The 114,576-nt window shown below is 59.5% G+C and carries 103 protein-coding genes (2 of these 103 cut by a window edge); 55 read left to right on the top strand and 48 right to left on the bottom strand.

From position 1 onward, the window contains the following. The 5 genes from ACR0C3_RS15670 to ACR0C3_RS15650 all read left to right on the top strand — a co-directional run. Positions 1–897: the 3' portion of a membrane dipeptidase gene (locus ACR0C3_RS15670; protein ID WP_480759327.1), read on the top strand. The gene continues 78 nt to the left of window position 1, outside the view; 897 of the gene's 975 nt are visible here — the last part of the coding sequence; the start codon falls outside the window, past its left edge; its stop codon occupies positions 895–897. Positions 898–972: 75 nt separating this feature from the next. Continuing rightward, a complete protein-coding gene (locus ACR0C3_RS15665; RefSeq protein WP_480759326.1) occupies positions 973–2,520 on the top strand; it encodes a BCCT family transporter in 1,548 nt (515 codons plus the stop codon). Between the two features lie 93 nt (positions 2,521–2,613). Next, positions 2,614–4,305, top strand: coding sequence for a hypothetical protein (locus ACR0C3_RS15660; protein ID WP_480759324.1), 1,692 nt, complete (start codon positions 2,614–2,616; stop codon positions 4,303–4,305). Beyond that, the gene (locus tag ACR0C3_RS15655) at positions 4,302–4,952 is read left to right on the top strand and encodes a DUF3726 domain-containing protein (protein WP_480759322.1); all 651 of its coding nucleotides are present in this window, start codon (positions 4,302–4,304) and stop codon (positions 4,950–4,952) included. The genes ACR0C3_RS15660 and ACR0C3_RS15655 overlap by 4 nt, the downstream gene beginning before the upstream one ends. Before the next feature lie 50 nt (positions 4,953–5,002). Continuing rightward, positions 5,003–6,010 carry an Ldh family oxidoreductase gene (locus tag ACR0C3_RS15650; protein ID WP_480759321.1) on the top strand — a complete coding sequence of 336 codons (1,008 nt, stop codon included), beginning with the start codon at positions 5,003–5,005 and terminating at the stop codon, positions 6,008–6,010. A gap of 155 nt (positions 6,011–6,165) precedes the next feature. Here the strand turns inward: ACR0C3_RS15650 and ACR0C3_RS15645 are convergent, their stop codons facing one another. From ACR0C3_RS15645 to ACR0C3_RS15610, 8 genes are all read right to left on the bottom strand, one after another. Further along, positions 6,166–8,208, bottom strand: a complete 2,043-nt coding sequence (locus ACR0C3_RS15645; RefSeq protein WP_480759319.1) for an oxidoreductase — start codon at positions 8,206–8,208, stop codon at positions 6,166–6,168. A gap of 88 nt (positions 8,209–8,296) precedes the next feature. Continuing rightward, positions 8,297–9,136, bottom strand: a complete 840-nt coding sequence (locus ACR0C3_RS15640; RefSeq protein ID WP_480759318.1) for an NAD-dependent epimerase/dehydratase family protein — start codon at positions 9,134–9,136, stop codon at positions 8,297–8,299. Further along, positions 9,133–10,347 (bottom strand): pyridoxal phosphate-dependent aminotransferase, encoded by a 1,215-nt coding sequence (locus tag ACR0C3_RS15635; protein ID WP_480759317.1) that lies wholly within the window; start codon positions 10,345–10,347, stop codon positions 9,133–9,135. Before ACR0C3_RS15635 ends, ACR0C3_RS15640 begins: the two co-directional genes overlap by 4 nt. Beyond that, positions 10,344–11,117, bottom strand: a complete 774-nt coding sequence (locus ACR0C3_RS15630) for an HpcH/HpaI aldolase family protein (RefSeq protein ID WP_480759315.1) — start codon at positions 11,115–11,117, stop codon at positions 10,344–10,346. The genes ACR0C3_RS15635 and ACR0C3_RS15630 overlap by 4 nt, the downstream gene beginning before the upstream one ends. Further along, complete coding sequence (locus ACR0C3_RS15625) at positions 11,117–12,328, bottom strand: NAD(P)/FAD-dependent oxidoreductase (RefSeq protein WP_480759314.1); 1,212 nt, start codon at positions 12,326–12,328, stop codon at positions 11,117–11,119. The genes ACR0C3_RS15630 and ACR0C3_RS15625 overlap by 1 nt, the downstream gene beginning before the upstream one ends. Further along, positions 12,325–14,034 carry a hydantoinase B/oxoprolinase family protein gene (locus ACR0C3_RS15620; RefSeq protein ID WP_480759313.1) on the bottom strand — a complete coding sequence of 570 codons (1,710 nt, stop codon included), beginning with the start codon at positions 14,032–14,034 and terminating at the stop codon, positions 12,325–12,327. Before ACR0C3_RS15620 ends, ACR0C3_RS15625 begins: the two co-directional genes overlap by 4 nt. After that, positions 14,034–16,118 carry a hydantoinase/oxoprolinase family protein gene (locus tag ACR0C3_RS15615; RefSeq protein ID WP_480759311.1) on the bottom strand — a complete coding sequence of 695 codons (2,085 nt, stop codon included), beginning with the start codon at positions 16,116–16,118 and terminating at the stop codon, positions 14,034–14,036. The genes ACR0C3_RS15620 and ACR0C3_RS15615 overlap by 1 nt, the downstream gene beginning before the upstream one ends. A gap of 99 nt (positions 16,119–16,217) precedes the next feature. Further along, positions 16,218–17,120, bottom strand: a complete 903-nt coding sequence (locus tag ACR0C3_RS15610) for a LysR family transcriptional regulator (protein ID WP_480759310.1) — start codon at positions 17,118–17,120, stop codon at positions 16,218–16,220. Positions 17,121–17,285: 165 nt separating this feature from the next. On the opposite strand from ACR0C3_RS15610, the gene ACR0C3_RS15605 reads away from it, so the two are divergent. The 12 genes from ACR0C3_RS15605 to glnT all read left to right on the top strand — a co-directional run bounded on the left by ACR0C3_RS15605 (position 17,286) and on the right by glnT (position 29,959). Further along, complete coding sequence (locus ACR0C3_RS15605; RefSeq protein ID WP_425084538.1) at positions 17,286–18,044, top strand: NAD(P)-binding domain-containing protein; 759 nt, start codon at positions 17,286–17,288, stop codon at positions 18,042–18,044. Between the two features lie 195 nt (positions 18,045–18,239). Next, positions 18,240–19,253 carry a hydroxymethylglutaryl-CoA reductase gene (locus tag ACR0C3_RS15600; protein ID WP_480759309.1) on the top strand — a complete coding sequence of 338 codons (1,014 nt, stop codon included), beginning with the start codon at positions 18,240–18,242 and terminating at the stop codon, positions 19,251–19,253. Further along, positions 19,250–20,320, top strand: coding sequence for a type 2 isopentenyl-diphosphate Delta-isomerase (fni, locus tag ACR0C3_RS15595; protein ID WP_480759307.1), 1,071 nt, complete (start codon positions 19,250–19,252; stop codon positions 20,318–20,320). The genes ACR0C3_RS15600 and fni overlap by 4 nt, the downstream gene beginning before the upstream one ends. Continuing rightward, on the top strand, positions 20,314–21,480 hold the full coding sequence (locus ACR0C3_RS15590; protein ID WP_480759305.1) for a hydroxymethylglutaryl-CoA synthase: 1,167 nt from the start codon (positions 20,314–20,316) through the stop codon (positions 21,478–21,480). The genes fni and ACR0C3_RS15590 overlap by 7 nt, the downstream gene beginning before the upstream one ends. Beyond that, positions 21,464–22,594: a mevalonate kinase family protein gene (locus ACR0C3_RS15585; RefSeq protein ID WP_480759304.1), complete on the top strand. Its 1,131-nt coding sequence runs from the start codon at positions 21,464–21,466 to the stop codon at positions 22,592–22,594. The genes ACR0C3_RS15590 and ACR0C3_RS15585 overlap by 17 nt, the downstream gene beginning before the upstream one ends. Next, positions 22,591–23,493: a mevalonate kinase family protein gene (locus ACR0C3_RS15580; protein WP_480759303.1), complete on the top strand. Its 903-nt coding sequence runs from the start codon at positions 22,591–22,593 to the stop codon at positions 23,491–23,493. Before ACR0C3_RS15585 ends, ACR0C3_RS15580 begins: the two co-directional genes overlap by 4 nt. Beyond that, entirely contained in the window at positions 23,486–24,490 is a 1,005-nt protein-coding gene (gene mvaD, locus ACR0C3_RS15575; protein WP_480759301.1) for a diphosphomevalonate decarboxylase, read from the top strand. Before ACR0C3_RS15580 ends, mvaD begins: the two co-directional genes overlap by 8 nt. A gap of 268 nt (positions 24,491–24,758) precedes the next feature. Further along, a complete protein-coding gene (locus tag ACR0C3_RS15570; protein ID WP_480759300.1) occupies positions 24,759–25,385 on the top strand; it encodes a helix-turn-helix domain-containing protein in 627 nt (208 codons plus the stop codon). Between the two features lie 206 nt (positions 25,386–25,591). Continuing rightward, complete coding sequence (locus ACR0C3_RS15565) at positions 25,592–26,515, top strand: class II glutamine amidotransferase (RefSeq protein ID WP_480759298.1); 924 nt, start codon at positions 25,592–25,594, stop codon at positions 26,513–26,515. Between the two features lies 1 nt (position 26,516). After that, entirely contained in the window at positions 26,517–27,200 is a 684-nt protein-coding gene (locus tag ACR0C3_RS15560) for a protein GlxC (RefSeq protein ID WP_480759297.1), read from the top strand. Positions 27,201–27,220: 20 nt separating this feature from the next. Further along, a complete protein-coding gene (locus ACR0C3_RS15555) occupies positions 27,221–28,549 on the top strand; it encodes an FMN-binding glutamate synthase family protein (RefSeq protein WP_480759367.1) in 1,329 nt (442 codons plus the stop codon). Positions 28,550–28,630: 81 nt separating this feature from the next. Beyond that, positions 28,631–29,959, top strand: a complete 1,329-nt coding sequence (glnT, locus tag ACR0C3_RS15550; protein WP_480759296.1) for a type III glutamate--ammonia ligase — start codon at positions 28,631–28,633, stop codon at positions 29,957–29,959. Between the two features lie 141 nt (positions 29,960–30,100). Here glnT and ACR0C3_RS15545 read toward each other — a convergent pair whose 3' ends face one another. The 14 genes from ACR0C3_RS15545 to ACR0C3_RS15480 all read right to left on the bottom strand — a co-directional run bounded on the left by ACR0C3_RS15545 (position 30,101) and on the right by ACR0C3_RS15480 (position 48,156). Then, positions 30,101–32,740 (bottom strand): molybdopterin-dependent oxidoreductase, encoded by a 2,640-nt coding sequence (locus tag ACR0C3_RS15545; RefSeq protein WP_480759294.1) that lies wholly within the window; start codon positions 32,738–32,740, stop codon positions 30,101–30,103. After that, the gene (nirD, locus tag ACR0C3_RS15540) at positions 32,740–33,072 is read right to left on the bottom strand and encodes a nitrite reductase small subunit NirD (RefSeq protein WP_480759293.1); all 333 of its coding nucleotides are present in this window, start codon (positions 33,070–33,072) and stop codon (positions 32,740–32,742) included. Before nirD ends, ACR0C3_RS15545 begins: the two co-directional genes overlap by 1 nt. Continuing rightward, the gene (nirB, locus tag ACR0C3_RS15535) at positions 33,069–35,504 is read right to left on the bottom strand and encodes a nitrite reductase large subunit NirB (RefSeq protein WP_480759292.1); all 2,436 of its coding nucleotides are present in this window, start codon (positions 35,502–35,504) and stop codon (positions 33,069–33,071) included. The genes nirD and nirB overlap by 4 nt, the downstream gene beginning before the upstream one ends. Positions 35,505–35,508: 4 nt before the next feature. Next, entirely contained in the window at positions 35,509–37,188 is a 1,680-nt protein-coding gene (locus tag ACR0C3_RS15530; protein WP_480759290.1) for an ABC transporter ATP-binding protein, read from the bottom strand. A 5-nt stretch (positions 37,189–37,193) separates the two neighbouring features. Continuing rightward, positions 37,194–38,276 carry an ABC transporter permease gene (locus tag ACR0C3_RS15525; RefSeq protein ID WP_170378572.1) on the bottom strand — a complete coding sequence of 361 codons (1,083 nt, stop codon included), beginning with the start codon at positions 38,274–38,276 and terminating at the stop codon, positions 37,194–37,196. Positions 38,277–38,350: 74 nt separating this feature from the next. Continuing rightward, positions 38,351–39,715: a CmpA/NrtA family ABC transporter substrate-binding protein gene (locus ACR0C3_RS15520; RefSeq protein WP_170643261.1), complete on the bottom strand. Its 1,365-nt coding sequence runs from the start codon at positions 39,713–39,715 to the stop codon at positions 38,351–38,353. Between the two features lie 270 nt (positions 39,716–39,985). Beyond that, positions 39,986–41,155: an ABC transporter substrate-binding protein gene (locus tag ACR0C3_RS15515; protein ID WP_480759288.1), complete on the bottom strand. Its 1,170-nt coding sequence runs from the start codon at positions 41,153–41,155 to the stop codon at positions 39,986–39,988. Then, positions 41,152–41,736, bottom strand: coding sequence for an ANTAR domain-containing response regulator (locus ACR0C3_RS15510; protein ID WP_170467312.1), 585 nt, complete (start codon positions 41,734–41,736; stop codon positions 41,152–41,154). Before ACR0C3_RS15510 ends, ACR0C3_RS15515 begins: the two co-directional genes overlap by 4 nt. Before the next feature lie 148 nt (positions 41,737–41,884). Beyond that, complete coding sequence (locus tag ACR0C3_RS15505) at positions 41,885–42,817, bottom strand: hypothetical protein (protein ID WP_480759287.1); 933 nt, start codon at positions 42,815–42,817, stop codon at positions 41,885–41,887. 6 nt (positions 42,818–42,823) lie between these two features. After that, entirely contained in the window at positions 42,824–44,137 is a 1,314-nt protein-coding gene (locus ACR0C3_RS15500) for a TRAP transporter large permease (RefSeq protein WP_170461618.1), read from the bottom strand. 4 nt (positions 44,138–44,141) lie between these two features. Beyond that, entirely contained in the window at positions 44,142–44,666 is a 525-nt protein-coding gene (locus ACR0C3_RS15495) for a TRAP transporter small permease (RefSeq protein ID WP_419738744.1), read from the bottom strand. Between the two features lie 78 nt (positions 44,667–44,744). Then, positions 44,745–45,725 (bottom strand): TRAP transporter substrate-binding protein, encoded by a 981-nt coding sequence (locus tag ACR0C3_RS15490; RefSeq protein ID WP_480759286.1) that lies wholly within the window; start codon positions 45,723–45,725, stop codon positions 44,745–44,747. Between the two features lie 50 nt (positions 45,726–45,775). After that, positions 45,776–47,026 carry an NAD(P)/FAD-dependent oxidoreductase gene (locus ACR0C3_RS15485; RefSeq protein WP_480759284.1) on the bottom strand — a complete coding sequence of 417 codons (1,251 nt, stop codon included), beginning with the start codon at positions 47,024–47,026 and terminating at the stop codon, positions 45,776–45,778. After that, a complete protein-coding gene (locus tag ACR0C3_RS15480) occupies positions 47,023–48,156 on the bottom strand; it encodes an enolase C-terminal domain-like protein (RefSeq protein ID WP_480759283.1) in 1,134 nt (377 codons plus the stop codon). The genes ACR0C3_RS15485 and ACR0C3_RS15480 overlap by 4 nt, the downstream gene beginning before the upstream one ends. A 91-nt stretch (positions 48,157–48,247) precedes the next feature. Here ACR0C3_RS15480 and ACR0C3_RS15475 point away from each other — a divergent pair, with 91 nt between their 5' ends. The 10 genes from ACR0C3_RS15475 (at position 48,248) to ACR0C3_RS15430 (ending at position 57,693) form a co-directional block, all read left to right on the top strand. Continuing rightward, positions 48,248–49,174, top strand: coding sequence for a LysR family transcriptional regulator (locus ACR0C3_RS15475; protein WP_480759282.1), 927 nt, complete (start codon positions 48,248–48,250; stop codon positions 49,172–49,174). A gap of 73 nt (positions 49,175–49,247) precedes the next feature. Beyond that, on the top strand, positions 49,248–49,958 hold the full coding sequence (locus ACR0C3_RS15470) for an aspartate/glutamate racemase family protein (protein ID WP_480759280.1): 711 nt from the start codon (positions 49,248–49,250) through the stop codon (positions 49,956–49,958). A 172-nt stretch (positions 49,959–50,130) separates the two neighbouring features. Further along, positions 50,131–51,870 carry an ABC transporter substrate-binding protein gene (locus tag ACR0C3_RS15465; RefSeq protein ID WP_170378557.1) on the top strand — a complete coding sequence of 580 codons (1,740 nt, stop codon included), beginning with the start codon at positions 50,131–50,133 and terminating at the stop codon, positions 51,868–51,870. 86 nt (positions 51,871–51,956) lie between these two features. Then, positions 51,957–53,006, top strand: a complete 1,050-nt coding sequence (locus tag ACR0C3_RS15460; RefSeq protein WP_170378555.1) for an ABC transporter ATP-binding protein — start codon at positions 51,957–51,959, stop codon at positions 53,004–53,006. Between the two features lies 1 nt (position 53,007). Further along, positions 53,008–54,081, top strand: coding sequence for an ABC transporter ATP-binding protein (locus tag ACR0C3_RS15455; RefSeq protein WP_170461601.1), 1,074 nt, complete (start codon positions 53,008–53,010; stop codon positions 54,079–54,081). Next, positions 54,081–54,944 (top strand): carbohydrate ABC transporter permease, encoded by an 864-nt coding sequence (locus ACR0C3_RS15450; RefSeq protein ID WP_085807799.1) that lies wholly within the window; start codon positions 54,081–54,083, stop codon positions 54,942–54,944. Before ACR0C3_RS15455 ends, ACR0C3_RS15450 begins: the two co-directional genes overlap by 1 nt. Further along, positions 54,941–55,738 (top strand): carbohydrate ABC transporter permease, encoded by a 798-nt coding sequence (locus ACR0C3_RS15445; protein ID WP_170378551.1) that lies wholly within the window; start codon positions 54,941–54,943, stop codon positions 55,736–55,738. The genes ACR0C3_RS15450 and ACR0C3_RS15445 overlap by 4 nt, the downstream gene beginning before the upstream one ends. An 8-nt stretch (positions 55,739–55,746) precedes the next feature. Beyond that, positions 55,747–56,148 (top strand): DUF2160 domain-containing protein, encoded by a 402-nt coding sequence (locus ACR0C3_RS15440; protein ID WP_170479008.1) that lies wholly within the window; start codon positions 55,747–55,749, stop codon positions 56,146–56,148. A gap of 65 nt (positions 56,149–56,213) precedes the next feature. Next, the gene (locus tag ACR0C3_RS15435; protein WP_170378547.1) at positions 56,214–56,609 is read left to right on the top strand and encodes a BlaI/MecI/CopY family transcriptional regulator; all 396 of its coding nucleotides are present in this window, start codon (positions 56,214–56,216) and stop codon (positions 56,607–56,609) included. After that, positions 56,596–57,693 carry a M56 family metallopeptidase gene (locus ACR0C3_RS15430; RefSeq protein WP_480759279.1) on the top strand — a complete coding sequence of 366 codons (1,098 nt, stop codon included), beginning with the start codon at positions 56,596–56,598 and terminating at the stop codon, positions 57,691–57,693. The genes ACR0C3_RS15435 and ACR0C3_RS15430 overlap by 14 nt, the downstream gene beginning before the upstream one ends. Before the next feature lie 15 nt (positions 57,694–57,708). Here ACR0C3_RS15430 and urtE read toward each other — a convergent pair whose 3' ends face one another. The 5 genes from urtE to urtA form a co-directional block, all read right to left on the bottom strand. Beyond that, on the bottom strand, positions 57,709–58,404 hold the full coding sequence (gene urtE, locus ACR0C3_RS15425) for an urea ABC transporter ATP-binding subunit UrtE (protein ID WP_480759277.1): 696 nt from the start codon (positions 58,402–58,404) through the stop codon (positions 57,709–57,711). A 3-nt stretch (positions 58,405–58,407) separates the two neighbouring features. Next, entirely contained in the window at positions 58,408–59,148 is a 741-nt protein-coding gene (gene urtD / locus ACR0C3_RS15420; RefSeq protein WP_480759276.1) for an urea ABC transporter ATP-binding protein UrtD, read from the bottom strand. Further along, a complete protein-coding gene (gene urtC, locus ACR0C3_RS15415; protein ID WP_480759274.1) occupies positions 59,145–60,374 on the bottom strand; it encodes an urea ABC transporter permease subunit UrtC in 1,230 nt (409 codons plus the stop codon). Before urtC ends, urtD begins: the two co-directional genes overlap by 4 nt. A 3-nt stretch (positions 60,375–60,377) precedes the next feature. Continuing rightward, positions 60,378–62,330: an urea ABC transporter permease subunit UrtB gene (urtB, locus tag ACR0C3_RS15410; RefSeq protein WP_480759273.1), complete on the bottom strand. Its 1,953-nt coding sequence runs from the start codon at positions 62,328–62,330 to the stop codon at positions 60,378–60,380. A gap of 61 nt (positions 62,331–62,391) precedes the next feature. Beyond that, a complete protein-coding gene (urtA, locus tag ACR0C3_RS15405) occupies positions 62,392–63,672 on the bottom strand; it encodes an urea ABC transporter substrate-binding protein (RefSeq protein ID WP_170378535.1) in 1,281 nt (426 codons plus the stop codon). A 443-nt stretch (positions 63,673–64,115) separates the two neighbouring features. On the opposite strand from urtA, the gene ACR0C3_RS15400 reads away from it, so the two are divergent. Genes ACR0C3_RS15400 through ureG form a run of 8 tightly spaced genes read left to right on the top strand, consistent with a single transcriptional unit; the run spans position 64,116 to position 69,157 of the window. After that, positions 64,116–64,889, top strand: coding sequence for an urease accessory protein UreD (locus ACR0C3_RS15400; protein ID WP_480759272.1), 774 nt, complete (start codon positions 64,116–64,118; stop codon positions 64,887–64,889). Position 64,890: 1 nt separating this feature from the next. After that, positions 64,891–65,193 carry an urease subunit gamma gene (locus tag ACR0C3_RS15395; protein ID WP_170378531.1) on the top strand — a complete coding sequence of 101 codons (303 nt, stop codon included), beginning with the start codon at positions 64,891–64,893 and terminating at the stop codon, positions 65,191–65,193. A 15-nt stretch (positions 65,194–65,208) separates the two neighbouring features. Next, the gene (locus ACR0C3_RS15390) at positions 65,209–65,370 is read left to right on the top strand and encodes a hypothetical protein (RefSeq protein ID WP_480759270.1); all 162 of its coding nucleotides are present in this window, start codon (positions 65,209–65,211) and stop codon (positions 65,368–65,370) included. Then, positions 65,367–65,672, top strand: coding sequence for an urease subunit beta (locus ACR0C3_RS15385; RefSeq protein ID WP_480759269.1), 306 nt, complete (start codon positions 65,367–65,369; stop codon positions 65,670–65,672). The genes ACR0C3_RS15390 and ACR0C3_RS15385 overlap by 4 nt, the downstream gene beginning before the upstream one ends. Continuing rightward, positions 65,672–67,432, top strand: coding sequence for an urease subunit alpha (gene ureC, locus ACR0C3_RS15380; protein ID WP_480759267.1), 1,761 nt, complete (start codon positions 65,672–65,674; stop codon positions 67,430–67,432). The genes ACR0C3_RS15385 and ureC overlap by 1 nt, the downstream gene beginning before the upstream one ends. An 18-nt stretch (positions 67,433–67,450) precedes the next feature. Further along, positions 67,451–67,903 carry an urease accessory protein UreE gene (gene ureE / locus ACR0C3_RS15375; RefSeq protein WP_480759266.1) on the top strand — a complete coding sequence of 151 codons (453 nt, stop codon included), beginning with the start codon at positions 67,451–67,453 and terminating at the stop codon, positions 67,901–67,903. After that, the gene (locus ACR0C3_RS15370) at positions 67,887–68,540 is read left to right on the top strand and encodes an urease accessory protein UreF (protein ID WP_480759265.1); all 654 of its coding nucleotides are present in this window, start codon (positions 67,887–67,889) and stop codon (positions 68,538–68,540) included. Before ureE ends, ACR0C3_RS15370 begins: the two co-directional genes overlap by 17 nt. Then, on the top strand, positions 68,537–69,157 hold the full coding sequence (ureG, locus tag ACR0C3_RS15365) for an urease accessory protein UreG (protein WP_170461571.1): 621 nt from the start codon (positions 68,537–68,539) through the stop codon (positions 69,155–69,157). Before ACR0C3_RS15370 ends, ureG begins: the two co-directional genes overlap by 4 nt. An 83-nt stretch (positions 69,158–69,240) precedes the next feature. On the opposite strand, the gene ACR0C3_RS15360 is transcribed toward ureG, so the two are convergent. Then, on the bottom strand, positions 69,241–70,275 hold the full coding sequence (locus tag ACR0C3_RS15360) for an NADP-dependent oxidoreductase (RefSeq protein WP_480759264.1): 1,035 nt from the start codon (positions 70,273–70,275) through the stop codon (positions 69,241–69,243). 395 nt (positions 70,276–70,670) lie between these two features. Here ACR0C3_RS15360 and ACR0C3_RS15355 point away from each other — a divergent pair, with 395 nt between their 5' ends. After that, positions 70,671–71,798: a TauD/TfdA family dioxygenase gene (locus ACR0C3_RS15355; RefSeq protein WP_480759262.1), complete on the top strand. Its 1,128-nt coding sequence runs from the start codon at positions 70,671–70,673 to the stop codon at positions 71,796–71,798. 45 nt (positions 71,799–71,843) lie between these two features. Here ACR0C3_RS15355 and ACR0C3_RS15350 read toward each other — a convergent pair whose 3' ends face one another. Next, complete coding sequence (locus ACR0C3_RS15350; protein WP_480759261.1) at positions 71,844–72,761, bottom strand: GlxA family transcriptional regulator; 918 nt, start codon at positions 72,759–72,761, stop codon at positions 71,844–71,846. 99 nt (positions 72,762–72,860) lie between these two features. On the opposite strand from ACR0C3_RS15350, the gene ACR0C3_RS15345 reads away from it, so the two are divergent. From ACR0C3_RS15345 to ACR0C3_RS15315, 7 genes are all read left to right on the top strand, one after another. Further along, positions 72,861–74,021: an acyl-CoA dehydrogenase family protein gene (locus ACR0C3_RS15345; protein ID WP_480759259.1), complete on the top strand. Its 1,161-nt coding sequence runs from the start codon at positions 72,861–72,863 to the stop codon at positions 74,019–74,021. A 2-nt stretch (positions 74,022–74,023) separates the two neighbouring features. Further along, the gene (locus ACR0C3_RS15340) at positions 74,024–76,039 is read left to right on the top strand and encodes an acetate--CoA ligase family protein (RefSeq protein WP_480759257.1); all 2,016 of its coding nucleotides are present in this window, start codon (positions 74,024–74,026) and stop codon (positions 76,037–76,039) included. A gap of 3 nt (positions 76,040–76,042) precedes the next feature. Then, positions 76,043–76,822, top strand: coding sequence for a carnitinyl-CoA dehydratase (locus ACR0C3_RS15335; RefSeq protein WP_480759256.1), 780 nt, complete (start codon positions 76,043–76,045; stop codon positions 76,820–76,822). Between the two features lie 340 nt (positions 76,823–77,162). Further along, positions 77,163–78,089: a choline ABC transporter substrate-binding protein gene (choX, locus tag ACR0C3_RS15330; RefSeq protein ID WP_170675872.1), complete on the top strand. Its 927-nt coding sequence runs from the start codon at positions 77,163–77,165 to the stop codon at positions 78,087–78,089. Between the two features lie 86 nt (positions 78,090–78,175). Continuing rightward, positions 78,176–79,006, top strand: coding sequence for a choline ABC transporter permease subunit (gene choW / locus ACR0C3_RS15325; protein WP_170378502.1), 831 nt, complete (start codon positions 78,176–78,178; stop codon positions 79,004–79,006). Positions 79,007–79,009: 3 nt separating this feature from the next. Beyond that, positions 79,010–80,035 (top strand): choline ABC transporter ATP-binding protein, encoded by a 1,026-nt coding sequence (gene choV / locus ACR0C3_RS15320; protein WP_170549346.1) that lies wholly within the window; start codon positions 79,010–79,012, stop codon positions 80,033–80,035. Positions 80,036–80,162: 127 nt separating this feature from the next. Next, positions 80,163–81,518 carry an MmgE/PrpD family protein gene (locus tag ACR0C3_RS15315; protein WP_480759255.1) on the top strand — a complete coding sequence of 452 codons (1,356 nt, stop codon included), beginning with the start codon at positions 80,163–80,165 and terminating at the stop codon, positions 81,516–81,518. A 4-nt stretch (positions 81,519–81,522) separates the two neighbouring features. On the opposite strand, the gene ACR0C3_RS15310 is transcribed toward ACR0C3_RS15315, so the two are convergent. The 9 genes from ACR0C3_RS15310 to ACR0C3_RS15270 form a co-directional block, all read right to left on the bottom strand. Then, the gene (locus ACR0C3_RS15310) at positions 81,523–82,260 is read right to left on the bottom strand and encodes a maleate cis-trans isomerase family protein (RefSeq protein ID WP_480759253.1); all 738 of its coding nucleotides are present in this window, start codon (positions 82,258–82,260) and stop codon (positions 81,523–81,525) included. Further along, a complete protein-coding gene (locus tag ACR0C3_RS15305; RefSeq protein ID WP_480759251.1) occupies positions 82,257–83,324 on the bottom strand; it encodes a pyridoxal phosphate-dependent aminotransferase in 1,068 nt (355 codons plus the stop codon). Before ACR0C3_RS15305 ends, ACR0C3_RS15310 begins: the two co-directional genes overlap by 4 nt. Beyond that, positions 83,321–84,961: a hydantoinase B/oxoprolinase family protein gene (locus tag ACR0C3_RS15300; RefSeq protein WP_480759250.1), complete on the bottom strand. Its 1,641-nt coding sequence runs from the start codon at positions 84,959–84,961 to the stop codon at positions 83,321–83,323. Before ACR0C3_RS15300 ends, ACR0C3_RS15305 begins: the two co-directional genes overlap by 4 nt. Beyond that, entirely contained in the window at positions 84,958–87,054 is a 2,097-nt protein-coding gene (locus ACR0C3_RS15295; RefSeq protein WP_480759249.1) for a hydantoinase/oxoprolinase family protein, read from the bottom strand. Before ACR0C3_RS15295 ends, ACR0C3_RS15300 begins: the two co-directional genes overlap by 4 nt. Positions 87,055–87,275: 221 nt before the next feature. After that, on the bottom strand, positions 87,276–87,680 hold the full coding sequence (locus ACR0C3_RS15290) for a hypothetical protein (protein WP_170378488.1): 405 nt from the start codon (positions 87,678–87,680) through the stop codon (positions 87,276–87,278). Between the two features lie 11 nt (positions 87,681–87,691). Then, positions 87,692–88,393 carry a hypothetical protein gene (locus ACR0C3_RS15285; RefSeq protein ID WP_170378486.1) on the bottom strand — a complete coding sequence of 234 codons (702 nt, stop codon included), beginning with the start codon at positions 88,391–88,393 and terminating at the stop codon, positions 87,692–87,694. Continuing rightward, a complete protein-coding gene (locus ACR0C3_RS15280) occupies positions 88,363–89,916 on the bottom strand; it encodes a caspase family protein (protein ID WP_480759247.1) in 1,554 nt (517 codons plus the stop codon). The genes ACR0C3_RS15285 and ACR0C3_RS15280 overlap by 31 nt, the downstream gene beginning before the upstream one ends. A 49-nt stretch (positions 89,917–89,965) precedes the next feature. After that, positions 89,966–90,478: an RES family NAD+ phosphorylase gene (locus ACR0C3_RS15275; RefSeq protein ID WP_480759246.1), complete on the bottom strand. Its 513-nt coding sequence runs from the start codon at positions 90,476–90,478 to the stop codon at positions 89,966–89,968. Further along, positions 90,478–90,828, bottom strand: coding sequence for an MbcA/ParS/Xre antitoxin family protein (locus ACR0C3_RS15270; protein ID WP_170378480.1), 351 nt, complete (start codon positions 90,826–90,828; stop codon positions 90,478–90,480). Before ACR0C3_RS15270 ends, ACR0C3_RS15275 begins: the two co-directional genes overlap by 1 nt. Positions 90,829–91,059: 231 nt before the next feature. On the opposite strand from ACR0C3_RS15270, the gene ACR0C3_RS15265 reads away from it, so the two are divergent. Genes ACR0C3_RS15265 through ACR0C3_RS15245 form a run of 5 tightly spaced genes read left to right on the top strand, consistent with a single transcriptional unit; the run spans position 91,060 to position 94,005 of the window. Continuing rightward, the gene (locus ACR0C3_RS15265; protein ID WP_170467392.1) at positions 91,060–91,494 is read left to right on the top strand and encodes a hypothetical protein; all 435 of its coding nucleotides are present in this window, start codon (positions 91,060–91,062) and stop codon (positions 91,492–91,494) included. Next, positions 91,491–92,156, top strand: a complete 666-nt coding sequence (locus ACR0C3_RS15260; RefSeq protein ID WP_480759244.1) for a MotA/TolQ/ExbB proton channel family protein — start codon at positions 91,491–91,493, stop codon at positions 92,154–92,156. The genes ACR0C3_RS15265 and ACR0C3_RS15260 overlap by 4 nt, the downstream gene beginning before the upstream one ends. A gap of 31 nt (positions 92,157–92,187) precedes the next feature. Beyond that, complete coding sequence (locus ACR0C3_RS15255; RefSeq protein WP_170378693.1) at positions 92,188–92,514, top strand: biopolymer transporter ExbD; 327 nt, start codon at positions 92,188–92,190, stop codon at positions 92,512–92,514. A 4-nt stretch (positions 92,515–92,518) separates the two neighbouring features. Continuing rightward, positions 92,519–92,896 (top strand): ExbD/TolR family protein, encoded by a 378-nt coding sequence (locus ACR0C3_RS15250; RefSeq protein ID WP_480759242.1) that lies wholly within the window; start codon positions 92,519–92,521, stop codon positions 92,894–92,896. Then, entirely contained in the window at positions 92,893–94,005 is a 1,113-nt protein-coding gene (locus tag ACR0C3_RS15245) for an energy transducer TonB (RefSeq protein WP_480759240.1), read from the top strand. Before ACR0C3_RS15250 ends, ACR0C3_RS15245 begins: the two co-directional genes overlap by 4 nt. Before the next feature lie 2 nt (positions 94,006–94,007). Here the strand turns inward: ACR0C3_RS15245 and ACR0C3_RS15240 are convergent, their stop codons facing one another. Together ACR0C3_RS15240 and ACR0C3_RS15235 are read right to left on the bottom strand one after the other, a co-directional pair. Further along, entirely contained in the window at positions 94,008–96,191 is a 2,184-nt protein-coding gene (locus tag ACR0C3_RS15240; RefSeq protein WP_480759238.1) for a Tex family protein, read from the bottom strand. A gap of 155 nt (positions 96,192–96,346) precedes the next feature. Next, positions 96,347–97,417, bottom strand: a complete 1,071-nt coding sequence (locus ACR0C3_RS15235; protein WP_480759236.1) for a zinc ABC transporter substrate-binding protein — start codon at positions 97,415–97,417, stop codon at positions 96,347–96,349. Between the two features lie 57 nt (positions 97,418–97,474). Between ACR0C3_RS15235 and ACR0C3_RS15230 the strand changes: the two genes are divergently transcribed. The 3 genes from ACR0C3_RS15230 to ACR0C3_RS15220 are packed head-to-tail and all read left to right on the top strand — an operon-like array spanning position 97,475 to position 99,524. Beyond that, on the top strand, positions 97,475–97,987 hold the full coding sequence (locus ACR0C3_RS15230; protein WP_480759235.1) for a transcriptional repressor: 513 nt from the start codon (positions 97,475–97,477) through the stop codon (positions 97,985–97,987). A 2-nt stretch (positions 97,988–97,989) separates the two neighbouring features. Next, on the top strand, positions 97,990–98,730 hold the full coding sequence (locus ACR0C3_RS15225; protein WP_480759233.1) for a metal ABC transporter ATP-binding protein: 741 nt from the start codon (positions 97,990–97,992) through the stop codon (positions 98,728–98,730). Further along, the gene (locus tag ACR0C3_RS15220) at positions 98,730–99,524 is read left to right on the top strand and encodes an iron chelate uptake ABC transporter family permease subunit (RefSeq protein WP_480759232.1); all 795 of its coding nucleotides are present in this window, start codon (positions 98,730–98,732) and stop codon (positions 99,522–99,524) included. The genes ACR0C3_RS15225 and ACR0C3_RS15220 overlap by 1 nt, the downstream gene beginning before the upstream one ends. 6 nt (positions 99,525–99,530) lie before the next feature. Here ACR0C3_RS15220 and ACR0C3_RS15215 read toward each other — a convergent pair whose 3' ends face one another. Genes ACR0C3_RS15215 through ACR0C3_RS15205 form a run of 3 tightly spaced genes read right to left on the bottom strand, consistent with a single transcriptional unit; the run spans position 99,531 to position 104,655 of the window. Then, positions 99,531–100,859: an HlyD family type I secretion periplasmic adaptor subunit gene (locus ACR0C3_RS15215; RefSeq protein ID WP_480525950.1), complete on the bottom strand. Its 1,329-nt coding sequence runs from the start codon at positions 100,857–100,859 to the stop codon at positions 99,531–99,533. 2 nt (positions 100,860–100,861) lie between these two features. Then, positions 100,862–102,952 (bottom strand): ABC transporter transmembrane domain-containing protein, encoded by a 2,091-nt coding sequence (locus tag ACR0C3_RS15210; protein WP_480759230.1) that lies wholly within the window; start codon positions 102,950–102,952, stop codon positions 100,862–100,864. After that, complete coding sequence (locus ACR0C3_RS15205) at positions 102,949–104,655, bottom strand: ABC transporter transmembrane domain-containing protein (RefSeq protein ID WP_480759229.1); 1,707 nt, start codon at positions 104,653–104,655, stop codon at positions 102,949–102,951. The genes ACR0C3_RS15210 and ACR0C3_RS15205 overlap by 4 nt, the downstream gene beginning before the upstream one ends. 180 nt (positions 104,656–104,835) lie before the next feature. On the opposite strand from ACR0C3_RS15205, the gene ACR0C3_RS15200 reads away from it, so the two are divergent. After that, positions 104,836–108,387 carry a PA14 domain-containing protein gene (locus ACR0C3_RS15200; RefSeq protein WP_480759227.1) on the top strand — a complete coding sequence of 1,184 codons (3,552 nt, stop codon included), beginning with the start codon at positions 104,836–104,838 and terminating at the stop codon, positions 108,385–108,387. Between the two features lie 12 nt (positions 108,388–108,399). Here the strand turns inward: ACR0C3_RS15200 and ACR0C3_RS15195 are convergent, their stop codons facing one another. The 5 genes from ACR0C3_RS15195 to ACR0C3_RS15175 are packed head-to-tail and all read right to left on the bottom strand — an operon-like array spanning position 108,400 to position 111,635. Next, positions 108,400–109,752: a DUF4384 domain-containing protein gene (locus ACR0C3_RS15195; RefSeq protein WP_480759226.1), complete on the bottom strand. Its 1,353-nt coding sequence runs from the start codon at positions 109,750–109,752 to the stop codon at positions 108,400–108,402. Then, the gene (locus tag ACR0C3_RS15190; protein ID WP_480759225.1) at positions 109,749–110,159 is read right to left on the bottom strand and encodes an ExbD/TolR family protein; all 411 of its coding nucleotides are present in this window, start codon (positions 110,157–110,159) and stop codon (positions 109,749–109,751) included. The genes ACR0C3_RS15195 and ACR0C3_RS15190 overlap by 4 nt, the downstream gene beginning before the upstream one ends. After that, complete coding sequence (locus tag ACR0C3_RS15185) at positions 110,156–110,584, bottom strand: ExbD/TolR family protein (protein ID WP_480525959.1); 429 nt, start codon at positions 110,582–110,584, stop codon at positions 110,156–110,158. Before ACR0C3_RS15185 ends, ACR0C3_RS15190 begins: the two co-directional genes overlap by 4 nt. Before the next feature lie 10 nt (positions 110,585–110,594). Continuing rightward, entirely contained in the window at positions 110,595–111,215 is a 621-nt protein-coding gene (locus tag ACR0C3_RS15180; protein ID WP_480759223.1) for a MotA/TolQ/ExbB proton channel family protein, read from the bottom strand. Positions 111,216–111,218: 3 nt separating this feature from the next. After that, positions 111,219–111,635 carry a hypothetical protein gene (locus tag ACR0C3_RS15175; protein WP_170767559.1) on the bottom strand — a complete coding sequence of 139 codons (417 nt, stop codon included), beginning with the start codon at positions 111,633–111,635 and terminating at the stop codon, positions 111,219–111,221. Between the two features lie 367 nt (positions 111,636–112,002). On the opposite strand from ACR0C3_RS15175, the gene tssA reads away from it, so the two are divergent. From tssA to tssC, 3 genes are all read left to right on the top strand, one after another. After that, a complete protein-coding gene (gene tssA, locus ACR0C3_RS15170; RefSeq protein ID WP_480759221.1) occupies positions 112,003–113,049 on the top strand; it encodes a type VI secretion system protein TssA in 1,047 nt (348 codons plus the stop codon). A 67-nt stretch (positions 113,050–113,116) separates the two neighbouring features. Then, positions 113,117–113,632: a type VI secretion system contractile sheath small subunit gene (tssB, locus tag ACR0C3_RS15165; RefSeq protein WP_170378441.1), complete on the top strand. Its 516-nt coding sequence runs from the start codon at positions 113,117–113,119 to the stop codon at positions 113,630–113,632. 3 nt (positions 113,633–113,635) lie between these two features. Further along, positions 113,636–114,576, top strand: the 5' portion of a protein-coding gene (tssC, locus tag ACR0C3_RS15160; protein WP_170378432.1) for a type VI secretion system contractile sheath large subunit. Its footprint extends 556 nt past the window's final position; 941 of the gene's 1,497 nt are visible here — the first part of the coding sequence; the start codon lies at positions 113,636–113,638; the stop codon falls past the right edge of the window.

Here is a 114,576-nt window from a genome sequence, read left to right as displayed (position 1 = left end):
ATCCACGTCACCATCGCCTATCATGAGAACTTTCGCGAAACGGTGTTGAATTTCGAACAGTGGAACCGCTGGTTCGAACAATACCCCGACCTGATCATGAAAGGGCAGTGGGCCAGCGACATCGACAACGCGCGGGAAACCGGCCGGACAGCGGTGTTCTTCGGGTTCCAGAACCCAAGCCCGATGGAAGACGATATCGGCCTGATCGAGATCCTGCACACGCTGGGTGCGCGGTTCATGCAGCTGACCTACAACAACCAGTCGCTGCTGGCGACCGGCTGCTATGAGGCCGAGGATTCCGGCATCACTCGCATGGGCAAACAGGTCATCAAAGAGATGAACCGCGTGGGCCTAGTAATTGACATGAGCCACTCGGCAGACCGCTCGACCATCGAAGCGGCTGAGATCTCGGAACGTCCCATCGCTATCACCCATGCGAACCCCTATGACTGGTCGCCCGCCCTGCGCAACAAGCGCGATGCGGTGATCCGTGCGGTGACGGAAAACGGCGGCATGCTGGGTTTCTCGGTTTACCCGCACCACCTGAAAGACAAGTCCGACTGCACGTTGGAAAGCTTCTGCGAGATGATCGCGCGCACGGCTGAGAAATACGGTGCGCAGCATCTTGGGATCGGCACCGACCTGTGTCAGGACCAGCCCGACAGTATCGTGGAATGGATGCGCGTAGGTCGCTGGACAAAGGAAATCGACTATGGCGAAGGCTCTGCCTCGGCCCCCGGTTTCCCGCCCATGCCGGGCTGGTTCAACGACAACCGTGACTTCGGCAACATCAGGGCAGGTCTGCGTGCCACCGGCATGAACGACGAAGAGGTTGACGGCATCATGGGTCGCAACTGGTACCGTTTCTTTGACGAGAACTTCAAACCGCTCGCCTGATGCAGGTCAGCTAAACGACGAAGCTATGGCCGCATTCCTGATAGAAACGGCCTGACTAATATTAACGGAGGAGAGATGTCTGAGGCATCTTTGAACACTGCCCCTGTACAGGAAAGCCGGGTGAACAAACCACTTTTCCTGATATCTGGCGGTTTTATCGCGCTGTTCTGTGTCGCGGCCCTTGTCGATCTGAACGCCCTTTCGGTTGCTGTGGATTGGGGATTCAATGTCGCGGCCACCTATTTTGGCCTTTACTGGCAGGTGCTTCTGCTCGCCACCTTCCTGATCGGCCTGCTGCTGTGCGTTCTGCCCGGCGGGCGTGCCATCATGGGCGGCCTGGCTGCGCCCGAGTTCACCACCTTCCAGTGGGGCTCGATGGTCATGTGCACGCTGCTGGCCGGTGGCGGCGTGTTCTGGGCGGCAGGTGAGCCGATTGCCCATTTCCTGTACCCCGCGCCGCTTTACGGTGGTGACGGGGCAACGGCCGAGGCCGTGAACCCGGCCATCGCCCAGAGCTTCATGCATTGGGGTTTCCTCGCATGGGCCATTCTGGGGTCGCTGACCACGGTCATGCTGATGCACTACCACTATGAAAAGGGCCTGCCGCTGGCGCCGCGCACGCTGCTGTACCCTGTGTTTGGCGACAAGGCGATCAACGGGCCGATCGGCGTGATTGCGGACGCGTCCTCAATCATCGCTGTGGTTGCGGGTACGGTTGGTCCGATCGGCTTCCTGGGTCTGCAGGTGAGCTATGGTCTGGCCGATCTTTTCGGCTTTTCGGATACGTTTGCCCTGCAGGCGACCGTGATTGCCGGGCTGGCAGCGATCTACACGATCTCGGCCATGACCGGTCTGTCGCGTGGTATTCAGGTTCTTTCCAAGGTCAACGTGATCCTGGCGGCCTTCCTGCTGCTGTTCGTTCTGATCGCAGGGCCGACCGGGTTCATCTTTGGCTCGTTCTTCTCGGGCTTTGGCACTTACGTGGGCAACTTCTTCCAGATGGCGTTGTACCGTGGTGAGGCCGGTCTGTTCGGCGAACCCGGCTGGCTGGGCTGGTGGACCGTGTTCTTCTGGGGTTGGTTCATGGGCTATGGCCCGCTGATGGCAATGTTCATTGCGCGAGTGTCGCGCGGTCGTTCGATCCGCTCGATCATCATCATGCTGTCGATCATCGCGCCGATCGTGACCAACTTTTGGTTCACCATCATCGGTGGCACCGGCATCGCCATGGAGCTTGAGAACCCCGGCACGATCGCCACCGCATTCGAAGGCTTCAACCTGCCTGCCGCCCTGCTGGCGATCACCAACAACCTTCCGATGGGCTTCGTGATCTCGATCCTGTTCCTGATCCTGACGACCATTTTTGTTGCTACCACCGGCGACTCGATGAGCTATGTCCTTTCTGCGACCATGAGCAACGAGAACAACCCACCCGCAGCGCTGCGCGTGTTCTGGGGCATCGCGATGGGCCTTATGGCCATCATCCTGATCTCGGTAGGATCGGGCGGTGTGTCCAAGCTACAGAGCTTTATCGTGGTGACCGCTGTTCCGGTTTCTCTGATCTTGCTACCGTCGCTTTGGGATGCGCTGCGCATCACGCTGGCGAAGGGCAAAGAGAGCTAAGCGATCCAGGCTGGGCCGGACCCTCCGGCCCGCCAAAATGCCTGAAGGTTTCAGGAGAAGACCAGATATTAGCACTTGAGGAGGCACAACCGAATGACAGACGTTTCCCGTCGTGATCCGAACATGGTGATGCGCCTTGCCCGTCTTGGCTCCATGCATCAGTCGCGCCTTTCGTTCATGCGTATCCTGACGCGACGACTGGCGCGGGAAAACTGGCGGTTTGAAAAAACTGCGTTCGAGATTGACAGCACCGGCGTTGGCCATGCCGTCTATACCGCGCATGGGCCCGAGCGGTCCTATTCACTGATCGCCTATGCCCATGATCTGCCGCCCGAAAAACGCTCGGACCGAGTGATCGCCGAGGCCTGGGATGCCACCTTCACCCTGTTTGACGGTGTGCCCACCGATGCCGATATCGAGCGTCTTTCGCACAATATTCCCGTTCAGGAAGCTGGGCGCGTGACCGGGTCTGAACTGTCAGTGTCCCGCGCCAACCGCTCGGTGCGTTTGTGGGAGCATGTGGTGAGCGAATTGGCCGAAGGCCGCCAGCCCTCGACCGAGAAGATTGACGCCGTGGGCTACCTGATGCGGACCACTGCGGTTTACGGATCCGGCAAGCTGGGCGCTGCGGATCGCGAAATGATCGCCGACCGTCCGGAATTTCGCGCGCCGTTCCAGGTTGAGATGCTGTCGGTCTACCTGACCCGCTGGTTCGTGACCGATCTGGTGCAATATATGGCTGATACTCGCGCTGCAGCCAACGGTGCGCAGGCCGCGAAGCTGGATGCCGGGATCGCGCGTTCGATGGGGATTGGAAACTCAACCGGTCTGGGGATGGCGCCGTTTTTGCTGAACCATCCGGTGCTGTTCAACAACTGGATGGCGGCACGGGAAGGCGCAATTCAGGTCGTGCGTGGTGTTGAAAAGGCCAGCGATGCGGAAGTCGCGGTGTTCCGTGATGTGCTGTTGCGCAATATGCAGATCGTCGAGACCTGGCAGTCCGAACACCCGATCCAGATCGAGAAACTCGCCGCCCTGCGGGCCGATATCGCCAAGCTTCAGGACTATCTCTCAAGTGCGGATCTTGGCGCGGATCACCCATGGGATGCGCTTTATTCTTGGGCCGAGCAGTCACTGACCCTTGAGGGTCAAGAATGGATCGCCTCGCTGATGCTGGAACCCTACGGCGAATTGGTCGATGCCTTTGCCGAAGGAATGGCGGCAGACAACACCGCCACGTTCCGCATCGCCGGGGCGATGAAGATCGGTGATCTGCGGGCGCTTCTCAAGGATATCTATGGCTGGGCCATTGAGACCGATTGGGCAACCCCCGCCAGCAAGGCGCGCGCCTGGTATGTCTCGGAAGAAAAGCTGGAGCCGCGTCTGGGTGAACGTTTCGAGGAACCGATCGAGGAATACGAGCAACCTTTGGCCCCCGGTCGGGATGCCGCGCAGCTGTTTCAAGCGCTGGCCCATTGGTCGGATGATGCTCAGGTCGCCGATTTCCTGCTGCGCCACCCCGAACATCGCCACGTGCTGCGCCGCGTTCAGATCGTAGGGCGCGCGCCCTATGCCGAGATCCGCGACAACACGATCTCGGACCGGGTTCTGCCCATCGACATGCTGCGCTGCAAACTGTCCTTCTTCGGGGCGACCAAGTTCGATCCCCGCTCGGACCGTTGGGTGCGGATCTGCATGTATGGAAATGCGCCCCTGCCGCATGAATTGACATCTGAAAACGCCGATTTCTGGGTCTTCCCGGAACTTGAAGGGGCCGTTGCATGAGCCACTCTCTGAACGAAATCGAGGCCATGAGCAAACGCGCTGCGCGCGGCGGGGGCCTGTCTTGGGGTCTGGCCGAAGAGGCCGCCAAGGGAACGCGCTGGTTGGCTGCGTTTGGGTTTTCAGGCGCCGAATTGCTGGCCGACCTGTTGGAGATGAACGACCGCATCCCGTCGATCGACGTCTCTCCCGTCTCGCTGAGCGCTGAGATCTGGCATGCTCCTACCCGTCGGATGAGCCCGCTGATCGCCGGGGCCTCGCTCAGCGACTGCGCGGTGCGTTTGATGGATCGCGGCTCAATCACCATGGAGAATGTCAGCCTGCCCTTGCTGGCCGTTCCTTTCATGGGAGGGGCTGCGCTGCGTTTGGGTGTACCGGTCGCGGCTGAATGGCAGGGCGCGCGTCTGGCAACGGATGGGCGGCAGATCTGCGTGCAGGCCACGCCCGAGGCGCTTGAGGCCCGCCACGCGGACAAGATGGTCTTCAGCGCGCCTGCTGAGATGACAGGACGCCGCGAGCCACTCCTGCGCGCCGAGGTGTCCGATGCAGACTGGAACAGGCTTGGCGCCTTTGCCCACCGCACATTCGCACCCGCGACCGAGGAAAGCCGCCTGCGCGGTGCTGGCGCGGGCCTCAGCGACAACGACTGAAACTTCGCCCCTTGCGACAAGGGGCACATACTTACGAACGGAAAAGAAGAATGACCGCCACCGAAACCCTGACTCTGGCCGAGATCGAAGATCTGGCCTTCCGCGCCCTTGTCAAAGCCGGAACATCGGAGGAAAACGCCCGCCCTCTGGCCGTTGCGACCGCAATGACCGAAGCGGATGGCGTGGCCTCGCACGGGTTGGCCTATATCCCGATCTATGCGCAACATGTGGAATGCGGCAAGGTTGACGGGGCCGCCAAGCCTGTGGTTGCCCAGCCGCGTCCGGCAGTTGTCACCGTGGATGCGGCCACCGGCTTCGCCCACAGCGCGATTGATCTGGGTTTTGAGAAGCTGATCCCGTTGGCGCGCGAGCAGGGTGTCGCGGTTCTGGCCATCAACAACTCGTATAACTGCGGCGTTCTGGGTGTGCATACCCAGCGTCTGGCGCAGGCAGGCCTGATGGGGATCGGGTTCACCAATGCTCCGGCCTCGATCGCGCCGTCGGGTGGGGCAAAGCCGGTTGTCGGCACCAACCCCTTCTCGATTTCGGCCCCCGACACGGATGGAAACGCGGCGCTTCTGATCGACCAGTCCGCCAGCACTATCGCCAAAAGCGAAGTCATGAAACATGCCCGCGAAGGTAAAACCGTGCCCGAAGGTTGGGTTTTGGACGCTGACGGCCAGCCCACTACAGACCCTGAGGCCGGTCTGAAAGGCTCCATGGTACCGTCGGGCGGCTACAAAGGCGTGGGTATCGCCCTGACGGTCGAGCTGATGGCCGCTGCGATGACCGGCGCAACGCTGGGTTCGGTCGCCAGCCCGTTCTCAGGCACGGCGGGTGGCCCACCGAAAACTGGACAGTTCTTCATCGCGATTGACCCGCAGGCGACCTCGGGCGGGGCGTTCCAAGAGAAACTGGGTGAGCTGATTGCCTCGTTCCGCGACCAAGATGGCGCGCGCCTGCCGGGCGACGGCCGCCGCACCCGCCGCGAGCGGGCAGCAACCGAAGGTGTTGCCGTAAACGCCGTACTGCTGGAAAAAGTGCGCGCGCTTCTCTGAGGTGAAATCGCGTCAAAAGTAGACTTTGGGCGCCAATCCTCAAGGGACTGGACGACGTCATCGCTCACCGAGAAATGGAATTCGATCCGAGCGTGCTGTGAAAGAAGCATGCTCGAAGATCAACTGTTTACGTCGTTGGTCCAGAAAGCCCCCTGTCAAAGGTCTTTCAACAGACGAAGGGCATCGTAAATCGCCGCGTGCGTGTTGCGCGCGGCGACGGCGTCTCCGATGCGGAACAGCTGGAACCGGCCCTCGGGGTTGGCAACACGGTTTTGCGGCTGGCCGGTGATCAGCGCCTCGTGGTCGACCTGTCCCAGATTCGACGACAGGGGCTTGAGGTCGAAATACAGATCGGCATTCGGCAATGTGCCATAGTTCAGAATGATCTGGTCATAGGGCCGGTCCTGCACTTTCGCGCTGTAATCCGATCCGATCTCGGCGATCAGGCGGTTTCCATCCCGCCGCACGCCTTTAAGGCGGCGCGCCACGGTTACGGTCACGTCCTTGTCTTGCAGGTTGGTCAGATACGGCGTGAGGTTCAGCCCCATCACATCGGGGGCAAAGCTGCGGTCAGGGGTCATGATTTCGACCTGCGCGGTGTCTGCCGCAATATCGGCGGCCTGCAGTCCAGCGTGATCGCCAGCCTCGTCAAAGATCAACACATCGCCCGAGGCTTTCACGTCACCCGACAGAATGTCCCACGAGGTGATGACATGGGGCAGATCCTCCATCCGCTCATACAGCCGCATCTGAGGCAGCCCGCCGGTCGCCACGATGACCAGATCTGGGTTCAGCGCGGTGACGTCTTCGGCCTCGGCCCAGGTGTTGAAGTGAAAACTCACATCCCGCGCGGCGCATTGAGCCATGCGCCAGTCGATGATCCCGATCATCTCGCGCCGCCTTTGGGACTGCGCGGTCAGGCGTATCTGTCCACCGGGGTCCGAGGCAGCTTCCAACACCGTTACGTCGTGACCGCGAGCGGCAGCAACCCGCGCGGCCTCCAGCCCGCCAGGGCCAGTGCCAATGACCACAACCTTGCGCGAGGTCTCGGCCACCGGGATCAGATGCGGCATCGTCAGCTCGCGCCCGGTTGCTGCGTTGTGGATGCACAGTGCCTCGCCGCCTTCGTAGATGCGATCCAGACAGTATGTGGCCCCGACGCAAGGCCGGATATCATCCTCGCGCCCCTCGACGATCTTCTGTACCAGATGCGGGTCGGCCATATGGGCGCGAGTCATGCCTACCATGTCCAGACGCCCTTCGGCCACGGCGTTGCGGGCGGTGGCAACATCCGGGATGCGGGCGGCGTGGAATGTGGGCAGGCCGATCTCGGCCCGCATCCGGCCCGCGAAATCCAGGTGCGGCGCAGAGGGCGACCCCTGCAGCGGGATCACTTTTGACAGTGCGGCATCACTGTCAATCCGCCCGCGCGTCACGTTGAGGAAATCGACCAGCCCCTCATCCCTGAGAAGACGCGCGATGCGGAACCCCTCTTCCTCGCTCACGCCGCCTGGTTTGGTTTCATCCATCGAGAACCGAACGCCCAGAAGGAACTCATCACCCACCTTTTCGCGCATGCTGGCCAGAACCTCCCGCGCGAAACGCGTGCGGCTTTCCAACGTTTGCGGACCATATGGCCCCTCAAGTTCGTTCGTCAGTGGGGACCAGAACTGGTCGGGCAGGTGGCCGTAGCACTCGATTTCCAGCCCGTCCATGCCTCCCGCTTTCATGCGCTCAGCCGCATCGGCATAGTCCTGAATGACTCGCACTATGTCCCAATCCTCCATGAGTTTGGGATTGTAGCGATGTGCGGTTTCGTGATGATGCGTCGGCGCGACCGAGGGCAGCCAGTCGCCCTGGCTCCACCCGGTGCGGCGGCCCAGATGGGTCACCTGGATCATCACCGCGCAGCCGTGATCGTGCAGCTCGTCCGTGAGGTTTTTGATCCAAGGCACCACCTCGTCACAATACGCCAAAACGTTGTTGAACGCCGGAGGGCTGTCTTTGGACACACAGGCCGATCCGGCCGTCATCGCCAGCGCAACACCGGCCTTGGCGCGTTCCGCATGATAGGCGCGGTAGCGGTCCTTGGGCATGCCATCTTCGGGATAGGCGGGTTCATGACTTGTGGTCATGATCCGGTTGCGCAGGGTGAGGTGCTTTAACTGGTATGGCTGCAGAAGTGGATCGTTGCTCATTGCGATGCTCCCAAGGCAACTGGCGTATTCAGAGAAAAAGGACCTGTTCGATTAGGACAGAAAGAGACTTGGAAGACGGCACTAATGGTTACTCCTTCGCCGTATCGTCTGCGTTCAGGTTCAAATGCGCCATACCACTGCTGCCCAGATCGACGGCTGCAAATGGGCCTCCGTGATGGATGTTGGCGGGATCAAGGGGGTCAAGCGGGCCGTCCTTGGCAAAGATCTCATCGGCGAATTGCTCGGCATTGTCCTTGGGCCGGAAACCCAAATGCCGCGCCTTTGAGTTGTCGACGGGCGCGCGGTCATTGTCGGAGACGCCATAGACGATGCTGAATGCGGTGACCGGGGTCTTGATCGCCTGTTCCACCATATGGACCAGATCATCATAGCTTAGCCACGTTCCCACGGCGCGACTGTTCGTGACCTGCGCGCAAGACAGGATGCGCAGGCAGACGGCCTCGAGCCCGCGCTTGTCCCAGTAAAGCGAGGCGAGGTCTTCGGCGAAGCATTTGGCAAGCCCATAGAACGTGTCTGGTCTGTGTGGCGCGTCGATGCCGATGAAATCGGTCTTTTTGTGCATGCCGACCGCATGGATCGACGAGGCATAGACCACCCGCCGGAGATTGTTGCGATGGGCGGCCTCCCACACGGTATAGGCACCGTAGAAGTTCGGGCCCCAAAGCACATCCATCGGGGCCTCATCCGCGATGGCACCGAAATGAACCACCATATCCGCGCCTTCCAGCAGCTCTGTCATGGCCTCAAGATCGGCAAGGTCGGCTTTCACGTAGCTTTCGTTCGGCGCAAGGCTGGGCAAGCTGTCTGCGATGTCCGAGGAGACAAGCTCGTCGCACAGCTTCGATAGCGGCCCGCGCAAGTATGATCCAAGTCGTCCCGCTGCGCCGGTGAGGACTAGTTTCTTCATGGGCGAACTCCTTTCAGATTGGCAACGGCATCAGAGATGCGGTTCAGGGCCGTGTTCAGAACGTCTTCGGACGCGGCTGTCGAAATGCGGAAAAAGGGTGACAGCTCATAGGCGCTGCCGGGAACAGCCGCCACACCGGCCGCGCTGAGAAGATAGGCGGTAACATCTGCGTCCGAGGTCAGGGTTGTGCCGTCGGGCGTCGTGGCCCCGATCAGGCCTTCACAGCCGATCAGCCCGTAGAACGCACCGCCCGGCGGGTCGAGCGTCAGGCCGGGAATGTCGCGGATGCGTTCGACCACAAGGTCGCGGCGGGCCTCGAACGCGGTACAGAAGCGGCGCACCTCATCCTGCGGGCCGTTCAACGCCGCCGCCGCTGCGGCCTGCGCGATCGAACAAGCGCCCGAGGAAATCTGGCTCTGTACCTTGGTCATCGCGGCGATCAGCTCTTTCGGGCCTGCGCCATAGCCGATGCGCCACCCGGTCATCGCATAGGCCTTGGAGACCCCGTTTACCGTCAGTGTCCGATCTTTCAGCGTCGGGCACACGGCTGCGAAAGACCGGAAGACGCGATTGTCGAACAGGATGTGTTCGTAGATCTCATCAGACAGAATCAGGATACGGTCGTGTTGTTCCAGAACCGCGCCGAGGGCCGCAATCTCAGCGTCCGAATAGACCGCGCCCGAGGGGTTCGACGGTTGGTTCAGCAACAGCCAGCGTGTCTTGGGTGTGATCGCGGCGGTCAGCTTGTCGTGGGTTAGGCGAAATCCGTCCTCAGCCGGGCATTCGATAGTCACTGGCGTACCGCCAAGGATGAGCACGATGTCCTTGTACTGCCCAAAGTAGGGCGCGCAGAGCAGAACTTCGTCGCCCGGCTCCAGCGTGGCCATGAAGGCGTTGAACAGCACCTGCTTGGCACCGTTCGACACGATGACTTCATCCGGTGCATAGGTCAGATCGTTCTCGCGCTGCAGCTTGTCGACAACGGCCTGCCGCATGGTGAGGGTGCCGTTGGTGGGCGGGTATTTGGTCTCACCCGCCAGAGCGGCCTGATGTGCGGCGTCCTTGATGTGGTCGGGCGTGTCGAAATCGGGCTCTCCGAGGCCCAGATCAATGACATCCTCACCCCGCGCGCGGGCCTCTTTGGCGGCCTGGCTGACCCAAGCCGAGGCCGAGGGTTTCACGGATGCAAGGCGCGAGGCGGCAAAGCTCATTTCAGGAGATCTTTCGTCTGGGCCAGAGCCGTATCCGCTGCACGCGCCAGAAGGCCGGTATCAATGGTATTGGCAACGAAGGTGAACCCTTCGTTTAAAAGCTCGGCCGCAAAGGCTGGGTCGGTGACCAGGGTGCCGACGGGCACCCCGCGCACGATCAGTTTCTGCGCGGCCTTTCTGATCTCGGACCAGACCTCGGGATGCATGGGGTCGCCGACATGACCAAGATCGGCTGCAATATCCGCCGGGCCGAAGAAGATGCCGCTGACACCATCGACAGTGCCGATAGCCTCGGCCTGTTCCAAGGCAGCGCGGGATTCCACTTGTAGCAGAACTGTCAGCTCGTCTTCGCAGCGCGTCACATAGTCCTTGATCCGCCCAAAACCCGTTGCTCGGCTTGCGCCCGCCATCCCGCGAACGCCGCGCGGGGGGTAGCGCGTGGCCGCGACGGCGCGTTCGGCTTCTTCCACGGATTGGATCATCGGAAACAAAAGCCCTGGCGCTCCTAGGTCAAGTAGACGTTTGACCACAACCGCATCATTCCATTCGACGCGGACAAGTGCGGTGGTCTGATACGCCTCAAAGGCCTGCAACTGCGACAACACGCTGTGATAGTCGTTCGCGCTGTGCTCCATGTCGATCAGCGCCCAGTCATAACCTGAGGTGGCTATGACTTCGGCTGCAGTGTTACTGCACAGGCTGACCCACACACCAACTTGTTTGTCGCCATTTGCGATTGCACGGGTGAAACGGTTGGGTGTGAGCTCCATCAGATCACTGCCTTTTCGATGATGGGTTGTCCGGCCGGGATACGTTCGTAGTTGAAGGGCGTCAGATCAAGCGCGCGGTATTCGCCATAGGTCAACCACTCGGCCGTTCCACGCCCCATCGCCGGAGATTGCTGCAGCCCGTGGCCCGAAAACCCGTTCAGGAAGATGAAGTTCGACAGTTCGGTATGCGGACCCATGATTGCGTTGTGATCGAAGGTGTTCATCGCATAGTGCCCGGCCCATTCGCTTTGCAGCTTGATTGCTTCGAATTGCGGGATACGGGTGGCGAGGACAGGCCAGACGTGGTTTTCCCAGAAGGCGTGGTCCATGTTGAAATCATCGAAATCTACAGCCGGGTCGATGTCGGTATGCCCGCCGCATTGATAGGTGCCGCCTCCGACCTCGCGCACATGAACGCCCGAAGGGTCAATGGTCAACGGCAGGTCGCGGTCTAGTGGCTGTTCGGCCTTGAAAATCCAGGAATAGCGTTTGCGGGGTTCGACCGGCACGTCAATCCCCGCCATTTGCGCGGTTCTGGCGGCCCGAGGGCCGGACGCATTGACCACCTGTCCGCACGCAATGACTTCGCCCGAGGCTAGCGTGACGCTTTCGACCTTGGTGCCTGCGACGTTTCGGGTGATCTCGACGACTTCGTTCTGGACCCATTCGACGCCACGCTCGCGGCTTTGTCGCCGCCACCAGTGATCGAGGGCTGCGCCGTCGAAATAGCCTTCGTCAACCAGATTGATCGAGCCCAGGACGATGTCATCAACATTGTAGAACGGGTAGGCGGCCTTGATCTCATCTGCGTTCATCAGCTGCGTTGCCGCACCTGCCGCCAACTGCACCTTCTGGTTCTCGCGCAGCACGCTGGCAAAGCCTTCGTTGTCGGCCAGATACATGTAGCCAAAGGAATGGATCGAAAGCTCGGGCACCCGGTCGTCTCCACCCATATAGCCGCGTAGGTTCTTGACGAAGTCGGCGGCAAACTGGCTGATCCGCACGTTCAGCTCGGCCGAGAATTGCTGCCGGATACAAGAATTTGTATGCCCGGTTGAACATGAGGCGAAACTCATGTCGCGTTCGATCACCAGAACCGAGCCATTGAAATCGGCATTGTCCGACAGGAACCAAGCGGTCGAGGCACCCATGATTGCGCCGCCTATGATCACCACGTCATAGCTTTGCCGGGCCGGGCTTTGGTTGCTCATTCGTATTCTCCTTTTGCAACGGCGCGGTGGATTTCGGAGATCTCGGATGCCGTCAAGCCATAGTCGCGCGATGCTGTTTCGTCGGAAATATAGCCGAGCGCCAGATCACGCTTCACCATCTGTTTTGACCGTTCCGACGGGTCACCGTAGCCAGCACCGCCGGGGAACGCCATCACGACTTTGCGCCCGTGTGGTACAAACTGTTTACCTTTGACCCGCATGTCAGATCCGTCGTCCTGGGCGATGGTTGTGGGTGCGCCATTCCCCCCGCCACGACGACCGCGCGCGGGGTGCTGGCTGCGGTCAAACATGGCCTGAATGTCGAACTCGTACCCCTCCTGTGCGCCAACCTCCATATACTGGCCCAACCCGCCACGCGTTTTACCTGCGCCACCGCTATCGGGGCGCAGTTCTTTGCGCCAGATGATGACGGGGCCTGCGTGTTCGGTGGCTTCAATCGGCATGGTCATGACGCCCGAAGGGAAGGCGGTGGCGTTCATCCCATCATGTTCCGGCCGCGCGCCGGACCCGCCCGAGTTGAAGGTCAGCACTTCGGACCGGCGGGCGCCTTTAGGGGCCGGAGCATCGGTCCGGGGGCGCAGGCTAACCTGAAAGTTGCACAGACAGCCCGCACCTTCGGCGGGGACAAGGCCGGGAACAATCTTGTCGAACGCGTCATAGACCGCATCGGGCACGAAATGGCCCACGATATGGCGCAGCGCGACCGGAGCCGGGTGCAGTGCATTCACGATGGTGTTCTCAGGTGCGGTGACCTCAAACGGGGCCAATGATGCCGCGTTATTAGGGATCTCGGGCGCAATCGCGACCTTGAGCGCGTAGCAGGCATAGGCCTTGGTATAGACCAGCGGGCAATTGATCCCCTTCTTGTCCACCCCCGAAGTGCCGGAGAAATCGGTCACGATCCTGTCGCCTTCAACGCTGATTCTGACCTTCAACGTGATCGGAGTATCAAACCCGTCCATCGTCATTTCACCCTCAGCGGTTTTCTGAGGTAGGGCAGCGATACGCTCCAGCGTCGCTCGGCGGGAGTTGTCGAGGATGAACGCGGCGATCCCATCGAGGGTTTCGAGGTCGAACTCCTCCATCATGTCGATCAGGCGGCGATGGCCGATCTCGTTACAGGTGGTCAGAGCGTAAATGTCTCCGATCAGCTGATCTGGCTCGCGCACATTACCGCGGATGAGGCGTACCAGCGTTTCATCCACAATGCCGCGATCGACGAACTTCATGATCGGGATATACAGCCCTTCCTCATAGACGCTTTGTGCATCAGCCCCGAAGCCGCGCCCGCCGATATCCACGATATGCGCGGTACAGGCAAAGAACCCGACCAACGCCCCCTTGTGAAAAGATGGGGTGACCATCGTGATGTCATGTAGGTGGCCTGTGCCCTCCCACGGGTCATTGGTGATGTAGACGTCGCCGTCATGCATGTTCTGTCGGCCAATTCGGCGAATGAAATGCGCGACCGCATCTGCCATCGCGTTCACATGGCCCGGCGTACCGGTCACAGCCTGCGCCAGCATGTTCCCGTGCGTGTCATAGACCCCCGCCGACAGGTCCCCGGCCTCGCGGACCGAGGTTGAGAACGCCGTCCGAACCAACGCCTGCGCCTGTTCCTCGACAACCGAGATCAGGCGGTTCCACATGACCTGATAGGTGACTTTGGAATGCTCGTTGCTCATCACGCGGCTCCTTTTGTCACAACGTCGATGCAGCCATCAGGTTGGCGGATGGCGTCCCGGCTGGCGGGGACAACGATGGTTGTTTCATCCTCGGTTACGATTGCAGGCCCTTGGGCGCGCTGCCCGGTCTGCATACCCGTCCGGTGGACGGTATCTGAGTCCAGGTAACGGCCGGATGCCGCATCAAAGACCTGTCGCGTGCCGTCGGACATGGCCGGGCCTGTTGCGCACGTGACGGCAATTGGCGTGACCTCTTCAGGCGGGGTGCTGGCGTTGACGGACCAGACGGTGATCTCGATATCCATGCCCGCGACCGGGCGGCCAAAAAGCTTGGTATAGCCTTCCTCGAACCGGGCCTGATAGGTGGCGGCGTCGGGATTCTTTGCCTGTTCTTCGGTCAGTTCGATCGGGATTTCCCAGCCCTGACCGGAATAGCGCATATAAGCTTTGAAATCGGTCCGGATCGGGCTGGTTGTATCGCAGGTTCTTACAAAGCCCGTTGTTTCGTCCCTCAGATCGGACAAAAGCTGCCTAATCCGTCCCGCGTCAAAATCGCTGAGTTTCATATAGACCGAGCGGTTGGCCTCAAAACTGAAAGGCGCGCGCAGGAACCCGATGGCTGAGCCGACCCCAGCCCCTGGCGGGACCAGCAGGCGTTCGACCCCAAGCTTTTCACACAGACGCCCGGCGTGCAGAGGGGCCGCGCCTCCAAAGGCGATCATGGTGTATTCGCTCAGGTCTTCACCATTCTCAACGGCGTGAACGCGTGCTGCGTTGGCCATGTTTTCGTCCACCACCTCGGCCACGCCAAAGGCGGCCTCAATCGGGTCCATGTCCAGCGTACTGCCAATGTGGTTGGCCAGCGCAGATTTGGAGTTGTCAGGGTGCAAAACGATCGAGCCACCGGCGAAGTTGTTCGGGTCCAGCTTACCGAGAATCAGATCAGCGTCCGTCACACCGGGGCGCGTGCCACCGCGCCCGTAGCAGGCCGGGCCTGGCTCGGATCCGGCGCTTTCCGGACCCACGCGGATCTGGCGCATCCCGTCCACATGAGCCAGGCTGCCGCCGCCCGCGCCGATCTCTACCATGTCGATCACCGGGATCGAAATCGGCATGCCCGAGCCTTTCTTGAACCGATAGGTTCGCGCGACCTCAAACACGCGGCTGGTTTTGGGCGTCTGGTTTTTGATCAGGCAGATCTTGGCCGTGGTGCCGCCCATGTCAAAGCTCAGCACTTTGTCCAACCCGTAGCGCGCAGCGATGTGGGCCGCGAAAACCGCGCCACCTGCGGGGCCGCTTTCGACCAGCCGCACCGGGAAATCGGCCGCATTCTGGATTGAGATGATGCCGCCACCCGAATGCATCAGGAAAATCCTGCATTTAACGCCTTGCGCGCGTAACTGATCTTCGAGCCGGCCAAGGTATGAGGCCATCAGTGGCTTGATATAGGCGTTGGCGACGACCGTGTTGAACCGCTCATACTCGCGCATCTGAGGCGAAACCTCGGACGAGATCGAAACCGAAACGTCAGGCAGTTTCTCGGCCAGAACTTCGCGCACCAGATGCTCATGCGTTGGGTTGAGGTAGGAGTGGATCAGACCCACCGCCACCGATTCAAACCCGGCTTGCGCGATCTTGTCCACCACGGCTTCGACATCGGCTCGGGTCAGATCAACCAGAACCTCGCCGCGCGCATCGACGCGGCCGGGAACGGTAAAGCGCATGTGGCGTGGCAGCAGCGGGTCAGGTAGTTTGAGGTTCAGGTCGTACTGCTCGAACCGGCTTTCGGTGCGCATTTCGATCACGTCGCGGAACCCTTCCGTCGTGATCAGCGCCGTTTTCGCCCCCCGACGTTCGATCAGCGCATTTGTCGCCAGCGTGGTGCCGTGGATGATCTGGTCAATCTGGCCCGGAGTGATCTCGGCCTTTGCACAAACCTGCTGCATCCCGTCGATGATCGCGTTTTCCGGCGCGGCATAGGTTGTCAGCACTTTGGTTGAAAATGTCTGTCCATCCTTTTCCAGAACCACATCGGTAAAGGTGCCGCCGATATCAACGCCCAGTCGGAAAGAATGTGATGTCATGCCCGTGCCCGCTTGAAAGAGTACCTGTCAAACGCGACTAAAACCCAGCTCGGGACGAAAAATCAAATTGCTTTAATTTCTACCCTTGATCAGTTTTATTTATCCTTTTTGTGGCCTGAGCTGAGCGGCGATTTCCGCCGCATGTTCCACGAACCGTGCGGCCCGAGTTGGATCATAGCGGGCAAAAAACCGCAGCGGATCGGCTGTCCAGTCGGATTCGAGTTCCAGCAGGGCACCCGAGTCGATCTCACGCTGGACCAGAGGGCGCGGCAGCAATGCGATCCCGAGACCCTCTGAGACCATCGGAACACAAGCGGACAAAGCGTTTGAATGCACGATTTTTTGCGCGTCCAGCCCGCGTTCCTGCGCCATGGCGTGCAGGCTGTGCCCTGCAATTGTGTGGCGAGCATGGGTCAGAACGGAGAATGCGAAAAACCGGTCGACGCTGCGCCCGTCGGGTAAGCCTGAGGCGAGTGTCGTGTTGGCCACCCACACATAGTCTTCGCCGGTCAGTTCTCTTGTCCCGTCCAGTTCCGTTTTGAATGGCCCGTTCTGCACCGCAAGATCAAGCTGCCCCTCCAGCAGCTTTTCATCAATCGTGCTGGACAGGTCTACCACAAGCTCGACGCTCAGATTGGGATAGTGCTGTTTTAGGCAACGCAGAAAATCTTGCAGCCATGTGCAGGCGACCAATTCGGTGACGCCAAGACGCAACCGCTCCTGAATCAGATCCTGTCGGTCGGCCTCTTCCAGCAAGGCTTCGGTTGCGCGGAGAACCGTTCTGGTTTTTTCCAACAGCGCCTCTCCCTTCGCTGTCAGACGCACGGAGCCTGCATCGCGATACAATAGCTTTGTGCCCAACGCATCTTCCAGCGTGGCGATACGTGAAGAGATATTGGGCTGCGTCGTGGCAAGCGCGTTCGCTGCGGCGCGGAAGGTTCCCATATCGACTACGAAGGTGAAGGCTTCGAGCTGTTTGAGAGTGATTTGGCTCTTTATCATTCAAGCTTTTGAGCATCAGAGAAACTGATCGTCAATCGTTCAGGGCAAGAAGCCGTCCGTTCCGTCCATTTGATGTCTGGTCGGTGGAGAATTGGTTTGCGTGCGGCGGCGAATAGCGCGATCAACGGGGCGACTCGACCATGTGCCGGGAAACAGGAGGCAAACATGAGGCTTGGCTATCTTGGGTTTGGAACCATTGCGCGGGCCTGCGCCGAAGGTTTGGTCAGCGATGGCCATGACATTGTTGTCAGCGAAAGAGGCCGGGCCAACTCATCCGAGCTGTCGGCCCGTTTTGACAATGTGACCGTGGCTGACAATCAGGGTGTTTTGGATGCCAGCGATGTGGTCTTTGTCGGATCGACCGCCGAACAGGCCGAGGCGATGCTGTCCGCGCTGCGGTTTTGCGAAGGCCAGCGGGTTGTCTCGTTCATGGTTGGTATCTCGCCGGAACAGGTTCAGGCCCTCGTTGCACCGGCCACGTTCGAGACGCTGATGATCCCGTTCCCATCCATTGCCTCGGGCGGGTCTCCGGTTCTGGTATTTCCCGCGTCGCCAACGATTGAGGCGCTCTATGGTGGTTCAAACACCGTGATCACCATGAAGTCTGAGAGTGATTTCAACGAGTTTCTGGCCGCACAGGCCCTGTTGTCGGTGGTGGCAAAGTCGCTGGCCGTCGGGATTGACTGGCTAGGCCACAAAACCGGCAGCACCCATGAGGCTGAGAAATTCCTGCGCCTGTTGATCGGAGGGTCGATCATGGCCGCACCGATGGAGACCGAGAACGCGATGGCCGATCTTGTCGACTCGTTGAACACGCCGGGCGGGCTGAACCAGCAGTTGAGAGAGTACATGGCCGATCGCAACACCTATGACGATCTGGTCCAAGGGATCGAGGTCCTGTCGGCCCGCCTGTCCGAGGGCTGACGATTAGGCGCGCGCGACGACATCATGTCGCTGATGCGGGATGCGTTTACCCATTGGGGTCGCCGTGACGGCCGCGATGTTTGGCTTTGGCGGTTTGACATTGGCCCTTTGGTCTGGTGATACCCCTCATCGGATCAGACGCTTTTGTCGACCGAAACTGAAAAGGGACCCCAGGTGCGCGCCAAATCTACGTTCGTGACCCCGCTTCCAACCCAATGGGTCGGGCCGATTCTGTTCAGAGGGGATCTGGTGTCCGGCGAGGTCAGCGTCCCTCTGGCGACGTTCGAGACGCCCTTATGGCCCTCCACCGCGCGGGGTGCAGGTGTTTCACGGCATGCAGGCGGCATTCAGGTCACCCTGGTTGATGAGCGGATGACGCGCTCCATCGCCGTACGTGCGCAGGATGCGGCCTCGGCGCATCAAGCCTGGCAACGGATCGAGGCGCAGACCGACAAAGTGGCCGAGATCATCTCCTCGACCAGCCGCTTTGCCCGCCTGATCAAGCTGAATCGTCAGATCGCTGGGAACTTGCTGTTTATTCGGATTGAGTGTTCCACCGGGGACGCCTCAGGTCACAATATGGTGACCAAGGCGGCCGAGGCGGTGCTGAACTGGGTCTTGGATGACCAGCCGCAATTGGCCTACGCGTCGATCTCGGGCAACCTGTGTACCGACAAGAAGGCATCCGCTGCGAACGGGCTTTTGGGGCGGGGCAAATACGTCATTGCCGAAGTGGAAATTCCGGGTCGACTGCTGCGGCGCATGCTGCGCACCACGTCCGAGCAGATGGTTGCGCTCAATCTCGAAAAGAACCTGATTGGCGGAAATCTCGCGGGATCTCTGCGCAGTGCCAATGCGCATTTCGCAAACATTCTGCTGGCCTTCTATCTGGCCACCGGTCAGGACGCCGCGAATATCATTGAGGGCAGCCAAGGTATCGTTCATTGCGAAGCGCGCGGTGAAGACCTGTATTTCTCATGCACCTTGCCGAACCTGATCGTCGGTTCGGTCGGGGCGGGAAAAGGCAATGAACAGGTCGAAGAAAACCTGCGTCTGATGGGCTGCAAAGAGGAGCGCGAGGCGGGCGAAAACGCCCGTCGGCTGGCTGGCATCTGTGCCGGGGCGGTGTTGTGCGGTGAGCTGTCCTTGATGGCCGCGCAAACCAATCCCGGAGAGCTGGTGCGCACCCATATGGAACTGGAGCGATGACCAACCCCAAACCTGCCGACCGCAGCGTGGCCGGGCGCAAACTGGACCATCTGCGCGCTGTACTTGAAGACCCCGAAGTCGAACGCAGGCGCAGCGGGTTTGACACGATCTCTCTGACCCATCGCGCCTTGCCTGAACTGGATCTGGATGCGGTCGACACCGGCACCCGGTTTCTGGAAAAGCCGCTCAGCTTTCCGCTGCTGATTTCGTCGATGACGGGTGGAACCGGGGACGAGATCGCAAGGATCAATCGCAATCTTGCTGAGGCGGCAGAGGTGACCGGGGTGGCGATGTCCGTCGGCTCACAACGTGTGTTGTTTGCGGATCCTGCCTCGAGGGGCAGTTTTCAACTGCGCGATGCCGCGCCGAGTATACCTCTGATCGGCAATATCGGCGCTGTGCAGCTGAACGCGGGACTAGATGCAGGCCACTGTCTTAAGGCCGTTCAGGCGCTTGAAGCCGACGGGCTGTATCTGCACCTCAATCCGTTGCAAGAGGCCGTGCAGGTCGAAGGGGATCGCGACTTTTCCAACCTGTCTGGCAAGATCTCTGATCTGGTGTCGAACACGCCAGTGCCTGTGCTGATCAAAGAGGTTGGTGCCGGGCTGTCCGGCCCTGATGTCGAGCTGGCCTATAACGCCGGTATACGCCATTTCGACGTGGCCGGTCGCGGGGGCACGTCCTGGAGCAGGATCGAATATCACCGCCGCGCAGACGAGCAGGACGATCTGGGTCTGGTTTTTCAGGATTGGGGCCTGACGACGGTCGAGAGTCTGCTTGAAACTCGGGACGTCTTGGTCAAAAAGACCGATCCAACAACACTCATCGCCAGTGGCGGTTTAAGAGACGGTGTGGACATGGCCAAATCTATCATTCTGGGCGCAGATCTGTGCGGAATGGCCGCGCCGTTTTTGGCCGCAGCGCAGGAATCGAGCGCGCAGGTCATCCGACAAATCGAAAAGTTACGTCGCGAATTTCAAACGGCGATGTTTCTTTTGGGCTGCGCCGATGTATCTCAGCTGAAGGCAAATGTCTCACTGATCCGATCAAGGTCGAAGTTTTGGTAATCTCTACTGGTATCAGCGCGATGAGCTTCTATACGCCTCATCGCTATATTTCGCTGGACACTCTGGCCCAGCATCACGGCATCGACCCTGCCAAGTTCTCTCGCGGGATCGGGCAGGAAAAGATCGCCATGCCCGGGCATGACGAAGACGTGGTGACCATGGCTGCCGAGGCCGCGAAGCCGATCATTGATCAATTCGGTGCCGACGGGATCGACACCATCCTGTTTGCAACGGAAACAGGGATCGACCAGTCGAAATCGGCGGGTATCTATGTGCAGCGACTTCTGGGGCTGCCTTCGAACCTGCGCAATGTGGAATTGAAGCAGGCCTGCTATTCTGCCACCGCTGCATTGCAAATGGCCTGCGCCCATGTTGCACGCAAACCTGATCGTAAGGTGCTTGTGATCGCCTCTGATATCGCGCGCTATGATCTGGACAGCTCGGGCGAGGCGACGCAAGGGGCCTCAGCCGTTGCGATGCTGGTCGCGGCTGAACCGACACTGTTGGAGATCGGCACTGTCTCGGGCCTGTTTACCGAAGACATCATGGATTTCTGGCGCCCCAACCACCGGCGCACACCCTTGGTTGACGGTAAATACTCGGCGCTGCGCTATCTTGGGGCGCTGGTGGAGTCCTGGCGCGATTATCAGGCAAATGGCGGCTTATCCTACGATGGGTTTACGCAGTTCTGCTATCACCTGCCATTCTCGCGTATGGGCGAGAAGGCGCATCTGCGTCTGGCGAAAGAGGCAAAAGCCGAGGCCGATATGCAGGCCGCTCTGCCGGCGATGATCTACAATCGTCAGGTCGGGAACAGCTATACCGCATCGATGTACCTCGCGATCCTGTCCACGTTGGAGAACAGCGATAGCGATCTGGCGGGCAAATCCCTAGGACTGTTTTCCTACGGCTCCGGCGCGACCGGTGAGTTCTTTGATGCCAAGGTGGTCGAAGGCTACCGCGATCATCTGTTTGCATCCCGCCACCGGGAAATCCTGGAGGACCGGACCGCCGTCTCATATGATGAATATGTTGCCCTTTGGCACGCGAGGAATGGCGAGGACGGGACAGATACCCCCATGCCTGACGAGGCAAAGGGGCGCTACAGACTGGCAAGCATTGACGATAACAAGCGCATCTACGTTGACCGCACCGCATGATAAAGTCTGGGCCCACGCGCCCGGTAAGCTGATCCTGTCCGGAGAGCATTCGGTTCTGTACGGCATGCCCGCGCTGGCAATGGCCGTGGCCCGCTATACCGAAGTTTCGTTTCAGCCTCTGGGTTTGGGCGAAGGATTGAAAACCGCGTTCGAGAACCTGTCGTCAGGCGAATACTACCCTCTGAAACTGTTGTCTCAGTTCAAGGCGTCACTGGATCAGCGCTTTGATCAATTCACGCGCGGCGAGTTGGATGTCCACAAGATCCTCACGCGTCCCGATGATCTTGCCGTCTATACTCTGGCCTCACTGTTGCATGACAGCCTCGCAACGCCCGGGTCAACGATTCCCGGCATTGGTGCGATGAACAGCAAATTGGCGCCCGGACAGCTGGCCAGTCGGTCAGAGCTGCCTATCGGCGCGGGAATGGGGTCGTCCGCGGCCATCGTCGCGGCCACAACGGTGTTGTTTGAAACCCTGTTGGAGCGGCCCAAAACGCTTGAAGAGAGGTATGAGCGGGTCCGGTTTTGCGAGCGTCTCAAGCATGGGCGTGCGGGGCCGATCGATGCCGCCGCAGTTGTCCGAGGCGGCCTTGTGCGTGCAGGCGAAACGGGTATCTCAGCTCCGGAGTTACCGCCGGATCATGGCTTGTTGACGGGGAAGGGGTGGTATTGGGTCCTGCACGGTCGGCCTGAAAGCAGCACTGGCGAATGTGTCAGCGCGGTCAAGGTCGAACACGCGCAGAACGAAGCCCTTTGGCAACGTTTCGGCGACTGTACGACCGCGTTTTTGACCGCGATCGCCTCGGGGCATGACCCGGACGATGCGATTTCCGAAAACCAGCGATTGCTTGAAATGATTGGCGTCGTGCCGGACCCGTGCCAAGCGTTCATAAGAGAGATCGAAGGCATTGGCGGTGCGGCCAAAATCTGCGGTGCGGGGTCTGTGCGCGGTGATTTTGGTGGGGTGGTTCTGGTGCATATGAGGGACCACGACAAAATGGCCGATTTCATGTCGGGCTATCCTCAGATGCAATGGTCCGCGTTGCGTCTTGCCTCGACGGGAGCAGAAATGGGCAAGGCACCCAACGACAGCTCAGACGGGGCCAGCTCATGATACGGGCCAGCGCACCGGGGTCGGTCATGATTACCGGAGAACATGCGGTCGTTTACGGCTCCAGAGCCATCGTGGCCGCCATTGAGCAAAGACTGACGGTGACGCTGCGACCGCGCACCGATCAATTGGTGCGTCTCTCCTCCGAGATTGTCGAAACGCAAACTGTTGACTTGAATCGGCTACAGGCAGTGGGGCCGTACAAGTTTGTCCTTGCCGCAATCGCCATGCACAGGGATGCGATAGACGTCGGGATGGATATCTCGATCTCGTCGGAGATTGACCCGACGCTTGGGCTTGGGTCCTCTGCCGCCGTGACCATTGCCGCTCTGGGGGCCGTTCTGACCATCACGGGCCAGCCGTTGAACGGTGTTCACGCCAAGGCCTATCAGATCATTCAGGACATTCAGGGCCGTGGTAGTGGCGCCGATTTGGCCGCCAGCTTGCAGGGCGGTATGCTGGCTTACCGCGCTCCGCCAAATCCAGAGATGGTGGCACTGCCTCACCCTCCAACGATCAGCCTGCGATACTGCGGCTACAAGACCCCCACCTCGGTTGTGTTGCAAAAGGTTGCGGAACGGATGATCGGAAGAGAGGCCGAGTTCAAAACGCTTTATGCCGATATGGGTGACTTGGCCGATCATGCCATCAATGCAGCAAAGGACCGCGATTGGGTGGCCTTCGCGAACGCCCTGACAAGCTATCAAACCCGGATGGAAGATTTGGGCGTGAGCGACGAAACCTTGAACCGGATCATCACATCGGCCCGACAGGCCGAGGGTGTCTTGGCAGCCAAGATATCGGGCTCTGGCTTGGGCGATTGCGTTCTGGCTCTGGGAACGCCGCCTGACGGGTTCACTCCGGTGACACTGGCCAGCGAAGGACTGATCATACATGACTGACGCCGTTCAGACCCTCATTCAACAAGCGATGCGAGACGCGGGCGAGGTGCGAAGCTTCAGCGCCTATGCCCCAAGCAATATTGCGTTGTCGAAATACTGGGGCAAGCGGGACAGAGCGTTGAATCTGCCGCTCAACAGCTCCTTGTCGATCTCGTTGGCGGAGTGGGGGTCCCACACAACTGTCGAGCCATCCCAGAGCGGGTCGGATCAGGTCTTGTTGGACGGTCAGCCTCTGCCGCCGACATCGGCCTTTGCGCGCAAGGCGCTTGCGTTTGCGGATTTGTTTCGCGGTGGCCGCGATGTGCCGCTGATGATCTCGACCAGAAACACGATCCCGACGGCGGCCGGTTTGGCATCGTCCGCGTCGGGCTTTGCGGCGCTGACCCGCGCGCTATGCGGCAGTTTCGGCTTGGACCTGCAAGCACAGGACATGAGCCTGATCGCCCGATTGGGCAGCGGCAGCGCAACCCGATCCCTCTGGCACGGCTTCGTGCGCTGGGACAAGGGCGTGTGCGATGACGGTGGCGACAGCCACGGCGTGCCGCTTGATCTGGTATGGCCTGAATTCCGCATCGCCATTGTCGAGGTGGACACAGGCCCGAAACTGCACTCGTCCCGCGATGGAATGAACCACACGGTCGATACCAGCCCTCTGTTTTCCAGCTGGCCCGAGATGGCCGAGCGGGACTGCAAGACCATCGAGCAAGCGGTCATTGAGAGAGACTTTCAAACTCTGGGCCAAACGGCCGAGGCAAATGCGTTGGCCATGCACGCGACCATGCAAGCCGCACGCCCCGCGCTGACCTACCTTACTGATCAAAGCTGGGTGATCCTGCAGCGACTGTGGCAGGCCCGCACAGAAGGACTTGCAGCCTATGCCACGATGGATGCGGGGGCGAATATCAAGCTGGTTTTTCTTAGAGAGGTTGAGGCAGATGTCTTGCAAGCGTTTCCTGGCGCCCGCGTGATATCGCCTTTTGGTTGGCAAAACACGTAGAAGCCGCAGCGCATCACTGAGTGATCGCCTCTGCGGCAAGTGTCACGCTCTGGAAGGTTAGTCTGAATTGTCCGAGCGCGATCCGACGCACGGTCATCAGGCGTTTGAGGTTGGTAGTGCCCTCAATTCTTCCTGCCCTTTGGCGGGCAATAGACTTTCACCAAAGGCTTCGCTATCCAACTTGCAGGCTCAGCGCCTTGCCGAACAGGCTCAAACACTTGTAGCAAGGGCAGTGGATATGACGGCCAACCCAAACGACAGAGCCTCAATGACGAAACTCACGCAGGATCCTCATTCGATCCGGTCTGGTGACCGGGAAAAGGTTCTGGAAGTGGCCATCGGTCGCGAGGTTCGGGCCTTTCGAAAGCAACAGAACACAACGGTCGCCGAGCTTGCGCAGGTAACCGGCCTGTCGATCGGGATGCTGTCCAAGATCGAAAACGGCAACACGTCGCCTTCGCTGACCACGCTGCAACTGCTGGCCGATGCGTTGTCGGTTCCTCTGACCAGCTTTTTTCGCCGCTTTGAAGAACGTCGCGACGCTGTCCACACCAAGGCCGGTGAAGGCGTCGAGTTAGAGCGTGAAGGTACGCGGGCGCATCACCAATACAACCTTCTTGGCCATTTAGGCGCCAATGGTTCGGGTGTAATTGTTGAGCCCTATCTGATCACCCTGACAGCGGAATCGGATGTTTTCCCAACCTTCCAGCATGGCGGGATTGAAACGATCTATATGCTGGAGGGTGAGGTGGACTATCGCCATGGCGATGAGGTTTACCCATTGAAACCCGGCGATACTCTGTTCTTCGACGCGGATGCGCCGCATGGACCTGAGCGACTGGTCAGCTTGCCGGCGCGGTATCTGTCGGTCATTTCCTACCCTCAGACAAGCTGATCCGCCTTTTAGAAGAATGATATCGATCAACTAGCCTAGCCTAAAGGCGTGTTGTCCGAGCTTTCTCGGGACGGCGTATTTCTATGCGCTCAGATATTAAGCAAAATTTGCCTTTAAGGAAAAAATATTTCCTATAATTATTGAGGATCGGATGTTTTGTTGCTAGCGTACACGCGCAACGAAACACGCAAGGAGAGTTGTCTGCCATGTGCGGAATTGTCGGACTATTCCTTAAGGACCAGTCACTGTCGCCCAAACTGGGTGAGATGCTGACGGATATGCTGATCACCATGACCGATCGTGGCCCCGACAGCGCTGGTATCGCGATTTATGGCGATCCAACTCAGGGCACTACGAAAGTCACCGTTCAGTCTGCAAACCCCGAACAGGACTTTGCCGGTCTGGCGGATGAGCTGGGCCGACGCCTGAACACGTCCGTGACCCAGACGATCAACGACACCCATGCAGTGCTGGATATCCCGGGCGATCAGTTCGAGGCCGCGCGCGCTGCGCTAGCCGAAATCCGCCCCTCCGTCCGGATCATGAGCCGCGGAGAAAGCCTTGAGATCTACAAGGAGGTCGGTCTGCCCAAAGATGTTGCCGCTCGTTTTGAGCTGAGCGGCATGACCGGAACGCATGGGATCGGCCACACGCGAATGGCCACTGAATCAGCGGTGACCACGATGGGTGCGCACCCGTTCAACACTGGGGATGACCAGTGTTTGGTGCATAACGGATCGCTGTCCAATCATAACTCGCTGCGGCGCAAGCTGCGCCGTGAAGGAGTACATATCCAGACTGAGAACGACACCGAGGTGGGCGCCGCTTACCTGACGTGGAAAATGATGAATGGCGCGTCTCTGGGCGAGGCGCTGGAAAGCAGCCTTGAGGATCTGGATGGGTTCTTCACATTTGTCGTTGGCACCAAGGACGGGTTCGGCGTGGTCCGTGACCCGATTGCCTGCAAACCGGCGGTCATGGCGGAAACCGATCAATATGTGGCCTTCGGCAGTGAATACCGAGCCTTGGTGAACCTGCCCGGCATTGAAGATGCCCGCGTGTGGGAGCCGGAGCCGGCGACGGTCTACTTCTGGTCCCACACAGACTTTCCCAACAAAAAGGCCGCGTAAAATGCAGACCTACGATCTTGAGGCCGACGGCCTGCGCGGGCTGAACGCGTCCTTGCAGGAGCAAAGCAAAGAGACCAACCAGACCAGCTGGGAGGTGGTGAATCCCAAGGGCAGCCACGCCATCGCGGTCGGGTTGGACGCACCGATCGAGGTGACGGTGAAGGGCTCAACCGGGTACTACTGCGCGGGCATGAACCAGCAGGCCACTGTGCGGGTCGAAGGCTCGGTTGGGCCGGGCGTGGCCGAGAATATGATGTCGGGTCAGGTCATCGTCGATGGCGATGCCAGCCAGTACGCTGGGGCTACGGGCCACGGTGGATTGCTGGTGATCAAGGGCAATGCCAGCTCGCGCTGCGGGATCTCGATGAAGGGGATCGACATCGTGGTGCATGGCAATATCGGCCATATGTCGGCCTTCATGGCGCAGGCGGGCAATCTGGTGGTTTGCGGTGATGCTGGCGACGCGCTGGGGGATTCCCTCTACGAAGCGCGGCTGTTTGTGCGCGGCTCAGTCAAGAGCCTTGGCGCGGACTGTGTCGAGAAAGAGATGCGCCCCGAACATCTTGAGATCCTGAAGGATTTGCTGGACCGCGCAGGCAGCGACGCCAAACCGGAAGAGTTCAAACGCTATGGCTCGGCACGTCAGCTGTATAACTTCGACGTCGATAACTCGGCCGCTTACTAAGGATGAAGGGTATGAAAGATATGGACGATCAGACCCCGCGCACCGTTCCGATCCAGTCGGCGACCTTTTCCAACCCGATCAACGCCGAGATACGCCGCGCGGCGGCCACCGGCATCTATGACATCCGGGGGGGTGGGGCCAAACGCAAGGTACCGCATTTCGATGACCTGCTGTTTCTGGGGGCCTCCGTCTCACGCTATCCGCTGGAGGGCTACCGCGAACGCTGTGATACCTCGGTGACGCTGGGCACGCGTTTTGCCAAGAACCCGATCCAGCTGGATATCCCGATCACCATCGCAGGGATGAGCTTTGGTGCGCTCTCCGGCCCCGCGAAAGAGGCCTTGGGCCGCGGCGCATCAGCGGCGGGTACTTCGACCACGACTGGCGATGGCGGCATGACGCCTGAAGAACGCGGTCATTCCAGCAAACTGGTCTATCAGTATCTGCCCTCGCGCTATGGCATGAACCCCAACGACCTGCGCAAGGCTGACGCGATCGAGATCGTGGTGGGGCAGGGGGCCAAACCCGGCGGAGGCGGCATGCTTCTGGGTCAGAAGATCAGCGACCGCGTGGCCGAAATGCGGACCTTGCCCAAAGGGATCGACCAGCGCTCGGCCTGTCGCCACCCGGATTGGACCGGGCCGGATGATCTTGAGATCAAAATCCTCGAACTGCGTGAGATCACCAACTGGCAGGTGCCGATCTATGTCAAGGTCGGCGCAACACGGCCCTATTATGACACCGCGCTGGCAGTGAAGGCCGGGGCGGATGTTGTCGTCATGGACGGGATGCAGGGCGGTACGGCGGCCACGCAGGATGTGTTCATCGAACATGTGGGAATTCCGACGCTGGCCTGCATCCGACCCGCCGTGCAGGCGCTGCAGGATCTGGGTGTGCATCGCGAGGTGCAGCTTGTGATCTCGGGCGGCATTCGCACCGGAGCAGACGTGGCCAAGGCGATGGCGCTTGGCGCGGATGCGGTGGCGATTGGCACGGCGGCTCTGGTTGCCCTTGGCGACAACGACCCGAAATGGGAAGCCGAGTATCAGAAGCTGGGCACCACAACCGGAGCCTATGACGACTGGCACGAAGGCAAAGACCCCGCGGGCATCACCACTCAGGACCCCGAGCTTGCCACGCGTCTTGACCCGGTTGATGCCGGGCGACGGCTGCGCAACTACCTGAAGGTCATGACGCTTGAAGCGCAGACCATCGCGCGGGCCTGCGGTCACAATCATTTGCACAATCTGGAACCCGAGGACTTGTGTGCCCTGACTATGGAGGCGGCTGCGATGGCAAAAGTGCCCCTGGCAGGCACCGACTGGTATCCGGGCAAGGCCGGGTTCTGATCGGACATTCGAAAGGCGCAGTCACACGGGGCTGCGCCTTTCTTCTATTGGGATTGATAAACAGGGAAAGGAAGGCCGACCATGACGACAGATCTGGCAGCTTTCGCCAAAGAAAACGGCGTCAAATATTTCATGATTTCGTTCACCGATTTGTTCGGTGGACAGCGGGCCAAACTGGTTCCCGCACAAGCCATTGCCGACATGCAGGAAGAGGGCGCCGGTTTTGCCGGCTTCGCCACGTGGCTGGATATGACCCCCGCGCATCCCGACATGCTGGCGGTGCCAGACCCGTCCTCAGTGATCCAACTGCCATGGAAGCCCGAAGTCGCTTGGGTCGCCGGTAATTGCGTGATGGAGGGGCAGGATGTGGCCCAGGCCCCACGCAACGTGCTGCGCCGCCTGATCGACGAGGCCGCCGAGATGGGCCTTAGTGTAAAAACCGGCATCGAAGCCGAGTTCTTCCTGCTGACCCCCGATGGCGAACAGATCAGCGACCCGTTCGATACTGCGGAAAAGCCCTGCTATGACCAGCAGGCCGTGATGCGTCGCTATGACGTGGTGCGCGAGATCTGCGATTATATGTTGGACCTGGGCTGGGGCCCGTATCAGAATGACCACGAGGACGCCAATGGCCAGTTCGAGATGAACTGGGAATTCGATGATGTTCTCAGAACCGCCGACAAGCATTCCTTCTTCAAGTTCATGACCAAATCCGTGGCCGAGAAGCATGGGCTGCGTGCCACCTTCATGCCCAAACCGGTCGAGGGGCTGACGGGCAATGGCTGCCACGCCCATATCTCGGTTTGGGACGCGCCGGGCGCGGATGCGAAGACCAACGTTTTTGCGGGCGACGGCGACGGCCCGACCGGAGAGGTTGGGCTGGGCGAGCAGGGCAAGTACTTCCTCGGTGGCATCATGAAGCATGCCAGCGCGCTTGCGGCGATCACCAACCCGACGGTGAACAGCTACAAGCGCATCAACGCGCCGCGCACCATGTCGGGGGCCACATGGGCGCCCAACACGGTGACATGGACAGGAAACAACCGAACTCATATGGTGCGCGTCCCCGGCCCGGGCCGGTTCGAACTGCGCCTGCCCGATGGGGCGGCGAACCCGTATCTGCTGCAGGCAGTGATCATTGCCGCTGGTCTGTCGGGCATCCGCACCAAGGCTGATCCGGGACCGCGTTATGACATCGACATGTATGCCGAAGGCCACACTGTCACCGACGCGCCCAAATTGCCGCTGAACATGCTCGACGGCCTGCGCGAATTCGACAAGGACGCCGAATTGAAAGAGATGATGGGGCAGGAGTTCTCCAGCGCTTTCCTGAAGATGAAGCATCAGGAATGGAACTCGTTTGTGTCTCATTTCTCGAACTGGGAAAAACAGCACACGCTCGATATCTGAGAGCAAAAAAAGAGGCCGCAGCGAGTGCTGCGGCCTCGGTCTTTTTGACCATGGCGTAAGCGCGCAGGACCATGCGCCAAACATGCCGATCTGCGTGCCCGGAATTTGGCGGTATCTGAGGACCCAGAATAGATCCCGCGCCTAAAGTTCGACGTCCTGCAAAACCGGGACCGAATGCTTGTCGAGCAATCCTGACAGTTCCGGGCGGCATGAGCCACAGTTTGTACCCGCCTGCAATAGCCTGCCGATTTCATCGACATCACCGATGTTCTGGGTGCCGATGGCCCGGACGATCGTATTGAGTCCGACCCCGAAACAGGAGCAGACGATCGGCCCGCCATCTTCAACACCATTGGCAGACCGCCCGGACAGGAGCTGATGAGGCTCGGCATCGGGCAGGGTTGCAAGATACTCCCTCATTAAGGTCACAGGTTCTCGAGATACATAGAGAACGGCAAGAACGCACGGACCGTCTGACAGTGCTATCCTGAACAACCCTCGTTTGGGATCTTCGACCGATGTGGACAGGGCGTCCGGTAGTTGGAACCAGTCTCGGGCCGTCTTCTCCCAGTCGGAGGGCATCTCATAGCCCGCCAGCTCTGTTCTGTAGCCGCTTTCGGTTTTCGCCGTTGCCCGATACTCTGCCGACGGTGACGGAGGTGTCGCGGAGACTGCAAAACCGTACCAACCCGCCTTCATGGGGTGCAGGGACACTGCGGCGGCTTTGCTTTCGGGTTGGCCTGATACCGGGTCAGTAACGCCGGGTATCAGTGCATCGACACGGGCCGAGGGGGCTGTTTCACCCGTCCAGTGGATCGGCGCGAACACCTGCCCGGGCGCGACGGCATCGGATGTCTTTAACCGGAAGATACATGCCCCGACCGCGCTCTTGACCTCGACCAAGCTGTCGGGGTCTAGCCCGAGACGATCCGCCTCATCCGGGTGAACCTCAATGAAAGGCTCAGCAAGGTGCGACGACAGGCGCGGTGACAGGCCAGTGCGGGTCATGGTGTGCCATTGGTCCCGTGTACGCCCGGTGTTCAGAAGGAACGGGTAGCGGTCCGAGGCCTTCGCCTCGGGCGGTCTGTGGCTGACCGCGATCAGGCGGGCTTTGCCGTCAGGGTGGAAGAATTGCCCGTCGCCAAAGAACCTCCCTCCAGTGCCGTCGGGCGTTACCGGCCAGCGGGTTGGTTGCAGCTCGGCATAGTCGTCGTCCGACAGGTCCGCATATCCAGAGATGTCGAAATCGCGCCCAAAGGGTTTGGCGACCAATGACAGGGCCGCGTATTCGCGGAATATCTGCGCGGGCGAGGAATAGTCGAATGCCTCTTGCCATCCCATGCGGCGGCCCACTTCGGCGAGGATATCCCAATCGGCCCGAGCATGGCCCGGAGGCGTCAGGACGGCGCGCTGGCGGCTGATCGTGCGGTCCGAGTTGGTGACGGTGCCGCTTTTCTCGGCCCATCCAGCTGCGGCCAACACCACATCTGCGACGCGGGCTGTGTCTGTATGTTCGGTCAGATCGCTGACAACCGTGAAGGGACAGGCTTTGAAGGCGGCCTGCACCCGGTCGGCCTCGGGCATGGTGACGGCGGGGTTGGTATGGATCACCCAGAGGGCCTTGATCTGCCCGTTTTCGATCTCTCGAAACAGGTCGACGGCCTTCAACCCCGGTTTTTTCGGCATGTTTGGTGCAGCCCAGAACTTCTGAACCGCCGCGCGGTGGCTTTCGTTTTCAATATCCAGGTGACAGGCGAGCATGTTGGCTAGCCCACCGACTTCTCTCCCCCCCATGGCGTTCGGCTGCCCGGTGACGGAAAACGGCCCCATGCCGGGTCGACCGATCCGGCCCGCGGCCAGATGGCAATTCAGGATCGCGTTGACCTTGTCCGTCCCGCTGGAGGATTGATTGACGCCTTGGCTGAAGATTGTGACCACGCGCTCGGTCCCGATCCACATGTCACAGAAAGTGTCGAGGTCTTTCTGGTCCAGACCTGTCGCCGCCGGGTTGTCATTTTGCGCGGTGGCCAGTGCGTCCGTGAACCCTGTCGTGTGGCTCAGACAACCCGCGTCAACCTGTCCGGTTTCATGAATTCTACCAAGCAGATGGTTGAACACGGCCACATCGCTGCCCGGTGCCAGAGGTAGATGCAGATCGGCCTGATCGCAACTTGCCGTTCTGCGCGGATCAATCACGACGATACGGGTCCCGCGCGCCTGACGTGCCGCCATGAGCCGTTGATAGAGAACCGGATGGCACCACGCGAGGTTTGAGCCGACCAAAACGACCAGATCGGCCTGATCCAGATCCTCATAGGTTCCGGGCACGGTATCTGTGCCAAAAGCGCGTTTGTGCCCGGCCACGGTGGATGCCATGCAGAGCCGCGAATTGGTGTCGATATTCGCCGATCCGATGAACCCCTTCATCAGCTTGTTGGCGACGTAATAATCCTCGGTCAGTAACTGCCCCGAGACGTAGAAGGCAACACTGTCCGGCCCGTGCGCCTTGATCGCTGCGGAGAATCGATCCGCGACCAGTTGAAGGGCGTCATCCCAGCCGACATCCTGACCAAATGCGCGTGGGTTTCGCAGGCGGTGGTCCAAGCCGACGGTCTCACCCAAAGCCAAGCCCTTGGAGCAGAGCCTGCCATGATTTGCCGGGTGGTCCGGGTCACCGCGCACGGCCAGCCCTCCGGCCCCGTCGGGGCGCAGCAGGACGCCGCAGCCGACCCCACAATAAGCGCAGGTCGAGTGGACCTCGGGCAGGCCAGTGCCGTCCATCAGGCGGCGCTCCGGTGAGAGACTGTGCTGGCATCCAACAAGATACGCCCGCCTTCGAGACGCACCGGATAGGTGGCGATCTGCCCCTCGTCAGCGCCCTGTGCCTGACCGGTGTTCAGGTCGAAAACCCAGTTGTGCAGGGGGCAGGTGACCGATTGCCCATGCACGATCCCTTCGGACAGCGGCCCTCCTTTGTGGGGGCAGCTGTTGGTGGCGGCGAAGACCTCGGCCTCGGCGGTTCGGAAGATCGCGATACAGCCGATATGCGTTTTCACCAAACGCGCGCCGCGCAGGGGGATGTCTTCGATATGTCCGATGTCGATCCAGCTCATTCCGCGGCCTCCAGTGTGAAATCTGCGATCGGCGCATAGGTCTGCGCCTTGTCCTTGACGTGTTCCGCCCACGGGTCCTTGCGGTAGATGCTTTGGGAAAGCTCGAACCGTTCGACCAGAGCGGCACGGTTCTCCCGGTCCTCCACGACCTGAGCCTTGACCCAGTCCATGCCCACCTTGCCCAGCCATTTATACAAGCGGTCCAGATACTTGCCGCCTTCGCGATAGGCCTGTGTGACGGCCATCACGACCTCGATCGCTTCGTCTTCGGTTGGAACCTGACAGAGCAATTCAGTCTCTTTGACGTCCATACCGGCGGCTCCGCCGATGCTGATCTGGTAGCCTGAGTCGACGCAGACCACACCGATATCCTTGCAGGTCGCCTCGGCGCAGTTGCGCGGGCAACCCGACACCGCCAGTTTCAGCTTGTGCGGTGTCCACGACCCCCATAGGATTTTCTCAAGCTTGATGCCGAGACCTGTGCTGTCTTGCGTGCCGAACCGGCAATGATCGGTGCCGACGCAGGTTTTGACGGTACGCAGCCCTTTGGAATAGGCATGCCCCGAGACCAGACCGGCCTGGTTCAGATCCGACCAGATGGCAGGTAGATCTTCGCCTTTCACACCCAACAGGTCGATGCGTTGGCCGCCGGTGACTTTCACCGTGGGTACGTCGTATTTGTCCGCCGCATCCGCGATGGCACGCAATTCTTCGGGGGTGGTGATGCCTCCCCACATACGCGGGACAACGCTGAAAGTGCCGTCCTTTTGGATGTTGGCGTGCTTGCGTTCGTTGACGAAGCGGCTTTGCGGGTCGTCCTGATATTCCAGAGGCCAGTCGGCCAGCAGGTAATAATTGATGGCCGGACGGCAGACATGGCAGCCATTGGGTGTTGTCCAGCCCAGCTCCTGCCAGACAGCGGCCTGGCTTTTCAGCTCCTGCCCTTTGATCATACGCCGTACATCCTCATGCGTCAGATCGGTGCAGCCGCAAATCGGTTGCGCCGTTGGCATTTGGAACTCATCACCCAGAGTGACCTGCAAAACTTGCTCAACCAGCCCCGTACATGTCCCGCACGAGGCGCTGGCCTTGGTGCTAGTACGCACGGCGCCCAGATCGCTGGCACCCGCGTTGATCGCTTCGACAATGTCACCTTTGCATACGCCGTTGCAGCCGCAAATCTCCGCCTCAGGCGGCAATGCTGCAACGGCTGAAAGAGGGTCCGCGGTATCGCCCCCCTGATAGGCGGGCCCGAATATCAGCGTCTCGCGCATGTCTTCGATACTGGTGCCTTCCTTGATCAGGCCGAAGAACCAACTGCCATCTGCCGTGTCGCCATACATGACCGCGCCGACCAAACGATCCTCTTCAATGACCAGCCGTTTGTAGACCCCGCGCGAGGGGTCGCGGAACACGATATCCTCACGCCCAGGCGCGTCCGCGAAATCGCCCGCGCTGAACAGATCGCACCCGGTGACCTTCAACTTGGTCGAGAGGGTTTTCTGAACAAACGCAACCTCTTCACCCAACAGCGCCTGTGCCGCCACTTTCGCCTGATCATAGAGCGGTGCGACAAGGCCAAAGACCGCCCCGTCATGTTCGACGCATTCGCCCACGGCGTAAACATCCTGGTCCGAGGTGAGCATCTGGTCATCCACATGGATACCGCGCCCGGTGGCCAGACCAGCTTCTTGCGCCAGCGCCGTATTGGGGCGGATCCCCACGGCCATTACTAGCAGGTCACAGGGCAATTCGGTCCCGTCGTCCAGAAGCAGCGCGCGGACTTTGCCATCTTGCCCGAGGATTTCTTTCGAGTTCGCCTGCAGGCAAATCTTGATGCCTTTGTCTTCCAGCGACTTCTTCAGCAGATAGCCTGCGGCTTCGTCCAGCTGACGCTCCATCAGATGGCCCATGATGTGAACGACGGTCACGTCGACCCCATGCGCGGCCATACCCGCGGCGGCTTCAAGCCCCAGTAGGCCGCCGCCGATGACGACAACCTTGTTGCCCGAACCCATGCCCATCATCCGCTGGGTGTCTTCCAGATCGCGATAGGCGATTACACCGTCCAGATCATGACCGGGAAGAGGGATGATGAACGGATTTGACCCTGTCGCAATGATCAGCTTGTCGTAGGGCACATGTCCGTTGACCCCCTCGACCACCTTCATCTCACGGTCGATCTTGGCAACCTGCTCGCCAAAGCGGCAGGAGATGCCGCGCTCCGCATACCAGGTGTCGTCATGGGTGACGATCTCTTCATAGGTTTTCTCGCCCGACAGGACCGGGCTGAGCATGATGCGGTTGTAGTTCCCGCGCGGTTCGGCATTGAACAGGGTGATGTCGAACGCATCCGGCGCGGCGTCGGTCAGGTGCTCCAGCACCCGGCCCGAGGCCATCCCAGCGCCAATGACAACAAGTCTTTGCTTCATGATTTCACTCCGCTGCAATCGCCTTGGGGGCGGGTGTTTTAGGCTTGGCGCCGTGTTCGTATTCTTCGAGGAAATCGAGGACCTCCTGCCGGTAGGCGTAGTAATCCGGGTGCTCGAGCAGCGCTTTGCGCGTCCGCGGACGCGGCAGTTCGACCTTGGTGATCTTGCCGATTGTGGCCTGCGGGCCGTTGGTCATCATAACCACGCGGTCGGCCAGCAGGATCGCCTCATCCACGTCATGGGTCACACAGATTGCTGTGACCTTGGTGCGGGACCAGACCTCCATCAGGACTTCCTGCAATTCCCAGCGCGTAAGGCTGTCGAGCATGCCGAAGGGCTCGTCCAGCAGCAGAAGTTTGGGCGACAGTGCGAAGGCGCGGGCAATACCGACGCGTTGCTTCATACCGTTCGAGAGATCCGAGGCCGATTTGTCCATCGCGTCAGCCAGTCCGACGCGTTCCAGATAGTACTCCACCACGTCCTGCCGCTCGGCCATGCTGGCTTTGGGATAGACCTTGTCGACGCCAATCGCGACATTTTCCTTGGCGCTGAGCCAAGGGAACAGGTTGGGTGATTGGAACACCACCGCGCGTTCCGGGTCGGCCCCTTCGACGTGGCGGCCATCCAACTTGATCGCGCCTTTTGAGATGTCGTTTAGCCCTGCCGCCATGGTCAAAACCGTGGACTTGCCACAACCCGAATGGCCGATCAGAGAGATGAACTCACCCTTGTCGATCTTCAGGTCGAAATCCTCGACCACGGTCAGAGGGCCTTTGGGCGTCGGATACACCTTGTGCAATTGCGAGAAGTCGAGGAAACGGTTCTCGATCATCCCCTTTTGCGCCTCGGCGACCGCTGTTGGAACACCGTGGATTGGGGTGACATCCGGCAGGATACGAGAGCCTTCGACCTTGGCTTCGATCCCCACATCCATCAGGTACTTGGTGACGTCGGCCCTGAGGCGTTTGAAGGTCTCATCGTTGTTCATCGCACCCCGATCGCGTGGGCGGGGAATCGACACGCGGAACTCCTGTCCCAAAGTCCCATCAGGGTTCAGCGCAATGATGCGGTCAGCCAGAATGATCGCCTCGTCGACATCGTTGGTGATCAGCACGCAGGTCTTTTTGTCGGCCTCCCAAATATGTTCGATCTCATCCGCCAGATTGGCGCGGGTCAGCGCGTCAAGCGCCGACAAAGGCTCATCCAACAGCAGAACTTCGGGGTTCATCGACAAAGCGCGCGCCACGTTGACTCGCTGGCGCATACCGCCGGACAGTTCTGCAGGGCGGCGCGTTGCGGCATGGCTGAGGCCCACCATCTTCACATAATGCGCGACCTTCTCGGCTTTCTCGAGTTTGCTGAGGCCCGGAAAGACCGTATCCACCGCCAGCCCCACATTGCCGCTGACCGTCAGCCATGGCATCAGCGAGTAGTTCTGGAAAATCACACCACGCTCAGGGCCCGGCCCCTTGATCGGAGCGCCTTTGAACGTGACCTCGCCCTTGGTCGGCGTATCCAGACCAGCCATCAGGTTGATCAGCGTCGTCTTGCCGGTGCCCGAGAAGCCGAGGATCACCAGAAACTCACCCTCTTGCACGTCCAGATCGATGCCTTTCAACACATTGGTGCGTGCGGTGCCTTCACCGAAGGATTTCGAGGCGTTCTTGAAGCTCAGAATGCTCATCTCGATCACCGGTTATTCGTGAAGGTAAACAGGGATTGCAGTGCGTACATCACCCGGTCCAGCAGGAAACCGATGATGCCGATGGTGAAGACCGCAACCATGATCTTTGCGAGCGAGCTGGACGAGCCGTTCTGGAACTCATCCCAGACAAACTTGCCCAAGCCGGGGTTCTGCGCCAGCATCTCCGCCGCGATCAGGACCATCCAGCCGACGCCCAGCGACAGGCGCAGGCCTGTGAAGATCAGGGGCAGGGCAGAAGGCAAAACCAGTTTGGTGATCTTGGTATAGGTGTTCATTTTCAACACCTTGGAGACATTCACCAGGTCCTTGTCGATGGAGGCTACACCCAGCGATGTATTGATCAGCGTGGGCCACAGCGAACAGAGTGTCACGGTGATGGCCGAGATCAGGAAGGATTTCGCGAACCAGCCGTCATTGGTGACATAAACGGCCGAGACGATCATGGTGACGATCGGCAACCAAGCCAGCGGAGACACCGGTTTGAAAATCTGGATCAGCGGGTTCAGCGCGGCATTGGCGGTCGGGGAAAGACCAGCGGCAATGCCAAGCGGCACGGCGACCACTGTGGCGATCAGAAAGCCGAAAAACACCGTTTTTATCGAGGTCCAGATCTGTTGGTAGTACGAAGGTGCCCCGGTAAAGGCGACTTCCTTCACCTTTTCGGGCTGACCGGCATCAATGAACTTTTGGTTGCGCTTTTCGACCATCGCTTCGAATTTGGCGCGTTTGGCGGCCTTGGCCTGTGCGTCTTCGTTCAGGCTGACCATTTCGCTCCAAACCTGCGCGGGTCCGGGGACCGCACCAAGCGAAGTCTGTACTTTCGGGGCCAGCGTGGCCCAGAGCAGCAGAAAGGCACAGATCGACAGCAGGGGAACGATCAACAATCGCCAAATCTCGGTCATCTGGGCGCGTGGGTTGTCTCCTGCGGCGGCCTTCAGGACGGGCGTGGCCCAGCTAAGGCCCAACACCTGAAACCATTTGTCGGCTGCGTTGATGCGGGTGAAAAGGCGGGCGCGACGTTCCTCTCTGGCAGCGTCTGCGTTGAATTCGGGATCGACCGTTGTCATCTGATGTGTCCTTGCGATGGCGGGGCACTTTTGGGTCCGCGCCCGACGAGGGCCGGGCGCGGCGTTTTGGGGAATTAGCCTTGTACGTCGGAACCGACGATCTTCTGCTCGCCCTTCAGACCGATGGAGAGGCTTTCGAGATAGGCGTTGGGGGTGCGGCCGTCATAGGCGATACCGTCGATGATATCCTCGGCCGGGGTCGGGGCTTTGTAGCCGTCGCTGTCCCAGGGGAAATCAGCCTCGTTCGCCAGACCTTCGTCAACCAGCAGGCGCGCGGCTTCAAGGTAGATCTCGGGCTTGTAGACTGACTTGGCGACTTCGTCATACCAGCTGTCGGGCTTGGCCTCGGCGATCTGACCCCAGCGGCGCATTTGGGTCAGGTACCATACCGCGTCCGAGTAGAACGGGTAGGTCGCATTGTAGCGGAAGAACACGTTGAAATCGGGAACCTCGCGCTTGTCGCCTTTTTCATATTCGAAGGTGCCGGTCATCGAGTTGGCGATAACGTCATAGTCCGCGCCCACATATTCCGGACGGCTGAGGATCTCGACCGCCTCGGGGCGGTTGGCGTTGTCGTTTTCATCCAGCCACTGTGCCGCGCGGATCAGCGCCTTGGTCACGGCCAGAGTGGTGTTTGGGTACTCTTCGGCGAACTCGGCTGTGATGCCGAAGACCTTTTCAGGGTTGTTCTTCCAAAGCTCATAGTCGGTAATGACCGGGACGCCGATACCTTTGAACACGGCCTGCTGGTTCCAAGGCTCGCCCACGCAATAGCCGTAGATCGTACCGGCTTCCAACGTGGCGGGCATTTGCGGCGGAGGCGTTACGGACAGGAAAACATCCGCCCCGATCTGGCCGGTCACGTTTTCGGGGCTGTAATACCCCGGATGCAGACCGCCAGCGGCCAGCCAGTAGCGCAGCTCGTAGTTGTGGGTCGAAACCGGGAAGACCATGCCCATGTTGAACGGCTTGCCTTCGGATTTGTATTTCTCAACAACCGGCGCAAGCGCCTCGGCGCTGATCGGATGCTGCGGGCGGCCGTCATCCATCTTTGGGATATTGGGCTTCATTTCTTCCCAAATCTCGTTCGAGACGGTGATGCCGTTGCCGTTCAGATCCATCGAAAATGGCGTGATGATATGCGCCTCGGTCCCATAACCGATAGTTGCAGCCAAAGGCTGGCCTGCCAGCATATGCGCGCCGTCCAGCTGCCCGCCGATCACGCCGTCCAGTAGCACTTTCCAGTTGGCTTGCGCTTCCAACGTCACGAACAGGCCCTCTTCCAGGAAATAGCCCTGTTCGTAGGCGACGGCCAACGGGGCCATATCCGTCAGCTTGATAAAGCCAAAGGTCAGCTCGTCTTTTTCCAGTTCCAGCTCGGCCAATGCCGGAGAGACAAGCGCGGTAGACGCAACAAGGCCCAGAAGTAGCTTCTTCATCTCGATCCCTTTCGGTTCAGCCCAATCGCTTTGGGCAAACAAAAAAGCCGCCGACACACACCGCCGGGAGGATTGGCGGGTGGTCGAGCGGCTCTGCTCTTGGTGGATGCCCATTTCGGCGGGCGAATTCTTACGGTGGGCGTCGTTGCCTGCCGTTGACCCGATTAAGCCTTTTCGGGCTTGGGCCGTCATCCTTTTTTGGCATTTCAGAGGTACTTTTTCTGCAATGCAGCGTTGATGAATGCTGCACTGCAAAAAAATTAGGCAATCTTAACCGGTCGGCTCGAAAATGCGCCGGTCGAAAAAGACATTCGGGGGTAGAATCAGGCTGCCATGGGTTGAGGCCACAGCGGTCGAGGTGGGTAGCGCGCCCTCCAGTTTCTCCGAGGCGCCCGGTGATTCCACACCCAAACCCTGCAGTTCACGACGATAAAGATCGCTGCGAAAGACCTTGGCGGCCTGACGCTCAGCGGTTGTGACATCCAGCCCGTTTCGCAGCGCCAATTGATGGGCCATCCATTTCGCCTGACTGCGCCAAGGGAAGGTGGCGGCTCCGTCAAAGAACTCGACGAACCCCTCAACATGGCGCTGTTCGCCGCGGGCGGAGATCGTGAACTCTCCCATCAGCGCGCGGTCGATTAGTTCGGGCGAGACGTTGAGGTAGGATTTGCGTGAAAGCATCTCGGACGCGGTTGTACGGCTGTCTTCACTTGATAGCCAACGCCCGGCGCGCCAGACAGCCCGCATCAGGCTGCCGAGCAGATGCGGCTCGGTCTCAGCCCAGTCGTTTCGCACGGCCAGAACCTTTTCCGGTGCGCAGGTCCAGATCGCCTGGCCCGGTAGAAGTAAGGTACCGACATTGTCGTCGACCGCGAATGATCCCCAGGGCTCACCCACGCAAAAGGCGTCGATCTCTCCTCCGGCGAGGGCCTGTGCCATCAATGGCGGCGGTACGGTGCGGATTTCCACCTTTTTCGATGCCAGCGGGGTTCCCGCCACCCAGTAGCGCAACAGTTCGACATGCATCGAGAAAGGGAAGGGGACGCCAAAGACGAGAACGTCTCCGGCGGCTTTTGCCAATGCTGCGCCGGCTTTGGCGGCATCGGCGAAATCAAAACCATATCCCTGATGTGCTAGCCGCCCGGCCAATTGCGTGCCAATTCCAATCACGGTTCCATTCATCGACAGCACCGACACGGCCGAAAGCGGCGTTGCGATGCCGCCCAGTCCCAAGGCCATGGCAACCGGCACCGGAGACAGCAGATGCGCGGCATCGACATGTCCAAAGGCCAGCATGTCGCGCAGGGACGACCAGGATGGGGCAGGGCGCAGATCCAGCGAAACGCCCTCGGCATGGTCGAACCCCATTTCGCGCGCGACAATTAATGGGGCGGCATCGACCAGCGGCATGTAGGCCACGGGAAGGGTGACGGTCCTCATGACAGCAACCCCGAGGCCGTAACTAACGCCTCGGCGACCTCGGCCACCCTGCGGTTCTGGTTCATCGCGGTTTTGCGCAACAGAGCATAGGCCTCATCCTCGGGCACGCCTTTTGCCTTCATCAGCAATCCCTTGGCGCGGTCAATCACTTTCCGTTCTTCCAAAGCGCGGCGGGTTTCAGCCAGTTCCGTCCGCATCTGCCGCAGCACCTGAAACCGGGCGATGGCCGTGTCGATCACTGGCTTGATCCGCTCGGCCTGAAGGCCGTCGACCACATATGCCGAGACACCTGCCTCAACCGCGGCTTTTGCCAACCCTCCGGCTGCGCCGGACACAAACATGGCAACGGGACGTTCCAAAGGGCCGGACGCGACCGTCAATTCCTCGAGCATGTCACGCGAGGGGTTGTCGATATCAATCAGGACGATATCGGGGCTGTGGGTGGCAATCTTACGCGCTAATCCAGATGCATTGCCGATCACGAACACATCGACATCGCCGGACTCCTTCAGCGCATCCACGATGGCAAAGGCCCGGTCTTGGTTTTGTTCTACGACAACGACTGTCAGGTTCTGGCTCATACGGAGTCAGTTGGGCGCGCCGCATGGGGTTGGCAACAGATCGATTGCTGCGCTTGCAAAGCGACCACAAGTGTAGATCAATTTTTGGGCGAACAACGTCTGAGTGCGTATTCTTCAGGCAATCACGGGGCGCAGCTATTGGGATTGCCTAGGGGTCAAACGCGTTCGTTCGATACAGTCGCCGCATCAGGGTCGGGGTCAGGTACATCGGAATCTGGTAGGCTCCGATAAAGACCATAATCGGGGCGATGACCTCAGGCGGCAAAGCGACAAAGAACAGGGCAATATTGCGATTGCCTGCGATCAAAGAAATAGCCGTCGCTTGTGCTGGTGGGCCGCGCCTGCGCAACAGGCTGAACATCACGGCCTGAGCGCCAAAGTTGATCACGCAGGCAAAAGCGACCCAGAACAGCGCGATGCCGGGGGCCTCCAGGGCTGTTGCGCTGAGCGATGGCATCAGGCCAATGACAAAGACCGCCAGGGTGATCGCGCCCAACCCTTCAAGATTGCTGAGCGTGGACGCGGACGGGTTTCGAAGGACTGTCATGCGCAGGACGATCGCGGCGGAGGCCGCAACGGCGATGGTCAGGAACAAGCGGGCCGAGGCACCGGTGACGGCGCGAATATCCTCCAGCTCTGGCATGAGCCAGAAGACGGGCAGCGCCGTCAGGGGCAAAAGCGCGGTTCCCACCACCACAAGGCGCACTGAGTGTTCTGCCGGGTGTCCCATCATCAGGCACATGTTCGGGCTGCCGGAAATCGAGGGCGCTGCGGCGACGATGAGCAGTGACAGGAAGATCGGCGAACTCATCCAGCCGGCCGTGTATCCAATGGCCAGAAGCGTCAGCGGCACCGCAAGTTGCAGTGCTGCAATCGTGCGGATCACGCTGCGCAGGTCTGACAGCGAGCCAATGAGTGTTTTTGGCTCCATCCTCATGACGGTCACGAACAGCAGCACCATGACGAGCGGCGGCAGCAGCGGGCGCATCGGCTCGGCAAGGCTGGGCAAGAGCAGACCGGCAACCAGCCCCGCGACCAGTACAATGGGGCCGTTGCGAGCCGCCAGATGTAGCGGGTTCAAGCGGCGCTACCCGCCGGGGCTCTGACGCAGGTTCTCGGGCAGCCAAGTGGCCAGCTCAGGGAACCAGATCAGAACAAAAACCATCAGCACCATGATCAGGAACATCGGAATTGCAGCGCGGGCGATATAGCTCATCTCGTGGTTGGTCATGCCCTGCATCACAAACAGGTTGAAGCCGATGGGCGGCGTGATCTGGGCCATCTCGACGACAACGACGATGAAGATACCGAACCAGATCAGATCAATCCCTGCATCGCGGATCATCGGCTCGACCACGGCCATGGTCAGCACGACCGACGAGATGCCGTCCAGAAAACACCCCAGTATGATGTAGAAGACCAGCAGCACCATCAGCAGCTCGAACCGCGTCAGCTCCCACCCGGCGATCAGGTCGGCGAGGCCGCGGGGCAGGCCGGTGAAGCCCATCGACAGCGACAGAAAGGCCGCGCCTGCAAGGATCAGGGCAATCATCGCGCTGGTCCGCGTTGCGCCCATCAGGCTTTCGGTGAAGGTTTTCCAGTTGAGCGACCCTTGACCGGCGGCCAGCAATAGCCCTCCGATCACGCCAAAGGCGGCGGCCTCGGTCGCGGTGGCATAGCCCAGATACATCGAGCCGATCACCACCGTGATCAGCAGGATCACTGGTAGCAGGAAGCGCGAGTTGTGGATTTTCTCGCGGAAGCTCAGCTTGGCTTCGACGTTGGGCTGCCAGTCCTTACCAAGTTTCGAGTAGATCGCAACATAGCCCATGAACATCGCGGCCAGAACGAGGCCGGGCAAGATGCCGGCAAAGAACAGCTTGGTGATGGATTCATTGATGGTGACGCCGTAGACGATCAGCGTCAGCGAGGGCGGGATCATCAGGCCCAATGTGGCGGCTCCGGTTAGGGTGCCGATGATCATACGCTCTGGGTAATTGCGCTTGCGCAGTTCCGGGATCGACATCTTGCCCACGGTGGTCAGTGTGGCAGCGGATGAGCCAGATACCGCAGCGAAGACCGTGCAGCCGACGATATTGGTATGCACCAAGCCCCCGGGCAGAGGGGCCATCCATGGCGAAAGCCCTTTGAACATATCCTCGGATAATCGCGTTCGATACAGGATTTCCCCCATCCAGATGAACATGGGCAGGGCGGTCAGGGTCCAGGACGAGGACGCGGACCAGATCGTGGTGATCATGACGTCGCCGACGGGGCGGGTCGTGAACAGCTCCATCCCGACCCAGGCGACGCCCATCAGGGCAAGACCGACCCAAACGCCAGTGCCGAGCAGGGTGAAGAGGACGAAGATGAACAGGATGATGATCGAAAGGTTTTCCATTCGCTCATTCCCCCTGGCTTTGGTCGGCCAGATCGGGGGTGATGCGGTGATCCCCCTTGAACAGCACGTGGAGCAGATGGTCGGTTAGTGCGATGGCGAGGATCACGGCGCCGATCAGCATGGCGGATTGAGGAATCCACAGGGCGGTTCTGTCCTGCCCCTGACTGACATCGTTGAACTTCCAGCTCCAATAGACAAAGCGGTAGGCGTACCAGCAGAAATACCACATCACCGCTGTGCCGATGGCGAAACACCAGATTTCCAGAACACGCCTGAACCCGTCTGGAACAGCATTCAACAGAATGGACACACGGATATGACTGCCTCGGTTCAGCGCATTGGCAAAGGCCAGAAAGGACGCGGCCGCCATGGCGTAGCCGGCATAGTCGGGCGCGCCGGGAAAGACCTCTCCGGTCCAGCGGGCCAGCATCTGCACCACGATCAGCAGCAAAATGGCGATCAGGCTCAGCGCGGCCAGAACGCCTGCGGCCTGATAAATGAAATCCAGAACGGACCGAAGCCCACGCATAACCGCCATACTGTCCCCGCTTGGTTTGTTTTTTTGAGATGTTGCGGGCGGCAGAAGGACCTGCCGCCCGATTTGGCGTTATTGCTGCGCGGCGTTGAACGCATCGACGATGGCTTTGCCCTCGTCGCCTGCAGCCTCAAGCCATTCGTTGGTCATGGTGACGCCGATTTCTTTCAGCTCACCCACCATCTGATCCGACGCTGGGCCGACGGTCATGCCGCCATCGCGCAGGCCTTGCAGCGTGAAGCCGGTATATTCCTTGGCGCGCCAGTTGCCGGCATATTCCGCCAGTTCCGCGCAGGCTTTGATGACGTTCTTGTTGGCGTCAGACACACCCGACCAGACGTCCGAATTGACCATCACGTAGTTGCGCGGAAGCCAGGCGTCGACTTCGTAGAAATAGTTCAGGCTTTCCCAGACCTTACGGTCATAGCCGGTCGACCCGGAGGACACCATCGAATCCGCCACACCCGTTGCGAAGGCCTGGCTGATCTCGGCGGCCTCAATCGTCACCGGCAGCATGCCCGTCAGCTCGGCCAGACGCGAGGTGGCGTTGTTGTAGGAGCGGAACTTGATGCCCTTCATGTCGGCGACCGAGGTCACCTCATTCTTGAAGTACAGCCCCTGCGGCGGCCAAGGCACGGCGTAAAGCAGCGTTAGGTTTTGCTCGGCCAGCAGGCTCTCGATCGAGGGCTTGGCCGCTTCCCACAGCTTGGCGCTGTCATCGAAGGACGTGGCAAGGAAAGGGATCGAGTCGAAGCCGAACAGCGCGTTTTCATTCTGGTGGCCGGACAACAGGCGCTCGCCAATCGGGGCCTGCCCGGTCTGGATCGCGCGCTTGATATCGGCACCTTTGAACAGAGATCCCGACGGGTGGGTCACGATCTCGATCTCGCCGCCGGTTCCGGTTGTTACACATTTGGCGAATTCAGCCCCTGTAGCCGAATGGAAATTCGAGGCCGAATAGGCCATCGGCATGTCCCATTTCTCGGCCATGGCGGAGGCGGCCGCGGCGGCGGTCAATGCGGTTGCAGCGAGAAGGCTGGTGAGTTTCTTCATGATAGTCTCCCTATTGTTATGCGTTGGACTGGCTTCTTGAGCCGAATTATTCATGTTGCGAACCGTGCTGGCGCATAGACGCTGGTATCTGTGTTTGGCGTGCGTCCTGCGATCATTTGGGCCAGCAAACGGCCGGTTTTGGGGCCGCCGGTCAGGCCGATATGGTGGTGGCCGAAGCCCATATAGGCCCCGGAAATACCGGGAACCTCACCGATGATCGGGATCGAATCCGCAGGGGCCGGTCGGTGCCCCATCCATTCAATTTCCTCCTTCCATGTCACGCCGGGCAGGGCTGCTCGGGCGTTCTTGCGCAGCAATTCAAACGGCGCGCGTGAGGGCGGAGCGTCCAGCCCGCCAAATTCGACAATACCCGCCAACCGTATGCGCCCATCCATCGGTGTGGCAACAAATTTACCGGAGGCCACCATGACCGGGCTGCGGGGCATGGCCGATGGCGCGACCAGTTCAAGATGGTAGCCACGCTCGCTTTCCAGCGGGACCGAGATGCCCAGCCGTTTGGCCAGAGGCCCGGACCAGACGCCCGCGCTGACGATGGCCGTGTCGCAGGCGATGGTCTCGCCGCCCGCGCGCACGCCGGTGACTTTGCCTGCTTCACGGATAACATCCTCAACCTCGGCGCGCAGAATGCGCCCGCCATTGGCCTCGACATGGGCGGCAAGGTCTTTCACATAGCGTCCCGGATCGGTGATGTGGCCGTGATCCGCCAACCGGGTCGCAAATGAGATGTCGCGGCTGAAGACCGGGTCATAGTCCTGCAACGCCTGCCCTTCGAGCTCATCCCAGTGAAAACCATGTTTGCGCCGGATGCCCCACCCAAAGGCGTCCCCTTCGAAATGAGCCCGATCGCGATAAAGGAAAAGATAGTCCGACGGGACCAGCCATTTCTCCGCCCCGGTCCCTTCGGCCAGGGCTTTGTGGTCGTTCAAACTGTCGCCAATGATCGGGGTCAGGGCGGCGGCGATCCGGTCTACCTCGTGGGCCTTTGCGTGGCTCAGGTAGCGGGTCAGCCAAGGCACAAGCTTGGGGAGGTAACCCCATTTCATGAACAGCGGCTCAGATGGGCTGAACAGCATGCGGGGGGCTTTGCGCAGCAGGCCTGGCACTGTCACCGGAACGATCGAGCAGGAGGCAAGCACCCCGCCATTGCCATGAGACGTCCCCTCGGCAGGTCCTGCTTTGTCAATCAGGATTACATCATGTCCATCCCGCTGCAGCCAGACAGCCGCCGAAACGCCGACAATCCCGGCACCGATGATGGCAATGGTCTTCTTGTCGCTCATGCTGCCCCCGATTTCGCAACCGCATAGTGGTTGAGCTTGGCCAGATCCGGTCTCCCGCCCAGTCCAGGGGCGTCTGGCACGATGACCTGGCCATCCCGGACATGGAAAGGGGTTTCGAGGATATCTTCTGTCAGAAAATAGCTGGCCTGATAGAACTCACAGCCCAATGTGATCTCGGGCGTTGCGGCGATCATGTGGGTTCCGGCGAGATGGGCCAGGCCTGCTTCGAACATGTCGCCGCCATAGGCGCTCAGCCCATGGGTGGCGGCGATGCGGGCGACCGTCTGGCCCCGCGTCAGACCACCGGATTTCATAATCTTGACCGAGACGCCGTCGCAAATCCCCTCGCGCGCGGCGCGCTCCATGTCCTCGGGGCCAAAGACGCTTTCATCTGCCAACAGAGGGACGTCGATCATCTGCTTCAACTGCGCCATCATGCCAAAGTGATGCGCCCGTACCGGTTGTTCGATGAAGTCGGGTTGAAACTGGGCCACGTCGCGCACCTGCGTCGGGGCGTCCTCGATGCTCAGCCCCTGATTATAGTCCACGCGGATGGCCATTTCGGGGTGGTTCTGGGCCAGATACTCAAGTCGCATGATGTCGAAGGCATGATCCTTGAACCCTGTCTTGAGTTTCACGATCCGAACGCCATCATCGCGCAACCGTGCCAACAGATCGATATCCTGCGCGAAGTCAGGATTGGCGATGGAGCAGCTCAGCGGGATCGCGTCACGGCACTTGCCGCCCAATAAGGCCCAAACCGGAAGTGAGGAGATGCGGCCAGTCAGGTCCAGCAGTGCGGCCTCCAACGCGGCCTTGGCCTCGGTGCAATGGGCGACCACATGGGCGGCCTGGGCCATGATCGCGGATCGGTCGGACAGGCGCGCGCCTAAAACCAGCGGGCGCAGATAGCGGTCCATCGCGGCAAACGTGGCCTCGGGCGTGCCGGTAAACACCGACCAGGGTGAGGCCTCACCAAACCCTTGCCTGCCGTCCTCGGTGGTCAGTCTGAGGATGACGACCTCGCACGCGCCTTCGACCGAGCCGATGCCGTGATCCCGACGCGATGTCACCGGCAGCGCAAGATGCCATAGATCATAGCCCGTAATTTTCTGTTGTAGATCAGACATCCCACCTCCGGTCAGGACGCAGCCTGCCTTGACCGGAATATCATTTCAAATACTATATCTTGCTTATACTATCAGAAAAGATGATGTTCCGATGTCCCTCAGATTTCGTCAGTTACAGGCTTTTCACGCGATCATGGAGACAGGTACGGTCACCGGCGCCGCGTCAGTGCTTGGGATTTCACAGCCGGGCATTAGCAATCTTCTGTCTCAGCTAGAGCGCGAGGCGCGTTTGCGCTTGTTCGAACGCACCAAGGGACGCTTGCTGCCCACGCCCGAGGCCGAGCTTCTCTATCGTGAGGTCGACACCGTGGTGCGCGGGTTGGATCACGTGGCGCAGGCCGTAACGGATTTGCAGAACAAACACCCCGGTCAGTTGCAAGTCGCCGCCCCGCATATGCTGTCATTCGGCTTCATGCCCCGCGAGATTGCGCGATTCTCGCAATCCCGTCCCAATCTGTCGGTCAGCTTTCAATCGCAATATTCGTCGAAGATTCAGGAATGGGTGACGTCGGGCCTGTTTGAGATCGGCATTGTCGAGATGCCCATTCTGCACGATACCCTAAATGCAAAGGTTTTTCGGTTTGAAACGCTGGCGACGTTTCCCGAAAACAGCCCTCTGGCCGCGCATGAGGTCTTGACCCCTGAACTGCTTGAAAAGGAGCCGTTCATCGTGATGGGGCCGGAGCATCAGACCCATCGTAGGACCCGCGAGGTGTTCCAAAAGGCCGGGTGCGATTGGCGGACCAAGATCCACACGCATTTGTCGGAAAACCTGCTCAGCTTCGTCAAGGAGGGCATGGGTGTAGCCCTAATCGACCCGTTTACCGTGTCTTTCGATGGCGAGGACGGCTATCAAACCCGGCAGTTTCAGCCGCCCGTGATGCTGGATCTTGCGGTCATCACCGCCAAAGGCCGCCCGCTCTCCGCCATCGGGCAGGCGTTTCTGGCGCAGTTGATGACCTCGATTGAGACCTTTGCCGAGGGCGCTGTACCAGACGAAAGGCAGGCGATCGGATAACGCTGTTGGCAAGTTACATGAGGATGTGAAACTGTCGGGCGGATTCGACGCTCAGAACGCAGGAGGAGGGCAGATGATCGCACAGGGAGGGAAATCCATCTACGGGGCGTCGGTGGGTATCTTGATGCTTGACGCGCGGTTTCCGCGCATTCTGGGCGACATGGGCAACGCAACGACCTGGCCGTTTCCGGTGCTGTATCGGATCGTGCGCGATGCCTCGCCTGACCTTGTTGTACGGCGCGGCGCCGAGGGCATGTTGAGCGCGTTTGTCGATGCAGCCCGTGACCTTGTTCGCGATGGCGCGGACGGCATTACTACGAATTGTGGTTTTCTGTCCTTGTTCCAGCAAGAATTGTCCGAGGCCGTTCCGGTTCCGGTCGTGACCTCGTCGTTGATGCAGGTCGAGATGGTCAATCGCATTCTGCCGGCTGGAAAGCGTGCTGGGGTCCTGACCATCTCGGCCTCGACCCTGACCGAGGATCATTTGCGAAAAGCGCAGGTGCCCGGAGGAACGCCGATCGGGACGACGGAAGGGGGGCAGGAATTCACGCGCGCGATTCTGGGGAATGAGGAGGCTCTGGATGTCGAAAAGGCGCGCGCTGACAATGTCGAGGCGGCTTTGCGGCTACAAAAAGCCCACCCTGAGCTGGGCGCAATCGTTCTGGAATGCACCAATATGTGCCCCTATGCGGCCGATATCCAAAGCGCGACTGGGTTGCCTGTTTTCTCGATTGTCAACTTTGTGACGTGGTTCCAATCCGGTCTTTTGCCGCCAAAGTTCTGAAATCAGGATATTTCGATATTCTGGGAAAACTCAACGATAACAGCGGTTAAGGAGAAAAATTTCTGCCCTCGCGCCAATTACTAAAAATTTAGTTTGACAGATGCGCGGTAAATCGCTGATGTTGGTTGCCATCCGGTTCGCGCCGGAATCCATAGTTTTTGGGAGGAAACAGATGCGGAGACATCTACTTTCCGCAGTGGCGGCCGCTGCCGTCATTGCGGGGCACGGTCCCGTTTGGGCCGACGAAGCCGCAGCACAACGTTGGATCGACGACGAATTCCAGCCATCGACTCTGTCGAAAGACGAGCAGATGGGTGAGATGAAGTGGTTCATCGAAGCTGCACAGCCATATGCCGGCATGGAAATCAACGTTCTGTCAGAAGGCATTCCAACGCACTCGTATGAATCTGAGGTGCTGACCAAGGCGTTCGAAGAGATTACCGGGATCAAGGTCAACCACCAGATCCTCGGCGAGGGCGAAGTGGTTCAGGCGGTTCAGACCCAGCTGCAGACGGGTCGGAATCTCTATGACGGTTACGTGAATGACAGCGACCTGATCGGGACGCACTCTCGCCTGCAACTGGCCTATCCGCTGACCGACATGATGGCAGGCGACTGGGCGGCGACAACCTCGCCGACGCTGGATCTGGATGACTTCATGGGCATTCAGTTCACCACCGGTCCGGATGGCAAGTTGTATCAGCTGCCCGACCAGCAGTTCGCGAACCTCTACTGGTTCCGCAAAGACTGGTTTGATGACGAAGCCAACAAGGCTGCGTTCAAGGAAAAGTACGGCTATGACCTTGGCGTTCCGGTCAACTGGTCCGCTTACGAAGACATTGCCGAGTTTTTCACCAACGACGTGAAAGAGATCGACGGCGTGACAATCTACGGTCACATGGACTACGGCAAACGCGCGCCTGACCTGGGCTGGCGTATGACCGACGCGTGGCTTTCGATGGCCGGTGCCGGTGACGTAGGTGAGCCGAACGGTATACCCGTTGACGAATGGGGCATCCGCATGGAAGCGGGCACCTGTAACCCTGTCGGGGCCTCCGTCTCTCGCGGTGGTGCGGCTAACGGTCCGGCTGCGGTCTATGCGATCCGCAAATGGGATGAGTGGCTGCGGGCCTACGCGCCTCCGGGTGCGGCGTCCTATGACTTCTATCAGTCGCTGCCAGCGCTTAGCCAAGGCAACGTGGCCCAGCAGATCTTCTGGTACACCGCTTTTACCGCTGACATGGTGAAGCCGAAGTCCGAAGGCAACAACACCGTGGACGACGAAGGCACGCCGCTGTGGCGGATGGCGCCCAGCCCGCACGGCCCCTATTGGGAAGAAGGCCAGAAGGTCGGCTACCAAGACGTGGGTTCCTGGACGTTCCTTAAATCGACCCCCGAGGATCGTGCTCAGGCGGCCTGGCTCTATGCTCAGTTCGTGACGTCGAAGACTGTTGACGTGAAGAAGTCCCATGTGGGTCTGACCTTCATCCGAGACAGTTCTGTCAACCACGAGTCGTTCACCGAACGCGCACCCAAGCTGGGTGGTCTGGTCGAGTTCTACCGCTCGCCTGACCGTGTGGCTTGGTCGCCAACCGGCATCAACGTGCCGGATTATCCAAAGCTGGCCCAAATCTGGTGGCAGCAGATCGGTGACGTGAACTCGGGCGCCTTCACCCCGCAAGAGGCGATGGATCGTCTGGCCGAGGAAATGGACATCACCATGGCCCGTATGCAGGCCGCGGATGAAAGCGCCGGCGTCTACGGCGGCTGTGGTCCACGTCTGAACGAGCCGCAGGATCCTGCCTTCTGGCTGGAAAAAGAAGGCTCACCCAAGGCCAAGCTTGAGAACGAAAAGCCGCAAGGCCAGACAGTCAACTATGACGAACTGGTTCAGCGCTGGCAGTCTCAGTAAGCGATTGAAACCGGGGATGCCGATTGCGGCATCCCCATGCCAAGACCAAGACAGCGCATCGCGCTGCGGGATCGGAATTCACGGACATGATCGAACTTAAAGACGCGACCAAACGGGTCGGGAACGTCATCCATATCAAACCCACATCCCTGACGCTGCAGACCGGCCATTTCAATGTGCTGCTGGGTGCGACGGGATCGGGCAAGACCTCTCTGATCAAGATGATGGCCGGGTTGGACCCGATCGCCTCGGGCAAGGTCTTCATGGATGGGCAGGATGTGACAAAGCTGAACACGCAGAAGCGGCAGATCAGCCTGGTCCACCAGTTCTTCGTGAACTACCCGCATATGACCGTTTTCGACAACATCGCATCGCCTCTGCGCGTAGCTGGTATGGCGAAATCCGAAATCGAAGGCCGCGTGGAAGAGGCTGCCGATCTGCTTCAACTGCGCCCGATGCTGCATCGCCGCCCTCACGAGCTGTCTGGTGGTCAGCAACAACGCACCGCCTTGGCGCGTGCGATTGCGAAAGAAAGCCGCGCCGTATTCCTGGATGAACCGCTGGCAAACCTCGACTACAAGCTGCGCGAAGAACTGCGTGAGCAATTGCCTGATTTGTTTGCCGGACGCGGAGCGGTAGTGGTCTACGCAACCTCGGAACCCGAAGAGGCGCTGTTGCTGGGTGGTCATACCGCATTGATGGAAGATGGGTATGTGACGCAGTTCGGCCCGACGGCTGATATTTACCGCAATCCCGAAAATCTGGCCGCCGCACGCGTATTCTCGGACCCCCCGATCAATGTGGCGCGCATCACCGTTTCCGGCGCACAGGCTCAGCTTGCCGGAGGCGGCGGCTGGGCGGTTCAGGACATGGCCGATGGCGAATATATGGTCGCCGTGCGTCCGCACCGCGTTACACCGATCCGGACATCTGAGGCTGACGTTGAACTGACAGGCCGAGTGATCGTGACCGAACTGTCGGGATCGGACTCCAGCGCGCATTTCCGGCATGGCTCGGACGACTGGGTGTCTTTAGCGGCAGGGGTTCATCCCTATCAGGTCGGCGAGGATCACAGTTTCTATATGAACCCGGCGCATTGCCGGTATTTCGGCCAAGACGGCCAAAGGGTGGCCTGACATGGCACAGATCAAGCTTTCTAACCTGCGACACAGCTATATGCCCGCGCCGAAAGGCCCCGAGGACTATGCGCTGAAAGAAGTCGATGTCACGTGGCGCGACGGCGGGGCCTATGCGTTGCTGGGGCCCTCGGGTTGCGGCAAGTCCACTCTGCTTAATATTATCTCAGGCCTACTGACACCGTCTGAGGGGCAGATTCTGTTTGACGGTCAGGACGTTACAGCCCTGCCACCCGATCAGCGCAACATTGCGCAGGTCTTCCAGTTTCCGGTGATCTACGACACGATGACAGTTGGTGAAAACCTGGCCTTTCCGCTGAAGAACCGCGGCGTCGACCCCGCCAAGATCAAGCGGCGCGTTGATGAGATCGCCGAGATGCTGGACGTCACGGACATGCTGAACACCCGCGCCAGTGGCCTCAGCCCGGACAACAAGCAGAAAATCTCGATGGGGCGCGGACTGGTGCGAGACGATGTGAACGCGGTGATGTTCGACGAGCCGCTGACCGTGATCGACCCGCATCTGAAATGGAAGCTGCGCTCGAAGCTGAAAGAGCTGCACCAGAAAGTGCAGGCAACCATGATCTACGTGACCCACGACCAGACCGAGGCGCTGACCTTCGCAGATGAGGTCGTCGTGATGCAAGACGGTGAGGTTGTGCAGATCGGCACTCCGGTGGAGTTGTTCGAGCGCCCTCAACACACTTTTGTTGGCCACTTCATCGGCTCCCCCGGCATGAATGTTCTGCCCTGCGACGCCAAAGGCGACCGGGCTGTGTTTGAGGGCCATGAAGTGATGCTGGAAGGCCCAACCCATGGCGACGGAGGCCGCACCGATCTGGGTATCCGCCCGGAATATGTGGGCTTCGGCGATACCGGCATTCCGGCGCATGTCACCAAAGTGTCGGATATCGGCCGCCACTATGTAGTCAGCGCGATGGTCGGCAATACGGCTCTCAAGGCCGTGACCGAACACTCTGTTCCTGAACCGGGTTCGCAAGTGTTCCTGCAATTTAAACCAGAACAATCCCGCGTTTACCGCGACGGCTGGATCGCAACCGAGGAGCGCAGCTGATGAGAACAGAAAACCAAAAAGCCTGGTTCTTTGTCCTGCCGGTGCTGGCACTTGTCGCGTTCAACGCGCTGGTGCCGATGATGACGGTGGTCAACTACTCGGTGCAGGAAACCTTCGGCAACAACCAGTTCTTCTGGGAAGGGCTGGGCTGGTTCGAACAAATCTTGCGCTCGGATCGCTTTCAGGCCGCGCTGGGACGGCAGTTCCTGTTCACCTTCCTGATCCTTCTGATCGAGGTGCCTTTGGGCATCATCGTCGCGCTGTCTATGCCGCGCAAAGGGTTCTGGGTGCCGGTCTGTCTAGTCCTGATGGCCCTGCCGATGCTGATCCCGTGGAACGTGGTCGGCTCGATGTGGAACATCTTCACGCTGCCTAAGATCGGACTGCTGGGCTACTTCCTGAATGACGTTCTGGGCATCAACTATGACATGACGCAACAGCCTCTGTCGGCTTGGATCACGGTCGTTGTCATGGATGTCTGGCACTGGACCTCGCTTGTTGTACTGCTGTGCTATGCGGGCCTAGTGTCGATCCCGGATGCCTATTATCAGGCCGCCAAGATCGATGGCGCCAGCCCTTGGTCGGTATTCCGCTATATCCAACTGCCCAAGATGAAAACCGTCCTGACCATCGCCGTTCTGCTGCGCTTCATGGACAGTTTCAACATCTATACCGAGCCCTTCGTTCTGACCGGCGGTGGCCCCGGCAACTCAACCACCCTGTTGTCGATCGACCTTGTGAAGATCGCGCTGGGACAGTTCGACCTCGGCCCTGCAGCCGCGATGAGCCTGATCTACTTCGCCATCACGCTGCTGGTCAGCTGGGTTTTCTACACTCTGATGACAAAGGATGACGCGCAATGAAGAAGCGGTCTCTTATCCCGATCCTCTATATCGCGTTCCTGATGCTGCCGATCTATTGGCTGGTGGCGATGTCCTTCAAAACCACGAACGAGATCCTGTCGGGCTTTTCCCTGTTTCCCCAGACCTTCACGCTGGAAAACTACACCACCATCCTCACTGATCCGACATGGTACTGGGGTTATATCAACTCGATCATCTATGTGACGATCAATACGGTCCTGTCGGTCTGTGTGGCCTTGCCTGCGGCTTATGCGTTCTCGCGCTATCGGTTTCTGGGTGATAAGCAGCTGTTCTTCTGGCTGCTGACCAACCGTATGGCTCCGGCTGCGGTGTTCGCGCTGCCGTTCTTCCAACTCTATTCCTCGATCGGGCTCTTTGACACTCACCTGGCCGTGGCCTTGGCGCATACGCTGTTCAACGTGCCGCTGGCGGTATGGATTTTGGAAGGGTTCATGCGGGGTATCCCGAAAGAGCTGGATGAAACCGCCTATGTCGACGGCTATTCCTTCCCGCGATTCTTCGTAACGATCTTCCTGCCCAACATCAAAGCGGGCGTGGGTGTGGCGGCGTTCTTCTGCTTCATGTTCTCGTGGGTCGAGATGCTGTTGGCCAAGACGCTCACCGCGGTTGAAGCCAAACCCATCGCTGCCGTGATGACCCGCACCGCCTCGAGCGCAGGTTATGAGTTGGGTTTGCTGGCAGCCGCCGGAACCCTGACCATCATCCCCGGTGCCATCGTCATCTGGTTTGTCCGCAACTACATCGCGCGTGGTTTCGCGATGGGACGTGTATGAGGTTCGATATGCGCAAACTTCTTATCATCCTTCCCTTCCTGCCCTCTGTGGCATTTGCCCAGCAGGCGGGTTGGGGCAGCGTCGGCCAACAAGAGGAAAAAGGCTTTTCGTGGACCGATCCGCTTTGGCCGGATTTCTGGATGGCATGGACGCCGGCCACGCTTGCTTTGTTCGTCGGCATCTTTTCAGCCATCGCACTGATTGGCGTGCTGGAAGGGTTCAAATTCCGCGATGGTATCGAACGAAAAGGCGTGCTGGGCCTGACCACAACGCTGGGCGACCGCTTGTTCATCACGCTGCTTGGCTCGGCCTATATCTTTCTGGCCTGGCTCGGGTTCGTGGGCCAACCGGTCTGGACACCGCTGTTTCTGTCCATCGGCTGGGGTTTCTTCGTCTTCTGGAAAGTTTAGGCTTTGACAAAACGCGAAAGGATGCTTGTCTGACAGGCACACCAATCATGACGACACCAAGAGCAATGCGAAAGAAAAAGACGACAAATCTGCTGACCGAGGTTGAACTGGAGTTCATGAACGAGCTTTGGGCCCTAGGGGAAGGCTCGGTGCGTGATGTATTGGACCGCCTGCCACCGGAACGGAATCTGGCCTATACTTCGGGTGCAACGATCCTGCGTATTCTCGACGAAAAAGGTTTTGTCGAAAGCCGCAAGGACGGAAAAACCCTGATCTACAGCCCGCTTCTGGACAAGGATCGGTACCAGGCCCGCTCGCTTCAGAATCTTTCGCGGACGTTGTTTGACAACACACCAGCCTCGCTGGTGGCGCGCTTGGTCGATGATGCGGGTCTGAGCGAGGCGGATCTTGAGGATATTCGGGCATTGGTAGAAAGGAGACTGCAAAATGACAGCGGTTAAGCCGGTTCTCGATGCCTATCTCGAACTGAATTTTGTTCTGATCCTATCGGTTGCGTTGTGGTTCGCAGCTCGATTTGTTCTGTCTCGAACCTCGATGCGACTGTCCTTTTCCGATCAGTTTCGCCTGCTCAGGGCGCTGGTGCTTTGCCTTATGCTCAGCCCTGTGCTGGCCTTTGGGGTGGCGCATCTGTTCGAACTTCTCTGGCCCGGTCAGCCGATGGCCATCGGCGACGTGGCTGTTGCGGCCTATCTGAGGGGTGAGATCGCGCTGCCTGCAACCCAGTTTGAAACACTTTTGAACACGCGCCAGCGCTGGGTCGAAGCTGCCTTGGATGGTAGCTCAGTCTGGGCGATCGCCGCACTTGCGATTTTGGCATTGGTTTCGACCATGCTGGTCATCCGCGTGATCTGGGCTGCGCTGCAAATTCGTCAGACGGTCCTGGACAGTTTCCTATGGAAACGCTCGGCCAAGGTGGATGTCCGTCTGTCGGATCACATCAAAGTTCCCTTTGCCGTGCGGGGCCTGCACCGTCGCCACGTAATCCTGCCCAGCAACCTTCTTAACGATCGCCACGAATTGCGGTTCGCAATCGCGCATGAGTTCCAGCATGTGCGCAGCGGTGACGTCGAATGGGAGCTGGTGCTGGAGTTTCTGCGCCCGCTGTTTTTCTGGAATCCGGCCTATCACATCCTGCGATATCAGTTTGAGCGGCTGCGCGAACTTGGTTGTGATCAGGCCATTGTTGCCAGACGCAGACTGGATACGGTGGACTATGCCAAATGCCTGCTGGACTATTGCGCCCGCACTGTCACCCGCGAGCGTCCGCAGGTTCTGAATGTTGCGCTGGTCAATGGGAACAAGGCGAAGCGGGTGCTGCGACAGCGCGTGATCGCATTGGCAGACGGACCCAAAGGGGGGCATCCGCTGCATGCGATGGTTCTGTCTTTCAGCCTGATCTTTGCGATTGTGTTGGCTTGGGGCTCGGCCAGTTTGCGCGAGACCGACGGGTGGAGCCAAGACCGGCTTATGCTTTCGACTGTGGTCAACCTTGAGCGGTTGGAACGTCGCAACAGCGGTAACTGACAAGCGTCGTCTCGGTCAGACCGAGACGCCTTGAAGGACTTGTTCCCGTGACACATCCTGTTTGCGGCCTTCGAGCAGGATTTCTCCCCGACGCAGGACGACAAACCGGTCGGCGAGGTCGTAGGCAAAGTCGAAATACTGCTCGACCAGAAGGATCGCCATCTGGCCCTGATCGCGCAGGTGGCGGATCACTTCGCCAATCTGCTGGATGATGTTGGGCTGAATGCCCTCGGTAGGTTCATCCAGCAGCAAGAGCCGGGGTTTTGTGATCAGCGCCCGGGCAATCGCCAGCTGTTGTTGCTGGCCACCGGACAAATCTCCACCGCGCCGATGCTGCATCTGGGCCAGAACCGGGAACAGATCAAAGATCTCATCCGGCATGAAATGTTCAGCTGCAGGAAGGCAGGCGAACCCGGTTTCGAGGTTCTCGCGCACGGTCAGAAGCGGAAAAATCTCACGCCCTTGCGGGACATAGGCGACACCTTTCCAGGCCATCTGATGCGCAGGCAGCGGGCCAAGGGTTTCACCATCCAGAGTCAGCGACCCGCCAGAGCGGGGATGGGTGCCCGAGATCGCCTTTATCAGGCTGGTCTTGCCGACACCATTGGTGCCCATCACACAGGTCACCTCACCCCTCTCGGCCTCCATCGAGATACCGTTGAGGATTTGTGAATGGCCGTAGTGCAGGGTCAGATCGTTCAGTTTCAGCATCGCTCAGCGCCCCAAATAGACGTCGATGACGTCCTGATTTGATGTCACATGGTCCAGAGACCCCTCGGCCAGAACCGATCCTTCATGCAGGACGGTGACCTTGCAGTTCAGGCGGCGGACGAATTCCATATCATGTTCGACGACCACAACGGCGCGGGTCTTGGCGGCTTGAACCAGCAGATCAGTTGTGTGTTCGCGCTCCTGAGGGGTCATCCCGGCGGCAGGCTCGTCAACCAGCAACAGACGCGGTTCCTGCGCCAGCAGCATCCCGATCTCGAGCCATTGTTTCTGCCCGTGGCTCAGCTCACCCGATTTCCGGTCGAGTTCGTCCTTCAGGCCGATCTCATCGGCCAGTTCCTCGACCTTCTCCAGATCGTCCGCTGAGGGCCGATAGAAAAGGACACCCAGCCAACCGCGCTTGTTCTTGAGGGCCATCAGCAGGTTTTCTCTAACGCTTTGGTCCTCGAACACGGTGGGTTTCTGGAATTTCCGGCCAACCCCGGCCTGCGCGATTTTCGCCTCGCTCATCCGCAGTAGTGAAACGGATTTCTCGCCCCAGATCACGCGGCCTTCGTCTGGTCGCGTCTTGCCGGTGACGATATCCATGAAGGTCGTCTTTCCAGCCCCGTTCGGGCCAATCACTGCACGCAATTCGGCCTCGCCGATCTGGAAGGAGAGATTGTTGATGGCGCGGAACCCGTCGAAGGTAACCGAAACGCCGCTAACCTCTAGCAGAGTGCTCATTCCGTTGCCTCCTTTTCCCGGAGGGCGCTGTCGTCGGGCCCAAGCGGCGCGCCATGGCGCTGGGGCGCACGACGGTTGGTCCAGAGATCGAATAGCCCTCCGATACCTTTTGGTGCGAATAGCGTGACCAGCACGAAGGAGACGCCCAGCAGCACCTGCCACCAGTCAACCCATTTGATCGTGTAGAACCCCAGCGGGATATCCGGGGCCTGTCCGCCGGTGAACCATGTGCTGAGCAGGCTGACGAAAGCCGCGCCGATCACCGCACCGTACAGACGACCTCGCCCACCGATAGCGACCCAGACGGCCAGATAGATCGAAGCGATGGGAGCCATTTCCTCGGGGTTGATGATCCCGGCCTGCGGGTAATAGAGCGCGCCCGCGATGGCGGCGATACAGGCGGTCAGGGTGAACACAGCCAGTTTGTAAACTTCGACAGAATAGCCAAGGAACCGCACTCGCGCCTCGTTGTCGCGGATGCCGCGGATGACCGATCCGAACTTGCCCGATATGACCCACGCCGCCAGCATATATCCCAGCCCAAGGGCCAGTGCCGAGGCCCAGAGGAACCAGATCGACACCACGTCCTGCGAGGCGGTCACACCCGGCAGGTTCTGCAAGCCCGATAGGCCATTGTTGCCGCGCAATCCGCTGTCGTTCTGGAACAGGTACAGCGCCAGCGCCAAAGTCATCGCTTGTGTCAGGATCGACAGGTATACCCCCGTCACCCGGCTGCGGAAGGCCAGCCATCCGAAGATCAGCGCCAGAAGTCCGGGCACCAAAACGACCAGAATCAGTTGCAGGGTCAGGCTATGGGAAAAGGCCCAGATCAGCGGGAAATCCGATGATCCGACCACGCCGAATATCTGCGTTCCGATGGCGTCCACGACCTCGGACGGGGTAGGGGGGATTTCGGCCTGTGACAGAGACTCGACCACGATCAGGCGGGTGCGTTCGTACATCAGCCACATGCCGATCATGTAGCCTCCTAGCCCGAAGAAGGCGAAATGGCCCAGCGAGAGAATGCCGGTAAAGCCCCAGACCAAATCCATCGCCACGGCAATCAGGCACAGGCACAGGGTCTTGCCCAGCGTCTTGACGAAGCTGGTTGAGATCACACCGATCCCGAACCCTTCGGACAGGACGGTCACGCCCAGGGTAAACAGAGACAGGATGGCCAGAAAGACCAGTACGGAGGGGTTTTTGGCGACAAAGCTGTGTTCCATGGCTCAATCCCCCGCCGCGCGGCCTTTGAGGGCGATGATGCCCCTTGGCCGGAACTGGATGAAAATGATGATGAAGATGATCATGTAGGTCTGCGCGGCGAGGGTGTTCGAGGGATTCATCCACTCGATCCCCTTTTGCAGGAAGCCGATCATGCCTGCACCGGCCAGCGCGCCCCAGATATTGCCGACGCCGCCGACAACCACGGTCATGAAGCTCTGTACGATATAGTCGCTGCCCAGATCGGACGTGACCTTGGCGAACAGCCCAATCGCAACCCCGGCGATCCCGGCAATGCCGGAACCGAGCCCAAAGGTCAGCATATTCACCCGCCCCGGATTGATCCCCATTGACGCCGCCATGCGTGGGTTCTGCGTCACCGCGCGCATCTCAAGCCCCAACCGGGTGCGTTTCATGATGTAAAGGAACAGTCCTAGAAAGATCATCGCCAGCACGAAGATCGCGATGCGGATATAGCTGATCGATACCACATCGTTCAGCACCCACGCCCCGTCCAACCAGCCGGGCGCGGTTAGCGGTCGGGCCTGCGTGCCAAAGATGTTCTTGGCCAGCTGTTGCAGCGCAATCGAGATGCCGAACGTTGCCAGCAGTGTTTCCAACGGTCGTGAATAGAGCCAGCGGATCACCAGCCGCTCCATCGCGACGCCCATGGCGAAGGTGACCGCGAAGGCCATCGGGATGGCGACGATGATTGAGAGCGTATGGTCGGGGATGAACCGCTGCACGACGTAGCCGGTGTAGGCGCCCATCATGATGAACTCACCGTGGGCCATGTTGATCACACCCATCACGCCAAAGGTGATAGCCAGACCGATGGCAGCGAGGAAATAGATCGACGCCAATGAGATTGCGTCCAGTGTCAGGTCGAGGGTCTGGTTCAAACCGACCTTCAGCTCGATCTGTTCCAGCGCCTTTTCGGCTGCGGTTGTGATTTCGGGTGAGGGTTCGGCATAGGTCTCAAAGAAGACATGCGTTTCCAACGCAGAATCGATGTCGGCCTCGGTGATCAAAGCAGGCACGAGGCCGGCTTCAGCTAAAACAGCGTAAGCCTGAGCACGCGTGGTGTCAGAGTTCAGCTGCGCGACAGGAATGCCCCCCACGCGGCCTCCGTCGATATTGGCGGCCAGTGCGGCGCGTATGTCGTCGGGCGATGTGCGCGGTGCGGCAAGTTCATTGGCAACCAACAGATCATATGCCTCGCCCCTCGTCAGGGCTTCTGATCCGGGATCTAGAATGGCGGCGATATTCGCATCAGAGGGCAGATCTGTGCCCGTATGTCGATTCGTCACGACCAAAGGGTTCAGAGCCGCGCGGACGTCCACCCCCAGATCGTCGGACATGTCTTCAATCGCAGCCACACGTGCTGCGGTATCTTCGTCGTAGCCGATGGTCAGCAACCGCTCGAGACGTTGCTTCTGCGCTTTCAGATCGGCATCGGGCTCGTCCTCAATCGAGGCGCGCAGCGGCACCAGCAGAGCGCCTTCGGGATCGCGTTGAATAGAAGTCAAAGCTGCCAGACGTTTTGCCCGGTCCGGGTCGGTCAGTTGGAACTGGACCAAAGCTGTTCCAATCATCGCGCGGATGCCGCTATTGGGTTTCAACTGCTTCAGGTCGGATTTCTCGAACGTTCCAACGACCTCTCCGGTGTCGAAATCGGTCAGCTCATACGAGCGGCCCTCGGCCTTTTTACCTGCAAAGAACAGGCCGTCCGACTTGCGCATCCACACGTCTTTGGCGGCCCATGTCTCAAGCATCACCTGCGCTTGCGGTAGACCGCTGCTGGCAATCGCATCAATCGCCGGTTTGATCGTCTTGCGCGAGCTTTTGGTGATGATTTCCTGATGCTCTTGCAGGATCGGTTGCAAACCGCTCTCTTGCGCATTGGCCGTTAGGCAGGCGCATAGGATTGCGAGACCCGCAAGGAATAGTCGTAACATGTGGTGAAACCCGAGGTGTCTTTAGGGCAAGGCGGGCGATGATACCCGCCTTGCGAGAAGGTTAGTAGTTCGACAGGGTCTGAACGCAGGTTTTGGTCTCGGTGTTGTACATACCGCAACCCAGGTCTTTCCAATCCGAGATCAGAACCGCCGATTCTGGCAGGAAGTCGGTCCATGCATCACCTGGAACGACGTCTGTTTCGCTGATGATATCGAACTGGCCATCTTCCTGAATCTCACCGATCAGAACCGGCTTGGCCAGGTGGTGGTTCGGCAGCATTACGGCAGTGCCACCTGTCAGATTCGGGAATTCCTGCCCGTACATGGCCGAGCGGACAGCGTCGACCTCGGTCGAGCCCGCCTCGGTCGCGGCGTTCACCCACATGTTGAAGCCGATGTAATGCGCCTCCATCGGGTCGTTGGTCACGCGGTCTTCACCCATGGTGGCTTTCCACGTCTCAACGAATTCGGCGTTCACGTCGGTATCTGCCGACTGGAAGTAGTTCCACGCGGCCAGGTGGCCGACCAGGTTGGTGGTATCCAGACCCGAGAGTTCTTCCTCACCGACTGAGAAGGCTACGACCGGGATGTCATCCGCCGAAACGCCCGCGGCCGCCAGCTCCTTGTAGAAGCCAATGTTTGCATCGCCATTGATGGTCGAGATCACGCCGACCTTCTTACCATCCGCACCCAGCGCAACAACGTCCGCCACGATCTTGGACCAGTCAGAGTGACCAAAGGGGGTGTAGTTGACGAAGATATCCTCGTCCGCGATGCCTTTACCCTTCAGATAGCTTTCCAGAATATTGTTGGTGGTCCTGGGGTAGACATAGTCTGTGCCGAGCAGAGCGAATTTCTCAACACCCAGCTCATCTAGGAAGTAGTCAGTCGCAGGGATCGCCTGCTGGTTCGGGGCGGCACCGGTGTAAAAGACGTTTTTCGAGGATTCTTCGCCTTCATACTGAACCGGGTAGAACAGCAGGCCGTTCAACTCTTCGATCACCGGCAGAACCGATTTCCGGCTAACCGAGGTCCAATTGCCAAAGATCACGTCCACTTCATGCACGGTCAGCAGCTCGCGCGCTTTTTCAGCAAATAGCGGCCAGTCCGAGGCCGGGTCGACAACAACCGCCTCAAGCTGTTTGCCCAGCAGGCCGCCCTTGGCGTTTTGCTGATCGATCAGCATCAGCATCGTGTCTTTCAGCGTCGTTTCGGAGATTGCCATCGTGCCGGACAGCGAATGCAGCACGCCAACCTTGATCGTGTCTTCAGCCGACAATGCGGCGGTGGCCATGGCAGCAAATACCATTGATCCGGCGAGCGTGGATTTGAGCGATTTCATGTAATCCTCCTGGGCGGGGCCGGGAGAGAGGGCTTGCACAAAGGCGCACTCTTCTTCTACCTGATCCCCGCAACTGTTGTTGCGTTATCGTGTGGCGGTTGTGTTCGAGGTCCAATTCGCGCAGCCGTCACACACCCTTCGAGATGTTTCCCCCGACGAGCACCCATACGGTTTCTGCATCGCGGCAATCTTGGCAACCTGTCGGTCAGGTAAATGCAAGAATCAGCCGCATCTGATTAATTTTTAATCCATTGCCCGACTGTGTGCCAAAAATTTGGTCACCTGCATCGGTTTTGTGTTTGATTGCGACACCCAAGAATGGTTTTCCGCCATCCCAGACACGAAACACAGGGCATGAACTGACGCCTCGGGGGTGCCCAATTACGCAACTTGCCCAAATAACGCCCATCACGGACAAAACCCCTCCCCGTGCCAAGGGGGCCGTGTCGATCAGCACCAAACCGTTAGGTAAGCGGTCGGTTCTGGACGTATTTCGCCAATCCGGTTCCTTTAAGTGCCTGTTCCCACGCGCTGAATTGCACGCGTTGGATGCGGTTCTATTGAACACTGCTGGCGGCGTCACCGGTGGGGATGCGTTTCGGTTCACCGGAACAGCGGGCGAAGGTACCACTCTGACGATGACGACGCAGGCGTGTGAGCGCGCTTACAAGGCGCAGCCCGGCCCCTATGGTCAGGTCGTCAATCACCTGACCGTCGGATTCGGCGCACGCATGAACTGGCTTCCGCAAGAGACAATCCTGTTCAACGGCAGTGCGCTGGATCGTCGACTACTGATCGAAATGGAGCCGGACGCGACGCTGCTGATGGTTGAGCCTTTGGTTTTTGGGCGCGCGGCGATGGGCGAAACCCTGACGGATATCCGTCTGCGGGACCGGATCGAAATTCGGCGTGGTGGAGCCCCTATGTTCTTGGATACAATGCGATTTGACGGCGACCTGCACGCCCATCTCGCGAAACCTCATATCGCAGACGGGGCGGGTGCAATGGCGCTGGTCGTCTTTGCCTGCAGCTCGGCCGAGGGTCAGTTGGACACGGTGCGCCAGATGCTGCCCGACACGGCGGGTGCCACGCTGATCCATGGCGATCTGCTGGTGATCCGGATGCTGGCCGAAAACAGCTTTGCCCTGCGCCGTGCACTGATGCCAATTCTGCGGCAGCTCAACAAAAACACTCTTCCCCGATGCTGGATGATCTGAGATGAACTTGACCCCACGCGAAAAAGACAAACTGATGGTCGCCATGGCCGCTGAAGTTGCCCGCAAGCGCCTTGCCCGAGGCGTTAGGCTGAACCACCCCGAGGCCATCGCTCTGATCACCGACGCTGTGGTCGAAGGTGCGCGCGACGGTCGCTCGGTAGCCGACATGATGCAGGCCGGAGCCGAAGTGATCACTCGGGATCAATGCATGGAGGGCGTGCCCGAGATGATCCACGAGGTTCAGGTCGAAGCCACCTTTCCCGACGGCACCAAGCTTGTGACCGTCCACAACCCCATTCGCTAACAAAGGAACCAAGACATGACCCGTATGCTTTTCCCCGCCCTGATCGTTGCCGGCCCTGCCGCCGCCCACACCGATACGCATATCCATGCGCACGGCACTGACTATGCGACCCTTGGCCTTGGCCTGGTGGTTGTCGCACTGGCCGCAATCGCGCTGATGGTAAAGTTGAACAAATGATCCCCGGAGAGCTGTTCCCGGCCGAGGGTGAGATCACCCTGAACGCAAGTGCAAAGGCAATCACCCTGATGGTCGCCAATACCGGCGACCGCCCGGTTCAGGTCGGCTCGCACTATCATTTCGCCGAAACAAACCCGGCGCTCGACTTCGACCGAGCAGCGGCACACGGACTGCGCCTGGACATCGCCCCCGGCACCGCCGTTCGGTTTGAGCCGGGTCAAGCGCGCGAGGTCTCGCTGATCCCGATCGGCGGCGCGCGTAAGGTCTATGGGTTCAATAAAAAGGTCATGGGGTCGCTCTAATGCCAGCAACAATCAAACGTTCTGACTATGCCGCCATGTTCGGCCCCACCACTGGTGACAAGCTGCGGCTGGCCGATACCGATCTGGTGATCGAGGTCGAACGCGACCTGACCGCTGAACGTGCGGGCGCTGCCGCTACCGGTGGGACGGGCGATAATGCGCTGCTCTACGGCGAAGAGGTCAAGTTCGGTGGGGGCAAGGTGATCCGCGATGGAATGGGGCAGTCTCAGGCCACTCGGGCCGAGGGGGCGGTGGATACGGTCATCACCAATGCGCTGATCGTTGACCACTCGGGTATCTACAAGGCGGATGTGGGTCTGAAAGACGGGCGTATCGCCAAGATCGGCAAGGCCGGGAACCCCGATACCCAACCTGGCGTAGATATCATCATCGGTCCCGGCACCGAGGCCATCGCAGGCGAGGGGCGAATCCTGACCGCAGGGGGCTTCGACAGTCACATACACTTCATCTGCCCGCAACAGATTGAGGATGCGTTGCACTCCGGCCTGACCACTATGTTGGGAGGAGGGACGGGCCCTGCGCATGGCACTCTGGCCACCACCTGCACACCGGGCCCATGGCATATCGGGCGTATGTTGCAGGCCGCTGACGCGTTTCCAATGAACCTGGCCTTCGCGGGCAAGGGCAATGCCTCTCTGCCTGCGGCGCTGGAGGAGCAGGTCAACGCAGGTGCCTGCGCTCTGAAACTGCATGAGGATTGGGGCACGACCCCTGCCGCCATCGATTGCTGCCTCTCGGTGGCCGACGCGATGGATGTGCAAGTCATGATCCATACCGACACGCTGAACGAATCCGGTTTTGTCGAGAACACCGTGGGCGCAATGAAAGGCCGCACGATCCACGCCTTTCACACCGAAGGCGCAGGCGGTGGCCACGCCCCCGATATCATCAAGATCTGCGGCGAAAACCACGTTTTGCCGTCTTCGACCAACCCCACGCGCCCCTTCACCGTGAACACGGTCGAAGAGCATCTGGATATGCTGATGGTGTGCCACCACCTCGACAAATCCATCCCCGAGGACGTGGCCTTTGCCGAAAGCCGCATCCGGCGTGAGACGATCGCGGCCGAGGACATCCTCCACGACATGGGCGCGTTCAGCATCATCGCTTCGGACAGTCAGGCGATGGGTCGGGTCGGAGAGGTTCTGATCCGTACATGGCAGACCGCCGACAAGATGAAAAAACAACGCGGCCGCCTGCCCGAGGAAACCGGCGACAATGATAACCTGCGCGTTCGTCGTTACATCGCGAAATACACTATCAACCCGGCGATTGCGCATGGCCTGAGTCATCAGATCGGCAGTATCGAGGAAGGCAAACGCGCCGATCTGGTCCTGTGGAACCCGGCCTTTTTCGGGGTGAAGCCCGAGATGGTTTTGTTGGGTGGCACCATCGCCTGTGCGCAGATGGGCGACCCGAATGCCTCGATCCCAACGCCGCAGCCGGTCTATAGCCGCCCCATGTTCGGAGCTTACGGCCGGTCGGTTGAAAACTCGGCGATCACATTTGTCTCGGAGGCCGCGCAAGCGAGCGGGATCGGTGATACACTGGGACTGGCGAAACAAACCGTCGCCGTGCGCAACACGCGCGACATCGGCAAGCAGGATTTGCTGCTGAATGATGCAACGCCCCAGATCGAGGTTGATCCGGAAACCTATGAGGTCCGAGCCGATGGGGAGTTGCTCACCTGTCAACCTGCCGAGGTGCTGCCGATGGCGCAGCGCTATTTCATGTTCTGATTTGAAAAGGAGGCCACGATGACCACTGCGATCAAAACCGCCCGTATCTATCACGATCACCACCACGATCCGGCGCATGCTCAGGTCTCGCTGGACTATGACGGGCGTTTCCTGCGCCGTAAAATGCTAGCCACTGATGATGGTGAGTCCTTTTTGGTTGATCTGGCGCACACGAAATCCCTCGACCATGGTGGGGTTCTGGTGCTGGAGGATGGGCGCGAGATTGAAATCATCGCCGCACCGGAAGAGTTGCTGGAAATCAGCGGGGACAATCTGCTGCACTTTGCGTGGCATATTGGTAATCGCCACACACCCTGTCAGATCGAAGCCGACCGGCTCCTGATACAACGCGATCATGTCATTCGAGATATGCTGCTGAAACTGGGGGCCGAAATCCAAGAGGTCGTTGAACCCTTCACCCCCGAAGGCGGCGCCTATGGTCATGGCAGGACACATGGCCACGCCCACTAACTCCGATATCCTGACTTTGGTGCAATGGTTGTCACCGGCCTATCCGGTCGGTGGGTTTGCCTACTCCCACGGGCTGGAGGCAGCTATTGAACTCGGTTCGATTGCCAGCCCTGAGGATACGGGCGCCTGGGTGTCGGAAGTATTGGAGTATGGCGCTGGCTGGAACGACGCGCTTTTTCTGGGGGCGGCTTACGCCGCCGAAACCCCAGTCGACTTGATCGACATCGACGCCAAAGCCCGCTCGTTCAGCGCCTCATCCGAGCGGTTGATGGAAACCAGTTTGCTCGGGCAGGCGTTTGGAGCCGTGACCGGGGATGTCTGGGGCTTGGACTTGCAGCACCTGACCTATCCGGTGGCGGTAGGGCGTGCGGCACGATTGCAGAATTTGCCGTTGACATTGGTAACTGAGATGTTCCTGCAGGCATTCCTGAGCAATCTGGTCGCCTGCGCAACGCGCCTTGTTCCCTTGGGGCAAACCGATGCGCAGCGGCTGATACGGGACCTAACGCCCCTTTGCACAACGATTGTCGCAAAGGCGCGGGACGCGGGTCTGGAGGATCTCAGTTCGACGGCGTTCCTGCCGGATATCGCGGCAATGAGGCATGAAACACAGTATTCAAGGATTTTCCGAACATGAGCAGTACGAACGGCCCCCTTCGTGTCGGCATCGGAGGCCCCGTCGGCGCAGGCAAAACCACCCTGACCGCCGCACTTTCTGAGGCGCTACGCGATGTCTGTTCGGTGGGTGTGATCACCAACGACATCTACACCCAAGAGGACGCCGAGGCGCTGATGCGGATGCAGATCCTGCCTCAGGACCGGATTATCGGCGTTGAAACCGGCGGTTGTCCGCATACCGCGATCCGTGAGGACGCCTCGATCAACCTTGCGGCTGTGGCCGAGATGCAGTCGCGCCACCCGGAGATTGAGGTCGTGCTGATCGAAAGCGGCGGCGATAACCTTTCGGCGACGTTCAGCCCGGAATTGGCGGATGTGACGCTATATGTGATTGATGTGGCTGCGGGCGAAGAAATCCCGCGCAAGGGTGGGCCTGCGATCACGAAATCGGATCTGTTGATCATCAACAAAACCGACCTCGCGCCGCATGTAGGCGCGTCGCTTGAGGTGATGCAGGAAGACGCCACGCGCATGCGCAAGGGTCGGCCGTTCTTGTTCGCCTCACTGCGCCAACGGCAGGGCGTGCCTGAAATCGTCAGCGCGCTTGCTGCGATTGGTGGGCTTGAAACGGCCTGAAGGAGAACAGTCGCCGCTGCTCGGCGCGGCGACTGTCATTTCAAATTTGGAGTGGGGTGCTAACTAGATGTTGGCCGGGGCAATCAGGCCCCGACATTCACCACCATCTTGCCGAAATTCTCACCGCGCAGCAGCTGGTTTAGCGCTTCGGGTGCGGCCTCCAGCCCCTCGACCATGTGCTCGCGATATTTGACCGATCCGTCCTGAATCCAGCCTGTCATATCCCTGACGAACTCCGTGTAGAGTGAGGCCGGGAAGCTGTCGAAGATGATGAACCCCTGAGCCTTCACCTTCATCCGCAGCAGCGTGCCCACGATCGCAGGCCCCATATCCGGACCGTCCGGCAAGCCAGGCAGGTTGTACCACGAGACCACGCCGCAGATCGGGATGCGCGCAAAAGCGTTCAGCAAAGGCAGGACACCGTAAAGCACCTTGCCGCCAACATTTTCGAAGTAGACGTCAATCCCATCCGGGCAGGCGGCCCGCAATTGATCAGCGAAATCGGCAGCTTTGTGGTCGATACAGGCGTCGAAGCCCAGATTTTCCACCACATGCGCACATTTTTCGGCTCCGCCCGCAACGCCCACGACCCTGCACCCTTTGATCTTAGCGATCTGCCCCACGGTTGCTCCGACCGGGCCGGATGCGGCGGCAACGACCACGGTTTCTCCGGGCTTGGGTTCGCCGATCTGTAGCAACCCGGCATAAGCGGTGTAGCCGGGCATACCCAGAATACCTAACGCCCAAGACGGGTTTTGCGGTGCTTTGCCCATGTTTATGACCTCGGTCCCGTCCGAGATCGCATAGTCCTGCCAACCGCTACCAGACAGCACATAGTCACCTGCTTCGAATCCGTCGAGGTTCGAGGTCACAACCTCTCCCACAACCTGTCCAGTCATGACCCCGCCAATCGCCACTGGCTCGGCGTAGGACTTCGCGTCATTCATCCGCCCGCGCATATACGGGTCCAGTGACAAGTAGCAGGTGCGGACCAGCATCTCTCCTGCACCCGCAGTAGGGATATCCCTTGTCTCAAGCCGCAGCGTATTGTCATCGGGTTCCCCCTTGGGGCGTTCGTTCAGAACGATGCGGCGGTTTGTGTCTGCGGTCTGGGGCATGGTCTTCTCTCTCTACTGAGGCTGGTTTGTCGCGCCGGCACGTCACAAGGATCGGGGCGTCGGATTTTGTGATACCGTTCTGTATTTCGGGCGGCGCGTCAATCTTTTCACACCTTTGTGCCGCAGGGTTTGCTCAGCAAAACAGCAGGGTTGAAGATTGCCGTAGGTTCTACATTTTCCGGCGCGTTTTCCGTTTGACTGCAACGCAAAACAATTTAAGCCTTCGCAAAGAGATAGCCCCCCAAAGCAGACCTTCGCATGCCATCCAGCTTAGAAATACCAGCGACGTTGGGCCGCCGACCCGGACATCCCTACAGGAAGGCCTATGATTGGTGGCCGCCCCCATCCCCGCGCTGAGATTGAACCCGAATTTCAACTCAACGCGAAAGACTAACATGACAACTCAAACTCTCTCGAAACCGGTTCAGGTTGAACTGGCCGAAACACATGTGCGTATCACTTGGCCCGACCATATGACCGGGGATTTCCCATTCATCTGGCTACGCGAAAACGACCCCGCTGGGTTCCACCCACAGACGCAGGAGCGCCTGACCGACCTCACCGCCATTGCGCTGGATATCAAACCCGTGCAGGCCTTCCAGTCCGACAACAGCCTGCATGTTGTTTGGGCCAAAGATCAGGCGCCCACCGGTTTTGATCTGGACAGGCTGCGCGATCGCCGCCCGGGGCAACCTGCTTTCGATCCGGCCGATACCGGTTTTGTCACATGGCGGGCCGAACTTTCGCCCGCCGGTATTCCCCGCGCGAACGCCGATGGGGTGCTGACACAAGACAGTGCTTTGAAGGACTGGCTGATCGCCGCGCGTCAATACGGGCTGAGCATCGTGGACCATCTGGCCGACAGCACCGAGGCTGGCATGGATGTCGCACGCCGGATCGGCTTTTTGCGCGAGACCAATTTTGGACTGACCTTCGAGGTCAAATCCAAACCCAACCCGAATAACCTAGCCTACACGCCGGTTGCGCTGCCGCTGCACACCGACCTGACCAATCAGGAACTGCCTCCGGGGTTCCAGTTCCTGCACTGTCTCGCCAACGAGGCTGAGGGCGGTGAGTCGCTTTTCTGTGATGGCTATGCGGTGGCAGAGGACCTGAAACTGGAAGATCCCGATGCCTTTGACGCCCTGTGCGACACCTCGATCCCGTTCCGGTTCCATGATGGAGAAACGGATATCCGCTCGCGTAAACGGGTCATCACCTGCGATGAAAACGGCGACGTGATAGAGATCTGCTTCAACGCGCATCTGGCCGATTTCCTTGATATCGAGCCCGCTCTCATGCCGCGCTACTACCGCGCCTATCAGAAGTTCATGGCGATGACGCGCGACCCCAAATACCTGCTTCAGCTCAAGCTGAAGGGGGGCGAAATGGTGGTCTTTGATAACCGCCGCGTGCTGCATGGGCGGTCGGCCTTCGATCCCAACACAGGTCACCGTCACCTGCATGGGTGCTACGTGGACCGTGGTGAATTCGAAAGCCGCCTGCGCGTTCTGTCGCGTTAAACGCCTGACATAAGAGCAGTGCCGTCTTGGGGCGGCGCTGTCCCACTACACCCTGTTGCGGAAGGCCGAGGGGGTCTGCCCAAACTCGGCCTTGAAAGCGCGGGTCATGGCACTGGCATTTTCATAGCCCGACCGACTGGCGATCTCGGCGATGGATTGCTCGGTCTCTTCGGTCAGCCTGCGCGCAAGGTTCAGACGCAACCGACGATAGAGCGCCTGCGGTGTGGTTTTCAGGTCAGCCTGAACGCGCATTTCCAGCCGTTTCTGAGTGCAGCCCGCTTTGCGCGCGACCTGCGTGATCGACAGCGGCGTTTCAAGGTTCGCCTGCATGATGGCCAGGGCGCGATTCACCAGAGTGTCTTCGGTTTGCATCGGTAGGGCATAGTGGTCGCTTCGGCCACGGCTCATAAACAGATGGGCGACCTCCATCGACAAAAGTGGGCCGTGATCCTTGCGGATAAGTGCCAGGGCAAGATCAAACGCCGCCATCGCCCCGGAACAGGTCAGACGAGCGACATCAACGACGTAGCGCTCTTGCACGACGTCCACGGCGGGAAAGGCTTCTTCAAATCGGGAAAGCTCGTCCCAGTGAATGGTCGCGCGGTGCCCATCCAACAACCCGGCCTGCGCCATCAACCAACTGCCTGTGTCCAGCCCCGCCACCTGAGCGTGCCTTTTTGCAGCTGCTAACAGGGCGCGCAGGGTCGGAGGCGTGCCCAATTTCAAGAATCCGTAGGAGGGCATCACAACCAGAACATCCCCTCGCTGGTCGGTCAAGGCGGTATCCGGTGTCACCGCTAGCCCGCTGGAACTTTGCACGACCTCTCCGTCAACAGAGCAGAACTGCCACTCATACAAAGACTGCCGGGACAGAGTGTTGGCCGCCCGCAGAGGCTCGACCATGTTGGCGAGGCAGTGATTCGAGAACCCATCGAACAGCAGGATATTAAATCTGTGACTCAAAATTTTACCAACTTTGCATGACAGGTGGCGAAAACTGCATGCCGCGACCATGAGGAATCTCGTTTCCTGCGTCAATCACCTATCCAAGGATATCGCGCCATGCAGTTTGGTCTGACCGAAGAACAGGACATGATCGTCTCGACAGTCCGTAGCTTTGTCGAAAACGAAATCTACCCGCATGAAGCCGAGGTCGAACGCACCGGTCAGGTGCCGCATGAGCTGGGCGAAGAGATCAAACAGAAATGCATCGACCTGGGCTTTTATGCCTGCAACTTCCCAGAAGAGGTCGGCGGCGCAGGCCTTTCGCATCTCGATTTTACGCTGGTCGAGCGCGAGCTGGGTCGTGGATCGATGGCTCTGACCCATTTCTTTGGTCGTCCGCAGAACATTCTGATGGCCTGCAATGATGAACAGCGCGAACGCTATTTGCTGCCAGCTGTGCGTGGCGAAAGGATGGATGCGCTGGCGATGACTGAACCGGATGCGGGGTCGGACGTGCGCGGGATGAAATGCCAGGCTGTGAAGGATGGGGGCGATTGGGTCATCAATGGCTCCAAACACTTCATCTCGGGCGCGGAACACGCGGATTTCTTCATCGTCTTCATTGCAACCGGCGTGGATGAAACACCAAAAGGACCCAAAAAGCGGATCACAACCTTCCTGGTGGATCGCGGCACGCCCGGGTTTGAGGTGCGCGCAGGGTATAACTCGGTCAGCCACAAGGGCTACAAGAATTACATCCTCTACTTCGACAATTGCCGCCTGCCGGACGCGCAGGTTCTGGGCGAGGTCGATGGCGGTTTCGCAGTGATGAACGAATGGCTCTATGCGACCCGCCTGACGGTTGCGGCCTTCTCGGTCGGTCGGGCGCGGCGCTGTTTCGACTATGCGCTGAACTATGCTGCCGAGCGCAAACAGTTCGGCCAGGCCATCGGCAAATTTCAGGGCATTGGGTTCCAGATCGCCGACATGATCACCGAGATTGATGCAGCAGACTGGCTGACCCTGTCGGCTGCGTGGCGTTTGGACGAAAACCTGCCCTCGAACCGCGAAATCGCCTCGGCCAAGCTTTATGCCTCGGAAATGCTGGCGCGGGTCACCGACGCGACGTTGCAAATCTATGGCGGCATGGGTCTGATGGACGACTTCCCAATCGAGCGTTTCTGGCGCGATGCGCGGGTTGAGCGGATCTGGGATGGCACCAGCGAAATCCAGCGTCACATCATCAGCCGTGATCTTCTGCGTCCGTTGGGCGCCTGACGATGACCAAAGACCTCACACGGCTTTTGCGCCCGAACTCCATCGCCGTGATCGGCGGTGGTGCTTGGTGTCAGCAGGTCATTCTGCAATCTGAACGTATGGGCTATGCAGGTCAGATCTGGCCTGTTCATCCCAAAGCGACCGAGATCGCTGGCCATAGGGCCTATGCCAGTCTCGAAGATCTGCCTGCACCGCCAGATGCCGTTTTCATCGGCATCAACCGCCATGCCACGATTGAGGCGGTTCGCACCCTTTCTGCCACTGGCGCCGGTGGTGCGGTGTGTTTTGCGTCAGGTTTTTCTGAGGCCGTGGCCGAGGATGACACAGGCGGCGATCTGCAGGCACAACTGGTCGCAGCTGCGGGCGACATGCCTATTCTGGGGCCCAATTGCTATGGTTTCATCAACGCTTTGGACGGGGCTTTGTTGTGGCCCGACCAGCACGGGGCCAGGCCGGTCGACACTGGCGTTGCGATCCTGACTCAAAGCTCGAATATCTCGATCAACCTGACCATGCAGAAACGCGCGCTGCCCATCGCCTATATGGTGGCCTGTGGGAACATGGCACAAACCAGCCAGGCGCAAATCGCCTCGGCCTTGCTGGATGATCCGCGCGTGACTGCCGTTGGCTTGCATATCGAAGGCTTCAAGGACATCCGCGAATGGGAAGCTCTGGCAGCGAAGGCCTATTCCAAAGGCATCCCTCTGGTGGCGCTCAAGGTGGGCGCGTCCGAGCAGGCGCAGGCCGCAACCGTGTCGCATACCGCCTCTCTGGCTGGAAGCGACGCGGGTGCGCAGGCCCTTTTGGAGCGTCTCGGCATTCCACGCCTGTCGGCCTTGCCCGATTTTCTGGAAACACTGAAGCTGCTGCATTGCTATGGTCCGCTTTCGGGCAGCAACGTAGCCTCGATCAGCTGTTCCGGGGGGGAGGCCAGCCTGATCGCGGATATGGCCGTTGGAACCGGGCTATCCTTCCCCCGCCTGAGCGACGGTCAGAAAGCCCACCTGCGCGAGGCACTCGGTCCGATGGTGGCGCTGAATAACCCGCTGGACTACCACACTTATATCTGGCGCGATGAAGCGGCGATGGCGAAGGCATGGGCTGGGATGACGGGTGAGGGCATAGATCTGACGCTCTCGATCCTTGACTATCCAACCACGGATGCGAGCGACTGGGCCTATGCCTCGCGCGCGGCGATGAAAGTGCGCGCGGAAACCGGCGCGCGATTTGCCGTTGCCGCGACTTTGCCCGAGTTGCTGCCCGAAGATGTAGCGCAAGAGCTTATGGACGGCGGCGTGGTGCCCTTTATGGGGCTGCGCGAAGCCCTTTCCGCAACCGAAGCGGCAGGCCGGGTCACAGCCCCTTCGGGCAAACCGGTCACATTGCCCGGAACGGCTGAGGCCAAAAGGACACTCACCGAAGGCGAGTCCAAACGTGTTCTGGCCGAGTGCGGATTGCGCATCCCGCAGAACCGGACAGTCGCAGGTGCCGACCAGGCATGCGCTGCCGCTCAGGACATGGACGCGCCCTTTGCGGTCAAGGGCGTGGGGCTGGCTCATAAGTCAGAACATGCGGCCGTGCGATTGGGTGTTCTTGACGAAGACGTGGCCGACGTTGCTGCGGATATCGGCACCCCTGAAATTCTGATCGAAGAGATGATCACTGGAACCGTCGCCGAATTGCTGGTCGGCGTGGTGCGCGACCCAGCGCATGGGTTTGTCCTGACCCTGGGTGCGGGCGGTGTGCTGACCGAGGTGCTGCGCGATACCGCCTCCCTGCTGGTGCCCAGTTCCGCTGATAACATCCGCAGCGCTTTGGGCAAATTGAAGATTGCATCGCTTCTGGCAGGCTATCGCGGTCAACCGGCGGCTGATATGGATGCCATCGTGGCCGCTGTTGAGGCCGTTCAGGCCTATGTCATGCAAAACGCCGACACGCTTGGCGAGGTCGAGATTAACCCGCTCCTCTGCACGCCTGACAAGGCGGTTGCCGTGGATGCCCTCATCAGAAAGGCCTGAGATATGGACCCGATCAAAACCCGCCGTGATGGCGCGATTCTTGAGGTCACATTGGACCGGCCCAAAGCCAATGCCATTGATCTGGCGACCAGCCGCATCATGGGTGACGTCTTTGCCGAGTTCCGCGACGACCCGGACCTGCGCGTCGCGATCCTGACAGGTGCGGGAGAGAAGTTCTTTTGCCCCGGATGGGACCTGAAAGCCGCAGCCGATGGCGATGCGGTCGATGGGGACTATGGTGTTGGCGGTTTTGGCGGTCTGCAGGAATTGCGCGACATGAACAAACCCGTCATTGCAGCCGTGAACGGCTTTGCCTGCGGCGGAGGTCTGGAGCTTGCGCTGTCCGCCGACATGATCTTGGCTGCGGACCATGCGAGTTTTGCGCTGCCGGAAATCCGCTCGGGTACCGTGGCGGATGCGGCCAGTGTCAAACTGCCTAAACGCATCCCGTATCACATCGCGATGGAGTTGCTGCTGACGGGCCGCTGGTTCGACGCGGAGGAAGCCAACCGCTGGGGTTTGGTGAATGAAATCGTGACCGCGGATCAGCTGATGGATCGTGCGTGGGAACTCGCCCGCCTGTTGGCCTCGGGCCCACCGCTGGTCTATGCCGCGATCAAAGAGGTCGTGCGCGATGCCGAAGACAGCAAATTCCAAGACGCCATGAACCGTATTACCAAACGGCAGCTGCGTACCGTCGATACTCTCTATGCCAGTGAGGACCAGCTGGAAGGCGCGCGCGCGTTTGCGGAAAAGCGTGATCCTGTGTGGAAAGGCAAGTAAGCAAATTTGGGGTCTGAACCCTCTCGGCGGCTCCTTCTTTCGATGGGGCCGTAACACTTTATCAGCTGTGCCCAAGGGTTCCTTGGGCGGCCTGCTAACGGATTGCATTCGCGTGTCATATTAAACTAGGACATGCCAGCCCAACGGGGCAACAGCACTTCAAACCTGCGCCACAACCCGAACGCAGCCAAACCGAAATCCATGCCGCGCAATCCGTGAATTGTTCAGCGCGCGACAGAAACTGTTGCCTGAATCTGGCTGCATGTGAACAATTAGACTTGACTATGTGTCATTTATTTTTCCTAACTAACCAGTCAATCAAAAAAACAGGGAGGCTCCAGTGAAAGCCCTAACAACCATTTCAACCCTTGCCATTCTAGCATCTGCCGGGGCGGCATTGGCCAATTGCGACGAGGTCGTATTCTCGGATGTCGGCTGGACCGATATCACGGCGACCACTGCCGCAACGACAACGATTCTTGACGCTCTGGGGTATGATACCGAGATCAAGATCCTTTCCGTTCCAGTGACTTACACCTCGATGGCCGAAGGCGATATCGACGTGTTCCTGGGCAACTGGATGCCGACCATGGAAGGCGATATCGCACCGTATCGTGAGGCGGGAACGGTTGAAACCGTGCGCGCGAACCTTGAGGGTGCAAAGTACACGCTGGCCGTCAACGCTGCTGCTGCCGAGCTGGGCATCAAGGATTTCGCTGATATTTCAACACACTCCGATGCTCTGGATGGTAAGATCTTCGGAATCGAGCCGGGCAATGACGGCAACCGTCTGATTCAATCCATGATCGATGGCGATTCGTTTGGCCTCTCTGGTTTCGAAGTCGCTGAAAGCTCCGAGCAAGGCATGCTGGCGCAGGTGGACCGCGCCTCGCGCAAGGGCGATCCTATCGTGTTCCTGGGTTGGGAACCCCATCCAATGAACGCCAATTTCGAGATGTCCTACCTGACCGGTGGCGATGAGTTCTTTGGCCCCAACTTCGGCGGCGCGACCGTGTTCACCAACACCCGCAAAGGCTATGCAGAAGAATGCCCGAATGTTGGCGCGCTGCTGAACAACCTGGAATTCTCGTTGGCGATGGAAAACGAGATCATGGCCGCGATTCTGGATGGTGGCGAAGACCCGGCAGATGCAGCCAGCGCATGGCTGAAAGCCAACCCGGATGCCTATACACCATGGCTGGACGGTGTCACGACCCGTGACGGTGGTGACGCAGTCGCCGCAGTAAGCGCAGCACTGGGTCAATAACCTTAAACGCCCTTCGCCGCGTGTCTGTGGCGGAGGGCTTTTTTGTGGCCTGATCTCAGGCCCGGAATACTCTGAAAGGCAGACAGATGGATTGGCTGACCGACAACAAGATACCCGTCGGCAAGACGGCCCGAGCGGTTTTTGAATGGCTCCAAGAGATAGGGGAGCCATTTTTCGATTGGTTGTCCTGGGTTCTTGAGGCGCTGATTGATGGCATATTATGGGTGCTGCAAACCCCGCACCCATTGATCGTTGTGGGCGTCTTCGTAGGCATCACGTGGCTGTTGCAGCGCAATTGGAAGGTTTGCCTGTTTGTGGCGCTGGGGTTCCTGTTCATTCTCAATCAAGGTTATTGGGAAGAAACGACGGAAAGCCTGACGCTGGTTCTATCTTCCTGTCTGGTCTGTATGGCGATTGGCGTGCCTATTGGCATCGCGGCGGCGCATAGGCCCAAGCTTTACGTGGCGATGCGGCCAGTGCTGGACCTTATGCAAACCCTGCCGACCTTCGTCTACCTGATCCCTGCGATCGTATTCTTTGGTATCGGAATGGTACCGGGCCTGATCGCAACCGTGATCTTCGTGTTGCCCGCTCCGATCCGCCTGACCCATCTGGGTGTGTCCTCGACGCCGACCCCGCTGCTTGAGGCGGCAGAGGCCTTTGGCGCGACCAAATCCCAGACCCTGTGGAAGGTCGAGCTGCCTTACGCGCTGCCGCAGATTATGACCGGCCTGAACCAGACCATCATGCTGTCGCTGTCGATGGTTGTGATCGCCGCTCTGGTCGGTGCTGACGGCTTGGGTGTGCCGGTCGTGCGGGCGCTCAATCAGGTGAACACGGCCCTTGGTTTCGAGTCTGGCTTTGTCATCGTTGTTGTAGCGATCATCCTCGATCGCGTCCTCAGAGTGGAGCATTGATCCATGACCGCAGTTGAATTTGACAATGTTTCAATCGCGTTCGGCAACGACCCCAAAAGCGCGTTGCCCTTCATGGACGAAGGCAAAGACCGCGCAACGGTGAAAGAAGCCTGTGGTCAGGTGCTGGGCGTCCACAATTGCTCGCTGACCGTGCATGAGGGCGAAACGCTGGTGCTGATGGGGCTGTCTGGTTCGGGCAAATCCACGTTGCTGCGGGCGGTGAACGGGTTGAACCCGGTGATCCGCGGCGCGGTTCGGGTCTCGGACGGGTCGGAGATGGTGGATGTTACCAACGCCGACGCCCGTACCCTGCGCCGGATGCGGCAGAACCATATTGCGATGGTATTCCAGCAATTCGGCCTACTGCCGTGGCGCACGGTGCGCGAAAACGTCTGGCTGGGGCTGGAGCTGTCGGGTATGTCCCGCACTGAGAGGCTGCAGCGCACCGATGAGCAGCTTGCTCTGGTCGGTCTGTCTGACTGGGCCGACCGTAAGGTCGGAGAGCTTTCGGGCGGTATGCAACAACGCGTCGGTCTGGCCCGAGCCTTTTCCACTCAGGCACCGATCCTGTTGATGGATGAGCCGTTCTCGGCTCTCGATCCGCTGATCCGGACCAAGCTGCAGGATGAGCTGCTGCGCCTTCAGGAAAAGCTGAAACGCACGATCATCTTTGTGTCCCATGACCTTGATGAGGCCTTCAAGATCGGCAATCGCATCGCCATCATGGAGGGCGGTCGCATCGTGCAATGCGGCACCCCGTCCGAGATCTACTCGAAACCCGAGGACGAATACGTGGCCGACTTTGTCGCGCATATGAACCCACTGGGCGTTCTGCGCGCGCGGGACGTGATGGAGCCTGCAACCGGTACGCCGGATCGCTCTATCGATGCGGATACGGATATTCGCGACGTTATCCAGGGCTTCGACCAGAACAACGCACCGGTTGGCGTGATCGAGAACGGGGCGATCATCGGTCAGGTCACAAAAGACCGTGTGTTGAACAAGCTGGTTGATCCGATGGGGCAGTAATCCTCGGGCCTTAAACATGGGGCGGTCCGGCACTAGAACGCCGGACCGTTCGTTCTCAATTGTTTTCGTGCCATCCCATTCGAAACCTCCTAACCTGCCTCGAGAGGTGTTGAGCTAGGAGCAGGCCGTGACAGATAGCTTCCAGAGAGTTGCTGATTTCACCCTTGGTATAACACCCGAGGTTATCCCTGATGCAACACTGAACACCGCAGCATTGATGCTGCTCGACACGCTGGGCATTACGATTGCTTCGGGTCCTATGGCGGCGGGGTCAATCGCCCGAGAAACCGCGTTTGCGCTCTACGGGGCAGGTGATCCAGCGCTCAGCTCGCGGATGTTGTTTGATGGCCGCCGGGTCAGCGCCGCCGGGTCTGCTTATGCTGCTGCGACGCAGACTGACAGTCTGGATGGGCATGACGGGTATAACCCGACCAAAGGGCATATCGGTGTCGCTGTTGTCCCGGCGCTTTGTGCGCTGGCGGAAACGTTGCCGGACTTCTCGGGTCCCGAAGCTCTGACCGCTGTCACCATCGGGTATGAGGTCGCTGGGCGCGCCGGGATTTCTCTGCATGATACAGTCAGCGACTATCACACGTCAGGGGCATGGAACGCCTTGGGCGTCGTGGCCGTCGCGGCTCGGTTGCGTGGGTTGGGAGTGGACCAATTGCGGCAGGCCATGGGCATCGCTGAATATCACGGCCCCCGCAGCCAGATGATGCGCGAGATCGCCAACCCCACAATGCTGCATGACGGATCGGGCTGGGGGGCTTTGGTCGGTGTGTCGTCGGCCGTTTTGGCCGAGAAAGGCTTTACCGGCGCGCCCGCAATTACAATCGAAGCCGAAGAGGTCACGAACCACTGGCAGGACCTTGGCCAGTTCTGGCAGATGCAGCATCAATATGTGAAACCCTACCCGATCTGCCGTTGGGCGCACGCTGCGATTGACGCTGTCCGTCAGCTCATGCGCGACCACGGTCTGAGCCATGAAGACATCACCTCGGTCCAGGTCAATACCTTCCGCGAGAGCGCTTGTCTGTTTCAGGGCATGCCTGACGACACCTCAAAGGCGCAGTATTCGCTGCCATTCGCGGTGGCGGTGATGATGGCCTATGGGCGGATCGGGGTCGAGCATATCTCGGGTGTGGGTCTGTCTGATCCTTTGGTGGCGTCTTTGTTGGAACGTATTTCCGTTGCCGAAGACGCGCGCCACTCGGCCCGGTTCCCAGAGTGTCGTATTGCCGATGTCACGATCCGCTTGCACGACGGGCGGGTGCTGGAAACTGGCGACGTCCATGCGCGAGGTGGCCCCGAGGCCCCGATGGATCAAGCCGAAGTGGTCGCAAAATTCATGGAGTTCGCGGTGCCGTCGCTCGGCGAAACAAGGGCCTCCGCCATACGTGACGCCGTCCTGGGATTGAGAGATTCGGTATCGGCTTTCTCGGATCTTGGCGCGTTGATCTATGACGCTCCGTCCGGGTCCTAGCCCCTTAAACGCAGTCGAACAGCCGCCCCGGTAACCCCTTATGCGGTGGTAGCCCGAGTTCGCGCAGCAAGCAGAACACAATCGCCTGGTTGGACGTGACAACGGGTTTGCCCAGCGCGGCTTCAATCCGTTCGATGGCCTCAACGGACCGCATATCGGTGCAACTCAGAACAATCGCCTCGGCCTGTTGGTGGTCGGCCTGGCAGGCGAGGTCGAAGACTTCGTCCGGGGTCAATTCTCCCTGACCGTAGTTGCCCAGTTCCCGGCCCACATCGGCGCATTTGACCGTTTCGACCCCATTTTGGGCCATGAACGCGATGGCCTGCGTATTGATCTCGCCCAGATAGGGCGACGAAAAACCGACTTTGCGGGCCCCCAACGCCTGAATGCCCGCGATCAAAGCGCTGGCCGCTGTGAATGACTTGGCATTTGCACCGGATTTGATCTGCTCGGCCAGTTCGGCGTCGAAGGATGGGCCATGGGTCAGCGTGGCCGAGGTGCAACCGTAAAGAACGATGTCGGGCCGCACGCCGGAGATCATCCGCAAATCATGGCTGATATCCGACGCGCCCAAACCGGCCATCTGATCCGAGTCGGGGATTTCGTCCACGTCATACCCTCCCATGCGCTGGAAATGCAGCGTGGTATTGGGCGGACGCATCAACGCTAGATCCGGCTCCAGATTAGTATTGGTGAAAGGCACCAGAACGCCGATCTTGGCCGCAGTTCGGGTCTCGGTCATGACAGCGCTCCTTCCAACACGTCGTGGGCGCGGTTCATGACGTCCGGTGCGCATACCGTGGCACGCAGGCAATCGCCAAGGCCATAGCTGCCCATCCCGCGCATCAGCAAGTTTTCTGCGCGCAAAGCGGCATCGACCCGCTGCGCTTGATCGACTGAGGCAAAACGCAGCAAGACGAAATTTGTGTGGCTGTGCGGGACGGTTAGCCCTAAGGCGCGGCAGTATTCCGAGAACGCGTCGCGGATGTGGGCAGTTTTTGCCACAACCTCTTGCATATGAGCCTGATCTCGCATCGCCGTGGCAGCCGCTGCCTGCGAGGGGATCGAGACATTGTTTGGGTTCAAAAGCTTGCGCAGTTCTGCTCCAATCTCGGGCGGAGCATAGGCCCACCCGACCCGAGCGCCTGCCAGCCCATAGGCTTTGGAAAACGTGCGAGTGACGACCGTATCACCGCGCTGAATCATGGCGAATATCTCTGCCGGATCATGTTCGGCATCCGAGAACTCGGCGTAGGCTTGATCGACGACCAGCAGGGCGTTTTGAGGGAGGCTGGTCCGCAGGCGCAGAATTTCCGTGTTCGGGATTACCGTCCCGGTCGGATTGCCAGGATTGCAGACGAAGACGATGCGGGTTTCTGGAGTGACTGCGCTCAGAATGTCATCCACCGAAACAGTCAAATCGACCTCACGCGCCTTGACATAGTCCGCCTGCACCTGCGCAGTCGCCGAGGCGACATAGGCATAGCCGTAATCCGTACCCAAAACCCGATCTCCGGGCCCGGCATAGGTGCGGATCAGGCAGCCGATCAGTTCCATCGACCCGGCCCCGCAGAGGATATTTGCGGGGTCCAGCTCGTGGACTTCCGCTATCGCAGCACGCAAGTCGGGCCATTCGGGATCAGGGTAAAGCGGCATATCCGCCATTGCGGCCTGTCCCGCAGCGATGGCCGCAGGACTTGCGGGAAAGGCGCTTTCGTTCTGGGCCAGTGAGATCGTCTGCGCACCACCGAGATCGGCCAGCGCATAAGCGGCCATAGCACCGACATGAGGGACGGGGCGGATCATGAGCGACCTCCGTAAGATTTGGCACCTTCGTCACTGACCAAGCCGCGTTTTCGGTCCAAGGCCAGCGCGTCTGGGTCCCGCTCCGCCGGATCGCCGAAGCCACCGCCCCCGGGGGTCTCGAAGATCAGGTAGTCGCCGTCTTCGACCCGCAGCTCGCCCTTGCCGGGGATCTCAGTGTCGCTGTCGCGGAACCGGATGCGCCCGGGCGTTCCGGGTTGGCCACCCATCCGACCAAGCGCGGGGAATTTCAGCCGTTCGACCGAGAGGAAGACGATGAAGGGCGCGCCGTTGGCCGAGGTCATCTCGATCCGTTGCCCCAACCCGCCGCGGTACTTGCCCGCACCACCCGAGTCCGGCCGAAGCTCGCGCCGCCAGATCGTGACGGGGGCGACGCTTTCGGTGATCTCTACCTGACTGCCAAACACGCCCGAGGGGTAGGCCGTTGCCGACAACCCGTCCGCATGAGGCCGCGCGCCCGTACCGCCGTTATGCACGGGCTCCACCGCGAACTCGCGGCCTCCGTCACGGGCGACCTCAGGTGCATGGCGCATGGGCAGGTCGAACATACAGGATGCGCCCTCGGCCGGGACCTGATCGGGCAGGGCCTGATGCAGGCAGCCCAGAACCAAATCAGGGGTTACCTGACCCAGGGTGTGCCGCATCGCCACCGGCACCGGCCGCTGCGCATTCAGGATGCAGCCCTTGGGACCAACGACGGTGAACGGCTCCAGAGAGCCTGCATTGTTGGGAATGTCCGACCCGACAATGCATCGCAGGGCAAAAACTGTATAGGCAGTGGCATAGTTCAGGGGCACGTTGATGCCCTTTCGGGAACAGCCGGAGGTGCCGGTGAAATCCACATGCATCCCGTCGGCGCTGACGGTCAGGGTGGCGTGCAGTTCCAGCTCATTCTCATAGCCATCCATCTTCAGGACGTTCTTGTAGACGCCAGCAGGCACCTCGGCGATGGCGGCCAGAGTGCCCCGGCGTGAGGTCTCGATGATGTAGGCCCCCAGTGCGTCCAGATCGTCGATGCTGAATTCCTCCATCATCGACACCAACCGGTTTACCCCGGCCTCGCAGCAGGCGATCAGGGCGTAGATATCGCCCTCATTGGCCACGGGTTCGCGGCTGTTGGCGCGGATGATGTCCAGCAGCAGGGCGTTCGGCGTGCCTTCCTCAACCAGTTTGCAGGGCGGGATTAGCAGGCCCTCGTCGTATATGTCCGAGCCCTCAGGCCCCATGCCCAGCCCGCCCAGGTCAACCAGATGCGAGGTGCAGGAAGTAAAACCGACGACCTTGCCATCCTTGAACGCGGGCATCATCAAAAGGAAGTCGTTCAAGTGACCCGAGGCGAGCCATGGATCGTTCGTCATATAGATGTCGCCGGGTTTCATCGTCTGAACCGGGAAGGCGGTGCGCAGGTGCTGAACGGCTTCGGCCATAGTGTTGATATGGCCCGGCGTGCCGGTCACGGCTTGCGCCAGCATCCGGCCGTTTGCGTCGAAGATCCCGGCAGAAATGTCGCCGCATTCGCGTACAATCGGGCTGAAAGCCGCGCGGATCAGGGTTTGGCCCTGTTCCTCGACAACCGCCAGCAACCGGTTCCACATCACTTGTAGTCGGGCAGGGGTCATTGCGTGCCTCCTTTCTGGTTCCGGATCAGGACGAGGTTTCCGATGGCATCCACATGGGCCGAGAAATCGGCTGAGACGAGTGTCGTCGTCTGTGGTTCATGGATCAGCGCGGGGCCGCAAATGCGGTCGCCGGGCTTGAGATCGGCGCGGGCCACAAAACCAGCCTGTTTCATCTGCCCGTCTACATCACAGATGATAGGCCGGGTTTCCGAAGGTGTCATAGTGGTCAGCGCCGGGGTGGAAAGCATTTCGGGAACGGCAGCGTCCGGGGTCGCGACCTGTACGGCCCAGTTCAAAATCTCGATCTGCATGCCCGGCACGGGGCGTGAGAACTGCTTGCGGTACTCCGTTTCAAACGCTTCGGTCAGCGGGGCGAGGTCTTCGGGGGTAAGGGTGCGGTCCGGCAGCGAAATCTCAATCTCATGCCCCTGACCGCTGTAGCGCATGAAGGCTGAGCGTCGGATTTCGGTCGGTGCATCTCCGGCACCTTGGGTAACAACGGTGCTGGCCTCGGCGGTCATATCGTCAAAAAGGCCGTTGATCGCCGTGAAATCCAACGTACCCAGCAGAGAATAGTACGAGCGTACGATCTCAAACGACACGGGTGCAAACAGGAAACCCACCGCCGAGCCAACACCGGGATTTGGAGGCACCACGATCCGGCTTACACCCGCAGATCGGGCCACACGGCTGGCATGGAGAGGGCCGTTGCCGCCAAAAGCGATCATGGCGCGTGGTCCGAGGTCTTTGCCCGATTCCACCGCATGCATCCGCCCGGCGCTGGCCATGCTTTCATCCACGATACGGCTGACCCCATCAGCGGCCCCAGTCGCGTCGGTTTCAAGCGCCGTGCCGATCACACGTTGCAAAGCACCGTTTGACGCTTTGGGGTCGATCTTGATGAACCCTTCGGCAAATGTGTCGGGTACGATGTAGCCCAGAGTGATATCGCTGTCGGTCACCGTCGGTTCGGTCCCGCCACGTCCAAAGGCCACCGGTCCGGGTTCCGAGCCCGCCGATTTTGGCCCCACCGTAAGGCGGCCCAACCGGTCCACCCCGGCGACGGAACCTCCGCCCGCGCCGATTTCAATCATCTCGATCACAGGGATACGCACCGGCATACCAGAGCCCTTGATGAAACGCGCGGCCCTCGCGATCTCGAACTGGCGCGAGGTTTGGGGTCGGGCATTGTCGATCAGGCAGAGCTTGGCGGTCGTACCCCCCATGTCGAAGGACAAAACCTGATCCAACCCGGCCCGAGCAGCGATACGCGCGGCGAGAATAGCCCCTCCGGCAGGGCCACTTTCGACCAGCCGGATCGGGAAACGCATGGCCGTCTGGACGGTACACATCCCGCCACCTGCGGTCATCATCAGGATCGGGCAGTTGACCCCTTCGGCTTCGAACTTTTTCACGAAGCGGGTCAGATAGGTCTCCATCAGCGGTTGGATATAGGCGTTGGCAACCGTGGTGCAGAGCCGGTCAAACTCGCGCGCCTCGGGGCTGACTTCGGATGAGATCGATACGGTCAGATCGGGGCGTCGTTCGGCAAGAGCATCGCGCAACCGGCGTTCGTGCATGGGGTTCGCGTAGGAATGCATGAGGCAGATCGCAACCGCATCCGCCCCGCTGGCGTCGATTTCAGCCAGAAGCGCGTCAATAGCGCCTTCTTCCAGTTCGATCAGAACTTCACCGGTCGCGGACATTCGCTCTCGAACGGTCAGCGAGCGTTCACGCGGGACGAGAAGGTCGGGTTTTTCCAGGTTGATATCGTACTGCGCATAGCGCCGTTCGTAGGCGATTTCGAGGATATCGCGGAAGCCTTCGGTCGCGACAGTTGCCACGGTGGCCCCGCGCCTCTCGATCAGAGCGTTGGTGGCCAGTGTGGTGCCGTGGATGAAGCCGGTCACCTCAGCCAGGGACCGTCCCGCGCTTTTCATGACGCGCAGCGCCCCTTCCATTGCGCCTTCGGCCGGATTTTGGTGCGTGGTCAGGGTTTTGGTCGAGGCCAATATCGTCTCATTGCCTGAAACAAGGACGGTATCGGTAAACGTGCCGCCAATATCTATGGCAAGGCGCAGAGCAGTTGTCATGGAGGGGTCCGTTGTCGTCAGTAACAGTTTGGGCATGGCGCCCGTTCGGCCTGTTACCGACGCGGTGCCACCAAGTTGCAGCCGGTGGCCCGGCGATCCATACGAGTTGGGATGCACTGACAAGTCATGAGGAATTGTCGGGCGGTTTTTACGTCACTGCTAGCGCATTTGCGACATCGCGGCATTCCAACGACGTAAAAACCTGAACTTCGCTGCAGGGCTTATCCCGACAGCCGCGCCAAATCCGCACTTAGCGCGCGGGCCTCAGAAATGCTGCGCTGCAAGGCCTGCAATTGCGCTTCGGCAGTGGTGCCTTGGGGCTTTGCGTTAAGCACCCTGTCGATTCTGGCGGCTGTGGCGGGGTCTCCGCCGCCGATGGCATCGCGCTGTTGCAGGATTTTCAATTTCAGTTGCGCCAGTTCCGATTCCGAGGATCTGATCTGCGCGGCCAACGCGTCGTTGCGGGCCTGAGCTGTCGCCACATCGCCCTCGGCGGCCTCGATCCGGTCATCATAGGCCCCGGTCGCAATGCCGGATACTCCGGCGAAGAACCCTCCGTCCGCCGGGTCTGTCGTGGTTTGGCAGGCGGCCAAAAGCAAGCAAGGCAGAGCAATGCGTGTGATCATGTTTTGCCCTGTCACAGCGACGACGCCAAATCGCTGGCGATCCCGCGCATCTGCGAAATCTGGTTGGACAGAGCCTGCAGATCACCGTCAATGGGCGAAGTGGTTTGGCGGCGCTTGATCGTCAGGCTGCGCGCCTCAGCAAATTCGGCCTGCCGTCTGGTTGCCCCGTCGATGGCCAGTTCCATCTGTTTCAGATTGCCATTGGCCTCGGTCAGTTCGCGTTGCAACTCGGCCTGATCCACGGTTCCCGCTGCGGCGCGGGCGTTCAGTGCGTCCAACTCAGCCTTTTGAGCCACCAGAACTTCGTTCATCACGTTCAACGTGGTCTGCATTTCGGCGGCGTTCCGGTCCAGATCGGATTTGATCTGACGCAACCGTCTTTCGCGCCCGGCATAGCTGCGCTGCACATAGGCCACATAGGTGCCTGCCAGAGCGCCAGCACCCAGTCCGAGGGCGACGCCTGTGCCTACGTCGTCAGAACCGCCCAGCCCAAAGCCGATCGCGCCACCCGCTACACCACCTGCAATCGCCCCTTGCAGGATTGTCTTTTGCAGGGCTGCCGCTTGTTTTGCCAGATCGGCCTCGGCCTGGCTTGAGCCAGCGCCTACGGATCTCAGCGTTTCCGGCTCGCTGCTGCCACCGCAGGCGGACAGAGCCAACGATGCCCCTAACACGGCGGCGATCAGCCGGGTGGAATTAGATCTGCCAGCCATTGATAACTCCCTTTTTTACTGTCTTCTGCCTGCGCCACATGGCGCAGAAACAATGCGGCATCCTCGCTCAGGCGCGCGTGTGCTTGCCCGAGGTTACGCGAAGTCGCCGCAGCGTCAAAGAAATCTGCGCCTGGCTCGGATGGAAAGAACACCACGGCGCGGGTCAAAAGTTCATCGTAGTAACTGCGGCTTTGATCCAGCCGCCTTAGAATGACACCGCGTGAGCGATAGATGTCGTAGATATCATTGCGGGCCTGTTGCAGCACCGGCAGCGCGGCAGGGTCCGAACGGGCGATCTCTTCGATCTGGCCCAAGGCGTTTTCAGCAACAGCCAGAGTGCGTTCGACACTGCGCAGTGCAACGATATCTGTGCGCAGGCTCTGCAATGTCGTGGCGGCCAGAAAGACCGAGACTTCGGCGGCGTCTTCAAACAGACGCTCTGGCGTTGCGGTTTCCTGCAGCGGCAAGCGACGGCGATACTGATCGAGGGCCGGTTCCAGGTTCCGGCTTGGCCCATCTGGCATCAGCCCAAGGGTGGAAAGGGCTGCGGCCAGCTTATCGGGTTCCGCAGCAGCCAGCGTTGCACTGATCGGCGCGGCTGGGGCGGTTGCGGTGTTCCTCAGCAGCTCAATCCGGTCACGCGCGAAAGCGGCGAACAGGCCGTCGGGATAGGTTTGCAGATAGTCCTTGAAGTCAGATTGATCGCTGCTTGCGGAAATGCTTCGCCAATGGGCCATATCGGCCTCAAAAGCGTCTGTGGGACTGGCCGAGGACAAACCCGGCGCAAAACTATGTTCATCCAGAACGGATTCTTCGACCCATGGGATCTGGCGGCCTTCGGTATCCAGAACCACTTGCTGACGCACCCGACCGAGCATCAGCCGTACATCCAGATCGGGCGTTGCAATATGATCCAGCAGGCTCGAGGTGAAGACACTGTTGTCGCCCAGCCCGTCATATGCCACGTTGCCGGGGTCAGTGGCATAGGCGATCAGCAAACCTGCACCGCCCCGGATGCGGACGAGGCCCTGTTCGACGATCCCTTTGTCCGAGAACGGGTTATTGCGACAAGCGTCGAGCAGAAGGATGCCGACATCCGGCCCGGCCTTGGCAAGAACATCGCGCACGCGGTCGATGGTGATCGAACTTCGGCTTAAGGCGGTCAGGTCACTGCCCGAGAATTCGGTGCCGATCAGGTGGTTCTGACCGCCGATCTGAACCCCGTGACCGGCGTAAAAGAAGACAGCCATTTCAGCGCCTTGCGCCGCTTTCCCAAAGGCGTGGACGGCCCGATCCATCGAGGCTGCGTTCTGATCGGTGGCCTCGGTCACGGCAAAGCCAAGCTCGCGTAGCGCTACGCCCAAAGCCTCGACATCGTTGACTGGGTTGCGCAAGGCCATATCCGGGGCGCGGTAGTCGGAATTGCCGATCAACAAGGCCACACGATCAGCCGCCCGGGCCGAGCCTGTCGCCAGAACCAGACAGGACATTATGCAAACCAGCAAAAATCGGAACCGAGTCATACCGTCACCTTAGCGCATGGGTTTTGGACTGCACAGACAGATTGGAGTTCTATAGCCTGCCCAGTCGATCCTCGTCGTCCACAACAGTCAGCCGCGTATCCGACCCGTTCCACCGCCAGAGGACGAGGTTGAGGTTCGCCGGTGTCGTCCCAGGTGCGAAGCTGCGTACCAGCAAACCGGCAAAACCGTCCTTGATCAATTGCGCGGCCAGGTCTTGCGTCGGGACAGCGCGTCGGTCCAGCATGGCCGATCGCCAACCGGGATCACCCAACGCGGGCGCAGTCATTCCGTATTGGGCCAAGGCGGCCTCTTCTCTGGTGTCGAAGATCGGGCCTAAATCCGCGTGGTAGGACACCAGTATCGTCGGCTGCAAGTCCCCGACCTGATTGGCCTCGCGCAGGGCCGTGGCCGGGTCCAGCGCCGTGTAGAGCGCGGGTGTGCCCTTCGCGTTGAACCGACCGCCATACTTCTCAGCCCCACGACCCGAGAGGGGCTCGCGTGCGTAGACCGGGTTTAATGCGCGAAAAAGCGGCCCGCGATACCAGCCCCCGTCAAGCGGCATCAGGCATAGACACCGGCATCGACGGCATCAATGTACTCCAACACCTGCTGCGCCTTGCCCTCCTGCACCAGCTGCATTGCGGTACGCCCGTCAAAGCCGGGCAGAGGTTCCGAGCGATACCAGGCATAGGCGATCAGATCCGAGCCAAAACGCGGTTGCACTTTGTTGAGAACTTCGACCAGTTCGCGCAGGCGGCGTTGGGTCTTGTCGGATTGAATGCGCGTGCGGCGTTGCAGGGCATCCTTACCCAACCCCACTGTCAAGGCGACCTCTTCGGCGGATGTACGCAGAGCCGCCGCGATTTTCCGAGGCTCAAACAGCCCGCCTTCGGCGAATTGAGCAATCTGCATGCTACCCTCCGATCCTGTTACTTTGACAGTATATAGCGTCACTATCGCTGATTTTCAAGGATACATACCGTGTCGCTGCGTCTCGAACCTCATCAAACCCCTTGGCAGACGACATGATCCTCACCAACTTGGGACCACCCGTTGATTGACGACAGGCTGAGCTGCCCTTTTACCTGTTCGCAGCCTCGGGTATGAGGTCTCAAATGGCAAGAAAACAGCAGGAGCCCGTCCATGTCGTTTCATCGCACCGCTTTTGCGGCATTGTTCGCGGCCGTGTTGCCAGCCGTCAGTTGGGCGCAATCAGAAAGCGCACCGTCTGAGGCGCTGTCCGTCGAATTGAACACAGCGCAGAATGTGGGCAACGCCTGCCGACTGACCTTTCTGGTGCAGAACGGAACTGGAGTCTCAATCGACAAGGCCGTGTTCGAGACAGTGATTTTTGACACTGAAGGCGGCGTGGTTAGCCTGTCCCTGTTCGATTTCCGAGATCTTCCGGCGGATCGACCGCGCGTGCGGCAGTTTGATTTGCCGGGAAGGGATTGCGCGCAAGTGGGCCGGGCCTTGATCAACGGTGCAAATACCTGCGTGGTCGACGGTGCGGATAGCACTATCTGTCGCGATACGCTCAGCCTTAGCAGCCGGGTCAAAGTGGAGCTTTTGGGATGAACTTCTTGGGCACTTTGCGTGAAATTCTGGCGCTTGGCGGGCCGGTGGTTGGTGTCTTGATCGTGATGTCGGTTCTGACGCTTTCAGTCACGCTGTATAAATTGTGGCAGTTCGCGGCTTGTGGTGTTGGTCGCCACAAGGTCCTGTCCGAAGCTCTGGCTGCCTGGGACGCAGGAGATCGCGCCGCAGCGCGTACTCGGCTGAACGACAGTAGCAGCTACCTTGCGCCGATCGTTGGCGCAGCGATGGATGGGGTCGACGTGCCTGGCGTGGATGACCGTTTGGATGCCGAGGCTGGTCTGGCCTTGGCCGGGTTGGAGCGCGGCTTTCGACTGCTGGACACGGTGGCGCAGCTTGCCCCGCTGCTTGGCTTGTTTGGAACAGTGCTTGGCATGATCAACGCGTTCCAGAGCCTGCAAACCGCCGGTTCCTCGGTGGACCCGTCGCTGCTGGCCGGTGGTATCTGGGTCGCCCTTGTGACAACGGCTGTAGGACTTGCGGTGGCGATGCCGACCTCGATGGTTCTGTCCTGGTTGGAAAGCCGCACATCGCGTGAGCGGGTCTTTGCGGACAAAGCGCTTCGGACGATTCTGGTGCCCGGTCACGCGCTGCAGGCAACGGCCGGGGCACAGACCCCGCGCGCCGCCCCCGAACATGCGTAACACGGCGCCCTTTGTTAGACGCCCCTTGTCGATGACGCCGTTAATCGACGTCATCTTTCTGCTGCTGCTGTTCTTCATGCTCTCATCCACATTTTCGCGATTTGCTGAGATCGAATTAACGCAGGCCGCTGCTGGCAGTGGCGCGGGCACTGCGCCAGCAGACAGAGTGTTCTTGCAGCTTGGTCCGGATCGGTTGGTTCTGAACGGTGCCTCGATCACGTTGGATGATCTGCTGACACAAGTTGAGACCGGGCAGGTTCTGATCAGCCTCGACGCTGATACCTCGGCGCAGCGTCTTGTCGATGTATTGGTTCCTCTACGAGGTCGCGACGGGTTGACCGTCACGGTGTTGGAGTAGGCCGATGATCCGCCAGACATCCCAACGCCGCAGACGCGACTCTACAATCCCGCTGATCAATGTGGTGTTTTTGATGCTGGTCTTCTTCCTGATCGCCGGCACCGTGGCCCCCCCTTTGGACCCCGATCTTGAGCTTGTGGACACTGCAGAGTTGGAGGGGCGTGAGCCGCCCGATGCGCTGGTCCTGCATGCGGACGGATCGCTCAGCTTTCGCGGGCAAGCCACGGACGCCGAGACCTACATGGCGGATCTTGAGGGCGAAGAGGTCCGCATCGTGCCGGATCGCGCGGCCTCGGGCCCGCGTCTGATAGAGGTGACAGGTGCGCTGCGGCGTGCAGGGGCGAAATCGGTCTTTCTGGTCACGCAGCAGGCGATCGAATGATCCGAACCTCGGCCATCATCGCCGCTGTGGCCGTTCTGGTTTCGCTCTTGTTGCATATTCTGGGGCTGAGCATGACCACAGCCAGTCTGACCCATTCGGCAAGCGTTGTGGGCGATGAGGAAGATGCAGTGACCCTTGGCACGGCCTTTGAGGATTTGGCTGAGCAGGTACCCGAGCCGATCGAGCCAGAAGAAGCGGAAGTGCCCGAACCTCCCGTCGAAACCTCGCCCGAGCCTGAAGAAGCGGAGATTCCGACAAGCGAAGCTCTGGTTGCTTCGCCCGATCCGCAAGAGCAGACTTTCGCGCCCGACACCGGCGCCTCCAATGGCGGTCAGGCCGAGGTGCCAGAGCCGGAGGTGACCGAATCCGTTGACCAGTCGGAGACGCAAACGGCAGCAAGTGATGAGGTCGACGCAACGCCCTTGGCCGAGCCATCTGATGTCGTCGAAATCCCGCAAGCCAGTGCCGCAGAGTCGGTTGAGCCGGTCGAAACGCCAGAGGCCGAGCAACTGGCCGCGTTGCCGCCCGTCGAGGTTGCGCCTGTGCCGCTGGAACAAGAGGCTGTTGAGCCAGAAATCGCGGTGGAGCCTTTACCGGAAGAAGCCGAACCTGTGGAGGACAGCGAAGGCACCGAGCAGGCGGTGGCAACTTCTCTTCGACCGCGTTTGCCCAATCGGACGCCCTCGGACGAGGTTCAACCTGCGCTGCCCGGTACGCGCAATTTCGACAACCTGAAATTCCCCGAACAAACCATTGAATCCCCACTGGCGGCCTATCAGCGCGAAGGTATTGACGCGTTCACCCGCAATGACCGGGGCAACCAGTCCGGAGGGCGAGGGCCGGGCAATTCCACCACGACCAACTATGCCGGCCAAGTTCTGGTGCATCTGAACCGCGCGCCTCAGGTCTACGCACCGGTTCGCGGCTATGCGCAGGTGTTCTTTCAGATCGACCCGGATGGCTCATTGGCCTGGGTCGAGGTCATCACCAGCTCGGGCTCGGACCAGGTGGATCGGGCTGCGAAGGAGCAAGTCAGGGGGGCCGCACCTTTCCCGCCGCCGCCCGGTGGCGTCAGCCGCAAACTGTCCTTTTACTACCAGAACGGCTGAGCCTAGCGCGGTCCGCGCCGTTGCTGCGCACCGCCATCTTTGCGCATGGTCAGGCCAATCCGTTTGCGGGGGACGTCAACCTCGACAACGCGTACCTTCACGACCTGACCGGTTTTGACAACCTCATGCGGGTCCTTGACGAACCGATCCGCCAATTGACTGACATGGACCAACCCGTCCTGATGAACGCCGATATCCACGAAGGCCCCGAAAGCGGCTACATTGGTTACCGTTCCCTCCAGCAGCATGCCAGGTTTGAGGTCGGTGATCTCTTCTATGCCGTCCCGGAACGAGGCGGTGACGAAGCTGGGGCGCGGGTCACGGCCCGGTTTTTCAAGCTCGGCAAAGATATCGCGCACGGTGGGCAGGCCGAAGGTCTCATCGGCGAATTGTTCAGCCCGCAAGCCCTTCAGCGCCCCGTCATGCCCCATGATCTGACGGATATCCCGACCGCGGGCAGCGACCACGCGGCGGGCGACGTCATAGGCTTCGGGGTGGACTGAGGACGCATCCAGCGGTTCCACTCCATCGCGGATGCGCAGAAAACCTGCGCATTGCTCAAAGGCACGTGGGCCAAGGCGGTCGACCTTCAGCAAGTCTTTGCGGGACTGGAATGCACCATTGTGATCTCGGTGCTGCACGATGGTCTCGGCCAAACCGGGACCAAGGCCCGACACATGCGACAGCAGTGGGGCCGAGGCGGTGTTCAGGTCGACACCAACCGCGTTCACCACATCCTCAACGACCGAGGCCAGCGACTGGGACAGGCGATGCTGGTCCACGTCATGCTGGTATTGCCCGACGCCGATGGATTTCGGTTCGATCTTCACCAACTCGGCCAACGGGTCTTGCAAACGGCGCGCGATTGAGACCGCGCCGCGCAGGGATACGTCCAGATCCGGGAACTCTCGCGCGGCCAGTTCCGACGCGGAATAGACCGAGGCCCCGGCCTCGGATACAACTGTTTTGGTGGGGGCTTTGACCGATTTGGGCAATAGGCTGAGTGTGTCTGCGACCATCCTTTCGGTTTCACGGCTGGCGGTGCCGTTGCCGATGGCGATCAGTTCGATCTGATGGGCCGAGATCAGGTTCAAGATCGCCGCCTGCGCCCCCCGCAGATCGTTTTTTGGTTGAAACGGATAGAGCGTATCCGTTGCCACCACCTTGCCGGTGGCATCAACCACGGCGGCTTTGACGCCGGTTCGAATGCCTGGATCCAAACCCAGCGTGGGACGTGCACCCGCCGGGGCCGCAAACAGAACATCCTTGAGGTTGCGCGAAAACACCTGAATCGCCTCATCCTGCGCCCGACTGCGCAGGTCGGCCATCAGCTCAACCATCATCGACAGGGACAGCTTTACCCGCCATGTCCAGCCCGCAACCTTGCGCAACCACTTGTCGCCGGGGCCATCGCCACGAGTTTGTAGATGCGAGGCAACAATTGCCTCAGCCCGCGCCGCGCCCGCCTCCGGCTCGGGTGCGATATCCAGCGTGACGATCCCCTCTTTCGAGGCTCGCAACATGGCCAGCGCGCGGTGCGAGGGGGCAGTCGCCCAAAGCTCGGAATGGTCAAAATAGTCGCTGAACTTCGCGCCTTCCTTTTCTTTGCCCTCAACGAGTTTTGACGACAAACGCGCCTCTTGCTGCATGAAATTGCGAAGCTCACCCAGCAGAAGGGCGTTTTCGGTCAGCCGCTCGGTCACGATGTCACGGGCGCCGTTCAAGGCGTCCTTGGTCGTTTCGACAGCCTCGGACAGATAGCCCTGAGCAAGGGCCTCGGGGTCGGCATTGCGGTCGGCCAGAATAGCGTCGGCCAGCGGCTCCAGCCCGTTTTCGCGGGCGATCATCGCCTTGGTGCGTCGCTTGGGTTTGTAGGGCAGGTAGATATCTTCCAGCTGCGCCTTGGTCTCGGCCCCGGCGATGGATTTTGCCAGATCGTCCGACAGTTTGCCCTGATCCTTGATCGACGTTAGGATCGTCTGCCGCCGCGCCTCTAGCTCTCGCAGATAGGTCAACCGGTCCGAGAGGGTTCGAAGCTGCGTATCGTCCAGCCCGCCCGTCGCCTCTTTGCGATAGCGGGCCACGAAGGGCACAGTCGCGCCTTCGTCCAGCAACCGAACGGCCGCCGAGACCTGATCCGCGCGCGCGTTGATTTCGGTGGCGATTGTGCGGGCGATACGGTCCAAGGGGGCCTCCTGATGCTGGGTCGGAAGGACTTCTTAGACAGCGTTTTGACAGAGGGGAAGAGGGTCAGCGCATTGGGGCAAGATTTCCTGAAACGGTCTGCCCCTATGCCTGTGTTCGAGGCCTGGCCGCTGATCCAGCCGGGCGTTGGCGTGCCTTAGAGGCACTCAGCCAATGTGTTCGCCATATTGCGCAGAAGTTGGGGATAGAGCGCCGGGCCGGGTTCCAGTTCCGTGCTGAGGGGATCAATCACGCCTGTGTTTGCCTCAGTTCCCTCTAGCACAGTTGCGATCAGACCAGAGTTGAACTGCGGTTCAGCAAGCACGCAATCAATCCCTTCGTCGCGAATACGCGCTTGAATCTCCGCAATGCGCGCAGGGCTTGGATCGGAGGCATCGCCGATCGAGATCGCGCCGGATGCCGGGATGTCGAAGTCATTTTCGAAATACTGATAAGCGTCGTGGAACACGATGAAGCTACCACCTTTTACCGGGGCCAGCGTCTCTGCGATCTCGGCTGACAGCGCTTCCATCTCGGCGCGCGCCGCGGCTGCGTTCTCAAAGTACTTGCCTGCGTTTTCAGGGTCAGCAGCCGAGAGTTGAGCAGCAATCACATTCAGCCATGTGCTGGCGTTTGCAGGCGACAACCAGGCATGCGGATCGTGTTCGCCATGCGCGTGGTCATCTTCCTTGTCATGGTCGTGATCGTCGTGACCATGTTCATCCTTGTGATCGTCGTGATCATCATGGGCGTGTTCGTCTTTGTGGTCGTCTTGATCGTCATGCGCGTGTTCGTCCTTGTGATCATCACCATGATCTTCGTGACCGTGGTCGTCATGATCCTCGTCATCGCCGTGATCATGCGCTTCGAACAACGCGTCCTCGCGGAAGTCCAGCAGAGTGGTTCCGTCCGCCTCCAGCAGCGACGTAACAGCCGCGCCGCCAGCGAGCGTTTCCACGGCGTTTTCCATCCACGGCGTCAGATCTTCGCCGATCCAGAAGATCAGATCCGCCTCTTGCAGAGCTGCCGCCTCGGACGGGCGCAGGTTGTATTCATGGGGTGAGGCACCCGGCTGAACGATCAGGCTGGGTTCGCCCACGCCGTCCATCACGCGGGCCACAAGCGAATGCACCGGGGCAATATCAACGGCCACATTCGGGACGTCAGCCATGGCGGTTCCGCCCAGCAATGTAGCGGTGATCGAAATGGAAAGGAGGTTTCTGGACATTGGACCCTCTGTGTGATTTTATAACATTTGATCGCGGCATATATGATATAAGATAACATGACAAGTCAGAGGCAACAGAACTCGACCAGCGAAGCTGCGCCGGTGGGGTTCCATGATCATGACCACGTGTCCTGCGTGGAAACCGGCCTTGCCATGGCCGAGGCTAAGTGCAGCGCCGAGGGCTTGCGCCTGACGCCTGTGCGTCACAAGGTGTTGGAAATGCTGTTGCAGAAACACAGGGCGCTTGGTGCCTATGCCATCCTTGATCGCCTGCGGGACGAGGGGTTCGGCTCGCAGCCCCCTGTGGCCTATCGCGCCTTGGATTTTCTGGTCGAGAACGGGTTTGTCCACAAGATCGAACGTCTGAACGCTTTTGTGGCCTGCGCCCATCCGGGGGCAACGCATTCGCCGGTATTCATGATCTGCCGCGGGTGCGACGCGGTGGCCGAAGCTTCCTCGGCCGTTGATAGCGGGGCCCTTGGCGATGTCGCCCGTGCCGTGGGTTTTGAAATCGAACGTACTGTAGTAGAAGCCGAAGGTCTCTGCTCTGACTGCACCGAAAAGGCCTAGCAATGTCCCTTGTTACCGTTGAAGACCTGAGCGTGAGCTACGGGGCAAATACCGTGTTGCGCCATGTCCATATGATCATCGAACCCGGTGAGATCGTGACAATTGTTGGGCCAAACGGGTCCGGTAAGACAAGCCTTCTGCGCGCCATTATCGGGGCCACCAAACCGGCCAAAGGGTGCATTACGCGCAAACAGGGCCTTCGGATCGGTTACGTTCCGCAGAAGCTGCATATCGACCAGACCTTGCCCATTTCAGTCGAGCGCTTCATGCGTCTGACCAATCACGTCAGCCGTGCCCGCTGCGCCGAGGCGCTTGAGGAAGCAGGCGTTCCCGATCTGTTGAAGCGGCAGATGACACAATTGTCCGGCGGGCAGTTTCAGCGCGTGTTGCTGGCGCGTGCCTTGATCAACCACCCGGATATCCTTTTGCTGGACGAAGCGACGCAGGGTTTGGATCAACCCGGTTCAGCGGCCTTTTACCGGCAGATTGAAACCGTGCGTCGCGAGACCGGCTGCGCCATTTTGATGATCAGCCACGAGTTGCATGTGGTCATGAGCGCCTCGGACCGGGTGATCTGCCTGAACGGTCATGTCTGCTGCGAAGGTTCGCCTGCTGTTGTGGCCTCAGCCCCTGAATATCGCGCCTTGTTTGGGACAGGGACTGGAGGAGCGCTGGCGCTGTACAGGCATGACCACGATCATCATCATGACCACGATCATAGCTCTCAGGACGCTGCAGAATAATGCTGGATGATTTTATGACCCGCGCGACTTTGGCCGGGATTGGTGTGGCTTTTGCGGCGGCTCCGCTGGGATGTTTCGTGGTCTGGCGCCGAATGGCCTATTTCGGCGACGCAACCGCACATGCGGCCATTCTGGGCGTTGCCTTGTCACTGACCTTTCAGATGTCGGTTTTCACGGGCGCTTTGGCCGTAGCTTTGGCAATGGCGTTGACAGTTACGTTGCTGTCCGGGCGGGGATACGCGATGGACACACTATTGGGCGTTCTGGCCCACTCTGCACTGGCCTTTGGCCTCGTCGCAGTGTCATTCCTTTCAGGTGTTCGCATTGACCTGATGGCCTACCTTTTCGGCGATATTCTGGCCGTTTCGCGCACGGACCTCGCCGTGATCTGGGGCGGGGCGGCACTGGTCGTTGCCCTGATCGGATGGCGCTGGTCGCAGTTATTGACTGCGACCCTGAACGAAGAACTGGCCTATGCTAGCGGCTATGATCCCAAGCGCGAGCAGTTGATCCTGACCCTGTCTCTGGCGGTAACTGTTGCGGTGGCAATCAAGGTCGTGGGCGTTCTTCTGATCGCAGCTTTGCTGATCATTCCGGCGGCCGCTGCGCGCAGCCTCGCCCGATCGCCCGAGTCCATGGCCTTGATCGCCGCGGCCATCGGAGCGGTTTCCGCCGTAGCCGGTTTGCGGGCCGCTTACGTGTTCGACACACCTGCAGGGCCGTCAATTGTGTGCGTCGCTGCAATCCTGTTTGCCTGTTTCAGCCTGATGGGATGGAAAGGTCACAAGCGATAGAACGCCCTACCTTTCATTGAAGGCCCGCTCCAAAGTCAGTTGGACCGGTTTCAACAGATAGCTGAGAAGTGTCTGCTCACCCGTTGTCATCTCGGCCACAACGGTCATACCCGCCTGCAGCGGACGGTTGAACGCGCCGTTGCCGATAGTTGAGTCCGCCAGAACGAAGGAGGCCCGGAAATAGGTCTCGCCAGTTTGTTCGTCGGTCATGGGCAGGGGATGCACCGACTGCAACCGTGCCTCGACCTTACCAAAGCGGCGGGCATCGAACGTATCGACGCTGATCGCCACCGGGTGTTCCGGGGCCACGTGCCCCACCTCGGAATTGGGAATGCGGGCCTCGACCATGAGGTTCTGCCGGGTCGGAAGCAGTTCAAAGAGCGTTTCGCCGGGGGCAATCACCTCACCGGGATTGGGTGAGGCCACCGACTGGATCACGCCACGCACCGGAGCGATCAGGCGCAGGTCGGCGAGTCTGGCCTCTACGAGTTTCTGCGAGGTCTGCAACTGGTGATGTTCGTGTTCCAGCGCGTTTATGCGGGTAAGCACGTCCTCTCTCAGCGTCAGCGCCTCTTCTGCGACGGCCGCCTTTGCAAGGGTCAAAGTGTTTCGTGCCTCGGCGGCGCGGACACGGGCGTCCTCGGCAGCGGCGCGCATGGCGTCGACTTCGTCTTCTTCTTCCAGAAAATCACTGAGAGATTTCAGTCCCTGTGTCTGCAGCTTCGCGTAGCGATCCAGAACCTGCTCTTTCTTTGTGACCCTTTGGCGCGCGAACTCTGCGGCGTCTTCAAGAATTTGCAAGGTCTTGGTTTGCTGCTCAATCGAAACGCGCTGAACCTTCTGGCTTTCCAGGAATAGCTCAATACGGGCCGCCGCCGTCGTCAGACCTGCATTTCTGAGCGTTTGTATCTGGGTCGACCTCTGCGGAGCTTCACCTTCAAGCATGGCCAGCACGGCCTGTGCATTTTCTAGATCCCGCGCGACAGAGGAGGCTTGCGCGGACAGGACCTCCATCTCTTGTGTTAGCTCGGGGTGGTGCAACTCGACCAGGACATCACCGATTTCCACAGTTTGACCGTCCTGAACATGGACTGAACGGACAATCCCGCCTTCCATGGTTTCGATCTGAACATAGTGGCCCATCGGAACGATAGTGCCCGACGCGCGTGTGATCTGTGGAACATCGGTCCGCCATGACAAAGCGATCAGACTGGCAAGAAAACCGGTGATAGCAAGCGCGAGAAACGCCGCGAACCGAGGCGCGCGGGCACGCTTTCGTCGTGCGCTGCGGTCCAGCGGTCCTTCTCGGTTTGCGGACTTTGTTCGGAAAACCATCGTCAAGCTCCAAGCGTTTTCAGGGTGGCCAACATCTTCTTTCGCCCGACATCTCCGGTGTCGTTCACAGCAATCTGACCTGCGTTGAGATAAATGAAGCGATCGGCGATGTTCAGAAACGATCGATCTGCTGTCGCGATAATCACCGTGCGATTTCCGGCCTGCTCTTTGACCCAGGTTTTGAATGCTTGACGGCGCGTGTCGCTCAATCCGTTTGTCGGTTCCGAGAACAGGTAGACCGAGGCTGGTCGCGCCATGCTGCGTGCAAGGGTAAGAGATTTCAAAATCTCATCTGGCATTTGTGAAAGGGCTTCGTCGGAAAGACGCGTCTGCAAACCGTCTGGCAGAATGCTGTGCCCTTGTCGTAAGCCCATCCGATCCAGCGAGGCTTGAATTTCGATGTCGGATAGAGACGGCGCGGCCAAACGGAAATTCTGCGCAACTGTGCCATAGAACAGTGATTTCTCGTAAGTCGCGTAGGTGACCGACTTGCGCAACTCGTCCCGTGCGATCTGGCGGATGTCGATCCCGTCATGCTTGATCGTTCCCCCAATCGGGGACACCAGACCATCGATCAGATCTAGAACAGCCGACCGCGCGGCCGTGTCGCTGCTGAGCATGACCACGACTTCACCAGGTTTAAATGACAGGCTGACTTGCGACAGGGTCGGAGAGCGAAGTGGATCCGGGCGATGTGTCACCGTGGAAAATGAAATGGGACCGTTCAGCGCTTTTTGGTGGGACCGGCCGAGGCCAAGCTCCATCTCTTGTGGCAGGGACAGCACCCGGTCTGCCTGCTCGCGGCTGGCTTGGAAAGACAAAATCTGCGGAAAACCGGAATACAGCGCCTGTAGTTGTCCAAAGATCTTTGACACCAACGCGATTGAGGCGATCAGAGCTCCAAAACTTAGTGTGCCGGACATGGCGGCATGGGCGCACAATATAATTGCACCGGTTGTGGCCAAGCCCCCAAGTGTTTGCCCCAACGATTGTGCAAGTGCCTGGAATTGCCGAGCGCGCTTTTTGCTTTCCTCACCGGTTTCGATCAAGGGCATGCAGCGCTGAAGCCAGCGCGTTTGCATGCCGAGGCTTGCGAAGGCGCCTTGATGGACGATCGCGTCCTGTACCGCCAGCTGGCTGAGCGCCACGTCCTGTGCGGCTTTCTTTTCAAGCTGTTTTTGACGAGGGATCGTGATCAATCCCACTATCGCCAAAGCCACTGCCAGCCCAAGTGTCCAAAGCCCAACGCTTGGCGCAAGATAGAGCAGACCGGCGAGGAACAGTAAGGCGAACGGCAGGTCCAGAAGCGTGGTGATCATCTGCCCTGTAAACATCTCTCTTAGCGCCTCGAACTGGCGGAACCGAGACAGGTGCTGATTGACGTCCGAGCTTTGCATTTGGCCCAGTGGCAGGGACATCAGTTTTCGGAATAAGGCTGTCATCAGCTTTTTTTCACCGCGCCAGCCAATATATGTCAGCGCGCGCGTACGCATATGCCGAAAGCCCATGTCCGTTGCCGCGACGACGGCGACCCCAACGGCCAAGGATAGCAGCATATCGACCGATCCCGACGGGATGATCCGGTCGTAAACGGCCATGATGAGCAGCGGGGCGAAAAGGCCAAGGACGTTGCTTAGCATGGAAACAAACAAAAGACCCGGCAGGATCGGGCGGAGGTCGCGAAAGGCCTGTGATACGGTGATCTGCGTTTTCGCGGAGTGGTCATAGGCAAAACGATCGATCCGAAACAGGGTGCACCGGTGACGCGGAAGCTTTTGAAACCGCGGATTTTCCGCCTTTACGTCATCAACCAGTACATGCGCGCCTTTGCTGTAAAGCGCGAGAAAGGCTGGCCCATGATCGGGCAGCACGAGGGCAGGACAGTCCGAGGCCGCGATCTCGTGCATCCGACACCTGATCTGCGCGAATGGTATTCCGAGATTATCCAGGGTTTGTGCAATGTCTCTCGGTTGCAGGCGTTGGGAAAAGTGTGGAAATGCTTCGATCAGGCTGTCTTGGTCATGTTTCCAGCCACTTGCCTGCAATAACGACTGGAAAAGCTGAGTGGTTTTTTCAATCGTCAAAGTGTTCATGCGGCACCTCTCTTAATGCGGGACGCTTCATCAGTGTCCTGATGGGCATCCTCTTGCCATTGAAGCAGATCGGAGGTCTGGGGATCACCCAGCTGGGCGGATTGATCTGTCAGCTGCCGCAACCGGGGGTCGGGGCTTGCGACAACCAAAGTGGGGCATGGCGAAAGCGTTTTCAGACAGTTGGCCAAGGCCTGACGCTCAGGTGCGTCCAGAACTGACGAGGGTTCATTCATCAGCAATATCCGAGGGCGCAACGCAAGGGCTCGGGTCAGCGCGATCATCTGTCGGTTGACCGGATCGCCTTCAAAACTGGACCCCTTGCCCAGTTGGGTGTTGTAGCCTTCTGGCAGCCGATGAACACGCTGCTCCAAACCAAGCGTGGCGGCAAGCTGTTTGGCATGTTCAGCCGTATCGACGCCGCCAAACGCGGTCAGATTGTCCAGCAAGGTTGCTGAAAGGATCGCAGGGTCGCGCTCCAGCGCCACTATCCCGCCCCGACCAACAAGGGCGGGCCGTTCAGTTGTTTCAACTTCATCTATCAGGCAAGAGCCAGCGTTGGGCTTTTGATAGCCCAGAATGGTCGCAAAGAGGGCATCGACCATCCAGCTTTCTTCCGCCTCTATCAGTATTCCAGTGCCAGCTGGCAGGTGAAAACTCGCGGGGCGACTGGAGGTCTCTTTGTTTTGCGGGTGTGACAGGCATAGTCCTTCGACCCGCAGATCACCTTTGAGCTTTTTGTGCCCGATCCAGCTTGGCGGTTGCTGAGAGATACTGTCCATTTCGCGCAGTTTCCGCCAGGACAAAGCGACGCTTTCTGACTGAACCCATATCGCCATGATCTTGGTTAAAGGCTGAATGATACGACCATTCAAAAGCATGCAGGCCGCCAATTCGGCAATCCCGGTCATGTTCTGGATGACGAGATAAGCCCCTAGTAAGCCCATTGCGGCAACCATGATCTGCCCGAAAACAGCGCCAAAACTCTGCGCAAAACCCGAGAACAGGATCAGCTTGCGGCTGACCTCTACGGTCTGGTCCTCCAACAACTCAAACCTTCGGGCCATCTGAGGCTCCATCCGGTTGGCTTTGACCGTGGACAGGTTGGACAGAAGGGCCGAGAGGAACGCATAGCGACGCGAGTCCAGAGCCTTGCGACGCGCGAACAGGGACCATTGCAAGTGTTTCATTACTCCCGCAAACAATAAAACGATACAGAACGCGGCAACCGGGACCAGAGCCAACCACCCTCCGATCAAGCCGATCATGAGGGCGAACAGGATGGTAAATGGCAGATCAATGGCGAGCGTCTGGCTCTGACCTGATTGGTGTTCTCGCAGTTGGCTGATCGCCATGTAGCGGTCAAAATAGGTGCTGGCGGTGTCTTGGGAGAAGTGGATCGGGTTTGCGTTCAGAACCTGTTCAAGGAACCGGCGCTGGCGGGTGACAGCACTCTCTTCGGCCCCGGTTGTCAACAAAACAGAACGTGCCCATCGCAACAAAAACTCAAGCCCAGCCCCGATCACCAGTACCCAGGTCAGGATGCGCAACGTTTCGGTCGACTGAAAGGGGATAATGCGGTCGAAGATCAGCAGAATGGTGATTGGCGCAAGAAGGGACAAGATGTTCAGGGAAAGCGACGCCGCCAGTAGCGGAATACCCATCCGCAGCCTTGTTCTGCGCTTGACTGCTTTGTTCGCTTTCATGTGTTCACGCCCGTTCATTTGTCCCCAAGTTCTGAGGTCGAGGCCTTTAAGAACGTGTAAACATCAGGTCGCGTGATGTGATGAATTTAGAAAAAATTGCAAGTATTTCAGTAACTTTCGCGAAAGCTCCACGTGCTACTGGTTTTTGGGAATCGTCTGTAGGTAAATCGGGGTTTTGCAATGAAAAAGCCGGACATCAATCTGAATTTTCAAGCGAATTCCGCGAAATCTGAGCAAAGCGAAAAGCAAGATATTACAGAAGATCTTTCACGGACACCTGCAAATTCGGCTGAGGACCAGACCAGGAGTACTCTGCATACGGGCGAACAGGCACAAGGGGTGCTGGATGATGCTCAGACCAGTGGCGGGGCACCTTCAGCTGGTGTCACTTTCGCTGAAAACGCGATGGTTGAAGAAGGTGCTTTTTTAGACAAAACAAGCGTGCCGCAAAGCGTTGTCGCACGGGCTGTGTCGTCTGTGAATACAAGCCCATCTGGCGAAAGTGGGCAATCGGACTATCAAGGGATGGTTTCCTCTGCGGACACAACTGTCGGACCGCTTCCTACTGCCAATATATCGGCCGAATTGCCCGAAGCTACGCCTGCGGTCGAGCCGAATACGCCCACCCCTCCAACAATTCCTGCGGCCTTGCCCTCTCAGCCACTGGAAGACCAAAACCAAGCCCCCAAGGATGTCATGCTCAACGGCTCAGGCCTGACAGAGAACGATGAAGGTGCGGTGGTCGGGACCATAACGGTGTTTGACACGGATTCGGATGGGCCGCATCAGTTTGAGGTGTCTGACCCTCGGTTCGAAATCCTCGACGGTCAGTTGCGGTTGAAACCCGGCGTTGCGCTCGACCATGAAAACGCAGGCAGTGTTGAGGTGGATGTCACCGTCACGGATGAAGGCGGGTTGAGCTTGACTGAGCGTTTCACAATCGACGTTTCGGATGTGAACGAAGGCCCGGAAACAGTGTCGTTGGACAGTACGATAGTGGCTGAAAACGCGATAGGGGCAGCGGTGGGAAATATTTCCGTCGTGGACCCTGATCGGAATGACGCCCATAGGTATGAGATCTCGGATGAACGCTTTGAAGTCTCGGGCGGGCAATTGCGCTTGCGACCGGGTATCTCGTTGGACCACGAGGGCGAAGATCACATTGAAATCAGTATCAAGGCGACCGACGCTGGAGGCTTGAGCGTCACCGAAACATTCTCGATATCGGTTCAGGATGTCAACGAAACGCCGATTGATCTGACTGTTCAAAACGGAACGGAAAACCTGATCCGGAACGGCAGTTTTGAGGTATTCGACCTTGCACAGGGCCGGTGGACGGGGTTTGAAGATGATCAATCCGGTGCCTGGACCGATACCAACGGGATCGAGATCTGGGACCGCTTGGGGGGGCTGCAGGCCTCGGACGGTGATCAGGTGATGGAGATGGACCATGGCTGGGGCATGGATAGCATCTCTCAGGTTGTGCAGACGCGAGAGGGGCAGCTCTATGATCTGGGCCTCGACCTGCGCGAACGCCTTGCGAATGGCACCGATACGGTTGAGGTGTATTGGAACGACACTCTGGTTGCGGAACTTGATCCCAAATCGTCGGATTGGGAGACGTTCCAACTGCAGGTTGTCGGTACAGGGCAAGACAAGCTGGAACTGCGTGAGGCCGAAGGCCAGAATGACTCTTATGGCGCGTTGGTTGACAATATTACTCTGACCGAAGCGCAACTGACCGTGGTCGAACATGTCGCGGGTGCCGTGATTGGACAAGTGCGGTTCGATGATCCCGATCATGGTGATACGCACCGCGTCGAGGTCTCGGATGACAGGTTCGAAGTGATCGGAGCGCAGTTGCGTCTGAAACCAGATGTTGCGCTTGATCGCACTGAGGCTGAGGCCTTGACCATTGACGTGACTGTCATCGACGAAGGTGGGCTAAGCACGACCGAGACAGTTTCGATCTCTGTTGCAGACAGGCCCGACATGTCGATCAGTACCGGGTTTCATGCCAAATATTTCGAGGCCGACCACCGCGTATCGCGACTTGAGGACGTGAACTGGGACGCGCCCGCCACGCATCAAGAGGTTACGACGGAGATTGACTACGAAGTTAGCCGCGGGTCCTTTTGGGAAGACGGGTCGCGAAACACTTTTGGCGTTGAGGTCTCCGGAACGGTACAGGTTTCCGAGGACGGGACGTTCATTTTCCATCTCGGAGCAGACGAAGGCGCGATGCTTTTTGTTGATGGTACACAAGTCATCAATGAGGACGATTCACATGGATATCAAACACGCACGGGCCAGATTGACCTCGAACCCGGAGCGCATGCTATCGAGGTTCGCTACTATGAGAATTCGGGCGAAGCAGGCCTGAAACTGGAATGGGATGGCCCCGGCCTTGACGGCCGACAGCTTGTTTCGGCCCCGGATGTCGCTCAAGCGCAGGTCGTGGCGGGGACTCCGCTCGCTTTTGATATCGACACAGCAGCTCTGGAAATTGGCCACGATACCCTGTTTTCCTTGGATGGATTGCCGCCGGGAACGCAGGTTGAAGCGGACGGTCAGACCCATGCTGCCGGTCCAGACGGGACAGTAGAAATGGGCAGCTGGCAGGGGGGAGCGCTGACCATAGAACCTCCATTCGATTTCTCGGGCCCTATTGATATGGGGGTACGTTCCTCCACTCCAACCGAATTAGGTGGTAGCCAAGACGCTGTCCAGACAGTGTCGTTCGAGGTTCATCCGGCGCAGGTTTTTGCCCCGACTGCGCAAGTGACTGGAGGATTTCAGGCCAGTTACTTCGATGTGGAAAGTAGGTTGTCGAAGTTGGACGACATTGATTGGAGTGCTGACCCGACCCATCAGGAAATCGTGTCTGAAATTCACTACAATAACAGCGCTGACTCGTTCTGGGAAGGCGGATCAAAAGACACATTCGGCGCCCGCTTGGAGGGGCGCGTTTCGGTCGAAGAAGGCGGCACATACACGTTCTTTGCCGGAGGGGATGATGGCGTCGTATTATTCGTCAATGGTGTCGAGGTGATCGAGAATGATGGTCTGCACGCCTATAGGACCCGAGCCGGCCAGATCGAACTCGACCCCTGCACCCACGATATCGAGGTCAGGTATTTCGAAAACTACGGGCATGCGGGGCTAAAACTGGAATGGGATGGCCCTGATACAGAGGGCCGCGCCCTAGTCCAGGCGGATCCGGGGTTGGCGATTGAGGAAAATGGGACCTTGGCGCTTGGCATTGACCTGACGGGTGCCAGCGATCAGGCGGATGTGGCAATTGAGGGGTTGCCAGCCAACAGCCTGATTGTAGGCGCAGAGGCCGCGGTGATGTCGGATGGGGGGCCGGTTGATGTGAGCGGCTGGGATATCGGCTACCTTGAAATCTCGCCACCACCGGGGTTCGAGGGCGCAATTGAAGGCCAGATCGTGATCTCGGATACCGACTTTAACGGCGCGCCGGTGACATCGACAACCGCGTTTTCGATGGAGGTTGGAGATGTTGATGCGCTTACGAAACTCGATGCGCCGGATGAATTCGCGTTTTTTGCGAATGCCTCGGGCAATGGGGATGTAGCATCTTGGGATGCTGATTCATCCGACGCTGCGCAAGACGACACAGACGATGTTCTAAATGAAGACGTGATCTCGCCATCACACGCCGAGATTACGAGTATCGAGACAGAGGCCAATGAAAGGGTCGATTGGTAGCCCGCGGCTGACCTATTCGGACGTGGTTATGAAAAAATAGACCCATTCGCCTTTGAATTCTGGGTCCTTGGCGCGGGCGTCGGCGACTCGGTCCTTGAGGAATTCAAGGTAAGGTCCCGCTGGTTCGATCAGGGGTCTTTCCTTGTCAAAGAGGGGCCTCGACGCCGCAAAGGCCACCGCGATTTCTTGTCCGTATGGAGGGCCGATGGTAATGAAAAGGCCGGGGTCGCCTTGTTTCTCAGCGCCAATTTTGAATGCAGATTTGGCTTGTGTTCTGGCAAGCGGGACCGATGCGTTTGGGCTTAGGTGTATGACCTGACCGTCGGCGTCGAAATAGTCGACGTAAATATAGGCGTCGTAGTCGGCTCCGGTCAGATCAAGGACCAGTTGCTGACCCGAGGCGTAGCGAAACTCCCGCGTGTGAATATCATCGCCCACCAATAAGGGGTTGGTGATCTGGTCGGTGGATTGAGGCAAGCCCACATCGACAATCCCGCTGAGCGCGCCGCATTGGGGTCGGGGAAGGATCAGCAGATTGTCAGCGACCTGAATATTGGCCCCCATCTGCGCCTGAAGCGCCGACAGGACAGGCCCTCGAAGGCCGTTTTCTGGGATATGACCGATCAGTTCGAGCGTATTTGTTTTTGGACGGAACTGCACCTGAAGGCGTGAGCACGGTACCTGGGCCAGCAGGCCGTCTATGCCATCACGCAGGTCTTCAGCCGCCTGCCCCGCATCTTCGGGGCGCGTGAAGCTTTGAAAGGCGGCGAGGCTTACGGGATCAATCGGGGAATCACCACTTGCCGAAAACACATCAGCCGCCTTGGCCCTTGGGACGTCCGGTTGGGTTTGGGTCAAAGCGACGGGCCGCGCCTTTACGGCCTGAGCGGCATCGAAGGAAGGTTGTGTCAACGTCACCGTATCCGTTGGCGCGCGGTTGGATGACAGCGTGGTAGTCGGCAACTCGGCCGAGGCCAGAGTTACCGGAAACGCCTGTTCGGCAACGACAGGTAGCGGCTTGTCCGGAACGGCCGCCAGAGCCTGCGTTTGGCTGGCCACCTGATCGCTGGCCGCGAGGCTTAGAGCGTTCGCGGCAATCTCTGGGGCCGAGGATTGAGGAATAGCGCCCTGCGCCAATCGCGCGCCGCTTGTTTCTTCGGTTGAGGTCGCCTCTGCATCCGGCTGCGCTTGCGCGGCGGTGCTTTGTTTGACCTGATGCGCGGAAAGCTGCATCCGTGTTTCCGGTACGGGCTGTTCGATCACGGGTTCAGGCTCAGTAGACCAAAGCAGAACGACCGCAGCCACGGCGTGAATTGTGACCGAGCAGAACAGCGCGACGCCCCATATCAGCGGAGTGCGCGTCACCGGACCGGACCCGGAGGTGTAACGACCAGCACCACATCCCGCGCGCCCATCGCCTCGAACGTGGCGATTAAGGGCAAGACCTCGCGCAGGGCGGCATCCTGATGGGCGTTGATGCGGAGCAGCAGGTCGGGCTGTTCGGACAGCGCCCCCTCGACGGATAGCGCGATCTGATCCGCCGAAAGCTCTGTTCCGTCCAGGGCCAATTGGCCATCAGCGCTGACCGACAGAGTCAATCCACCAGCTGGCATATCAGCTCCGGATTGCGACACCGGCGGGGTCACGTCGAACGGCGCGGTGGCGTCCATGCGTCCGATGAGCATGAAGAAGACCAGTAGGAAAAAGACGACATCTATCAGGGCGATGATGGTTTCGGGGTGGTGGCGCGGGGCAGGGCGGGTGATCTTCACGGGCGCGCCTCCAGCCGGACAACGCGCATGTTTGTTACGCCTGCGCGGGTGACGACGTCCATGACAGTAACCAGCGCCTGCATGCGGGCGCCGCCGGTGGGTAGAACGATCACCGGAGTTGCAGGTGCCTGGGCAATTCTGTCGGACAACAGTGCCTCAAGGTCTGCAGAGGTCAGTGATTGCCCGCGGAAATAGGGCGCTCCGTCGCTTCCGATACGGATCACCACGGCGCTGGCGGGTTCACCCGAGGTGCCGGAGGATGCTGGGCGGTCCGATTGAGACAAGGCCGGGATCATGTCGAGGTTCAGATAGGTCGAGGTCACCATGAAGAACACCAGCAGGATAAGCATCACGTCGATCATCGGCACCAGTGAGATCAGGGGCCGTGTCGGTCTGCGTCTATTCAGGCTAAGCTCGGCGGACATGTGTGAACCCTTACTGCGTGCCGCGTTCCTCGATCACCATCAACTGCCCGACCGCGTTCTCAATCGCCTGAGCGCCCGCTTCTGCGCGGCCCGATAGCAGCGATGCCCCGACAGCGGCGGGGATGGCAACCAACAGGCCGGCGGCGGTGGTCAGCAATGCCTGCCAGATTCCGCCCGCAAGGACCGAGGCATTGGCCGCGCCTTGCGCCAGCTCCAGCTCCTGAAACGACTGGATCATACCGGTCACAGTTCCCAACAGGCCAAGCAGGGGCGAGATCATTGCGATCAGCTCCAGCACGCGAATCCATGTGTTCATGGCAGCGAATTCCTGATTGCCGCGACGTGTAAGTTCGGCCATCAAGGCGGGTCCCTTGAACCCATCGTTCAGCGCCTGCATGGCATAGGCGCAGACGCGATCAGCCGGAGATTTCCCTGCAGCGACGGCTGCCTGTGCCGCCTGCTTGTCGCCCTTGGACCACTGCACCAGCGCTGTGTCCCTCGCGTCTCCGCCGGACCGAACGGGGGCCAGTTGCATCGCTTTGATGACAATCAAAGTGACCGAGAGCAGCGACAACGCGCCAAGGATTGCGATGATTGGGCCTCCTGCGCCCAGTGTCTCGAGCCCGAACATGATCTATTGCGCCAGATTGGCTGAGGTCTTGCTGTCCAGCGCCAGCAGTGGGAAGCAATCCAGAGGCTCGGCGTTCTGGGGCTTGCAGGCCGGCAGGTCATGCAGCAGCACCTCCGAGATATTGGAGCATTCAATCTCGGGGATTTCGAACAGTTTCAGAACGGTGCGTTGAACGGGCAGGGGGGCTGCGTCGATGGACAGAAGCCGGTCGATCACACCATTGCTGTCGAGGATGGCCAGCGACATCTCGAATTCTTCGAAACTGTTTTCGGTCTGGTTGCGAAACAGGAAGAACGCGCGGCATCCGCCGTTGTCGGCGGGTTCGAATTTGTTCAGTTCGATTCCAAGGCGGCCCTCATCGGCCTGCGCGGTTGCGGCCATCAGTGTCAATGCAACTGCGCCGAAAAGCGATTTTCTCATCTTCCTACCTCTGCTGCCGGTCGTTGAACCCACATCCGATGTCTTGCGTCGCGGGTCTTAGCCCTGAACATTGCAGAAACAGGGCGCATGCGGGAAGATATTTCTGCAATGGGTCACGTTCGCGATGGAATGATGAACTTGCCCTGGCGTAAACAAACGGTACGGCGGGTCGGGAAAATGTGTATATTGATCTCAACCTGGTCTGCGCATTGCGACCGATTAACCACACAAACCGCAGAGGAAACTGGAAGTGTTTGCGAGTTTCGCCATCATGTGAACTAATTCATACACAAGATTGCAGGCGCTGCTGTAAGCGATTCAACAAGAACAACAAGCTGCGATCGAACAGGACGGTATTGGGAATAAAATGGACCTTTCATCTTATTTGGAGCCCAGAGACGACGAACCCCCCAGCGGTGAAAATCTGGAATACGATCCGGCCTTTACGGACCTTGAGATCGCGGCTCAGCCGGGCGAAGAGCGTCAGATGGGCGATGAGGTCGTCGCGGCCGAGGAACAGGACTGGCGCGATGTCGAGGAAAAGGCCTTGGCCGTCATGGAAAAAAGCCATGACATCCGCGCCGCCATCTATCTCGCTGAGGCTGTTTTGCACACCAAAGGCCTTCCCGCCTTTGCCTCGGCGGTGGGCTATGTGAAATCCCTGCTGGAAGACAATTGGGACACATGCCACCCCGAGCTGGATGAAGACGACGGCGATGCCACTATGCGCATAAATGCGGTGCGCGGTCTGGCCTCGTCTGATCGGATGGTACGCGCCTTGCGTCGGACCGCTTTGACAGACAGCCGCATGTTCGGTCGGATGACCCTGCGCCATCTGGATGTCGCCGAAGGTCGCATCAATATGCCCGCAGATCTGGACGACGCGCCGGATGCAACCGGGGTTGCGGCCGCGTTCAAGGATACCGATGACGAGGTGTTGGAGGCCAATGCCGATGCAGCGTCCGCGGCTCTGGATGATGTCGAGGCAATCGACGCTGTATTTGGCGACAAAACGCCCGGCGAAGGCCCGGATCTGACGCCTCTGTCTGATGCGCTTAAGAGCATCAAGCAGGCGTTGGCCAGCTATGCCGATGTGGGCGAGGCCGAAGAAGACGATTCCGGCGACGATGACAGCCCAAGCAGCCCAACGGGTGCCCCGGCTGCGCCGATGGCATCGGGCGGCGGTGGCGGTGGGGCGATCAACTCGCCCGACGATGTCACCCGGATGCTGGAACGCATCATGGATTATTATGCCCGATGCGAGCCCTCCAGCCCGCTGCCAATTTTGCTTGAGCGTGCCAAGCGCCTTGTGAATGCCGATTTTCTGACAATTATCGAAGATATGGCAAAAGAGGGTCTGGACGAGGTGCGCCAGATCGGCGGCATAAAAGAAGACGACGATGACGATTATTGATCCGTTTGGGCGCAAGCCGAACACCGGATTGAAAAGAAACACTGATGGATGAATCGAGGAGCATCAGATGGCTGACAGTTCACAAAAATTTATAGCCCGGAACAGGGCTCCGAGGGTTCAGATCGAATATGATGTTGAACTCTATGGGGCCGAGAAGAAGGTCCAGCTGCCCTTTGTCATGGGTGTCATGAGCGACCTTGCCGGGAAATCCGAGGTCGAGCAGCCCGCCGTGGCCGACCGCAAGTTCCTGGAAATTGACGTCGACAATTTCGACGACCGGATGAAGTCGATGGCGCCGCGCGCGGCCTTTACCGTGCCGAACACCTTGACGGGTGAGGGCAATCTGGCCGTCGATATCACGTTCGAGAGCATGGATGATTTCAGCCCCGCCGCGATTGCCGCGAAGGTTGAGCCTCTCAAGGAGCTGCTGGACGCGCGCACCCAGCTGTCCAACTTGATGACATATATGGATGGTAAAACCGGGGCCGAGGATCTGATTTCGAAGATCATGCAGGACCCGTCGCTGCTGAAGACACTGGCGGCCCAGCCCAAACCCGGCGCTGACGCCGCCGAGGAGGAGTAAAAGATGGCCGAAGAAGAAGCCAAGGTAGAAGCCGCCGAAGGCGCAACCGCGTTTGGATCCTCGGAATTCGAGGCTCTGCTGACGAAAGAGTTCCGCCCCAAGTCGGATCAGGCGAAAACCGCTGTTGAAAGCGCAGTCAAGACGCTGGCCGAACAGGCGCTGGCCAATACCGGCCTGATCTCGGACGACGCTTTGCGGTCGATCGAAGGTATCATCGCCGAGATCGACAAGAAACTGACCGAACAGGTCAACCTGATCTTGCACCACGAGGATTTCCAGCAGATGGAAAGCGCGTGGCGGGGTCTGCACTATCTGGTGAACAACACCGAAACCGACGAGATGTTGAAAATCCGCGTGATGAACATCTCGAAGAAGGACATGCACAAGACCCTGCGCAAGTTCAAAGGGACCGCATGGGATCAGTCGCCGATCTTCAAGAAACTCTATGAAGAAGAGTTCGGCCAGTTTGGTGGTGAGCCTTATGGCTCGCTGGTGGCGGATTATCACTTCGACCACAGCCCGCAGGATATCGAGCTGCTGGGCGAGATGTCCAAGATCGCCGCTGCCGCGCATGCACCTCTGATTACCGGGGCCAAGCCTAGCCTGTTCCAGATGGACAGCTGGTCGGAACTGGCCAACCCGCGTGATCTGACCAAAATCTTTCAGACTCCGGAATATGCCGCATGGCGGTCGCTGCGCGACAGTGAAGATGCGAAATATGTCGGTCTGGCCATGCCCCGCTTCTTGGGTCGTCTGCCTTATGGTTCGAAAACCGAACCGGTTGAGGAATTCGCCTTCGAAGAAGACACCAGCGGTGCAACCAGTGACAAGTATAACTGGGTCAACGCGGCCTATGGCATGGCGGTGAACATCAACCGGTCCTTCAAGGAATATGGCTGGTGCTCGCGCATTCGTGGCGTGGAAAGTGGCGGTACGGTCGAAGG

The organism is Ruegeria sp. CK3 (assembly GCF_056536565.1).
The sequence above is the reverse complement of the archived record's forward strand: the minus strand, read 5'-3'. Positions and strand labels throughout refer to the sequence as shown.

What these genes read in the sequence shown, in the direction of transcription:
- ACR0C3_RS15620 (WP_480759313.1), bottom strand. Translation starts at nt 14,034, where the DNA reads ATGAGCAACGAGCATTCCAAAGTCACCTATCAGGTCATGTGGAACCGC.
- ACR0C3_RS15530 (WP_480759290.1), bottom strand. Translation starts at nt 37,188, where the DNA reads ATGAGCATTCTGAGCTTCAAGAACGCCTCGAAATCCTTCGGTGAAGGC.
- ACR0C3_RS15475 (WP_480759282.1), top strand. Translation starts at nt 48,248, where the DNA reads ATGTCCCTCAGATTTCGTCAGTTACAGGCTTTTCACGCGATCATGGAG.
- ACR0C3_RS15360 (WP_480759264.1), bottom strand. Translation starts at nt 70,275, where the DNA reads ATGCCCCAGACCGCAGACACAAACCGCCGCATCGTTCTGAACGAACGC.
- ACR0C3_RS15495 (WP_419738744.1), bottom strand. Translation starts at nt 44,666, where the DNA reads ATGCGTGGGCTTCGGTCCGTTCTGGATTTCATTTATCAGGCCGCAGGC.
- glnT (WP_480759296.1), top strand. Translation starts at nt 28,631, where the DNA reads ATGACGACAGATCTGGCAGCTTTCGCCAAAGAAAACGGCGTCAAATAT.
- ACR0C3_RS15395 (WP_170378531.1), top strand. Translation starts at nt 64,891, where the DNA reads ATGAACTTGACCCCACGCGAAAAAGACAAACTGATGGTCGCCATGGCC.
- ACR0C3_RS15605 (WP_425084538.1), top strand. Translation starts at nt 17,286, where the DNA reads ATGAGGCTTGGCTATCTTGGGTTTGGAACCATTGCGCGGGCCTGCGCC.
- urtD (WP_480759276.1), bottom strand. Translation starts at nt 59,148, where the DNA reads ATGAGCACTCTGCTAGAGGTTAGCGGCGTTTCGGTTACCTTCGACGGG.
- urtC (WP_480759274.1), bottom strand. Translation starts at nt 60,374, where the DNA reads ATGGAACACAGCTTTGTCGCCAAAAACCCCTCCGTACTGGTCTTTCTG.
- choV (WP_170549346.1), top strand. Translation starts at nt 79,010, where the DNA reads ATGACCGCAGTTGAATTTGACAATGTTTCAATCGCGTTCGGCAACGAC.
- urtE (WP_480759277.1), bottom strand. Translation starts at nt 58,404, where the DNA reads ATGCTGAAACTGAACGATCTGACCCTGCACTACGGCCATTCACAAATC.
- ACR0C3_RS15665 (WP_480759326.1), top strand. Translation starts at nt 973, where the DNA reads ATGTCTGAGGCATCTTTGAACACTGCCCCTGTACAGGAAAGCCGGGTG.
- ACR0C3_RS15545 (WP_480759294.1), bottom strand. Translation starts at nt 32,740, where the DNA reads ATGGACGGCACTGGCCTGCCCGAGGTCCACTCGACCTGCGCTTATTGT.
- urtB (WP_480759273.1), bottom strand. Translation starts at nt 62,330, where the DNA reads ATGTTACGACTATTCCTTGCGGGTCTCGCAATCCTATGCGCCTGCCTA.
- ACR0C3_RS15430 (WP_480759279.1), top strand. Translation starts at nt 56,596, where the DNA reads ATGACAGCGGTTAAGCCGGTTCTCGATGCCTATCTCGAACTGAATTTT.
- ACR0C3_RS15445 (WP_170378551.1), top strand. Translation starts at nt 54,941, where the DNA reads ATGAAGAAGCGGTCTCTTATCCCGATCCTCTATATCGCGTTCCTGATG.
- ACR0C3_RS15255 (WP_170378693.1), top strand. Translation starts at nt 92,188, where the DNA reads ATGACGCCGTTAATCGACGTCATCTTTCTGCTGCTGCTGTTCTTCATG.
- ACR0C3_RS15555 (WP_480759367.1), top strand. Translation starts at nt 27,221, where the DNA reads ATGGACGATCAGACCCCGCGCACCGTTCCGATCCAGTCGGCGACCTTT.
- ACR0C3_RS15355 (WP_480759262.1), top strand. Translation starts at nt 70,671, where the DNA reads ATGACAACTCAAACTCTCTCGAAACCGGTTCAGGTTGAACTGGCCGAA.
- ACR0C3_RS15580 (WP_480759303.1), top strand. Translation starts at nt 22,591, where the DNA reads ATGATACGGGCCAGCGCACCGGGGTCGGTCATGATTACCGGAGAACAT.
- ACR0C3_RS15510 (WP_170467312.1), bottom strand. Translation starts at nt 41,736, where the DNA reads ATGAGCCAGAACCTGACAGTCGTTGTCGTAGAACAAAACCAAGACCGG.
- ACR0C3_RS15500 (WP_170461618.1), bottom strand. Translation starts at nt 44,137, where the DNA reads ATGGAAAACCTTTCGATCATCATCCTGTTCATCTTCGTCCTCTTCACC.
- ACR0C3_RS15265 (WP_170467392.1), top strand. Translation starts at nt 91,060, where the DNA reads ATGTCGTTTCATCGCACCGCTTTTGCGGCATTGTTCGCGGCCGTGTTG.
- ACR0C3_RS15275 (WP_480759246.1), bottom strand. Translation starts at nt 90,478, where the DNA reads ATGCCGCTTGACGGGGGCTGGTATCGCGGGCCGCTTTTTCGCGCATTA.
- nirD (WP_480759293.1), bottom strand. Translation starts at nt 33,072, where the DNA reads ATGAGCTGGATCGACATCGGACATATCGAAGACATCCCCCTGCGCGGC.
- mvaD (WP_480759301.1), top strand. Translation starts at nt 23,486, where the DNA reads ATGACTGACGCCGTTCAGACCCTCATTCAACAAGCGATGCGAGACGCG.
- ACR0C3_RS15245 (WP_480759240.1), top strand. Translation starts at nt 92,893, where the DNA reads ATGATCCGAACCTCGGCCATCATCGCCGCTGTGGCCGTTCTGGTTTCG.
- ACR0C3_RS15225 (WP_480759233.1), top strand. Translation starts at nt 97,990, where the DNA reads ATGTCCCTTGTTACCGTTGAAGACCTGAGCGTGAGCTACGGGGCAAAT.
- ACR0C3_RS15215 (WP_480525950.1), bottom strand. Translation starts at nt 100,859, where the DNA reads ATGGTTTTCCGAACAAAGTCCGCAAACCGAGAAGGACCGCTGGACCGC.
- ACR0C3_RS15200 (WP_480759227.1), top strand. Translation starts at nt 104,836, where the DNA reads ATGAAAAAGCCGGACATCAATCTGAATTTTCAAGCGAATTCCGCGAAA.
- nirB (WP_480759292.1), bottom strand. Translation starts at nt 35,504, where the DNA reads ATGAAGCAAAGACTTGTTGTCATTGGCGCTGGGATGGCCTCGGGCCGG.
- ACR0C3_RS15370 (WP_480759265.1), top strand. Translation starts at nt 67,887, where the DNA reads ATGGCCACGCCCACTAACTCCGATATCCTGACTTTGGTGCAATGGTTG.
- ACR0C3_RS15560 (WP_480759297.1), top strand. Translation starts at nt 26,517, where the DNA reads ATGCAGACCTACGATCTTGAGGCCGACGGCCTGCGCGGGCTGAACGCG.
- ureE (WP_480759266.1), top strand. Translation starts at nt 67,451, where the DNA reads ATGACCACTGCGATCAAAACCGCCCGTATCTATCACGATCACCACCAC.
- ACR0C3_RS15340 (WP_480759257.1), top strand. Translation starts at nt 74,024, where the DNA reads ATGACCAAAGACCTCACACGGCTTTTGCGCCCGAACTCCATCGCCGTG.
- ACR0C3_RS15455 (WP_170461601.1), top strand. Translation starts at nt 53,008, where the DNA reads ATGGCACAGATCAAGCTTTCTAACCTGCGACACAGCTATATGCCCGCG.
- ACR0C3_RS15470 (WP_480759280.1), top strand. Translation starts at nt 49,248, where the DNA reads ATGATCGCACAGGGAGGGAAATCCATCTACGGGGCGTCGGTGGGTATC.
- ACR0C3_RS15480 (WP_480759283.1), bottom strand. Translation starts at nt 48,156, where the DNA reads ATGTCTGATCTACAACAGAAAATTACGGGCTATGATCTATGGCATCTT.
- ACR0C3_RS15310 (WP_480759253.1), bottom strand. Translation starts at nt 82,260, where the DNA reads ATGACCGAGACCCGAACTGCGGCCAAGATCGGCGTTCTGGTGCCTTTC.
- ACR0C3_RS15485 (WP_480759284.1), bottom strand. Translation starts at nt 47,026, where the DNA reads ATGAGCGACAAGAAGACCATTGCCATCATCGGTGCCGGGATTGTCGGC.
- ACR0C3_RS15465 (WP_170378557.1), top strand. Translation starts at nt 50,131, where the DNA reads ATGCGGAGACATCTACTTTCCGCAGTGGCGGCCGCTGCCGTCATTGCG.
- ACR0C3_RS15435 (WP_170378547.1), top strand. Translation starts at nt 56,214, where the DNA reads ATGCGAAAGAAAAAGACGACAAATCTGCTGACCGAGGTTGAACTGGAG.
- ACR0C3_RS15525 (WP_170378572.1), bottom strand. Translation starts at nt 38,276, where the DNA reads ATGACAACGGTCGATCCCGAATTCAACGCAGACGCTGCCAGAGAGGAA.
- ACR0C3_RS15625 (WP_480759314.1), bottom strand. Translation starts at nt 12,328, where the DNA reads ATGAGCAACCAAAGCCCGGCCCGGCAAAGCTATGACGTGGTGATCATA.
- ACR0C3_RS15640 (WP_480759318.1), bottom strand. Translation starts at nt 9,136, where the DNA reads ATGAAGAAACTAGTCCTCACCGGCGCAGCGGGACGACTTGGATCATAC.
- ACR0C3_RS15385 (WP_480759269.1), top strand. Translation starts at nt 65,367, where the DNA reads ATGATCCCCGGAGAGCTGTTCCCGGCCGAGGGTGAGATCACCCTGAAC.
- ACR0C3_RS15390 (WP_480759270.1), top strand. Translation starts at nt 65,209, where the DNA reads ATGACCCGTATGCTTTTCCCCGCCCTGATCGTTGCCGGCCCTGCCGCC.
- ACR0C3_RS15295 (WP_480759249.1), bottom strand. Translation starts at nt 87,054, where the DNA reads ATGACAACTGCTCTGCGCCTTGCCATAGATATTGGCGGCACGTTTACC.
- choW (WP_170378502.1), top strand. Translation starts at nt 78,176, where the DNA reads ATGGATTGGCTGACCGACAACAAGATACCCGTCGGCAAGACGGCCCGA.
- ACR0C3_RS15615 (WP_480759311.1), bottom strand. Translation starts at nt 16,118, where the DNA reads ATGACATCACATTCTTTCCGACTGGGCGTTGATATCGGCGGCACCTTT.
- ACR0C3_RS15175 (WP_170767559.1), bottom strand. Translation starts at nt 111,635, where the DNA reads ATGAGAAAATCGCTTTTCGGCGCAGTTGCATTGACACTGATGGCCGCA.
- ACR0C3_RS15280 (WP_480759247.1), bottom strand. Translation starts at nt 89,916, where the DNA reads ATGACTCGGTTCCGATTTTTGCTGGTTTGCATAATGTCCTGTCTGGTT.
- ACR0C3_RS15290 (WP_170378488.1), bottom strand. Translation starts at nt 87,680, where the DNA reads ATGATCACACGCATTGCTCTGCCTTGCTTGCTTTTGGCCGCCTGCCAA.
- ACR0C3_RS15660 (WP_480759324.1), top strand. Translation starts at nt 2,614, where the DNA reads ATGACAGACGTTTCCCGTCGTGATCCGAACATGGTGATGCGCCTTGCC.
- ACR0C3_RS15285 (WP_170378486.1), bottom strand. Translation starts at nt 88,393, where the DNA reads ATGGCTGGCAGATCTAATTCCACCCGGCTGATCGCCGCCGTGTTAGGG.
- ACR0C3_RS15220 (WP_480759232.1), top strand. Translation starts at nt 98,730, where the DNA reads ATGCTGGATGATTTTATGACCCGCGCGACTTTGGCCGGGATTGGTGTG.
- ACR0C3_RS15610 (WP_480759310.1), bottom strand. Translation starts at nt 17,120, where the DNA reads ATGATAAAGAGCCAAATCACTCTCAAACAGCTCGAAGCCTTCACCTTC.
- ACR0C3_RS15250 (WP_480759242.1), top strand. Translation starts at nt 92,519, where the DNA reads ATGATCCGCCAGACATCCCAACGCCGCAGACGCGACTCTACAATCCCG.
- ACR0C3_RS15655 (WP_480759322.1), top strand. Translation starts at nt 4,302, where the DNA reads ATGAGCCACTCTCTGAACGAAATCGAGGCCATGAGCAAACGCGCTGCG.
- ACR0C3_RS15460 (WP_170378555.1), top strand. Translation starts at nt 51,957, where the DNA reads ATGATCGAACTTAAAGACGCGACCAAACGGGTCGGGAACGTCATCCAT.
- ACR0C3_RS15440 (WP_170479008.1), top strand. Translation starts at nt 55,747, where the DNA reads ATGCGCAAACTTCTTATCATCCTTCCCTTCCTGCCCTCTGTGGCATTT.
- ACR0C3_RS15635 (WP_480759317.1), bottom strand. Translation starts at nt 10,347, where the DNA reads ATGAGCTTTGCCGCCTCGCGCCTTGCATCCGTGAAACCCTCGGCCTCG.
- ACR0C3_RS15565 (WP_480759298.1), top strand. Translation starts at nt 25,592, where the DNA reads ATGTGCGGAATTGTCGGACTATTCCTTAAGGACCAGTCACTGTCGCCC.
- ACR0C3_RS15515 (WP_480759288.1), bottom strand. Translation starts at nt 41,155, where the DNA reads ATGAGGACCGTCACCCTTCCCGTGGCCTACATGCCGCTGGTCGATGCC.
- ACR0C3_RS15230 (WP_480759235.1), top strand. Translation starts at nt 97,475, where the DNA reads ATGACAAGTCAGAGGCAACAGAACTCGACCAGCGAAGCTGCGCCGGTG.
- ACR0C3_RS15450 (WP_085807799.1), top strand. Translation starts at nt 54,081, where the DNA reads ATGAGAACAGAAAACCAAAAAGCCTGGTTCTTTGTCCTGCCGGTGCTG.
- ureG (WP_170461571.1), top strand. Translation starts at nt 68,537, where the DNA reads ATGAGCAGTACGAACGGCCCCCTTCGTGTCGGCATCGGAGGCCCCGTC.
- ACR0C3_RS15570 (WP_480759300.1), top strand. Translation starts at nt 24,759, where the DNA reads ATGACGAAACTCACGCAGGATCCTCATTCGATCCGGTCTGGTGACCGG.
- ACR0C3_RS15180 (WP_480759223.1), bottom strand. Translation starts at nt 111,215, where the DNA reads ATGTTCGGGCTCGAGACACTGGGCGCAGGAGGCCCAATCATCGCAATC.
- ACR0C3_RS15630 (WP_480759315.1), bottom strand. Translation starts at nt 11,117, where the DNA reads ATGGAGCTCACACCCAACCGTTTCACCCGTGCAATCGCAAATGGCGAC.
- ACR0C3_RS15305 (WP_480759251.1), bottom strand. Translation starts at nt 83,324, where the DNA reads ATGATCCGCCCCGTCCCTCATGTCGGTGCTATGGCCGCTTATGCGCTG.
- tssA (WP_480759221.1), top strand. Translation starts at nt 112,003, where the DNA reads ATGGACCTTTCATCTTATTTGGAGCCCAGAGACGACGAACCCCCCAGC.
- ureC (WP_480759267.1), top strand. Translation starts at nt 65,672, where the DNA reads ATGCCAGCAACAATCAAACGTTCTGACTATGCCGCCATGTTCGGCCCC.
- ACR0C3_RS15490 (WP_480759286.1), bottom strand. Translation starts at nt 45,725, where the DNA reads ATGAAGAAACTCACCAGCCTTCTCGCTGCAACCGCATTGACCGCCGCC.
- ACR0C3_RS15210 (WP_480759230.1), bottom strand. Translation starts at nt 102,952, where the DNA reads ATGAACACTTTGACGATTGAAAAAACCACTCAGCTTTTCCAGTCGTTA.
- ACR0C3_RS15235 (WP_480759236.1), bottom strand. Translation starts at nt 97,417, where the DNA reads ATGTCCAGAAACCTCCTTTCCATTTCGATCACCGCTACATTGCTGGGC.
- ACR0C3_RS15185 (WP_480525959.1), bottom strand. Translation starts at nt 110,584, where the DNA reads ATGTCCGCCGAGCTTAGCCTGAATAGACGCAGACCGACACGGCCCCTG.
- ACR0C3_RS15645 (WP_480759319.1), bottom strand. Translation starts at nt 8,208, where the DNA reads ATGAGCAACGATCCACTTCTGCAGCCATACCAGTTAAAGCACCTCACC.
- ACR0C3_RS15335 (WP_480759256.1), top strand. Translation starts at nt 76,043, where the DNA reads ATGGACCCGATCAAAACCCGCCGTGATGGCGCGATTCTTGAGGTCACA.
- ACR0C3_RS15300 (WP_480759250.1), bottom strand. Translation starts at nt 84,961, where the DNA reads ATGACCCCTGCCCGACTACAAGTGATGTGGAACCGGTTGCTGGCGGTT.
- ACR0C3_RS15520 (WP_170643261.1), bottom strand. Translation starts at nt 39,715, where the DNA reads ATGAAGAAGCTACTTCTGGGCCTTGTTGCGTCTACCGCGCTTGTCTCT.
- ACR0C3_RS15270 (WP_170378480.1), bottom strand. Translation starts at nt 90,828, where the DNA reads ATGCAGATTGCTCAATTCGCCGAAGGCGGGCTGTTTGAGCCTCGGAAA.
- tssB (WP_170378441.1), top strand. Translation starts at nt 113,117, where the DNA reads ATGGCTGACAGTTCACAAAAATTTATAGCCCGGAACAGGGCTCCGAGG.
- ACR0C3_RS15650 (WP_480759321.1), top strand. Translation starts at nt 5,003, where the DNA reads ATGACCGCCACCGAAACCCTGACTCTGGCCGAGATCGAAGATCTGGCC.
- urtA (WP_170378535.1), bottom strand. Translation starts at nt 63,672, where the DNA reads ATGAAATCGCTCAAATCCACGCTCGCCGGATCAATGGTATTTGCTGCC.
- ACR0C3_RS15260 (WP_480759244.1), top strand. Translation starts at nt 91,491, where the DNA reads ATGAACTTCTTGGGCACTTTGCGTGAAATTCTGGCGCTTGGCGGGCCG.
- ACR0C3_RS15205 (WP_480759229.1), bottom strand. Translation starts at nt 104,655, where the DNA reads ATGAAAGCGAACAAAGCAGTCAAGCGCAGAACAAGGCTGCGGATGGGT.
- fni (WP_480759307.1), top strand. Translation starts at nt 19,250, where the DNA reads ATGACCAACCCCAAACCTGCCGACCGCAGCGTGGCCGGGCGCAAACTG.
- ACR0C3_RS15345 (WP_480759259.1), top strand. Translation starts at nt 72,861, where the DNA reads ATGCAGTTTGGTCTGACCGAAGAACAGGACATGATCGTCTCGACAGTC.